112 protein-coding genes, 4 tRNA genes and 1 pseudogene (2 of these 117 running past the window's edge) are annotated in these 111,649 nt (G+C 70.0%); 28 read left to right on the forward strand and 89 right to left on the reverse strand.

Features of this window, described 5'->3' with window-relative positions:
* The 22 genes from rpsJ to ACIA6A_RS26635 all read right to left on the reverse strand — a co-directional run.
* Positions 1–74 carry the 5' end (the start) of a 30S ribosomal protein S10 gene (gene rpsJ, locus ACIA6A_RS26530; protein WP_097322778.1) on the reverse strand. It extends 235 nt beyond the left edge of the window, so 74 of the gene's 309 nt are visible here — the first part of the coding sequence; it begins with the start codon at positions 72–74; the stop codon falls past the left edge of the window.
* 387 nt (positions 75–461) lie between these two features.
* Positions 462–1,655, reverse strand: a complete 1,194-nt coding sequence (gene tuf / locus ACIA6A_RS26535) for an elongation factor Tu (protein ID WP_396100557.1) — start codon at positions 1,653–1,655, stop codon at positions 462–464.
* 119 nt (positions 1,656–1,774) lie between these two features.
* Complete coding sequence (gene fusA, locus ACIA6A_RS26540; protein WP_396100558.1) at positions 1,775–3,871, reverse strand: elongation factor G; 2,097 nt, start codon at positions 3,869–3,871, stop codon at positions 1,775–1,777.
* A gap of 109 nt (positions 3,872–3,980) precedes the next feature.
* Entirely contained in the window at positions 3,981–4,451 is a 471-nt protein-coding gene (rpsG, locus tag ACIA6A_RS26545; RefSeq protein ID WP_203836410.1) for a 30S ribosomal protein S7, read from the reverse strand.
* 1 nt (position 4,452) lies between these two features.
* On the reverse strand, positions 4,453–4,827 hold the full coding sequence (rpsL, locus tag ACIA6A_RS26550; RefSeq protein ID WP_014440718.1) for a 30S ribosomal protein S12: 375 nt from the start codon (positions 4,825–4,827) through the stop codon (positions 4,453–4,455).
* 406 nt (positions 4,828–5,233) lie between these two features.
* Entirely contained in the window at positions 5,234–5,695 is a 462-nt protein-coding gene (locus ACIA6A_RS26555; protein ID WP_396100559.1) for a hypothetical protein, read from the reverse strand.
* A 58-nt stretch (positions 5,696–5,753) separates the two neighbouring features.
* Positions 5,754–6,065, reverse strand: a complete 312-nt coding sequence (locus ACIA6A_RS26560; RefSeq protein ID WP_396100765.1) for a hypothetical protein — start codon at positions 6,063–6,065, stop codon at positions 5,754–5,756.
* A 118-nt stretch (positions 6,066–6,183) separates the two neighbouring features.
* Positions 6,184–10,074: a DNA-directed RNA polymerase subunit beta' gene (locus tag ACIA6A_RS26565; RefSeq protein WP_396100560.1), complete on the reverse strand. Its 3,891-nt coding sequence runs from the start codon at positions 10,072–10,074 to the stop codon at positions 6,184–6,186.
* Positions 10,075–10,177: 103 nt separating this feature from the next.
* The gene (locus tag ACIA6A_RS26570) at positions 10,178–13,618 is read right to left on the reverse strand and encodes a DNA-directed RNA polymerase subunit beta (protein ID WP_396100561.1); all 3,441 of its coding nucleotides are present in this window, start codon (positions 13,616–13,618) and stop codon (positions 10,178–10,180) included.
* A gap of 621 nt (positions 13,619–14,239) precedes the next feature.
* Positions 14,240–14,623 carry a 50S ribosomal protein L7/L12 gene (gene rplL / locus ACIA6A_RS26575; protein ID WP_396100562.1) on the reverse strand — a complete coding sequence of 128 codons (384 nt, stop codon included), beginning with the start codon at positions 14,621–14,623 and terminating at the stop codon, positions 14,240–14,242.
* A 58-nt stretch (positions 14,624–14,681) separates the two neighbouring features.
* Entirely contained in the window at positions 14,682–15,227 is a 546-nt protein-coding gene (gene rplJ, locus ACIA6A_RS26580; RefSeq protein ID WP_396100563.1) for a 50S ribosomal protein L10, read from the reverse strand.
* A gap of 321 nt (positions 15,228–15,548) precedes the next feature.
* Entirely contained in the window at positions 15,549–16,265 is a 717-nt protein-coding gene (gene rplA, locus ACIA6A_RS26585; protein ID WP_396100564.1) for a 50S ribosomal protein L1, read from the reverse strand.
* Positions 16,266–16,342: 77 nt separating this feature from the next.
* Positions 16,343–17,134 (reverse strand): transcription termination/antitermination protein NusG, encoded by a 792-nt coding sequence (gene nusG / locus ACIA6A_RS26590; protein ID WP_396100566.1) that lies wholly within the window; start codon positions 17,132–17,134, stop codon positions 16,343–16,345.
* A gap of 27 nt (positions 17,135–17,161) precedes the next feature.
* A complete protein-coding gene (gene secE / locus ACIA6A_RS26595) occupies positions 17,162–17,545 on the reverse strand; it encodes a preprotein translocase subunit SecE (RefSeq protein WP_396100567.1) in 384 nt (127 codons plus the stop codon).
* A gap of 115 nt (positions 17,546–17,660) precedes the next feature.
* Positions 17,661–17,733, reverse strand: a tRNA-Trp gene (locus ACIA6A_RS26600).
* Positions 17,734–17,856: 123 nt separating this feature from the next.
* A complete protein-coding gene (locus tag ACIA6A_RS26605) occupies positions 17,857–18,252 on the reverse strand; it encodes a MaoC/PaaZ C-terminal domain-containing protein (RefSeq protein ID WP_396100568.1) in 396 nt (131 codons plus the stop codon).
* 2 nt (positions 18,253–18,254) lie between these two features.
* A complete protein-coding gene (locus tag ACIA6A_RS26610) occupies positions 18,255–18,701 on the reverse strand; it encodes a MaoC family dehydratase N-terminal domain-containing protein (protein ID WP_396100569.1) in 447 nt (148 codons plus the stop codon).
* Positions 18,702–18,817: 116 nt separating this feature from the next.
* Positions 18,818–18,985, reverse strand: a complete 168-nt coding sequence (gene rpmG / locus ACIA6A_RS26615; RefSeq protein WP_396100570.1) for a 50S ribosomal protein L33 — start codon at positions 18,983–18,985, stop codon at positions 18,818–18,820.
* A gap of 131 nt (positions 18,986–19,116) precedes the next feature.
* Positions 19,117–19,189: transfer RNA gene (locus ACIA6A_RS26620), tRNA-Met, on the reverse strand.
* A gap of 46 nt (positions 19,190–19,235) precedes the next feature.
* Positions 19,236–19,311: transfer RNA gene (locus tag ACIA6A_RS26625), tRNA-Thr, on the reverse strand.
* A 103-nt stretch (positions 19,312–19,414) separates the two neighbouring features.
* The gene (locus ACIA6A_RS26630) at positions 19,415–21,943 is read right to left on the reverse strand and encodes a putative bifunctional diguanylate cyclase/phosphodiesterase (RefSeq protein ID WP_396100571.1); all 2,529 of its coding nucleotides are present in this window, start codon (positions 21,941–21,943) and stop codon (positions 19,415–19,417) included.
* Between the two features lie 50 nt (positions 21,944–21,993).
* On the reverse strand, positions 21,994–22,155 hold the full coding sequence (locus ACIA6A_RS26635; RefSeq protein ID WP_396100572.1) for a hypothetical protein: 162 nt from the start codon (positions 22,153–22,155) through the stop codon (positions 21,994–21,996).
* Between the two features lie 255 nt (positions 22,156–22,410).
* Between ACIA6A_RS26635 and ACIA6A_RS26640 the strand changes: the two genes are divergently transcribed.
* Positions 22,411–22,743, forward strand: a complete 333-nt coding sequence (locus tag ACIA6A_RS26640; RefSeq protein WP_396100573.1) for a hypothetical protein — start codon at positions 22,411–22,413, stop codon at positions 22,741–22,743.
* Between the two features lie 4 nt (positions 22,744–22,747).
* On the opposite strand, the gene ACIA6A_RS26645 is transcribed toward ACIA6A_RS26640, so the two are convergent.
* From ACIA6A_RS26645 to ACIA6A_RS26655, 3 genes are read right to left on the reverse strand one after another with little or no spacing between them, the layout of a single operon-like run.
* Entirely contained in the window at positions 22,748–23,557 is an 810-nt protein-coding gene (locus ACIA6A_RS26645; RefSeq protein WP_396100574.1) for a sulfurtransferase, read from the reverse strand.
* A gap of 10 nt (positions 23,558–23,567) precedes the next feature.
* The gene (locus ACIA6A_RS26650) at positions 23,568–23,852 is read right to left on the reverse strand and encodes a hypothetical protein (protein WP_396100575.1); all 285 of its coding nucleotides are present in this window, start codon (positions 23,850–23,852) and stop codon (positions 23,568–23,570) included.
* Between the two features lie 30 nt (positions 23,853–23,882).
* Positions 23,883–24,377, reverse strand: a complete 495-nt coding sequence (locus tag ACIA6A_RS26655) for a YajQ family cyclic di-GMP-binding protein (RefSeq protein WP_396100576.1) — start codon at positions 24,375–24,377, stop codon at positions 23,883–23,885.
* Between the two features lie 150 nt (positions 24,378–24,527).
* Here ACIA6A_RS26655 and ACIA6A_RS26660 point away from each other — a divergent pair.
* A tRNA-Tyr gene (locus tag ACIA6A_RS26660) sits at positions 24,528–24,608 on the forward strand.
* Positions 24,609–24,742: 134 nt separating this feature from the next.
* Here the strand turns inward: ACIA6A_RS26660 and ACIA6A_RS26665 are convergent.
* The 16 genes from ACIA6A_RS26665 to ACIA6A_RS26740 form a co-directional block, all read right to left on the reverse strand.
* Positions 24,743–26,176 carry a tyrosine-type recombinase/integrase gene (locus ACIA6A_RS26665; RefSeq protein WP_396100577.1) on the reverse strand — a complete coding sequence of 478 codons (1,434 nt, stop codon included), beginning with the start codon at positions 26,174–26,176 and terminating at the stop codon, positions 24,743–24,745.
* Entirely contained in the window at positions 26,173–26,361 is a 189-nt protein-coding gene (locus tag ACIA6A_RS26670) for a helix-turn-helix transcriptional regulator (protein WP_396100578.1), read from the reverse strand. Before ACIA6A_RS26670 ends, ACIA6A_RS26665 begins: the two co-directional genes overlap by 4 nt.
* Positions 26,362–26,590: 229 nt before the next feature.
* Complete coding sequence (locus tag ACIA6A_RS26675; protein WP_396100579.1) at positions 26,591–27,691, reverse strand: AAA family ATPase; 1,101 nt, start codon at positions 27,689–27,691, stop codon at positions 26,591–26,593.
* Positions 27,688–28,872 (reverse strand): bifunctional DNA primase/polymerase, encoded by a 1,185-nt coding sequence (locus ACIA6A_RS26680; RefSeq protein ID WP_396100580.1) that lies wholly within the window; start codon positions 28,870–28,872, stop codon positions 27,688–27,690. The genes ACIA6A_RS26675 and ACIA6A_RS26680 overlap by 4 nt, the downstream gene beginning before the upstream one ends.
* Positions 28,869–29,240 (reverse strand): RRQRL motif-containing zinc-binding protein, encoded by a 372-nt coding sequence (locus ACIA6A_RS26685; protein WP_396100581.1) that lies wholly within the window; start codon positions 29,238–29,240, stop codon positions 28,869–28,871. The genes ACIA6A_RS26680 and ACIA6A_RS26685 overlap by 4 nt, the downstream gene beginning before the upstream one ends.
* The gene (locus ACIA6A_RS26690; protein ID WP_396100582.1) at positions 29,240–29,515 is read right to left on the reverse strand and encodes a hypothetical protein; all 276 of its coding nucleotides are present in this window, start codon (positions 29,513–29,515) and stop codon (positions 29,240–29,242) included. Before ACIA6A_RS26690 ends, ACIA6A_RS26685 begins: the two co-directional genes overlap by 1 nt.
* 24 nt (positions 29,516–29,539) lie before the next feature.
* Positions 29,540–29,788, reverse strand: coding sequence for a hypothetical protein (locus ACIA6A_RS26695; RefSeq protein WP_396100583.1), 249 nt, complete (start codon positions 29,786–29,788; stop codon positions 29,540–29,542).
* 140 nt (positions 29,789–29,928) lie between these two features.
* Positions 29,929–32,106 (reverse strand): cell division protein FtsK, encoded by a 2,178-nt coding sequence (locus ACIA6A_RS26700; RefSeq protein WP_396100584.1) that lies wholly within the window; start codon positions 32,104–32,106, stop codon positions 29,929–29,931.
* A 19-nt stretch (positions 32,107–32,125) separates the two neighbouring features.
* Positions 32,126–32,590, reverse strand: a complete 465-nt coding sequence (locus tag ACIA6A_RS26705; protein ID WP_396100585.1) for a DUF3307 domain-containing protein — start codon at positions 32,588–32,590, stop codon at positions 32,126–32,128.
* Positions 32,591–32,688: 98 nt separating this feature from the next.
* A complete protein-coding gene (locus ACIA6A_RS26710; protein ID WP_396100586.1) occupies positions 32,689–32,871 on the reverse strand; it encodes a hypothetical protein in 183 nt (60 codons plus the stop codon).
* A complete protein-coding gene (locus ACIA6A_RS26715) occupies positions 32,871–33,029 on the reverse strand; it encodes a hypothetical protein (RefSeq protein WP_396100587.1) in 159 nt (52 codons plus the stop codon). The genes ACIA6A_RS26710 and ACIA6A_RS26715 overlap by 1 nt, the downstream gene beginning before the upstream one ends.
* A gap of 128 nt (positions 33,030–33,157) precedes the next feature.
* A complete protein-coding gene (locus tag ACIA6A_RS26720; RefSeq protein WP_396100588.1) occupies positions 33,158–33,325 on the reverse strand; it encodes a hypothetical protein in 168 nt (55 codons plus the stop codon).
* 86 nt (positions 33,326–33,411) lie between these two features.
* Entirely contained in the window at positions 33,412–33,549 is a 138-nt protein-coding gene (locus tag ACIA6A_RS26725; RefSeq protein WP_396100589.1) for a hypothetical protein, read from the reverse strand.
* Positions 33,550–33,783: 234 nt separating this feature from the next.
* Positions 33,784–34,434, reverse strand: a complete 651-nt coding sequence (locus ACIA6A_RS26730; protein WP_396100590.1) for an NUDIX domain-containing protein — start codon at positions 34,432–34,434, stop codon at positions 33,784–33,786.
* A gap of 19 nt (positions 34,435–34,453) precedes the next feature.
* Positions 34,454–35,314 (reverse strand): ABC transporter permease, encoded by an 861-nt coding sequence (locus ACIA6A_RS26735; RefSeq protein ID WP_396100591.1) that lies wholly within the window; start codon positions 35,312–35,314, stop codon positions 34,454–34,456.
* Positions 35,314–35,586: a DUF6284 family protein gene (locus ACIA6A_RS26740; protein WP_396100592.1), complete on the reverse strand. Its 273-nt coding sequence runs from the start codon at positions 35,584–35,586 to the stop codon at positions 35,314–35,316. Before ACIA6A_RS26740 ends, ACIA6A_RS26735 begins: the two co-directional genes overlap by 1 nt.
* 180 nt (positions 35,587–35,766) lie before the next feature.
* Here ACIA6A_RS26740 and ACIA6A_RS26745 point away from each other — a divergent pair, with 180 nt between their 5' ends.
* Both ACIA6A_RS26745 and ACIA6A_RS26750 read left to right on the forward strand, forming a co-directional pair.
* Positions 35,767–36,102: a hypothetical protein gene (locus ACIA6A_RS26745; RefSeq protein WP_396100593.1), complete on the forward strand. Its 336-nt coding sequence runs from the start codon at positions 35,767–35,769 to the stop codon at positions 36,100–36,102.
* Complete coding sequence (locus ACIA6A_RS26750; RefSeq protein WP_396100594.1) at positions 36,095–36,640, forward strand: hypothetical protein; 546 nt, start codon at positions 36,095–36,097, stop codon at positions 36,638–36,640. Before ACIA6A_RS26745 ends, ACIA6A_RS26750 begins: the two co-directional genes overlap by 8 nt.
* A 286-nt stretch (positions 36,641–36,926) precedes the next feature.
* Here ACIA6A_RS26750 and ACIA6A_RS26755 read toward each other — a convergent pair whose 3' ends face one another.
* The 4 genes from ACIA6A_RS26755 to ACIA6A_RS26770 all read right to left on the reverse strand — a co-directional run bounded on the left by ACIA6A_RS26755 (position 36,927) and on the right by ACIA6A_RS26770 (position 40,574).
* Complete coding sequence (locus tag ACIA6A_RS26755; RefSeq protein ID WP_396100595.1) at positions 36,927–38,381, reverse strand: hypothetical protein; 1,455 nt, start codon at positions 38,379–38,381, stop codon at positions 36,927–36,929.
* An 858-nt stretch (positions 38,382–39,239) separates the two neighbouring features.
* A complete protein-coding gene (locus ACIA6A_RS26760) occupies positions 39,240–39,554 on the reverse strand; it encodes a DUF4180 domain-containing protein (RefSeq protein WP_396100596.1) in 315 nt (104 codons plus the stop codon).
* Positions 39,551–39,964, reverse strand: coding sequence for a helix-turn-helix domain-containing protein (locus ACIA6A_RS26765; protein WP_396100598.1), 414 nt, complete (start codon positions 39,962–39,964; stop codon positions 39,551–39,553). The genes ACIA6A_RS26760 and ACIA6A_RS26765 overlap by 4 nt, the downstream gene beginning before the upstream one ends.
* 16 nt (positions 39,965–39,980) lie before the next feature.
* Positions 39,981–40,574 carry a TetR/AcrR family transcriptional regulator gene (locus tag ACIA6A_RS26770; protein WP_396100600.1) on the reverse strand — a complete coding sequence of 198 codons (594 nt, stop codon included), beginning with the start codon at positions 40,572–40,574 and terminating at the stop codon, positions 39,981–39,983.
* A gap of 77 nt (positions 40,575–40,651) precedes the next feature.
* On the opposite strand from ACIA6A_RS26770, the gene ACIA6A_RS26775 reads away from it, so the two are divergent.
* A complete protein-coding gene (locus ACIA6A_RS26775; protein WP_396100601.1) occupies positions 40,652–41,383 on the forward strand; it encodes an SDR family NAD(P)-dependent oxidoreductase in 732 nt (243 codons plus the stop codon).
* A gap of 18 nt (positions 41,384–41,401) precedes the next feature.
* On the forward strand, positions 41,402–41,863 hold the full coding sequence (locus ACIA6A_RS26780) for a DUF1707 domain-containing protein (protein WP_396100602.1): 462 nt from the start codon (positions 41,402–41,404) through the stop codon (positions 41,861–41,863).
* On the opposite strand, the gene ACIA6A_RS26785 is transcribed toward ACIA6A_RS26780, so the two are convergent.
* Positions 41,841–44,003, reverse strand: a complete 2,163-nt coding sequence (locus ACIA6A_RS26785; RefSeq protein ID WP_396100603.1) for an acyltransferase family protein — start codon at positions 44,001–44,003, stop codon at positions 41,841–41,843. The two genes, ACIA6A_RS26780 and ACIA6A_RS26785, sit on opposite strands and share 23 nt — an antisense overlap.
* A 71-nt stretch (positions 44,004–44,074) precedes the next feature.
* On the opposite strand from ACIA6A_RS26785, the gene ACIA6A_RS26790 reads away from it, so the two are divergent.
* Genes ACIA6A_RS26790 through ACIA6A_RS26805 form a run of 4 tightly spaced genes read left to right on the forward strand, consistent with a single transcriptional unit; the run spans position 44,075 to position 47,123 of the window.
* A complete protein-coding gene (locus ACIA6A_RS26790; protein WP_396100604.1) occupies positions 44,075–44,638 on the forward strand; it encodes a TetR family transcriptional regulator in 564 nt (187 codons plus the stop codon).
* Positions 44,635–45,639, forward strand: coding sequence for an LLM class flavin-dependent oxidoreductase (locus tag ACIA6A_RS26795; protein WP_396100605.1), 1,005 nt, complete (start codon positions 44,635–44,637; stop codon positions 45,637–45,639). The genes ACIA6A_RS26790 and ACIA6A_RS26795 overlap by 4 nt, the downstream gene beginning before the upstream one ends.
* Before the next feature lie 9 nt (positions 45,640–45,648).
* Positions 45,649–46,461: a GNAT family N-acetyltransferase gene (locus ACIA6A_RS26800; protein WP_396100607.1), complete on the forward strand. Its 813-nt coding sequence runs from the start codon at positions 45,649–45,651 to the stop codon at positions 46,459–46,461.
* Positions 46,458–47,123 (forward strand): MOSC domain-containing protein, encoded by a 666-nt coding sequence (locus ACIA6A_RS26805; RefSeq protein WP_396100608.1) that lies wholly within the window; start codon positions 46,458–46,460, stop codon positions 47,121–47,123. The genes ACIA6A_RS26800 and ACIA6A_RS26805 overlap by 4 nt, the downstream gene beginning before the upstream one ends.
* A gap of 301 nt (positions 47,124–47,424) precedes the next feature.
* Here the strand turns inward: ACIA6A_RS26805 and ACIA6A_RS26810 are convergent, their stop codons facing one another.
* Positions 47,425–47,691: a hypothetical protein gene (locus ACIA6A_RS26810; RefSeq protein WP_396100609.1), complete on the reverse strand. Its 267-nt coding sequence runs from the start codon at positions 47,689–47,691 to the stop codon at positions 47,425–47,427.
* 204 nt (positions 47,692–47,895) lie between these two features.
* Here ACIA6A_RS26810 and ACIA6A_RS26815 point away from each other — a divergent pair, with 204 nt between their 5' ends.
* Positions 47,896–48,612, forward strand: coding sequence for a GntR family transcriptional regulator (locus ACIA6A_RS26815; protein ID WP_396100610.1), 717 nt, complete (start codon positions 47,896–47,898; stop codon positions 48,610–48,612).
* Here the strand turns inward: ACIA6A_RS26815 and ACIA6A_RS26820 are convergent.
* The 9 genes from ACIA6A_RS26820 to ACIA6A_RS26860 form a co-directional block, all read right to left on the reverse strand.
* Positions 48,609–49,871 (reverse strand): MFS transporter, encoded by a 1,263-nt coding sequence (locus ACIA6A_RS26820; protein ID WP_396100611.1) that lies wholly within the window; start codon positions 49,869–49,871, stop codon positions 48,609–48,611. The two genes, ACIA6A_RS26815 and ACIA6A_RS26820, sit on opposite strands and share 4 nt — an antisense overlap.
* Positions 49,872–49,927: 56 nt before the next feature.
* Positions 49,928–50,800: a zinc metalloprotease HtpX gene (gene htpX / locus ACIA6A_RS26825; RefSeq protein ID WP_396100612.1), complete on the reverse strand. Its 873-nt coding sequence runs from the start codon at positions 50,798–50,800 to the stop codon at positions 49,928–49,930.
* Between the two features lie 107 nt (positions 50,801–50,907).
* Positions 50,908–52,518 (reverse strand): methyl-accepting chemotaxis protein, encoded by a 1,611-nt coding sequence (locus ACIA6A_RS26830; protein ID WP_396100613.1) that lies wholly within the window; start codon positions 52,516–52,518, stop codon positions 50,908–50,910.
* A gap of 84 nt (positions 52,519–52,602) precedes the next feature.
* Complete coding sequence (locus ACIA6A_RS26835; protein WP_396100614.1) at positions 52,603–53,997, reverse strand: NADH-quinone oxidoreductase subunit N; 1,395 nt, start codon at positions 53,995–53,997, stop codon at positions 52,603–52,605.
* Complete coding sequence (locus tag ACIA6A_RS26840; RefSeq protein WP_396100615.1) at positions 53,994–55,520, reverse strand: NuoM family protein; 1,527 nt, start codon at positions 55,518–55,520, stop codon at positions 53,994–53,996. The genes ACIA6A_RS26835 and ACIA6A_RS26840 overlap by 4 nt, the downstream gene beginning before the upstream one ends.
* Positions 55,517–57,403, reverse strand: a complete 1,887-nt coding sequence (locus tag ACIA6A_RS26845) for an NADH-quinone oxidoreductase subunit L (protein ID WP_396100616.1) — start codon at positions 57,401–57,403, stop codon at positions 55,517–55,519. The genes ACIA6A_RS26840 and ACIA6A_RS26845 overlap by 4 nt, the downstream gene beginning before the upstream one ends.
* Complete coding sequence (gene nuoK, locus ACIA6A_RS26850) at positions 57,400–57,714, reverse strand: NADH-quinone oxidoreductase subunit NuoK (protein ID WP_396100617.1); 315 nt, start codon at positions 57,712–57,714, stop codon at positions 57,400–57,402. Before nuoK ends, ACIA6A_RS26845 begins: the two co-directional genes overlap by 4 nt.
* Positions 57,714–58,235: an NADH-quinone oxidoreductase subunit J gene (locus ACIA6A_RS26855; RefSeq protein WP_396100618.1), complete on the reverse strand. Its 522-nt coding sequence runs from the start codon at positions 58,233–58,235 to the stop codon at positions 57,714–57,716. The genes nuoK and ACIA6A_RS26855 overlap by 1 nt, the downstream gene beginning before the upstream one ends.
* Positions 58,232–58,891: a NuoI/complex I 23 kDa subunit family protein gene (locus ACIA6A_RS26860; protein WP_396100619.1), complete on the reverse strand. Its 660-nt coding sequence runs from the start codon at positions 58,889–58,891 to the stop codon at positions 58,232–58,234. The genes ACIA6A_RS26855 and ACIA6A_RS26860 overlap by 4 nt, the downstream gene beginning before the upstream one ends.
* Positions 58,892–59,094: 203 nt before the next feature.
* Between ACIA6A_RS26860 and ACIA6A_RS26865 the strand changes: the two genes are divergently transcribed.
* From ACIA6A_RS26865 to ACIA6A_RS26875, 3 genes are all read left to right on the forward strand, one after another.
* On the forward strand, positions 59,095–59,517 hold the full coding sequence (locus tag ACIA6A_RS26865) for a type II toxin-antitoxin system Phd/YefM family antitoxin (RefSeq protein WP_396100620.1): 423 nt from the start codon (positions 59,095–59,097) through the stop codon (positions 59,515–59,517).
* Positions 59,514–59,909, forward strand: a complete 396-nt coding sequence (locus ACIA6A_RS26870; protein ID WP_396100621.1) for a type II toxin-antitoxin system RelE/ParE family toxin — start codon at positions 59,514–59,516, stop codon at positions 59,907–59,909. Before ACIA6A_RS26865 ends, ACIA6A_RS26870 begins: the two co-directional genes overlap by 4 nt.
* Positions 59,910–60,098: 189 nt before the next feature.
* Complete coding sequence (locus ACIA6A_RS26875) at positions 60,099–60,524, forward strand: hypothetical protein (RefSeq protein ID WP_396100622.1); 426 nt, start codon at positions 60,099–60,101, stop codon at positions 60,522–60,524.
* A gap of 77 nt (positions 60,525–60,601) precedes the next feature.
* Here the strand turns inward: ACIA6A_RS26875 and ACIA6A_RS26880 are convergent, their stop codons facing one another.
* The 3 genes from ACIA6A_RS26880 to ACIA6A_RS26890 all read right to left on the reverse strand — a co-directional run bounded on the left by ACIA6A_RS26880 (position 60,602) and on the right by ACIA6A_RS26890 (position 63,400).
* Positions 60,602–61,708: a serine hydrolase domain-containing protein gene (locus ACIA6A_RS26880; protein ID WP_396100623.1), complete on the reverse strand. Its 1,107-nt coding sequence runs from the start codon at positions 61,706–61,708 to the stop codon at positions 60,602–60,604.
* A 106-nt stretch (positions 61,709–61,814) separates the two neighbouring features.
* Entirely contained in the window at positions 61,815–62,774 is a 960-nt protein-coding gene (locus ACIA6A_RS26885) for an NADH-quinone oxidoreductase subunit H (protein WP_396100624.1), read from the reverse strand.
* Positions 62,774–63,400, reverse strand: coding sequence for an NADH-quinone oxidoreductase subunit C (locus ACIA6A_RS26890; RefSeq protein ID WP_396100625.1), 627 nt, complete (start codon positions 63,398–63,400; stop codon positions 62,774–62,776). Before ACIA6A_RS26890 ends, ACIA6A_RS26885 begins: the two co-directional genes overlap by 1 nt.
* Before the next feature lie 123 nt (positions 63,401–63,523).
* On the opposite strand from ACIA6A_RS26890, the gene ACIA6A_RS26895 reads away from it, so the two are divergent.
* Positions 63,524–64,039: an RNA polymerase sigma factor gene (locus ACIA6A_RS26895; RefSeq protein WP_396100626.1), complete on the forward strand. Its 516-nt coding sequence runs from the start codon at positions 63,524–63,526 to the stop codon at positions 64,037–64,039.
* Complete coding sequence (locus tag ACIA6A_RS26900; RefSeq protein WP_396100627.1) at positions 64,032–65,018, forward strand: hypothetical protein; 987 nt, start codon at positions 64,032–64,034, stop codon at positions 65,016–65,018. Before ACIA6A_RS26895 ends, ACIA6A_RS26900 begins: the two co-directional genes overlap by 8 nt.
* Positions 65,019–65,025: 7 nt before the next feature.
* Here ACIA6A_RS26900 and ACIA6A_RS26905 read toward each other — a convergent pair whose 3' ends face one another.
* The 4 genes from ACIA6A_RS26905 to ACIA6A_RS26920 are packed head-to-tail and all read right to left on the reverse strand — an operon-like array spanning position 65,026 to position 69,739.
* Complete coding sequence (locus ACIA6A_RS26905; RefSeq protein ID WP_396100628.1) at positions 65,026–66,330, reverse strand: DUF2252 domain-containing protein; 1,305 nt, start codon at positions 66,328–66,330, stop codon at positions 65,026–65,028.
* Between the two features lie 28 nt (positions 66,331–66,358).
* On the reverse strand, positions 66,359–66,928 hold the full coding sequence (locus tag ACIA6A_RS26910) for an NADH-quinone oxidoreductase subunit B (protein ID WP_396100629.1): 570 nt from the start codon (positions 66,926–66,928) through the stop codon (positions 66,359–66,361).
* Between the two features lie 16 nt (positions 66,929–66,944).
* Positions 66,945–68,372 carry a pyridoxal phosphate-dependent decarboxylase family protein gene (locus tag ACIA6A_RS26915; protein ID WP_396100630.1) on the reverse strand — a complete coding sequence of 476 codons (1,428 nt, stop codon included), beginning with the start codon at positions 68,370–68,372 and terminating at the stop codon, positions 66,945–66,947.
* Positions 68,369–69,739: an MFS transporter gene (locus ACIA6A_RS26920; protein WP_396100632.1), complete on the reverse strand. Its 1,371-nt coding sequence runs from the start codon at positions 69,737–69,739 to the stop codon at positions 68,369–68,371. The genes ACIA6A_RS26915 and ACIA6A_RS26920 overlap by 4 nt, the downstream gene beginning before the upstream one ends.
* Here ACIA6A_RS26920 and ACIA6A_RS26925 point away from each other — a divergent pair.
* Positions 69,739–71,157: a gamma-glutamyltransferase gene (locus tag ACIA6A_RS26925; protein ID WP_396100633.1), complete on the forward strand. Its 1,419-nt coding sequence runs from the start codon at positions 69,739–69,741 to the stop codon at positions 71,155–71,157. The genes ACIA6A_RS26920 and ACIA6A_RS26925 overlap by 1 nt on opposite strands.
* Here ACIA6A_RS26925 and ACIA6A_RS26930 read toward each other — a convergent pair.
* Positions 71,076–72,047: an NAD-dependent epimerase gene (locus ACIA6A_RS26930; RefSeq protein WP_396100634.1), complete on the reverse strand. Its 972-nt coding sequence runs from the start codon at positions 72,045–72,047 to the stop codon at positions 71,076–71,078. The genes ACIA6A_RS26925 and ACIA6A_RS26930 overlap by 82 nt on opposite strands.
* 89 nt (positions 72,048–72,136) lie before the next feature.
* Here ACIA6A_RS26930 and ACIA6A_RS26935 point away from each other — a divergent pair, with 89 nt between their 5' ends.
* Entirely contained in the window at positions 72,137–72,811 is a 675-nt protein-coding gene (locus ACIA6A_RS26935) for a TetR/AcrR family transcriptional regulator (protein WP_396100635.1), read from the forward strand.
* Here ACIA6A_RS26935 and ACIA6A_RS26940 read toward each other — a convergent pair.
* Complete coding sequence (locus ACIA6A_RS26940; RefSeq protein ID WP_396100637.1) at positions 72,808–73,110, reverse strand: MGMT family protein; 303 nt, start codon at positions 73,108–73,110, stop codon at positions 72,808–72,810. The genes ACIA6A_RS26935 and ACIA6A_RS26940 overlap by 4 nt on opposite strands.
* Positions 73,111–73,171: 61 nt before the next feature.
* On the opposite strand from ACIA6A_RS26940, the gene proB reads away from it, so the two are divergent.
* Complete coding sequence (gene proB / locus ACIA6A_RS26945; RefSeq protein ID WP_396100638.1) at positions 73,172–74,284, forward strand: glutamate 5-kinase; 1,113 nt, start codon at positions 73,172–73,174, stop codon at positions 74,282–74,284.
* A gap of 10 nt (positions 74,285–74,294) precedes the next feature.
* Positions 74,295–75,533 (forward strand): glutamate-5-semialdehyde dehydrogenase, encoded by a 1,239-nt coding sequence (locus ACIA6A_RS26950; RefSeq protein WP_396100639.1) that lies wholly within the window; start codon positions 74,295–74,297, stop codon positions 75,531–75,533.
* Between the two features lie 164 nt (positions 75,534–75,697).
* On the opposite strand, the gene ACIA6A_RS26955 is transcribed toward ACIA6A_RS26950, so the two are convergent.
* The 7 genes from ACIA6A_RS26955 to ACIA6A_RS26985 all read right to left on the reverse strand — a co-directional run bounded on the left by ACIA6A_RS26955 (position 75,698) and on the right by ACIA6A_RS26985 (position 86,612).
* Positions 75,698–76,534, reverse strand: coding sequence for an alpha/beta fold hydrolase (locus tag ACIA6A_RS26955; protein WP_396100640.1), 837 nt, complete (start codon positions 76,532–76,534; stop codon positions 75,698–75,700).
* A 20-nt stretch (positions 76,535–76,554) separates the two neighbouring features.
* The gene (locus tag ACIA6A_RS26960) at positions 76,555–77,457 is read right to left on the reverse strand and encodes a squalene--hopene cyclase (RefSeq protein ID WP_396100641.1); all 903 of its coding nucleotides are present in this window, start codon (positions 77,455–77,457) and stop codon (positions 76,555–76,557) included.
* A gap of 66 nt (positions 77,458–77,523) precedes the next feature.
* The gene (gene moeZ, locus ACIA6A_RS26965; protein WP_396100642.1) at positions 77,524–78,705 is read right to left on the reverse strand and encodes an adenylyltransferase/sulfurtransferase MoeZ; all 1,182 of its coding nucleotides are present in this window, start codon (positions 78,703–78,705) and stop codon (positions 77,524–77,526) included.
* Between the two features lie 112 nt (positions 78,706–78,817).
* Positions 78,818–81,799, reverse strand: a complete 2,982-nt coding sequence (locus ACIA6A_RS26970) for a DUF3152 domain-containing protein (protein WP_396100643.1) — start codon at positions 81,797–81,799, stop codon at positions 78,818–78,820.
* Between the two features lie 437 nt (positions 81,800–82,236).
* Complete coding sequence (locus tag ACIA6A_RS26975; RefSeq protein WP_396100644.1) at positions 82,237–83,139, reverse strand: DUF3152 domain-containing protein; 903 nt, start codon at positions 83,137–83,139, stop codon at positions 82,237–82,239.
* Between the two features lie 102 nt (positions 83,140–83,241).
* On the reverse strand, positions 83,242–84,201 hold the full coding sequence (locus tag ACIA6A_RS26980; protein ID WP_396100645.1) for an alpha/beta fold hydrolase: 960 nt from the start codon (positions 84,199–84,201) through the stop codon (positions 83,242–83,244).
* Complete coding sequence (locus ACIA6A_RS26985) at positions 84,201–86,612, reverse strand: hypothetical protein (protein ID WP_396100646.1); 2,412 nt, start codon at positions 86,610–86,612, stop codon at positions 84,201–84,203. The genes ACIA6A_RS26980 and ACIA6A_RS26985 overlap by 1 nt, the downstream gene beginning before the upstream one ends.
* A gap of 162 nt (positions 86,613–86,774) precedes the next feature.
* Between ACIA6A_RS26985 and ACIA6A_RS26990 the strand changes: the two genes are divergently transcribed.
* From ACIA6A_RS26990 to ACIA6A_RS27000, 3 genes are all read left to right on the forward strand, one after another.
* A complete protein-coding gene (locus ACIA6A_RS26990) occupies positions 86,775–87,416 on the forward strand; it encodes a TetR/AcrR family transcriptional regulator (protein ID WP_396100647.1) in 642 nt (213 codons plus the stop codon).
* 59 nt (positions 87,417–87,475) lie between these two features.
* Complete coding sequence (locus ACIA6A_RS26995) at positions 87,476–87,700, forward strand: DUF3107 domain-containing protein (RefSeq protein ID WP_396100648.1); 225 nt, start codon at positions 87,476–87,478, stop codon at positions 87,698–87,700.
* Between the two features lie 352 nt (positions 87,701–88,052).
* Entirely contained in the window at positions 88,053–89,843 is a 1,791-nt protein-coding gene (locus tag ACIA6A_RS27000) for a DEAD/DEAH box helicase (RefSeq protein ID WP_396100649.1), read from the forward strand.
* Between the two features lie 395 nt (positions 89,844–90,238).
* On the opposite strand, the gene ACIA6A_RS27005 is transcribed toward ACIA6A_RS27000, so the two are convergent.
* The 5 genes from ACIA6A_RS27005 to ACIA6A_RS27025 form a co-directional block, all read right to left on the reverse strand.
* The gene (locus ACIA6A_RS27005; RefSeq protein ID WP_396100651.1) at positions 90,239–90,532 is read right to left on the reverse strand and encodes a DUF2470 domain-containing protein; all 294 of its coding nucleotides are present in this window, start codon (positions 90,530–90,532) and stop codon (positions 90,239–90,241) included.
* Positions 90,529–91,167 carry a heme oxygenase (biliverdin-producing) gene (locus ACIA6A_RS27010; protein WP_396100652.1) on the reverse strand — a complete coding sequence of 213 codons (639 nt, stop codon included), beginning with the start codon at positions 91,165–91,167 and terminating at the stop codon, positions 90,529–90,531. The genes ACIA6A_RS27005 and ACIA6A_RS27010 overlap by 4 nt, the downstream gene beginning before the upstream one ends.
* A 93-nt stretch (positions 91,168–91,260) precedes the next feature.
* Positions 91,261–92,286, reverse strand: a complete 1,026-nt coding sequence (locus ACIA6A_RS27015) for a hypothetical protein (RefSeq protein ID WP_396100653.1) — start codon at positions 92,284–92,286, stop codon at positions 91,261–91,263.
* Complete coding sequence (locus ACIA6A_RS27020) at positions 92,279–92,491, reverse strand: heavy-metal-associated domain-containing protein (protein ID WP_396100654.1); 213 nt, start codon at positions 92,489–92,491, stop codon at positions 92,279–92,281. Before ACIA6A_RS27020 ends, ACIA6A_RS27015 begins: the two co-directional genes overlap by 8 nt.
* Before the next feature lie 38 nt (positions 92,492–92,529).
* Positions 92,530–92,850, reverse strand: a complete 321-nt coding sequence (locus ACIA6A_RS27025) for a metal-sensitive transcriptional regulator (protein ID WP_396100655.1) — start codon at positions 92,848–92,850, stop codon at positions 92,530–92,532.
* A gap of 82 nt (positions 92,851–92,932) precedes the next feature.
* Between ACIA6A_RS27025 and ACIA6A_RS27030 the strand changes: the two genes are divergently transcribed.
* Positions 92,933–93,901, forward strand: coding sequence for an NlpC/P60 family protein (locus ACIA6A_RS27030; RefSeq protein WP_396100656.1), 969 nt, complete (start codon positions 92,933–92,935; stop codon positions 93,899–93,901).
* Positions 93,902–93,924: 23 nt separating this feature from the next.
* On the opposite strand, the gene ACIA6A_RS27035 is transcribed toward ACIA6A_RS27030, so the two are convergent.
* Complete coding sequence (locus ACIA6A_RS27035; protein WP_396100657.1) at positions 93,925–96,081, reverse strand: DEAD/DEAH box helicase; 2,157 nt, start codon at positions 96,079–96,081, stop codon at positions 93,925–93,927.
* Positions 96,082–96,222: 141 nt separating this feature from the next.
* Between ACIA6A_RS27035 and ACIA6A_RS27040 the strand changes: the two genes are divergently transcribed.
* Complete coding sequence (locus tag ACIA6A_RS27040; protein WP_396100658.1) at positions 96,223–96,624, forward strand: hypothetical protein; 402 nt, start codon at positions 96,223–96,225, stop codon at positions 96,622–96,624.
* Positions 96,625–96,642: 18 nt separating this feature from the next.
* Here the strand turns inward: ACIA6A_RS27040 and ACIA6A_RS27045 are convergent, their stop codons facing one another.
* Positions 96,643–97,368 carry an SDR family NAD(P)-dependent oxidoreductase gene (locus tag ACIA6A_RS27045; protein ID WP_396100659.1) on the reverse strand — a complete coding sequence of 242 codons (726 nt, stop codon included), beginning with the start codon at positions 97,366–97,368 and terminating at the stop codon, positions 96,643–96,645.
* A 256-nt stretch (positions 97,369–97,624) separates the two neighbouring features.
* Here ACIA6A_RS27045 and ACIA6A_RS27050 point away from each other — a divergent pair, with 256 nt between their 5' ends.
* Both ACIA6A_RS27050 and ACIA6A_RS27055 read left to right on the forward strand, forming a co-directional pair.
* Positions 97,625–98,878 carry a TrkH family potassium uptake protein gene (locus ACIA6A_RS27050; RefSeq protein ID WP_396100766.1) on the forward strand — a complete coding sequence of 418 codons (1,254 nt, stop codon included), beginning with the start codon at positions 97,625–97,627 and terminating at the stop codon, positions 98,876–98,878.
* Positions 98,871–99,539 carry a potassium channel family protein gene (locus tag ACIA6A_RS27055; protein WP_396100660.1) on the forward strand — a complete coding sequence of 223 codons (669 nt, stop codon included), beginning with the start codon at positions 98,871–98,873 and terminating at the stop codon, positions 99,537–99,539. Before ACIA6A_RS27050 ends, ACIA6A_RS27055 begins: the two co-directional genes overlap by 8 nt.
* Before the next feature lie 19 nt (positions 99,540–99,558).
* Here ACIA6A_RS27055 and ACIA6A_RS27060 read toward each other — a convergent pair whose 3' ends face one another.
* The 10 genes and pseudogenes from ACIA6A_RS27060 to ACIA6A_RS27105 all read right to left on the reverse strand — a co-directional run bounded on the left by ACIA6A_RS27060 (position 99,559) and on the right by ACIA6A_RS27105 (position 109,777).
* Entirely contained in the window at positions 99,559–100,674 is a 1,116-nt protein-coding gene (locus ACIA6A_RS27060) for a cellulose binding domain-containing protein (protein ID WP_396100767.1), read from the reverse strand.
* A 435-nt stretch (positions 100,675–101,109) separates the two neighbouring features.
* Positions 101,110–101,895, reverse strand: a pseudogene (locus tag ACIA6A_RS27065) (serine/threonine-protein kinase); the annotation flags it as partial.
* 178 nt (positions 101,896–102,073) lie between these two features.
* Positions 102,074–103,576 carry a fused MFS/spermidine synthase gene (locus ACIA6A_RS27070; protein WP_396100661.1) on the reverse strand — a complete coding sequence of 501 codons (1,503 nt, stop codon included), beginning with the start codon at positions 103,574–103,576 and terminating at the stop codon, positions 102,074–102,076.
* A 39-nt stretch (positions 103,577–103,615) separates the two neighbouring features.
* Entirely contained in the window at positions 103,616–104,614 is a 999-nt protein-coding gene (locus tag ACIA6A_RS27075; RefSeq protein WP_396100662.1) for a coiled-coil domain-containing protein, read from the reverse strand.
* 63 nt (positions 104,615–104,677) lie between these two features.
* A complete protein-coding gene (locus tag ACIA6A_RS27080) occupies positions 104,678–105,421 on the reverse strand; it encodes an SDR family NAD(P)-dependent oxidoreductase (RefSeq protein ID WP_396100663.1) in 744 nt (247 codons plus the stop codon).
* Positions 105,402–106,181, reverse strand: coding sequence for an inositol monophosphatase family protein (locus ACIA6A_RS27085; RefSeq protein ID WP_396100664.1), 780 nt, complete (start codon positions 106,179–106,181; stop codon positions 105,402–105,404). Before ACIA6A_RS27085 ends, ACIA6A_RS27080 begins: the two co-directional genes overlap by 20 nt.
* Positions 106,174–106,629 (reverse strand): response regulator, encoded by a 456-nt coding sequence (locus ACIA6A_RS27090; protein WP_396100665.1) that lies wholly within the window; start codon positions 106,627–106,629, stop codon positions 106,174–106,176. Before ACIA6A_RS27090 ends, ACIA6A_RS27085 begins: the two co-directional genes overlap by 8 nt.
* The gene (locus ACIA6A_RS27095; protein WP_396100666.1) at positions 106,626–108,218 is read right to left on the reverse strand and encodes an ATP-binding protein; all 1,593 of its coding nucleotides are present in this window, start codon (positions 108,216–108,218) and stop codon (positions 106,626–106,628) included. The genes ACIA6A_RS27090 and ACIA6A_RS27095 overlap by 4 nt, the downstream gene beginning before the upstream one ends.
* The gene (locus tag ACIA6A_RS27100; RefSeq protein WP_396100768.1) at positions 108,215–109,405 is read right to left on the reverse strand and encodes a PP2C family protein-serine/threonine phosphatase; all 1,191 of its coding nucleotides are present in this window, start codon (positions 109,403–109,405) and stop codon (positions 108,215–108,217) included. The genes ACIA6A_RS27095 and ACIA6A_RS27100 overlap by 4 nt, the downstream gene beginning before the upstream one ends.
* A gap of 45 nt (positions 109,406–109,450) precedes the next feature.
* Complete coding sequence (locus ACIA6A_RS27105; protein ID WP_396100667.1) at positions 109,451–109,777, reverse strand: hypothetical protein; 327 nt, start codon at positions 109,775–109,777, stop codon at positions 109,451–109,453.
* A gap of 77 nt (positions 109,778–109,854) precedes the next feature.
* Between ACIA6A_RS27105 and ACIA6A_RS27110 the strand changes: the two genes are divergently transcribed.
* On the forward strand, positions 109,855–111,649 hold the 5' portion of the coding sequence (locus ACIA6A_RS27110) for a M28 family peptidase (RefSeq protein WP_396100668.1). It continues 566 nt past the right edge of the window; 1,795 of the gene's 2,361 nt are visible here — the first part of the coding sequence; it begins with the start codon at positions 109,855–109,857; its stop codon lies off the right edge, out of view.

Raw genomic sequence — 111,649 nt, forward strand, 5'->3', positions numbered from 1 at the left:
ATCTTCCGTGCCGAGGAGTCAACGACCTCGTGGTCATAGGCCTTGAGCCGGATGCGGATCTTCTGTCCCGCCATGGTGGCTTCTGTTTCCTTTTCTCGATGCCGCTACGTGCGAAAGCGGTGGCCCTCGCATGCCCGCAGGACCGTTGATCCTGCGTTGTCCGACCCCCGCGGTCGGGCGTGTCGCGCCTAGTGGCAGATTGCTCTGCGAACAGGCTTCCGCCCCAGTCACCTGGAGCGATCATGCCCGCGAGGATTCCTCCGAGGAGGGGTCCTCGATCCGTCGGGATCGGGGTGGCCGGCGGCTAATACAAACACACCGGACACCGGGCGAGGGTGGTTGACTGCCAACAGCGAACTGTTCAGCGGCTGTCAACCACCCTGCGCGGACGCAACCTGACTAGTATGCCGCATCCCTCGCGGCATTGCTAATCGGGGTCACCATTGAGGCGTGGGCCTCAATCAGACGTTGATCTTCGTGACCGTTCCGGCGCCGACGGTGCGGCCACCCTCACGGATCGCGAACTTCAGGCCCTGCTCCATGGCGATCGGCTGGATCAGCTTGACCGACATGGAGGTGGAGTCGCCCGGCATGACCATCTCGGTGCCCTCGGGCAGCGTGACGACGCCGGTGACGTCCGTGGTGCGGAAGTAGAACTGCGGGCGGTAGTTCTGGAAGAACGGGGTGTGCCGGCCGCCCTCCTCCTTGGAGAGGATGTAGACCTGGCCCTCGAACTCCGTGTGCGGGGTGCTGGACCCCGGCTTCACGACGACCATGCCGCGCTCGACGTCCTCGCGCTTGATACCACGCAGGAGGAGGCCGACGTTCTCGCCCGCGCGGGCCTCGTCGAGCAGCTTGCGGAACATCTCGATGCCGGTGCAAACGGTCTTGGTCGACTTCTCGCGGATACCCACGATCTCGACCTCCTCGTTCGGCTTGAGGATGCCACGCTCGGCCCGGCCGGTGACGACCGTTCCACGACCGGTGATCGTGAAGACGTCCTCGATCGGCATGAGGAACGGCTTCTCGATGTCGCGCTCGGGCTGCGGGATCGCGGTGTCGACCGCGTTCATCAGCTCGAGCAGCTTGGCGGTCCACTCAGCGTCGCCCTCGAGCGCCTTGAGCGCCGAGACACGCACGACCGGAAGGTCGTCGCCCGGGAACTCGTAGGTGCTGAGCAGCTCGCGGACCTCGAGCTCGACGAGCTCGAGGAGCTCCTCGTCGTCCACCATGTCGCTCTTGTTCAGGGCGACGACGATGTACGGAACGCCGACCTGGCGGGCCAGGAGCACGTGCTCCTTGGTCTGCGGCATCGGGCCGTCGGTCGCGGCAACCACCAGGATCGCGCCGTCCATCTGCGCGGCACCGGTGATCATGTTCTTGATGTAGTCAGCGTGGCCGGGGCAGTCCACGTGCGCGTAGTGACGCGTCGCGGTCTGGTACTCGACGTGCGCGATCGAGATCGTGATACCGCGGGCCTTCTCCTCCGGCGCCTTGTCGATCTCGTCGAACGGCGTGTAGGGGTTCAGGTCCGGGTATTCGTCGTGCAGAACCTTGGTGATGGCCGCAGTCAGCGTCGTCTTACCGTGGTCGATGTGACCAATGGTGCCGATGTTGACGTGCGGCTTAGTCCGCTCGAACTTCGCCTTCGCCACTGGTGTCCTCCTAAGGACTGTGGTTTTCTTCTCGCCCGGCACGCCCGATAAGGCGATGGGGACTCTGTCGACTGCTAGTGCGCGTGCGGCCCTCGACGGACCGCACGCGCCTCACCGCGTCAGGCGCCAGTGGCCTTAGCGATGATCTCCTTCGCGACGCTCTGCGGAACCTCGGCGTAGGAGTCGAACTGCATGCTGTAACTCGCCCGGCCCTGCGTCTTCGACCGGAGGTCGCCGACGTAGCCGAACATCTCCGACAGCGGCACCAGAGCCTTGACGACGCGGGCGCCGGAACGCTCCTCCATCGACTGGATGATGCCACGGCGGGAGTTGACGTCGCCGATCACGTCGCCCATGTTGTCCTCGGGCGTGGTGACCTCAACGGCCATCATCGGCTCGAGCAGCACGGGGTCCGCCTTGCGGGCCGCTTCCTTCATGACGATCGAGCCGGCGATCTTGAACGCCATCTCGGAGGAGTCGACCTCGTGGAACTGACCGTCGACCAGCGTCAGCTTGACACCGACCAGCGGGTAGCCCGCGAGCACGCCGTACTGCAGGGAGTCCTGCGCACCGGCGTCCACCGAAGGGATGTACTCCTTCGGGATGCGACCACCGGAGACGGCGTTGACGAACTCGTAGGTCGGGCCGTCGGCGACGAGCTCAAGCGGCTCGACCGTGACGACGACCTTCGCGTACTGGCCGGAGCCACCGGTCTGCTTCTTGTGGACGTACGTGAGCTTCTCCACCTTGCCGCGGATCGTCTCACGGTAGGCCACCTGCGGCTTACCGATGTTCGCCTCGACGTTGAACTCGCGGCGCATACGGTCAACCAGGATGTCCAGGTGGAGCTCGCCCATGCCGGCGATGACCGTCTGACCGGTCTCCTCGTCGTTGAAGACCCGGAAAGTCGGGTCCTCCTCGGCGAGGCGCTGGATGGCGGTGCCCAGCTTCTCCTGGTCGGACTTGGTCTTCGGCTCGATGGCGACCTGGATGACCGGCTCCGGGAACGTCATCGATTCCAGGATGACCGGGTTGGCCGGGTCGCTCAGCGTGTCGCCGGTGGTGGTCTGCTTGAGACCCTGCACGGCGATGATGTCGCCGGCCTGCGCCGACGGACGCTCTTCACGCTTGTTGGCGTGCATCTGGTAGATCTTGCCGATCCGCTCCTTGCGGTCCTTGGTGGAGTTGACCACCTGGGAACCGGAATCGAGCGTGCCGGAGTAGACCCGGACGTACGTCAGCTTGCCGAGGTGCTTGTCCGTCTGGATCTTGAAGGCCAGACCGGAGAAGGGCTCGCTGTTGGACGGCTTGCGCAGCATCGGCGTCTCGCCGTCCGTCGCGGTGCCCTCGATGGCCGGGACGTCCAGCGGCGACGGCAGGAAGTCGACCACGGCGTCGAGCATGGGCTGAACGCCCTTGTTCTTGAACGCCGAGCCGCACAGCACCGGGTTGGCCTTGCTGGCGATCGTGGCCCGCCGGATGGCGTCCTTGATCTCGACCTCGGTCAGCGACTCGCCCTCGAGGTACTTCTCCATGACGAAGTCGTCCACGTCGGCGAGCGTCTCGATGAGCTTGTCGCGCCACTCGGTGGCGGAGTCGACAAGGTCGGCCGGGATCTCCTCGACCGCGTAGTCGTCACCCTTGGCGGTCTCGCCGCGCCAGGTGAGAGCGCGCATGCCGATCAGGTCGACGACGCCGATGTGGTCACCCTCGAGCCCGATCGGGATCTGGAGCACCAGCGGCGTGGCGTTGAGCCGGTCGATCATCATCTGCACGCAGCGGAAGAAGTCGGCGCCGGTCCGGTCGAGCTTGTTGACGAAGCACATCCGGGGGACGTTGTACTTGTCCGCCTGCCGCCAGACGTTCTCCGTCTGCGGCTCCACGCCGGCCACACCGTCGTACACCGCGACAGCGCCGTCGAGCACACGCAGCGACCGCTCGACCTCGACCGTGAAGTCGACGTGGCCGGGCGTGTCGATGATCTGAATCGTGTAGCCCTTCCACTCGCACTTCGTGGCGGCGGAGGTGATGGTGATACCGCGTTCTTGTTCCTGTTCCATCCAGTCCATGACGGCCGCGCCCTCGTGGACTTCACCGATCTTGTACGTGATGCCGGTGTAGAACAGGATGCGCTCGGTCGTCGTGGTCTTACCAGCGTCGATGTGCGCCATGATGCCGATGTTGCGTACCTTGGCGAGCGCGTCTGCGGCAGCCACTGCAATCCCTACTCTTCGTCGTCGTGTCGACTGTGCTCCCGCGGGATCCCGCGGGGAGCCGGTGCGACCGGGGCCCCGGCCCGGCTGTTGCCGGGCCGGTGACGGGGTCTTACCAGCGGTAGTGCGCGAAGGCCTTGTTGGACTCCGCCATCTTGTGGGTGTCCTCGCGACGCTTGACAGCGGCACCGAGACCGTTGCTCGCGTCGAGCAGCTCGTTCTGCAGCCGCTCGATCATGGTCTTCTCGCGACGGGCCTTGGAGTACTGCACGAGCCAGCGCAGGCCCAGGGTGGTCTGGCGCGGGGTGCGCACCTCGACCGGAACCTGGTAGGTCGCGCCACCGACGCGGCGGCTGCGGACCTCGAGGGTCGGCTTGACGTTGTCCATGGCGCGCTTGAGCGTCACCACGGGGTCGGTGCCGCTCTTCTCACGGGCACCCTCGAGGGCGCCGTAGACGATGCGCTCGGCGAGCTGACGCTTGCCACCCACGAGGATCTTGTTCACCAGCTGGGTGACAAGCGGGGAGTTGTAAACAGGGTCCGCTACCAGTGGGTGGCGCGGAGCGGGGCCTTTACGAGGCATGTCAGCTCTTCTCCTTCTTCGCGCCGTAACGGCTGCGGGCCTGCTTGCGGTTGCGGACACCCTGGGTGTCCAGCGAACCACGGACGATCTTGTAGCGGACGCCCGGGAGGTCCTTTACACGACCGCCACGCACGAGCACGATCGAGTGCTCCTGCAGGTTGTGGCCGACGCCCGGGATGTACGCAGTCACCTCGATCTGGCTGCTGAGCTTCACACGAGCGACCTTGCGCAGCGCAGAGTTCGGCTTCTTGGGGGTGGTGGTGTACACGCGCGTGCACACGCCGCGCCGCTGAGGACTTCCCTTCAGCGCCGGCGTCTTGGTCTTGCTCGTCTTCGCCTGTCGGCCCTTTCGGACCAGCTGCTGGATCGTGGGCACCGGGTTTCTCCGCTCCCTTCGGCCGCCCTTCAGCGGCCGCAACGTCTTCGTTTTGCCTGGTGTACGCCCCGACCCAGGGGGTCGGCCCGCACCCGCGGTCGGGCGTGTCGCCCGGCTCACGGTGCCGCAACGCGCGGTTGCGCGTTACGAGTTCTGTCATTGTCGGGCTCAGCCCGTCGTGCTCATCGCCCCGTCGTTCTACAGACTCGGGCGCACGCACGAGTTGCCCAGGCGAGCCCGGGCACGATGGGAAAGAGTACCCACCATTAGCACGCAGGTCAAAACGAGGCGCTCGAATATGAGCGACTCCAACCAGCCAACTTGATGATGGACATCTCCGCATACCAAGTGTACCGGGTGTTCCGGCGCGGCAACGCCGCGGTGCCTGTTTCCCACACACCCGCCGTTATGAGGTCTGTAACACCACTACCAACAGCAGGGTCAACAGGGCGATTCCCGCTCCGGCCGACCCGGTCCAGATCCCGGCGAGAGCGACTCCCCCACCGACGAAACGGACCCTGCCACCCTGGCCCGAGCGCCGGATCTGCCGGCGCGCGGCCGACGCCAGCGCGACGGCTCCCCCACCCGCGATGATGCTGAGCAGAGCGAACGCCCCGCTCACCGGGACACCCCAGTCCGCGTCCGAGCCGGCGATCCCGAAGCAGAGCACCAGCGTGGCGACCAGCACCGCGGCGATGCCGGCGCCGAGCGAGCCGACCGCCAGCCCCGACGTGATGGGTGCCACCCGGAGCTGGACCAGCCCGAACTCGGTGCCGGGCACCGGCTCCACCCGCTCCGGCGTCCATGTCTCGGAGGTGGCCGGGGGTGCCCCCATCGGAGGCGGCCACGAACCTGGCTGCTGTGTCACCGTCCGAGCATGTCACCCGGAGGGGACCGGGCGCAGCCCGAGGTCCACCGGACGGCGGTCAGTCGGTGCCCGGGTCGAAGTCCTGCCCGGGGGTGGCGGCCAGATGCAGCAGCCCGGCGATGCCGGCGATCGTCAGAGTGGTCAGGGCGAGCACGATGCCGGTCCAGGCCAGGACCCGGCCACGGCGGACCCACTTGGCGCCGATCAGATAGCCGCCCGCCGCGTAGTGCTCACGGGACACCTGGCGGGCAAGAACCAAGGCGATAGTGGCGGGTATCACTCCCCCGACGAACGCGCCGGTGAGCAACGACACCAGTCCGAGCGCGAAAACAGCCCGGGCCTTCGTGGCCGGAGCAGGCTCCGGGTCCATCGGGTGGCGGGTCGGTGCGGTGGAGACAGGCAACGTCACCGTTCCATCCTAGGCCGACCCTGGGAACGCCGAAGGGCGCCCGCGCGATGCACGGACGCCCTTCGGTGACTACCTCAGATCAGCGGTACGACCCGAAGTCGAAGTCGTCCAGCGGAACAGCCTGACCACTGGCCGGCCCGAATCCGTAGTCGGTCTCGGGGTACCCGGTCATCGAGTACACCTTGGCCTTCGCCTCCTCGGTCGGCTCGACCCGGATGTTGCGGTACTTGCTGATGCCCGTACCGGCCGGGATGAGCTTGCCGATGATGACGTTCTCCTTGAGGCCCACCAGCGAGTCGCTGCGCGAGTTGATCGCAGCGTCGGTGAGCACCCGGGTGGTCTCCTGGAAGGAGGCCGCCGAGAGCCAGGAGTCGGTCGCCAGCGAGGCCTTGGTGATACCCATGAGCACCGGACGACCGGCGGCGGGCTCGCCACCCTCGCCGACGATCCGGCGGTTCTCCGACTCGAACAGCGCCCGGTCGACCAGGATGCCCGGAAGGAACTCCGCGGCACCCGAGTCAATGACCGTCACCCGCTTGAGCATCTGGCGGATGATGATCTCGATGTGCTTGTCGTGGATGAGCACACCCTGCGAGCGGTAGACCGCCTGGACCTCACTGGTCAGGTGGACCTGGACCGCACGCGGGCCCATGATGCGCAGTAGCTCGTGCGGGTCGATCGTGCCCTCGGTGAGCTTCTCACCGACGGCCACGTGCTCGCCGTCCTGCTTGCGCAGCTTGACGCGCTTGGAGATCTTGTCGTACACGATCTCCTCGCTGCCGTCGTCCGGCACCACGATGATCTTGCGCGAGCGCTCGCCGTCCTCGATGCGGACGCGACCGGGGGTGTCGGCGATGGGCGCCTTGCCCTTCGGGACGCGGGCCTCGAAGATCTCCTGCACACGCGGCAGACCCTGGGTGATGTCCTCACCCGCGACACCACCGGTGTGGAAGGTACGCATCGTCAGCTGCGTGCCGGGCTCACCGATCGACTGGGCCGCGATGATGCCGACCGCCTCGCCGATGTCGACCGCCTTGCCCGTCGGCAGCGAACGGCCGTAGCAGGCCGCGCAGACGCCGAGCTTCGACTCACAGGTCAGGACGCTGCGCACCCGGACCGTCTCGACGCCGGCCTGGACCAGCGCGTCGACCATGATCGAGTTGAGGTCGTCGCCACGCGACACCACCCGGTTGCCCTGGGCGTCGTCGATGTCGTCGGCCAGCGTACGGGCGTGCACCCCGGTCTCGGCGTGCACGTGCACCACCAGCGTGCCGTCCGCCTCGCGGTCGCCGACCTGCATCGGGATCGCGCGGTCGGTGCCGCAGTCCTCCTCGCGGATGATCACGTCCTGCGAGACGTCCACCAGACGACGGGTCAGGTAACCCGAGTCGGCGGTACGCAGCGCGGTGTCGGCCAGACCCTTACGGGCACCGTGCGTGGAGATGAAGTACTCCAGCACGGTCAGGCCCTCGCGGTAGGACGAGGTGATCGGGCGGGGGATGATCTCGCCCTTGGGGTTGGCCACCAGACCACGGATCGCGGCGATCTGCCGGAGCTGGAGGAGGTTACCGCGGGCGCCGGAGTTGATCATGACCCAGAGCGGGTTCTCCTGCGGCAGCGCCACCTCCATCTCCTTGGAGATTTCCTTGGTCGCGTTGGTCCAGATGTCGATGAGCTCGCCGCGACGTTCCTCGGCGGTCATCAGGCCACGCTGGTACTGCTTGTCGATGTTGTCGGCCTCGCCCTGGTAACGGGCGATGATCTCCGGCTTGCGCGGGGGGCCGATGACGTCGCCCATACCGATCGTCACACCGGACCAGGTGGCCCAGTGGAAGCCGGCCTCCTTGAGCGCGTCCAGGGTCGCGGCCAGCGCGACCTTGGGGAAGCGCTCTGCGAGGTCGTTGACGATCGCGGAGAGCTGACCCTTGCGGATCTCGTAGTTGACGTAGCGGTACCCCGGCGGGAGGGTCTCGTTGAAGATGACCCGGCCCAGGGTGGTCTCGACGAGCAGCTTGTCGCCCGTCTCCCAGCCCTCCGGCCGCTCCCACTTCGCCGAACCCGCGCCGTTGTCGACCTCGAGCACCTCGGGCAGGCGGATCTTCACCAGCGACTGCAGGTGCAGCTCGCCGTTGTCGAACGCCATCCGAGCCTCGGCGTCCGAGCTGAAGACCCGGCCCTCACCCTTGCCACCCTTGGTGAGGTGGGTCAGGTAGTAGAGGCCGATGACCATGTCCTGGGTCGGCATGGTGACCGGCTTGCCGTCGGCCGGCTTGAGGATGTTGTTCGACGAGAGCATCAGGATCCGCGCCTCGGCCTGGGCCTCGGCGGACAGCGGCACGTGGACCGCCATCTGGTCACCGTCGAAGTCGGCGTTGAACGCCGTACACACGAGCGGGTGGATCTGGATCGCCTTGCCCTCGACCAGCTGCGGTTCGAAGGCCTGGATGCCGAGGCGGTGCAGGGTCGGCGCGCGGTTCAGCAGCACCGGGTGCTCGCTGATGACCTCTTCGAGGACGTCCCACACGACCGGGCGCTGACGCTCGACCATCCGCTTGGCCGACTTGATGTTCTGCGCGTGGTTGAGGTCCACCAGGCGCTTCATCACGAACGGCTTGAACAGCTCCAGCGCCATCTGCTTGGGCAGACCGCACTGGTGCAGCTTGAGCCGCGGGCCGACGACGATGACCGAACGGCCGGAGTAGTCGACGCGCTTGCCGAGCAGGTTCTGACGGAACCGGCCCTGCTTGCCCTTGAGCATGTCGGACAGCGACTTCAGCGGGCGGTTACCCGGGCCGGTGACCGGCCGGCCGCGGCGGCCGTTGTCGAACAGTGCGTCGACGGCCTCCTGCAGCATCCGCTTCTCGTTGTTCACGATGATCTCGGGCGCGCCCAGGTCGATCAGGCGCTTGAGCCGGTTGTTCCGGTTGATGACCCGGCGGTACAGGTCGTTGAGGTCCGAGGTCGCGAAGCGGCCACCGTCGAGCTGCACCATCGGGCGCAGGTCCGGCGGGATGACCGGGACGCAGTCCAGGACCATGCCGAGCGGGCTGTTCCGGGTGTTCAGGAACGCGGCGACGACCTTGAGCCGCTTGAGCGCACGGATCTTGCGCTGGCCCTTGCCGGTGCGGATGGTCTCCCGCAGCGACTCGGCCTCGGCGTCGAGGTCCATGTTCTCGAGCAGCGCCTTGATTGCCTCGGCACCCATGCCACCGGTGAAGTACTCACCGAAGCGGTCCCGCAGCTCGCGGTAGAGCAGCTCGTCCGTGACCAGCTGCTTGCTGTCGAGCTTGCGGAAGGTGTCGAGCACCTCGTCGAGACGGTCGATCTCGCGCTGCGCCTTGTCCCGGATCTGGCGCATCTCGCGCTCGCCGGCTTCCTTGACCTTGCGGCGCACGTCGGCCTTGGCACCCTCGGCCTCGAGCTCGGCGAGGTCCTGCTCCAGCTTCCCGGCGCGCTTCTCGATCTCCGAGTCGCGGCTGTTCTCGGACTGGCGCTTCTCGGCGAAGATCTCGTTCTCGATGGTGGACATGTCGCGGTGACGCGACTCGGCGTCCACGCTCGTGACCACGTACGAGGCGAAGTAGATGATCTTCTCAAGGTCCTTGGGCGCAAGGTCCAGGAGGTAGCCCAGCCGGCTCGGCACACCCTTGAAGTACCAGATGTGCGTGACCGACGCGGCCAGCTCGATGTGACCCATGCGCTCACGACGGACCTTGGACCGGGTCACCTCGACGCCGCAGCGCTCACAGATGATGCCCTTGAACCGGACCCGCTTGTACTTGCCGCAGTAGCACTCCCAGTCCCGCTGAGGGCCGAAGATCTTCTCGCAGAAGAGTCCGTCCTTCTCGGGCTTGAGCGTGCGGTAGTTGATCGTCTCGGGCTTCTTGACCTCGCCGTGAGACCACTGCCGGATGTCGTCAGCGGTGGCCAGGCCGATGCGCAACTCGTCGAAGAAGTTGACGTCGAGCACTTGGACTATCCCTCGTGTTTCGTTGCTCGGATAAATTCCAGGCCGGCGGGGGCGTCCCCGGTTGGCCGATTCAGGTGAACCTGCTCACCGGGGACGCTCTCCGTCAGATCTCTTCGACGCTGCTGACGCCCTCATTCGGGCGCCGGGACAGGTCGATGCCGAGTTCCTCCGCGGCCCGGAAGACCTCGTCGTCCGTCTCGCGCATCTCCAGGGCCACACCGTCGCTGGAAAGCACCTCGACGTTCAGGCACAGCGACTGGAGCTCCTTGAGAAGCACCTTGAAGGACTCCGGGATACCCGGCTCCGGGATGTTCTCGCCCTTGACGATGGCCTCGTAGACCTTCACGCGGCCGAGAACGTCATCGGACTTGATGGTGAGCAGCTCCTGCAGTGCGTAAGCCGCACCGTAGGCCTGCATCGCCCAGCACTCCATCTCACCGAAGCGCTGGCCACCGAACTGCGCCTTACCACCCAGCGGCTGCTGCGTGATCATCGAGTACGGACCGGTGGAGCGAGCGTGGATCTTGTCGTCGACCAGGTGGTTCAGCTTCAGGATGTAGACGTAGCCGACCGAGATCGGGTCCGGCAGCGGCTCTCCCGAGCGGCCGTCGAACAGCTGCGCCTTACCGTCGCCGTTGACCAGCCGCTTACCGTCACGGTTGAGCAGCGTCGACTCGAGGAGACCCTTGATCTCCTCTTCCTGGGCACCGTCGAAGACCGGGGTCGCGACGTTCGAGTCCTTGGGGGACTCGTGCGCCTCGATGGCCCGCAGCTGACGCTTCCACTCGGTGTCCTCGCCGTCGACCTCCCAGCCCGTCTTGGCGATCCACCCGAGGTGGGTCTCCAGGACCTGGCCGATGTTCATACGCGAGGGCACACCCAGCGGGTTCAGCACGATGTCGACCGGGGTGCCGTCCTCAAGGAACGGCATGTCCTCGACCGGCAGGATCTTCGAGATGACACCCTTGTTGCCGTGCCGGCCGGCGAGCTTGTCGCCGTCCTGGATCTTGCGCTTCTGGGCGACGTACACCCGGACGAGCTCGTTCACGCCCGGAGGCAGCTCGTCGCCGTCCTCGCGGGAGAACGTGCGGACGCCGATGACCGTGCCGGTCTCGCCGTGCGGCACCTTCAGCGAGGTGTCCCGGACCTCACGCGCCTTCTCACCGAAGATCGCGCGGAGCAGCCGCTCCTCCGGGGTCAGCTCGGTCTCGCCCTTGGGCGTGACCTTGCCGACCAGGATGTCGCCGGGCACGACCTCGGCACCGATCCGGATGATGCCGCGCTCGTCCAGGTCAGCAAGCATTTCCTCGCTGACGTTGGGGATGTCGCGGGTGATCTCTTCCGGGCCGAGCTTGGTGTCGCGGGCGTCGACCTCGTGCTCCTCGATGTGGATCGAGGTGAGGACGTCCTGCTGCACGAGGCGCTGCGACAGGATGATCGCGTCCTCGTAGTTGTGACCTTCCCAGCACATGAACGCGACGAGCAGGTTCCGGCCGAGGGCCATCTCCCCTTCGTCGGTGCACGGACCGTCGGCGACGACCTGGCCGGCCTCGACCCGGTCGCCCTCGAAGACGACGGGCTTCTGGTTGACGCAGGAGCCGGCGTTGCTGCGGCGGAACTTGTGCAGCAGGTAGGTCCGGCGGTGGCCGTCGTCCTGGTGGACCGTCACGTAGTCGGCACACAGGTCCTCGACCACGCCACCGACCTCGGCCACGACCACGTCACCGGCGTCGACCGCGGCGCGGTACTCCATGCCGGTGCCGACGAGCGGGGCCTCGGCCTTGACCAGCGGCACCGCCTGACGCTGCATGTTGGCGCCCATGAGCGCGCGGTTGGCGTCGTCGTGCTCGAGGAACGGGATCATCGCGGTCGCGACGGACGTCATCTGTCGCGGCGACACGTCCATGTAGTCGACGTCCGTGCCGGGCACGTAGTCGACCTCACCGCCCTTACGGCGGACCAGGACGCGGTCCTGGGCGAACGTGTTGTCCGCGGCGAGCGTGGCGTTCGCCTGCGCCTTGATGTACCGGTCTTCCTCGTCCGCGGTGAGGTAGTCGACCTGGTCGGTGACCACGCCGTTGTCCACCTTGCGGTACGGGGTCTCGACGAAACCGAACGGGTTCACCCGTGCGAACGTCGAGAGAGCACCGATCAGGCCGATGTTCGGGCCTTCCGGCGTCTCGATCGGGCACATCCGGCCATAGTGGGACGGGTGCACGTCACGGACCTCGAAGCCGGCCCGCTCACGCGACAGACCACCAGGGCCGAGCGCGCTCAGCCGGCGCCGGTGGGTCAGACCCGCCAGCGGGTTGGTCTGGTCCATGAACTGCGACAGCTGCGACGTACCGAAGAACTCCTTGATCGCAGCCACCACGGGGCGGATGTTGATCAGGGTCTGCGGCGTGATCGCCTCGACGTCCTGCGTGGTCATGCGCTCACGGACGACCCGCTCCATGCGGGAGAGGCCGACGCGAACCTGGTTCTGGATCAGCTCGCCGACGGTACGCAGGCGCCGGTTACCGAAGTGGTCGATGTCGTCGGCCTCGTAGCCTTCCTCACCGGCGTGCAGCCGGCAGAGGTAGTCCACGGTCTTGACGATGTCTTCCTCGGTGAGCGTGCCGCGGACGATCGGTACGTCGATGTCCAGCTTCTTGTTGAACTTGTAGCGGCCGACCTTGGCGACGTCGTACCTCTTCGGGTTGAAGAAGAGGTTGTCGAGCAGGGTCTGCGCGTTCTCCCGGGTCGGGGGCTCGCCAGGGCGGAGCTTGCGGTAGATGTCGAGCAGAGCCTCGTCCTGCCCGGCGATGTGGTCCTTCTCGAGCGTCGTCATGAGCAGCTCGGACCAGCCGAACCGCTCCCGGATCTGGTCCGCGGACCAGCCGATCGCCTTGAGCAGGACCGTGACGGCCTGCCGGCGCTTACGGTCGATACGGACGCCGACGGTGTCGCGCTTGTCGATGTCGAACTCGAGCCAGGCGCCCCGGCTCGGGATGACCTTGACGCTGGAGAGGTCGCGGTCGGAGGTCTTGTCCGGCTCCTTGGTGAAGTACACGCCCGGCGAACGGACGAGCTGGCTCACCACGACGCGCTCGGTGCCGTTGATGACGAACGTCCCCTTGGGGGTCATCATCGGGAAGTCACCCATGAACACGGTCTGGCTCTTGATCTCGCCAGTGGTGTTGTTGGTGAACTCCGCGGTCACGAACAGCGGTGCGCAGTAAGTCAGGTCCTTCTCCTTGCACTCCTCGATAGAGGCCTTGACCTCGTCGAAGCGCGGAGCGGAGAAGGACAGCGACATGGTGCCGGAGAAGTCCTCAATGGGACTGATCTCTTCGAGGATCTCTGCGAGGCCCGAGTGGGCATGCGGATCGTCCGTCGAACGGGCCTGCCAGGCCTCATTACCCACCAGCCAGTCGAACGAGTTCGTCTGGAGGGCGAGGAGGTTGGGGACCTCGAGCTGCTCTTGGATCCGACCGAAAGAGATACGGCGGGGAGCGTAAGCGCTCGACGTACGGCTGGTCTTCGCAGGGCGGGAAGCTGCCAAGATGCGTCCTTCCGAGGACCGGTGCTGCTAATGCGGCTGAGCTGCTGATGCAACTACTTGCGCTGTCTACTGCCCTGGGCACTCCAATGGACCCCCAGGAAATCACCCGGATGGATGTCCCTGCAGGGCTCAAGGCAGAAGGCAGCGCAAACTAGCAGTGTAGCCGCTCGGCTAACCGCTGTCCAGCCCACACCTGAGGGTGCCTGCGGAACGCATCCCCGCCGCCTCTGACCTGCGCTTCTGTGGACCAGCGCGGTCGATGCTCACTGCGGGGCCGCTCGAACGCGGCTCACAAACCCTCAAGTGCCGAACCACGGAATCCGGCCGAAGCTGGATACCCGCGGAGCGGCTGTCGCAAGCGCGGAAACTTGCTGATGTCAGCGTGCCCGTCAGCGGACACACAGTCAAGGCTTGTGCTGCGGGTGGGTCCTGTGCCGTCGTCCGCGCGACGCGGCACGGTGTCCTTCAAGCAGCATAAGAGATGATAAGTGGCTTTCGTCAGTCGTCCTTCCGACGGCCGGCGAAAGCGGTGCTGAGCTGGCGTAACAAGTCGATATACGAACAGGCGGAGGCCCGGTGAGGGGCCCCCGCCTGTGCGAGGTGGTGCGGTGGAGCTTCAGATCACTTGAGGGTGACCTTGGCGCCTTCGCCCTCGAGCTTGGCCTTGGCGGCCTCAGCCTTCTCCTTGTCGACACCCTCGAGGATCGCCTTGGGGGCGGCCTCGACGGCGTCCTTGGCCTCCTTGAGGCCCAGGCCGGTCAGCTCACGCACGACCTTGATGACCTGGATCTTCTTGCCACCGTCGGCCTCGAGCACGACGTCGAAGGAGTCCTTCTCCGGCTCGGCCTCGGCGGCGGCAGCGCCACCACCGGCAGCGGCGACCGCGACGGGCGCGGCAGCGGTGACCTCGAAGACCTCTTCGAACTGCTTCACGAACTCGGAGAGCTCGATGAGGGTCATTTCCTTGAACGCGTCGAGCAGCTCGTCGGTGCTGAGCTTCGCCATGTCTGGCAACCTTTCGTATTTTTTACGGGTGTTAAGTCAAACTCCACGCGAGGCCGGATCAGGCCTCGGCGGAACCGTCCTGCGCGCGCTTGTCCTGCAGTGCAGCCGCCAGGCGTGCGACCTGGGCGAGCGGGGCCTGGAAGGTCGCCGCTGCCTTGGTCAGGTTGCCCTTCATGGCGCCGGCCAGCTTGGCCAGCAGCACCTCACGGGACTCGAGGTCGGCGATCTTGCCGACCTCGGCCGCCGAGATGGCCTTGCCCTCGAAGACGCCGCCCTTGATGACCAGGGCGGGGTGGGCCTTGGCGAAGGCCCGGAGGCCCTTTGCCGCCTCGACCGGGTCGCCGCCGACGAAGGCCAGCGCGGTAGGACCGGCGAAGAGCGTGTCGAGGCCCTCGATGCCCGCGTCAGAGGCAGCCCGCTTCGCGAGCGTGTTCTTCGACACGGAGTACTTGGTCTGGCCACCGAGCGAGCGTCGCAGCTCGCTGATCTGCGCGACCGTGAGACCGCGGTACTCGGTCAACACGGTGGCCGACGAGGTACGGAAGTGCTCCGTGAGCTCGGCGACGGCAGTGGCCTTATCGGCCCGGACCGGCTTGTCCGCCATGTCCCTCCTTTCTCATTGCTCGAAGACCCACTGGTGGGACGTGGCGGGCCCGAACACAAGAAAGCCCCGGCGCAGGGCGCACGGGGCGGGACATGGGCGCTGGTGGGCGTCGACATGATCACGAACCGTTCTCCCCTGCGCGGGTCTCCCACATGAAGCGGGACCTTCGGCCGCGATCCTCGTCGTGAGACGGGGACTGCGACAACCAGCGGTCTATGGGTGGAACTCTGTGCACGAGAATACGCGTCGCGACCGCATCCACCAAATCGAGGGCACGAAAAAGCCCCCGGGGCGACCCGGGGGCTTTCGCGACGTGGAACGTCAGGCGTCGTTGCTCTCGCGGAGGTTCTTGACGACCTTGGGGTCGATCGGCACGCCGGGACCCATCGTGGTGCTGAGCGTGACCTTCTTGAGGTACGTGCCCTTGGCCGCGGACGGCTTGGCCCGCAGGACCTCGTCGAGGACCGCGCCGTAGTTGTCGACCAGCTGCTCGGCCGAGAACGAGGCCTTGCCGATGATCAGGTGCAGGTTCGAGTGCTTGTCCACCCGGAACGTGATCTTGCCGCCCTTGATGTCGGAGACGGCCTTGGTCACGTCGACGGTGACCGTGCCGGTCTTCGGGTTCGGCATGAGGCCACGCGGGCCGAGGATCCGGGCGATCCGGCCGATCTTGGCCATCTGGTCCGGCGTCGCGATCGCGGCGTCGAAGTCCAGCCAGCCGCCCTGGATGCGGGCGACGAGCTCGTCCGTGCCGACCTCGTCGGCGCCGGCGGCGACGGCCTCTTCAGCCTTCGCACCCTGCGCGAAGACGATGACGCGAGCGGTCTTACCGGTGCCGTGCGGCAGGTTGACCACGCCGCGGACCATCTGGTCCGCCTTGCGGGGGTCGACGCCGAGGCGCATCGCGACCTCGACCGTGGCGTCGAACTTGGCGGGGCTGGCGTCCTTCGCGATCTTCACCGCGGCGGCCGGCTCGTAGAGCTTCGACGGGTCGATCGCCTCGGCGGCCTTGCGGTACGCCTTGCTGCGCTGTGCCATTTCCATTACTCCTGTGGTAGTTGGCGGGACGCCCGGACGGAGCGCCCCTCCCACGACTTCTCGGGGACTGCGGTGAATCAGATCTTGGTGACCTGGTTGAAGTTCAGCTCGACCGGCGTCTCGCGGCCGAAGATGGACACCAGGACCTTCAGCTTCTGCTGGTCGGCGTTGATCTCCGAGATGGACGCCGGCAGCGAGGCGAAGGCGCCGTCGGTCACCGTGACCGAGTCACCGACCTCGAAGTCGAGCACCTTGATCTCGGGCTTCGCCTTCTTCTCCTCCGCCGTGACGGCCGGTGCCAGCCACTTCAGCACCTCGTCGAGCGAGAGCGGAGCGGGGCGGTCGACCCGGTCGGTGGCACCGACGAAGCCGGTGACGCCGGGCGTGTTCCGCACACAGGAGTAGGACTCGGGTGAGAGATCCATCCGGACCAGGATGTAACCGGGGAAGACCTTCGCCTGCACCTGGTTACGCTTGCCGTTCTTGACCTCGACCTCTTCGCGGGTCGGTACCTCGACCTGGAAGATGAAATCCTCCATGTCGAGGCTCGTGATCCGGGTCTCGAGGTTGGTCTTGACCTTGTTCTCGTAACCGGCGTACGAGTGCACCACGTACCAGTCACCGGGGGCGTACCGCAGCTTCTGGCGAAGCTCGGCGACCGGGTCGTAGTCCTCGTCGACGTCCGGGGCGACCGCGTCGGCGGTCTCCTCGTCGGTCTCGACGGGTGCGGTCTCGGCGGCCTCAGCGGCCTCGACCGGCTCAGCGGCGGCCTCGACCGACTCGGCGTCGCCCGCCGTGGCCACCGACGACTGCTCGTCGGTAGCGGTGCCCGCTTGAAGGGCGGCGGTCTCGTCGTCGTACTCAGGCACGCTTGCTCACTTCCGTAACTATCAGCTTCAGTTGCCGAACGACGCCAGGACGGCCTTGCCGAACCCGTAGTCCAGGAGGGCCACGATCGTGGTCATCACGGTGACAAAGGCGATCACGACACCGGTGTAGGTCAGCAGTTCCTTGCGCGTCGGCCAGATGACCTTACGCAGCTCGCCGACCACCTCGCGGAAGAAACCGCCGATGCGGCCACCGCGCCGGCCTTCCTTCTTCTTCGGCTTGTCGTCGTTCTCGGTGCGTTCACGAACGGCTGTCCCGCCGCCACTGCTCACCGGCTCGTCGGACTCGACGTCGTCGGTACGGGCGTCGTCCTCGGCAGCGACTGCGTCGTCGAACGCTTCGTCGTCCCCGGGGCGGTCAGCGTCGTCACCGGGTCGCTTGCTCTCGGCCACTTCGCCCTCTTCCGATCGTCGGTCGGTGCATGTCGGTAAGCGCCGTGCGCGGCGCTCGGTACTACCGGCGGCCCGCGCCGGGCGGTCCGCCGCCGGGCCGATACGGGTCGGTGCGCAGGGGTGACAGGACTTGAACCTGCAGCCTGCGGTTTTGGAGACCGCTGCTCTGCCAATTGAGCTACACCCCTAAGTGCGGCAGGTCACCCCACCCCTCACACGCTCTCGCACGCGAAAGGCAGGAGCGATTAGCCCCACGGCGGACCAGTGTACGGGTTACCACGCATGTTGCCCAACCCGGCCCACCCCTGACGTCATCGCTTGCGGATGACGGCCTTCCCGAGCGACAGAACCTTCTCGCCGTTACACGTCGCCACCAGGTCGATCCGGGTCAGTCCGTCGTCCGTGACCTCCTTGACGACACCGGTCACCACGACCTCGGTCCCCTCGTCGGTGTCGGGCACCGGGACCGGCCGGGAGAAGCGGACGCCGTACTCGACGACGGCATCGGGAGCCCCGGCCCAGACGGCCAGCGCGCGGCCGCCCAGAGCCATCGTGAACATCCCGTGGGCGATCACCCCGGGCAGACCCACACTCTGGGCGATCCGCTCGCTCCAGTGGATCGTGTTGAAGTCACCGGACGCGCCCGCGTACCGCACGAGGTCGGCCCGGGTGATCCGGAAGGTCTGGGGAGGCAGCTGCTCGGCCATGGTCATCCCTCTCCACGCTGGACGAGCTTGGACCACACGGTGACGACCGGCTCGCCGAGCTCGGTCGTGACCTCGGTGCGGGTGGTGATGAAGTCGTGCCCGCCTCGGGAGGTGATCTCGTCGACGCTGTTGACGCAGACCAGCGAGTCACCGGCGACCACCGGCCGGGCGTAGGCGAACCGCTGGTCGCCGTGCACGACCCGGCTGTAGTCCATGCCGAGCTCGGGATCCGCGATGATCTGCCGGCTGGCCGCCATCGTCAGCACCACCGGGAACGTGGGCGGGGCGACGACGTCCGGATAGCCGGCCGCGCGGGCCGCCTCGGGGTCGTGGTGCTCGGCGTCGGTCGCGCCGATCGCGATGGCGAACTCGCGGATCTTCTCGCGGCCCACCTGGTAGGGGGCGGTGGCCGGCCAGCTGCGGCCGACGAAGGACTGATCCAGGGGCATGAGCCGAAACTACCCTGTAACTTCCGGCCGGGGCAGACCCCGGGTCGGCGTATCTGCACGGTAAATGCAAAAACGGCGGCCGCCCGAAATCGGGGGCCGCCGTCCTTGACGAAGACTTAGCGGGTCTCGCGGTGCAGAGTGTGCTTTCCGTCCCGGGCGCAGAACTTCTTCAGCTCGATGCGGTCCGGGTCGTTACGGCGGTTCTTGCGCGTGATGTAGTTGCGCTCCTTGCACTCCGTACACGCCAAGGTGATCTTGGGACGGACGTCGGTCGCCTTGGCCACGGCGGGGTGCCTTCCTGCTCACGGAACTTTACTACTGACGAGCCAGCGTAGACGATTTCCACGCGGACATGCAAAACGCCGGACAAGAGCCCGGGTTAGCACGGCAGCCCGGGACGAATCCCGGACCACAGTAGCGGTGGCCGGACTTGAACCGGCGACACAGCGATTATGAGCCGCTTGCTCTGCCATCTGAGCTACACCGCCGAGCCAGGCTGAAATACCGCGCCTGAGGGCGGATCACGAACCCGGTTGGAGCCCCCTTACGGAATCGAACCGTAGACCTTCTCCTTACCATGGAGACGCTCTGCCGACTGAGCTAAGGGGGCGCGCACATCGCTTGCGTTGTTGCGCAGACAGAAGCTTACACGGCTCGGGTGCGCAGGTGAAATCGGTATCCCGGCGCGGCGAAATCCCTGGTCAGAGCGGTGCTCAGCCAACGGCGCGAAGCCGGCGGACTTCTCCGGTGGGAGTTTCCTCGGGCTCGGTCTGCGCGCTCAACCACATGTTCAGCCGCTCCACCGGGAGCGGCCGGCTGAAGAAATAGCCCTGCCCGATCTCGCAGCCGAGCTCGGCGAGCAGGTCCAGGGTCAACTCGCTCTCGACCCCCTCGGCCACCACGGTCAGGCCGAACTCCCGGGAGAGCCCGATCACGGCCCGCACGATGGCCAGATCACCCGAGTCGGTCGCCATGCCCTGCACGAAGCTGTCATCGATCTTGACCTCGTGCACGGGCAGCCGCCGGAGGTAGGACAGTGACGAGGCGCCCGTACCGAAATCGTCGACCGAGAGCCGGACGCCCAGGTCCCGCAGGCGGTAGAGGGTCGGCAGCGCGCGGTCGATCTCACCGAGCATGCCCGGCTCGGAAACCTCGAACGTCACCTGACCGGCCGGCACCTGATAGCTCTTGAGCAGTCCCTCGACCAGATCCGGGAACCGCGGGTCGAGCAGCGTGCGCACCGACAGGTTGACCGAGATGGAGAGCGGCCGGCCGGCGTCCGCCCACTCCCGGCAGTGCCGCAGGCCCTCGCTCAGTACGACCTCGGTGAGCCGGTGCAGCTGACCGGTGTGCTCGGCCACCGCGACGAAGTCCTCCGGCGACACCTCGCCGTGGGCCGGGTGCTGCCAGCGGGCGAGACATTCGACACCGATCAGATGCCGGTCCCGGATGGACACCTTGGGCTGGAAATGGACCTCGAGCTCCCCCGCGTCCAGCGCGCGGCGCAGATCGGCCGCCAGACCGAGCCTGCGGATCGCCCGGGACTCCAGGGCGGGATGGAACAGCTGGACGCCGTACGGGAGCGCCTTGGCCGCGTTGGCAGCCAGCTCGGCGCGGCGCAGCAGAGCGTCGGGGTCGTCGCCGTGGTCCGGGTGGACGACCACCCCGGAGGCGGTGTCCACATCGAGGGTGAGCGAACCCACGACCATCGGGCCGCGGAGCTGCTCACGGATCTCCGTGGCTAGCCGGACCGCTTCCTCGGTGCTCTCGGCCCGCAGCGTGACCACGAACTCGTCGCCGCCGATCCGGCCGACCAGCGCCCCCGGTCCGGCGATCCCCCGCAGCCGCTCGGCGACCTCGGCCAGCAGCTTGTCGCCGTTGGCGTGCCCCATCGACTCGTTGACGTCGCGCAGGCCGTCCACGTCGAAGAGCATGACGGCGACGATCTCCCCCGGCGCGCGCACCTTGACGGACTCGGCGAGCGCGTCGGTGACCCGCCGCCGGTTGGGCAGCGAGGTCAGCCGATCGTGATAGGCGTCATATCGGAGCCGTTCGACCAGCCGGGCATTCTCCACCGCGACCGCCGCGTGGGCGGCGACCGTCTCGAGCACCTGCACGTCGGCGTCGCGGAACGTCCTGGTGTCCCCGAGCCGGTTGACGACCTCCAGGCTGCCCACTGTGGCCTGCCCGGAGCGCAGCGGCACCACGATGACGTCCTTGATCTTGCCGGCCCGGAGGTACGGCCGCAGTTCGGCGTTCTCCACGAACCGGCTGCCGACGGCCAGCGTGCGCCCGGCGGTGGCGCCCTTGTCCCGGACCGCGATCGGGGTCGGTGAGATGTCGAGCAGCCCCTTGCCGTCCACCCTGGAGGTCAGCAGCACCTCCGGGTGCCGCCCCTGCGCGGGCAGCCAGAGCGTCGCGTACTCGGCCCGCATCAGGGCCCGGACCCGCTCGAGGAGGACGTCGGGGAGGTTGCCGTCGGTGCCCTGCTCGCGCAGCGCCCGGGTCAGTTCGTACACCTCGCTGAGGGTCTGGTGCTGACGGAAGAACTCGGCGAACGACCGGAGCACCAGGGCCAGGGCGACGACCAGGACGCCGAGCAGGGCCGCGCCCCACCAGGTGGCGGCGAGCACCACGAGGAAGACCAGACCGATGACGATGTTGATGGCCGCGGTCACGAGGATCCGGGTGCTGGCGCGCAGCGCCTCCTGGCCGGCTCTGCGGCCCTGGACCGCGGTGATGACACCGGCGTACGCGGCGTAGTTGACGACCGCGGACGTGCCGACGGCGGTGAGGAGGATCGCCCAGGAGCCCGGCCCGGCGTCGGTGATCCGGGGCAGCGCGGACAGGACCACCAGGGCCGCGGCGGCGCTGGCGGCCGACTTCGCGACGTTGAAGGACATCTTCGTCGCGTCCATCCGGGCCCGCACCTGGGTGACGAGGGTGGCGAGCGTGAACGCGATGATCACCGTCACCGGCGGGAGGAAGAAGACGCCCAGGGTCAGCGGTATCTCGGTCAGCGAGACGAAGAACGCCTGCCGCCGGATGACGACGTTGAGCACGGTGACGTGTGCGAGGACGAACCCCGCTAAAACCAGCAGGCCGCCGACCCAGTCGGAATACCAACCGGGATCAGCGGCCCAATAAAGTGCCAGACAGACCGCCGCGAACAGCGCGAGCGGGCTGGTGATAAGCCACGCATAGTCCCCCGAGCGGCGTGGTGCAGACGGTCGCCCGGACATTGTGCTCCCTGGTCAGTCAGCATTCCACGCGATCGGAGAACGGCCGGGGATCACTCCCAGATGACGTCGATCAGCCGGATGTTCTTGGTCGCCTCGGTGCTGGTTGCAGAACTGTCAGCCCCGGACTGAACGGAAGTCGTGACCACGCCGCCGACGAACGCGGCAAGCACGAAAACCAAGCCTGCGAGGCGGCCCAGCTTCCTTGCAGACATGTTGGCTCCTAGTACGAAAGCGTGCTTCGGGTGGGGTTTCATGATGGTGCCACACCGAATGTGCGTCAGACAGCGTCGATCGGCGGGTCGGGACCGCATCTCCGGAAATCTTGGCTGAACGGCTGAGGTACAGACCGTCTCTCATCCCGGAAAATTGGCGGCTTTGAGTCCGATTTAGCAGGAGATGTGAGGCCAATTCGATCCCCATCGTCAGGCTGTGTTGACGTCAGGAATTCTTGACGCAACAGTGAAGACATGACTACTCCTGACGAACTGGAGCAACAGCACACGCTCTCCACCGCCACAACGCGTTACGACGAGTTGAGGATGCGGGACGCTCTCGCGTCGGTGGCCGGCGACGACCACGCCGCGCCGCTCTCCCGGGACGAGACGCTGGAACTCCTCGCCCTCAGCGAGGTGGTGAGCCGCAAGGCCGGATACGGGCGCCAGCCCATGGTCCGCTCGGCCCGCGGCGCCGGAGCGTCCTGGACCCAGATCGGCGCGGCGCTGGGCACCAGCAAGCAGGCGGCGTGGGAATCCCACCACCGCTGGGCCGAGGACGAGGCCGGCAAGACCGGCGGCGCCTGACCCCTCACGCCCCGGTCGCGGCCGCCCGGTCCGTGGCGCTGTACTGCGACCAGGAACCGGGGTACAGCCGCCCGGTGCCGAGACCCGCGTACTCCAGCGCGAGCAGGTTGTGACAAGCCGTCACACCCGAGCCGCAGTAAGAGATGACATCGGCGTCCTCGGTGACGCCCACCGCGGCGAACCGCTCCCGCAGCTGCGCCACCGGCAGAAAACGGCCGCTCTCGTCGAGGTTCTCCCGGCACGGCAGACTGTGCGCGCCCGGGATGTGCCCCGGCCGCGGATCGACCGGCTCGACCTCGCCACGGAACCGCGCGCCGTCCCGGGCGTCCAGCACGACGGCCTTACCCCCGGCCGCCTCGTCCAGGCTCGCCAGCCGCGACTCCGGCCAGGGCCGGGCCGCGAACTCCGCCGGGCTCCTGGTGGGCGGTCCGCTCACCAGACCTCCCGGGTACGCGGCCAGGCCGCCGTCGAGCAGGGCCGCCTCGTGCCCCGTCGCCCGCAACATCCAGACGAGACGGGCGGCCGTGGTGCCGCCCGCGTCGTCGTACGCGATGACCATGTCCTGATCGCCGATGCCGGCGGCGGCCATCCCCTCGGCGAACACCGCGGGATCCGGGAGCGGATGCCGGCCCTCGTCCGGCGAGGCCGGGCCGGCCAGCCACCGGTCCAGGTCGATGAAGACGGCGCCGGGCAGGTGACCTTCCACGTACGCGTCCCGCCCCGACCGCCCGTCCAGATACCACCGCACGTCGGCGAGGACGACCCGGTCCCCACGCTCCCGCACCCACTGAAGGTCGACGACCGGATCGATCACGAAGGCACCCCTACCTCTGGTTCTCCCGCCGCTCGATGCGCCGGGGGCGGTATCTGATCAAGGCAAAAACAACGAGGACGAGGCCCCCCGCACTGCACACCACGCGCGCCGCCCCGGAGAGCATGCCCTGCCCCAGCACCATCATCAGCACTGCCACCCCGAACAACAGGTGGTAGAGGCCGGCGTCACGGACCCGGGGAAAATTGCGCAGGATCACCGCCGGACCGCGACCGGTGACCAGGAGTGTCACCCCGAAGAGCGCCAGCACCAGGCCGATCACCGCACCTAGTTCCATGCCCCTCAGTCTGCGCCGCCGGCGCCGGGGTTACCGGTAGTTCGTGAACTGCAGGGCGACGCCGAAGTCCTCCGCCTTGAGCAGGGCGATCACGGCCTGTAGGTCGTCGCGCTTCTTGCCGGTGACCCGCAGCTGGTCGCCCTGGATCTGCGCCTGCACACCCTTGGGGCCCTCGTCGCGGATCTTCTTGCTGATCGCCTTCGCCTTGTCGGTCTCGATCCCCTCGATCACCTTGCAGTCGATCTTGTAGGTCTTGCCGGACTGCCGGGGCTCGCCGGCGTCCAGCGACTTCAGCGAGATGTTCCGCTTGACCAGCTTCTCCTTGTAGACGTCGAGCGCGGCGACGACCCGCTCCTCGGTCTCGGAGGTGATGGTGACGCCGTTCTCCCCCGACTTCTCGACGGAGGTCGCGGTCCCCCGGAAGTCGAACCGGGTGCCGAGCTCCTTCTCCGTCTGGTGGAAGGCGTTGTCCACCTCCTGGCCGTCAACCTTGCTCACGATGTCGAACGACGGGCTGGCTGCCATGATCAGACTCCAACTACTGGGCCACGTATCGATGTCCGCGAGGGCCCCAACAGGACCCCCGACATGCCGACCGTACCCGGTTGCGGAACCGGTCGGCGCTAAGGCTATTCTGTTGTCCGCTGTTGAGGGAGACCGAGACGGCGACGCCCAGGCGGGTTGCCCGAGCGGCCAATGGGAGCGGACTGTAAATCCGTCGCGAAAGCTACAGAGGTTCGAATCCTCTACCCGCCACAGGCAGTAAGTTAAGGCCCCTCACCAGCTGAAACAGCGGTGAGGGGCCTTCTTCGTTTGTCCCACTGAGTCTCACTCGGGACAGGTCGATCTCACTCGTCACGGCAAATGCGCGGCAAAGTTTCCCGGCCGGGTCACGCGGCTCGGAGTGTCGCTGCCTGCCCAGCCCGGAAGGCGTCCATGCGGCGGAAGGCTTCCTTTTCCTCCCCATAGAGGCACTTGGCGTAGATCTTGAAGAGAACCGCGATGCTGTGGCCCGCCCACTCGGCGACCAGAGTCGGCGAAACCCCCGCGTTGAGCTGGGTCGACACACACGCGTGCCGGAGGCTGTACGGGTCGGGCGCGATCCCGGCGGCCAGTTCATCGGGGGTGAGAGCTGCCTCGCGTGCAGCGCGCCAGGCGTTCGAGCGAGCGTTTGCCGTGACCGGCTGTCCCCTGGTCGGTTTGTACTTCCCGCCGGGACCGCGTCGGGTGACGAACAGGCGGCCGTCCAGCCCCGGCGGGAAGTTCTCGATGTGCCAGTCGAGCGCCCGGCAGAGAGCCGGTTCGGCCGGCACGGGACGGACGGTGTCCTTCGACCGGTGCTTGAGCGGTCGGTGTTCGTGAACCTTGCCATCGTCGGTCCAGGCTGTGCCTACCTCGGTCGTGGCTCCGCCGAGGTGGAGCCACCCCCACTCGCCTTCCACTTTCGGACGCTCGTACTGGTGCTTGAGCAGGCCGAGCGCCTCCTCCGGCCGGAGTCCAGCTCGATACATCGACTCGTACATCGCCGCCAGCTCGGGCCACTTGGTCCGGACCGCAGCGAGCACTCTGTCCGCCTGGTCGGGGTTGGCGACCTGGCGCCGGTCGATTGCGTCGTCTTTCTTGGGGGCGATCCACTTCACCCGCTTCATCGGGTGTGAGTTGAGGTGGCCCTCTTCGAGAGCGTGCCTCAGCGTGCCGCTGAATACCGCCCGCTTCCGGGCGACCGTGCTGGCCCCCGCAGCCGTACCGTCGAGCTTCAGGGCCAGGGCGTCAAGCACCTTACGGACTAGCGCGGCCTCTTCCAACGCGGCGATCTTGACCGTGTTCTTGTGCAACCACGCGACCGCCGTTGCCAGACCGTCCGGTGGCGGCCCAGCGTCCCGGCGCGGCTTGACGAACAGGTAAGTCCCGAGCGCCCGGCGGAGCGTGGCGTCCGGAACCGGCGAGCGCCCCGTGCTCGACAGCAGAGCCATCGTGGCCCCGGTCAGCGTCTCGGCGATGCCCTTGCGGTGATGGGCGGAGGAACCCGGCCACTTCATGTCGACGTAAGCGATCGCGTGTTCGAGCCACGACCGGCTATTCAGCTCACGAGCCATCGGTTCGGGCAGGCCGCTCGCCACATCGAAGGCCACGCCTTCGCGTTGCGCGGTGATCAGCTTTGCCCGGAAGCTCTCGGCGAGCGCCCGCGTCTGGAAGGTCTCGCCGAACTCCTCCCCCGCGACCAACCAACGCACGCGGTACGTGCTCCGCGCCTTGCCCGTTGTACGGTCCTTGCCTTTGTGCTCACGGATAGCCCAGAGGCGCACGTCATAGGTGGTGTTCATGCGGCTTGCGGCTCCTCTCGGGTAGACAGCCATGCGTCGAAGTCGGTGCGGCGGATGCGCAGCTGCCCGTTGGGCAGCTTGTAGGTGCGGGGTGCTTGGCCGAGGGCCTTCCAGCGGAAGAAGGTCGACTTAGGGACGTCCAGCTCGGCGAGGAAGTCAGTCAGGGTGAGGAAGTTGCGTGCCATCGGGTCCGGCCTCCCTTGGCGGGGTGTTGCAGGGCTGCGAGCATCGTGGTGACGGACCTTTAAGACCTCGGGCCTGTCCAGTGGTGGGTGCGGGTAGGCGCTCGAATGAGAGCCGTACGGCGGGCCGTTGAGAGCCCCGCTGAGCCAAGATCTCGCCCTACTGAGGGGTTCTGTAGGCAAGTGAGCTGAAACAGCAGAGATCGTGCCTGTTTCAGCTGTTCTGTCAGCCTCACGTCCACGGACCGGCTGTCCCCGGGGTGTCCCCGTCGTTTTCCCTGCTCACGGACGGTTCGGGGACACCGGGGACAGCAGGGACACCGGGGACTCGGTACCGGCCGCCGGTGTCGGCGGCGAGCTGGCCGTCGGCGAGCATCCGCTGACAGGTCCGCTTCACGTTGTCGTAGCTCAGCCCGACCCCGGCGGCGATGGCGGTGGGGGCACTGCCGGGTGTGGTACGAAGCCACCGCAGGATCTTCGCCCGGGTCTCGCCGAGCTGGTGGTCCCCGGCCGGGCCGTCGAGCATCTGCCACGCGCCCGCGTCAGCGTCGAAGCTCAGCGCGTACTCGGCCTCGTCGACGTCGCGGCCGGTTACGTGCAGCACGCCGTCGCCCTGGTTGCGTGCCCGCTTGAGCACGAGCGTGGCGTCGGCGGCCCCGGCGAGGCCGTTGGTGCCGCTCACTTCGGTGAGGAAGTCGTCGGATCCGGCCTTGCGCACGTGATGGACCAGCACGAACGCGACGCCGTAGTCATCGGCGACCTGCTTTGCCCGGCCCACGGCCTTGTAGTCCGCGTCGTACGCCGAGTCGCCGGGGGCGGAGTTGCCGCGCAGTTTGGCGAACACGTCGATGATGACCATTCGGGCGTCGCGGTGCCGGTCGAGCCATGCGGCGATGGCTTGAGCCCCGCCCTGCGGCAGCGGCGGGCACTCGGTAGCGAGGGTCAGCGCGGCCGGGGCGGGCCGTCCGGCGAGCACCTTGCCGAGCCGGTTCTGCAAGCGGCGGGCGGTGTCCTCCAGGGCGAGGTAGAGCACCGGCCCCGGGTCGACGTCGATGGCACCGAACGCTTTCCCGCCCATGGCCACGTCCAGGCCGAGGCCGAGCGACATCCAGGACTTGCCGACCTTGGGCGGCCCGCACAGCAGGTTGACGCCTTCGGACAGCACCCCGGGCACGGCCCATTTCGGCGGGGCGAACTCCATGGCCATGATGTCGGCAGCGGTCCACGAGGTGCGGATCCGTCCGGGCTGCTTCGGCGCGGGTGAGAGGACCTCGGCGGCGTCGTCGGGTCCGGCCACGTGAAGGTGGGGCCGTTCGGCCGGCACGGCGCTCACGCGGCGACCGTCCGGGGGCGCTTCGCGCCAGCGGCCAGGCCGGAGCGGATCGTGCGCCGGGTCTCGAACTCGCTCAGCCCGATCGACAACGCGGCCTGTTCGAGTAGGTGGGCGGCTTGGTCGACGGGTAGCGCTCCCCCGGCGGCGAGCTGGCCGAGCGCGATCGCCGAGCGGTAGAGCGTGTGGTTGCGCTCGCCCTCGGCGGCCCGTCGCAGGTGGTCGAGCTGGCTGTTGATCGCGGCGTCCAGGTAAGCCCCGGCCCGGCCGGTCGGCAAGTCCACCACGACGGGCCGTTGGGCGGGCAGCGGGGCGGGGGCGAGCCGGTCGGCGAGCCATCCGGGCAGCGCGGCGACCTCGGCGCCTCGGGCGATCGTGTACGGGCGTCCCGCGACGGTCGAGCCTGCGGCCACGACGTACCCGCCGTGGGCGCGGGTGTCGATCAGCCACCCGAGGCCGTTCCCGCGCTCCCCCGCCGTGTTCCGCAGTGCCGGGCCGCTGGTCGGGTGCCGGTAGTAGAGGTGGGTGCCGCCCCGCCCAGTCGTGACGGTGTAGGTGTTCCACGCCTGCGGCGCCCCGTCGTCATCATGTTGGGCGCAGAGCAGGCCGAACACGTCAGAACCGTTGCGGCACAACGGATCCGACCATTCCGCGGGCGGGGTCTGCCCATCTTTCGGCGTGTCCAGGTCGATCACGACCAGCCCGGACGGGCCGCAGGCGATACCGACGCCGTACGCGGTGGTGGCCCAGCCACGCCGGATCCGGTCGGGGTCGGTGGTGGCACGGGTCTCCCAGCCGGTGTGCCCGGTCCGGCAGCGCGGGTCACGGCCGGGGCACGCGTCGGCCGGGTGATCAGGGAACGCGGGCCGCTTGTCGTCGGGCCGCAGCGGGAAGACGTACCAGCCGCGCGCGGCGGCGGCGAGGGCGACATCGCGGAATTTTTCGTTGCTGTGCATAGGATCCGGCCTCCTGATCTCGGGTGTGGCGGGGTGCTCGCGCAGGTACGTGTCGTGGGCGCAGGCCGCGCAGTAGCGGGCTCTCTCCCACCGGGCGACTCGCAACGGCTGGCCGGAGACGGTGTCCTCGGCAGCGACTGTCCGGTCGCAGAGGTGCGGGTACGGCTCGCTGGTCGAGACCAGGCGGCCGCGGGCCTTACTCGCGGCGATCCAGTGCCCGCCGCTCACTGGCCCGGCCGTTCGTCGTGGCAGGTCAGGCACTCGCCGAGCGAGCGCGGGATGTAGTAGGGCCGCAGCTCACCGCAGACCCGGCAGGTCCGCCGAGCGCGAAGCGCGGCCCGGACCGCGCGGAGCTGGCCCGGGGTTGCCGGCCGTTTCGGGCGGGCCAGGTCGAGGCGGTAGAGGTAGGCCGCCCGGGTGCCGCCGATACCGCGCCAGAGGATCTGTGCGGCGATCGGCTGCCCACCGGGGCGTAGGCCGCGCGCCCGGAGCTGTCTACGGGTGGCGTAGTCGGCCGGGGCACCTCCCCACCAGAAAGTCGGCAGGCCGTACCGGGTGCCCTCGGGATCGAAGTAGGCGGCCCGGACGCGCGACATCAGGCGGCCCGCTCGGCGTGCTGCCGCTCGGCGGCCATCCGGGCGGCGGTGGCGTCGAGCGCGGCGAGGGTGCCCGCGTCGAGGCTCAGCCGGTCAGCGATGTCCAGGCCGTTAGCGATGGCGCGGCGGCGGCGGGCCTCTAACATGGCGGGCAGGTCGGGGTGGCCGATCTGGCGGCGCCCGCCGGGCAGGCGGGTGACGGTGAGTCCCTGGGCGCGGGCGTCGTCGTCGTGGCGGGCGTGGATGCGATCGGCGATACGGTCGAGCAGGCTCACGGCGGTTCCCTTTCGACAGGCGGGTTAGCGGGAGGCCCGGCGGATGCTGGACAGGTGGTTGTAGATCCAGCGCCCGGCCCGCATCCGGCGCCCGGTGCCCGAGCAGCGGCGGCAGAGCCGGAACGCGCGACCGGACGGGGAGCGCTTCTTGCCGAGGCCGTCGCACTTGCGGCAGTTCTTGAACGGCCAGATCCAACACGCGACGGCGTAACCGAGGGTGAGCGCGAGTAGGGCGAGGATGAGGGCACTAGCAGTGATGACGTGGGGGTCCACAACAGCCTCCGGGCCGATTTTTGGGTGTGCGGGGCCGTGAGCTGCTATCTACTAGCGGGCAGCTCAGGATCTTGATCAGGTGCTAGCGGGTCTGCTAGCGCTAGCAGCTCGGGGTGCTAGCGCTAGCAGCCCTGGTGACCTCAGTCGTTGGAGCGCTTGCGGTCACGCTCCGCAATGGCGGCGAGGAGATCGGTATGCCGGATGCCGCGCCGGGTGACCGGCTTGCCGTCGATGCGCTTGCCGACGTCGGCGACCTTGATCGCGGTATACGGCTTCAGCGCGGTGGTGAGCTGAGCGGCTTCCCACCCGCCGTAGACGTCCGGGCGCAGCTCGGCCAGCGACGCGCACAGCGTCTCGTTCCACGCCGACTTCTCATCCCCGGACCAGACCCGGGCCAGGTCGTCCAGCACGCTGTGCTGCGGGCCGGTTTCGCGTTCGGCGGGGAAGGTGGGGATGTTGCCGACCGAAGTGCGCAGGGCGACGGCACGGGCCACGATGCGGGCGGCGGCGTTGGTGTCGACGTAGTACGACCGCACGGCTTGGACCTGGTCGAAGCCCTTGAGGATGCCCCACCCGGCTTCTTCCTTGGGCTGGAAGACGGTGGCCCGGTAGCCCTGCTTGTAGGCCGAGGTGCCCAGGATCATGTCGTTCGCGGTCTGGTCAGCTACCGACAGGCAGAACCGGGAGTTGACGTTCCGGGTGATCCCGGTCGGCAGGCTGTCCTTGTCCGGGATCTGGGTCCCGATCAGGATGATGATGCCGAGGGCCCGGCCGAGCTTGATGACCTTCTCCAGGATTTCCCCGGCTTCCTTGCCGTACTTGCTGGTCATCAGCTCTTGCAGCTCATCGAACCAGGCAACCAGGGGGTGCAGCCCGGAGCCCTTGAGCGACGCGAGCTCGGGCGTGACCTTGTTCTCCGGGGCCTTGCCAAGCCGGGCGTAGTGCTCGATGCGCTTCGACCGGCGGCGGGCCTCCTCGTACAGCCACTCGATGAACCCGAACGCCTTGGCCAGGGTGTCGTCATCGAAGCCGTTGCCGTACTCAGCCATCACGGACTCCAGGACGGCGAAGTCACCGACACCCTTGAGTTCGTAGCCCCGGATCTCCGTACGCGGGTCCAGCGCGGCGGCGAGCACCAGGTCGCGCAGGGCGAACGTCTTACCGGAGCCGGGCTGACCACCGAACAGGAAGTTGCGGTACATCAGATCCACGCTCACCGTGTCGAGCCGAGGTGTGGTGGCAAACGCGAACGGCTTGAACACGTCGACCTTGGCGCTCTCGGACAGCAGCGGCCATGCCGGGGCCTTCATCTGCGACGCGGGCTCGTAGCCCACCCACAGCGCCAGGCGGCCAGTGTGACCGGGCGCCGGTTCGGGCCACACCTGATCCAGCGGCAGACGCATCGCGGAAGCGAGCTTGCCGCGCCGGGCGATCACCTCGGAGGCTTCCACGCCATACGGCAGATCCACGATGGCGAGGTGTCCGGGGCCGTCACGGTGGATGTCCATGGGGAAGCTGATCGCCTTGGCGTCCTTGGCCACCGCCGAGTTGATGGCGGCCATCTGGAGCGAGGTCAGCGCCCGGCGGACGAGGTCGGCGGTGAGCTTGCGGTAGCGGGTGCCCTCGGACACCCGGTCGGTGAGCGGCTTGTCCGCCGGGCGGCCCCGGGTGGCCAGGAACGGGATTACGGCGGCGAGGGCGACCCACCGCCACCACACCGGGCCGAACGCGAGCACGATTCCCCCGGTGACGATCAGGGCCGTGAAGAACGCCAGGACCCACCACCGCCAGGTGCTCTGCCGCTGGCGGCGGGCGTCGAGCTTGAGCCACTGGTCGATATCCGTCGACGATGACCGGGACGCGGCAGCCTGCCGCAAGTGCCAGTTGCCCTCCTCCGCGCGAGCCCAGTGCAGGGCCTGACCGAGGCCACGGAACAGCCCGACCGGCGCCCACAGGGCCGTCTTGGCGGCGTACTTGGGCAGGCGCACCCCGTGGTAAGCGGCGACGTACCCGGCGTCCTTGCTCTGGTGCTTGGCAGCGGCCTTGAGCGCGCGACCGGAGCGTGCCCAGTCGGCCAGGATCGGCCGGCGCTCACGCTGGCGAAGCTGGATCTCGTGCGGGATGTCCTCGACCGTGTCGACCGGGCCGCCATCGACGTCCGGGGTCTCGTCCACGGTCTCGGCGTCCGTGTCGTCGGTGTCGGCCGGGGCCGGGGCGGGCGTCGCGCCAGTGCGGCGGGTACGGGCGGCTTCCAGGTCGACCACCTCGGCCTCGATGGCGTCGAAGTCGTCGGGGTCGTGGTGGGGGTGGGTGCTCATGGTGTCCATACCTCCGGTCTCAGGCGGCGATCACGAGGGCGGCGACGAACAGGAACAGGTAGTGAAAGGACTGGTCCAGGGCGTACGAGCCGGTGCCGAGCGAGGGGTTGTCATCGCGGCCCTCACGAGGGACGCCGAGGGCGTGCAGCGGACCGGAGCCGATCGCTTCCGCGAGGCGCTTGAGCGGGGTGCGCCGGTCGGCGATGTAGTGCGTGACCGCTGAGATCAGCAGTCCGGCAGCGACCCGGCCGGGGCTCAGCGCCAGGCCGAGGAACAGCGGCAAGGCAAGCAGGGCCAGCAGCGAGGTCACCGTGTAGGAGGCGACGTGGGCGGCACAGGCGAGGCGTCCGACCCACCCCCGGTCGCCTTTGTGGTCTGCCTGGTGCTGCGTTTGGATCCAGTGGTCGGCGAGCTGGTGAGCGACGAACAGGGCGACGAACACAGCAGTGAATGTGGCGACGTGGGCGGTGGTGTCTGGCAGCATCAGTGGTCTCTCCTGAGGTCTGGAAAATGGGGCTGAGGGGTGAGGCCGGAGCACGGCCGTGGGGCCTGCGAAACCGTGAGGCCGTGCTCCGGGCGGGGTCAGCCCCTTCGACCTCCGCACGTGGGGCAGGGCCTGAACGTCATGCACTGCGTATCGGCGACCTGACGGCCGTTGCGGTCGAGCACGGGGTTGTTGCCCTGCAGGTAGAACGGGATCTGGCCGGTGCCCTTGCACGGGGCACAGCGGGTGAGCAGGTTCTTGGCTTTAGCGATGGCACCCATCAGCGTTTCCTTCCGAACAGGCGGGCGATCGGGCCCTCGGTGAAGGTCACGACGTCGTACTCGGGGTCGTAGCCGCGCCGGTGCCGAGGCTGAGTCGTCTCGACCACCTTCGGGCGGCCCTTGCTGGTGGTGCCGTGGCTGTACTCGCGTTTCGGCATCAGCGACCGGTCTCCTTCTTCTGCTGTTCGCGTTCTGCGGCCCGGCGTTCGGCGTCTCGGGTTTGCTGGCCTTTACGCCGCCAGTGCTCGGCGTTCGCGGCCTGGTGCTCCCTGCGGTTCACCGGGGCTCAGCTCTTCTTGCGCACGGTGTAGGAGGTCGACGAACCGGTCACCCGCCGGGAACGCAGGTCGCGTTCCTGGTCGCGCAGCTTGCCGGCGTCGTGGGACTCGGCGACCTTGCGGCTCTTACCATCGGCGTACGTGACGCGCAGTTCGTGCTTCTTGTCGCTGCTCATGGGAGGTGATCTCCTGTCCAGGCTCGCCGATCTGGCGGCCACCGCACGGAACCCGTTACAGGGCAACGGATTCCGCACCGTGGCGGTCAGCGGTGGCGGTTCTTGAGTCGTTCGTCGGACTCGCGGTGCAACTCGACGCGGGCGGCCTCCCGGTCGGCGAGGCGCCGGGCGAGGCGTTCGGGCGGCGGGGTCTTCCCGGCCCGGCAACCCTCCAGGTCAGCCACGGCCCTTACCCCAGCCCTTACGGTGCTGCGGACGCAGCGCGTCACACCCACGCGAGCAACGCGGCGGGCAACTGCTCTGGGCCACCATGTCGGTGTGCCCACACTGGGAGTAGGTGACGGGGACCAGCTTGCGAGCGGTCATACTGGGTGCCTCTCCTGAGGTCTTCACGGATGCAGGGGGAGACCGGTGACGCGGCGCTTGCTTGGCGGTAGGGGCCGCGTCACCGGGCGGAGCTACTGGCCGAGAGCGTCGGCGAGCATCCGGCGGTGTGCGGGAAACACCACGCCGCCGAGGTAGCCGAGAAAGACGTCGAGGGTGCGGTAGTCATCGACCGGCAGCCATGCCGCGCAGGCCGCGTCGTCGCTGCCGATGACCTCCGGCAACTCGTTCGGGATGCCGAGGTCGACGTGGGCCAGGACGGTGACCATCCATGCCTCATCGCTGGCACGCGGGTCCGGGACGTACCGTGCGCGCGCCGACTGCCAGAACGAACCAGGGATGTGGAGTCCGGTTTCCTCGGCCAGCTCCCGGATCGCGGCGGCGCCCGGGGTCTCACCGGGGTCGACGAACCCGCCGGGCAATGCCCAGCCGTGCCCGTCGCTGCGGCAGATCATCACGACCCACCGGTGCCCGTCGCGGTCGGTAGCCGTCACGAGTGCATCGGCGGCCAGGGCCTCACCCCAGTGACCCAGCTCGTTGCGGCCGTACCGGATACCGGTGCTCTCACACGGGTTGACTGGGCGCCCGTCGACCACCTCGAACGGGATCGCAGCCGCTTCCTGCCGGCCGATCCAGTCGATGCGAGTCGGGTCGGTCTCGGGGTCGGCCCAGCCGTCGCGGATGCCGATGGTGAACACGTCAGGGTGGGTGAAAGTGCGGTTCATCGTGGGTTCTCCGTCCGGCTCAGGCTGCGTGATCGGAGTGCATGAGGTGGGCCAGCGCGGCACCCATACCGAGGACGGCGACCGGGATGCACGCGACGATGGCGGTGATCAGCCACGGGGCGGTGGCCCACCCGGCGGCGGCCATCAGGTGATAAGCGATCTGGCCCAACGCCCCGACCGCGAGAGACGCGATCGCGGACCACTTAGCGAACTGCCGTGCCTGGCCACGGAGTCGACCGGACAGCCACGCCCACAACGCGTACGCGGCGTAGGTCTCGACACCGATCGGCAGCGTGATCGCCGTGTCGATCTGGAAGTCCGAGATACCCGGCAGCAGAGTGACTTTGCCGAACCCGGTCAGGCGGCCCATCTCGACCCACCCGGCCCAGATCGCCACGAACGCGGGCAGGCACAGGATCAGTACCGGCCACACCACCGGGCGCCGTTCCTCCACGTCCTCCGTAACCACCTCGGCCTCGGCGGGCTCGGCGGCGGGTACGGCGTCGATGTCCGGGTGTCCGACGGGTTTGAGCTGCGACGCGGCGTCCGGGATGGTGATCTCCGGATAGACCACCGTGACGGCCTCGGACTCGGATACCAGCTCGGGGACGCTCTTGCTCAGCTTCAGTTCCGGGGCGGGCACGTTGCGTCCGCGCTGGAGCTGGTACCGGAACCGCTCCATCCGCTCTTCGTCCTGCTTGGCAAGCTCGTCCAGGGCCTCGCGCAGCGCGGTGGCCTTAGGAACACCGATGTGGAACTCCTTCATCAGCGCGTTCCGCGACGGCACCTTGCCCGTGTCCTTGGCAAGCTCGATCGCGTCCGGGATGAGGTCTTCGACCTTGGAGGGGTACGCGCTCGGGGCCAGCGTCGGCGCCGTCATCACGCCACCGCCTTGAGAGCGGTCGAACGCGGCGCGGCCAGCTCAACAGCGACGGCAAGCGCACGGGCCTCGGCCCGGCGCAGACGCCGCCAGTCAATCTCCGTCGGGCCGCCGTTGTCGGCGGCGTTGATCAGGGCGATCTCGGCGTCCAACACGTCCATGTCGGCCTCGATCAGCGGCCACACGGCCTCGATCGTGACGAGGCCCTCGGGTGTCGGTTCGCGGTCAGTGCGGCCGTTTCCGGGCACGCAAAAGCTAGCCTTCTCCTGCACCTTGTTGCTCCTTCGCGGGACTGACGTCGGGTGCACAGGCCACGGCGAGGTTGCACCCTCGTCGTGGCCGTCTACTGCAAGCACTTGATGGCGTTTAGCCATCTCTGTACGCCCTGAACCGTACAGGCATGGGTGCACGATGTCTAGTGATGACTAGACGATTCCCGTACTCTTGAGGGCGTGAGCCAAGGAGACGATGGAGAACCACCAGGTAGCGCCCTGGACGACGCCCTCAACAGACTTCGAGAGTCCGCAGCGGTTGCGATGGCGGCCGTCGAGGAGATCCCGGAACCGAACCGCGCGTTTGAGCAGGCGACCGCGCTACGAGAGGCGATTGACGGCCTGGTCGGCGAGGCTGCGGCGCTCCGCGCACGCATGGCAGCACGGATCTACGAGTCCGAGAAGCTGTCCCTCGCCGCGCTTGCCAACCGGATCGGCGTCTCCAAAGCGCGCGCCGATCAACTGATCCGTTCCACCAAGTCGAGCCAGCAAGGAAAGGCTGATCAAGATGGCTGAGAACATGGCGGTCTGGGTAGAGGTCTGGCCCGTTGCCGCAGACCAGATCGGTATCTGGCTGCTCAGCGGCCAGGACGCATGGCGCCCCGCCCTCGCGGTGCCCGCAGACAGCGAGCCTCACGCCGAGGTAGAGCTAGAAATTGCCGGCCACGATGCCAGCTCGGGAGCGAATCTTCTGCACTCGACGTCATGGCGGGTCGACGGACCGCGCGTCATCCTGACCTACATCGCGGTGGTCGAGGTCTCCGGTTTCGTCCGTGACGAGTGGCCGGATGCCCTCCCCATCGATTTCGACCTGGCCAAGGCGGTGGGGCGGCCACCGACGAACGCCGCCAACGAGGCGCCCGCACCGCGCTACATCGACGTCCTGCTCCACGCGCTCAGGCACCTACGGTTCCTCATCGATCACGACGCGACCGCCGCCGCTGCCCTGACCGGTCACATCCGGGAGCACCTGCTCCCCCTGGCACCCGCGCTCGCTGGCATGTACGGCGAGCGGCACCTCTCGCCGATTCAGGCGACTACGCAAGAGAACTGAGTCCCTGCTGTCCCCCGTGTCCCCGCTGTCCCCCGACGAGCGCTTAGCTGCGAAAACCAGGGGGACAGCGCCGGGACAGGTGTCCCCCGATGTGCCCGACATCGGTCGACCGACTCGGCGCAAGATCCGAGCCATCGGCTCCCGCGCACGAGCCGTACGGGGGGGGGGTCGCACCCGCCTTGCCGCTCTGCTCCCGGCGCGCGACGACGTAGGACAGCTTGCCGAACGCCGGATACGACGCAGCCCCGATTCCTCAAATCAGGGGAATCGGGGCTGCGGGAACCTGCTACTCATGTACCCAACCCAGCTCGCGACAGTAGTTCCGCATCTTAGCTAAGCAGTATTGGGCGATAGCGGCACGGTTGGCCGGCCGAAGGAAGTCCCCCGATCGCCAGGTGTACTCGATACAGATCACGTCAGAGCCAGTGTCCACACTATTGTCGGGAATTAGTGGGCAAAAATCCAACTTCTGCTCGGATGCCACTATCCCGGGCAGGGCGTGTAGCGTCAAGAATTTTGTGATCGATTCCCCCATTACCTTGTTAAGTCGCTTGTCAGCGCCAGCGGTGAAACCGGTCTCGGCAAGCAGCTGGAAGGCGGGGATAGAGGTAGTACTCGGGGTCCCTCGCACCTCATAGGTAGCGCGGGACTGCCCCAATAAATATTTACCGAGGTCGGCGCGATCGATCGCCACTTTGAGCCGGGATTCACCCTGGCTTTTGATCCCCAACTCCATTAAAGGCTTGACGATCGATTCGTCGCCGTAACGTCGAAGGATCCCCACCGATGCTGTCGGAGGTAGGCAGAATGCTCGGGCGTCGAGCTGAACGATCGTCTGTGTCAGAAGACCAGGACGAGCGCTCCACCACTTCCCCACTTCACTCGTCTTGGTCGCGTCTAGCAGGGCGTGACCATCAAGCAGACCAAAGCGGGTGCTGCTGGTCAGGTGGACAAGGACCCCTGCGTCACTACTCTCGCTGACGAAGACGACGGCGAGGCGAAGCGGCCTCTGAACCGCGCGGAGAAGGCGGAGCTGGGTCGTGCGAAAGTCGTCCGACAGTTTGCGGAGAAAAGCACCGATCGATTTGAAGGCAGCCGGGTCGTAGTTCCTCGGGTCGACGCCGAGGTCTTCTAGCGAGTCCAAGTCGTTACTCAGCCGCAGAGTATTGGATGCGGTCTCCTGCCAGGATTCCCGAGGAGGCCCCTCTACTGCAACGGGAATTTCTACAGCGGGCGTACCCGCGATCGCCTCATAAGCCCGAGCCATCCCTTGGGCAACCGAGGCGGACGTATCCGGCCACAATACGGCGCAACGCGCCCCAAGCTGAGGGCTCCGGAGAAACCTCTTCAGTTCAGCCATCTCCGACTCGTCAGGAGGACTTCCTTCACGGTGGTCAATGTTGATGGGAATTACCCGGGTGTCGTTGACCGGCAGGTGCTGCGCGAAGTCTGACAGTGCCACCCGGAGTTCATCCGCCACCACGGCACCGTTGTATGGAAGCGTGTCGGTGTAGACCCCAGGAAAGAAAGTCCCGAGATTGTTCGCCAGAGTCGTCTTACCAGTGCCGGACGCCGCGTAAAGGGGGATCAGGGCACCTTCACGACGACCGCGCACGGCGAAGGCCGCGTCTTCTAACAGATGTCGCGTCGCTTCCTGAGGGCTCACTAAGAGCTTCGCTACCTCCGGCCCGAGTCGCTCGACGAGGGACTCGTAACGGTCAGGGAAGACTAGCTGCTTCAAGACGTGCTGATTGGGATCAATCCGAGCCACGGGTAAAGGCCCTCTCCAAATTACTCTGGGGCATGACCGTCAGACCCCCTTGCGAAGATAGGACTTACCACCCAGTTAACGTCGTACAGATTGTGCGACGCCTGCGGCCGACCCGCGCAGCTGGTTGGTGGAGCTGAAGAAAACTGGCCCACGCCTCCGGCGGCCGGGGCTCCGCCCCGGACCCCGTCGCTCTAGGAAACGGCTCTTCGGCTGAAAAATTCGTCTAGCGCAGCCAACGGGCCGAGCGTGGGCCGAAGCGCCTCGCCTCCAACCCCTGCCCGGCCGCTCCGCCGCTGTTCAGAGCCCCGGCCGGGGTATACCCGGCGTCGCCCTCCGAAGGCCACGCTCCATCCCCTCAGTCGGTGGCGCCAGCAAGCCGCGCCGTGCCATGGGCGTGCCATTAGGCATGGCCATCTGAGGCCACTCCAGGCCACTCAAAACCGCCGTGAGTTGCAGTTGACCGTAGAGGACAGGTGTCTCGGTACGTTTCCCAAGCTGACAGCCCCTGTCCCCGCTGTCCCCCGTGTCCCTCAATGGGCTTGAACAGGGGAAACGAGGGGACAGTCCGGGGGACACCCTCTTACGAGGACATAGCTGAGCGCTGGCGCGGATCCGTGTCGGCGAGCTGTACAGCGCCCGCCTGTTTCAGCATGTACGGCGAGGGCACGGCTACGGCAGTGACGGGGATGCTGTTTGCGCTGCTCAGCACGGTCGGATGGAGGGGTCTGTAAATCCGTCGCGAAAGCTACAGAGGTTCGAATCCTCTACCCGCCACAGGCACACAGAACGGCCCCGGAAGCTGCGGAAACGCGCTCCGGGGCCGTTCTGCTATCCGAGCCTGGCGTCGAGGTCGTCGAGGGTGGGCAGGAACCAGGCCTGGGTGCCCCGGTTGGACTCGCGGACCAGGTCGCTGAAGGCGGTGCCGTGGCCGGCCATGTCGCCGATGAGGACCAGGCGGATGTGGTAGTTCACGAACTTCTGGAGGATCTCGCCGGCGACGCCGTTGCTGAGGGTGAAGAAGCCGGGATCGAGGCGCTCCACCGGGACGACCACCGTGTCGGTCTCGGCGCCCCAGGCGTCGCCGATCATGCCGTGGGCGTCGAGGAGTGGGCCTTCGGTGGGGTAGATCAGCGGGGTTGTCACAGGATGCCGCTTTCCGGCCGCAGGACGTCGGCGAGCGTGCCGAGGAGGTCGGCCGTGGCGGCCGGGCTGCCCAGGACGATCACTTTGAGGCGGCTGCGGGCCTCGTCGTGGATGGTCCGGACGCGCAGGTCCGGGATGAGTTGCGCGCCGGCGACCAGCAGGGTGCCGATCCGGTCGGCGGCGGCCGGCGGGACGTCCTCGATCTCGACGACCGCGGAGACCTCGGCGCGGGCCGGGGCCCGCGCCGCTGGACGGCCGGTGAGGGCGTCGAGGTCGGCCTGGGCGATGCGGTACTGCTTGCCGATGCGGACCGCGGCGAGCCGGCCCTCGCGGATGTAGCCGCGGACGGTGCGGACGTGCAGGCCCAAGCGTTCGGCGACCTGCTCGACCGAGTACCAACTGTCATCCATAGTTCCCTAAACTACCCTAAGAAGGTAAGGATAGGGAACGAAGCGCGATCTCGGCCGCCTCCAGCAGTGCCTCGCGGGGCACGCCGGCCGTCGCGTGGATCGCCTGACCCTCGGTCACCATCATCAGGAAGCGGGCCAGCGCCGCCGGGTCCGTGCCGGGCGGGAGGTCGTCGGCCCGCCGGAAACGGTCGGCCAGCAGCGCCTCCCCGGCGAGCCGGCTGGTGGCCAGGAATTGCGCCACCTCGGCGTTGGCCGGCCCGGTCGACACCCCGCCCTGGATGGCCAGACAACCCGCCGGGCAGTCCTCCCGGGTCACGGCGATCGCGTTGCCGCGCAGCAGGGCCGCCGCCACGCCGTACGCCGTGGGCTGCTCCAATGCCTCGCGCTCGAAGGCCATGTCCTCCTGCGCGTACGCCTCGATCACCTTCTCGAAGAGTTCGCGCTTGGTCCCGAAGGTCGCGTACATGCTGGGTTTGTTGATCCCCATGGCGGCGGTGAGGTCGGTGAGGGACGCCCCCTCGTAGCCGTGCCGCCAGAAGACCTCCTTGGCCCGAGCGAGCGCGACCGTGGGGTCGAAGCGGCGCCGGGATCCGGGGGATGACTCGCTCATCACACAACTGTACCGAACGGTAAAATTGGGTGTACGTTTCCTCTTGTACCGAGCGGTACAGCTAATGAGGAGGAATCATGGGACAGCTCGACGGCAAGACGGCCCTGGTCACCGGCGGCACCTCGGGCATCGGGCTGGCGGCGGCCAAGCGGTTCGCGGCCGAGGGCGCCACGGTGATCATCACCGGCCGCCGGCAGGAGACGCTGGACGCCGCGGTGGCCGAGATCGGGGCGGGCGCGGTCGGCGTGCAGGGCGATGCGAGCGATCCGGCCGACCTCGACCGGCTGTTCGCGGGGATCACGTCGCTGGACGTGCTGTTCGCGAACGCGGGCGGCGGCGAGTTCGGCACGCTGGCCGACACCACGCCCGAGCACCTGGCCAGTTCGTTCGACCGTAACGTCAAGGGCACCGTGTTCACCGTGCAGAAGGCGCTGCCCAAGCTCGCGGACAACGCCTCGGTCATCGTGACCGGGTCGACCTCGGCGACCGGTGGGTCACCGTCGTTCGGCGCGTACGCCGCGTCGAAGGCCGCGATCCGCTCGTTCGCCTCGACCTGGGCCGGTGAGCTGGCGCCGCGCGGCATCCGGGTCAACACGCTGGTTCCCGGGCCGACCGAGACCCCCGGGCTGGCCGGGCTCGACCCGGAGGACACCGCGAGCCTGTTCAAGCAGCTCACGGTGAACGTGTCGCTGGGCCGTCTGGGCCGGCCGGAGGAGGTCGCCAACGCCGCGCTCTTTCTCGCGTCCGCGCAGAGCAGCTTCATGACCGGCAGCGAGCTCTATGTGGACGGCGGCGAGGTCGGCGTCTGAGCCGCTAGCCTGTCCTGCATGGCGAAGGAAGTCGTGCGTAGGACCGAGACCGACACCATGCGCGCGGCTGATGCCGACCGGCACAAGATCGCCGAGCAGCTGAAGTCCGCTCTGGACGAGGGCCGGCTCTCCCTCGCCGAGTACGACGACCGGGTGCGGGACGCGTATGCCGCCCGCACCTACGGCGACCTGGTGGGCCTCGTCGATGATCTGCCCCGGCCGGGGACCAGTGCCGCCGAGGTCGCCGCCCAGCGGGCCGCCGAGGACCGGCGGCTGGCCCGCAAGCTGCCGATGGCCCTGATGGTGCTCTGGACCGTGTGGGGCTCGCTGGCCGCGGTGAACCTGCTCGCCTGGTTCCTCGTCCTGGTGACCGTGGACAGCGAGATCTACCCCTGGCCGATCTGGCTGCTGGTGCCCGGTGCCGCGCTCGGCGCGACCACGGTCGGGGTGCAGCGGATCAGGAGCCGGCGGCGTCGATGATCTGCCGCCGCACCAGCGGCGCCAGCGCCTTCGAGTACGCCGTGGTCAAGTGGCTGTTGTCCTTGAAGACCAGCAGGTCGCCGATGACCACCGGGCAGATCGTCGTGCAGAACCACGAGACCGGGTTCACCACGCGGATCCCCTGCTTCTTCGCGAGGGCCGCGGTCGCGTTGCGGCGGCCGGGTTCCACGATGGAGCCGCGCCGGGTCCGGTAGCACTCCGTCACGTCCTGCGCGTGGGCCGCGAGACACTCCGGGGCGATGCCCTTCGGCCACGGCGAGTCCTGCAGCAGCACCAGCGCGGTGCCGGGCTGTGCCAGCCGCTCGAACGACGTCTCCCAGCCTCGCAGCCAGAGCTTGTCGTCCGCGGTCCCCGAGGTGGGGATCCGGGCGCCGGCATCGTCGACCAGGCCGCCGTTGTCCAGGTCGTTGGAGGCGAGCACGACGAGGTCCGGCCTGTCCGCGCGGACCCGCTCGAAGACCTGGTCACGCCAGGTGACACATTCGTCGTACGGGCGCTTCAACGTCACCGCCCACACCCGTACCGATGGCACCTGGCAGGCGCCCTTGGTCAGGGTCTTCAGTTTCCAGCCGCTGTCCCGGGCCGCCTGGTCGAACGCTGGGAACCAGTGCGCCGCGTGCGAGTCGCCGATGAGGTAAACGGTCTGCGAACCGGCCGGATCGCCGTAGACGCACGGCTGGTCCCGCAACGACTCCAGCAGATCGAGATGGCACTTGTCGGTATAGGTCCGGGGCGAATCCCCGGCGGCGCTCGTCAGCTCGGGTGTCATGTTCGACGGCATCAGCTTCCGCTTGGCCGAGGCGTTGATCAGCTGGGCCAGGCGGGCCTGCGGGTCGCTCGCCGCAGCCAGCGCCACCGCGGTGCCCGGCGCGTCCGGTCCGGTCGGCAGCGGCGGGGTGAGGTGCGTCGCGACCAGCGCCAGCGCGGCCGCCGAGGCGGACAGGATCAGGCCCACGCCGATACCGCGCCAGGCCCGGATCTTGAGCCACGGCCGGTTCCGGACCGGGTTCTCCACCAGGTGGTAGGAGGCCACGGCGAGCATCAGCGCACCCAGCGCCAGCGCGAGGTTCAGCGTCAGCGACGCCTCGCGGCCCAGTGCGGCCGGGCCGATCATCAACACCGGCCAGTGCCAGAGGTACCACCCGTACGAGAGCTTGCCGATCTGCTGCAACGGCCAGGTCCCGAGCAGAGAGACCGCGCCGCCGCGAGCTCCGGTCGTACCCCCGGCAATGAGCGCGGCCGTGCCGAGCACCGGAAGCAAGGCCGCGAAGCCGGGGAAAGCGGTGGCATCGTCGAAGACGATCGCCGCCGTGCCGATCGCACCCAGACCACCCCAGGTCAAGATCCAGGACCAGATCCGGGGGGTACGGGCGAGAGCGCCACCAGCGACCGCCACCAGCGCGCCGATCGCCAGCTCGAACGCCCGGGTGTGCGCCCCGAAATAGGCCCAGGGCGCGGCGGTGGTCGTCTGGTGGACGCTGACCGCGAGGGAGACGACCACGATCGTGGACAGCGCGACGATCACGGGTACGCGGTGTGCCGTGCCCCGCCGCCATGCCCAGATCGCGAGCAGCAGCAGCGGCCACACCAGGTAGAACTGCTCCTCCACGGCGAGCGACCACAGGTGTTGCAGGGGTGAGGGCGCGGCGGTGGCGTTGAGATAGTCGGTGCCCTCGGCGGCGAGCCGCCAGTTGATCCCGTAGAACGTGCTGACCAGCGCGTCCGTCGCGATCGAGGCGAACCGGGTGGCGGGCAGCCAGAGCCAGCTGCCGATCAGGGTGACGATCACGACCAGGGTCGAGGCGGGCAGCAGCCGGGTGGCGCGCCGCGCGTAGAACGTCGACAGCGAGATCCGGCCGGTGCGGCCGAGCTCCTTCAGCAGCAGTGTGGTGATCAGGAAGCCGGAGATGACGAAGAAGACGTCGACGCCGACGTAGCCACCTTCGAGCCGGCTGAGACCGGCGTGCCCGAGGACGACGAGGGTGACGGCCACCGCGCGCAGGCCCTCGATGTCGGGCCGGAACCCGGTGTGGGTGACGGCTGCCTGTTCGCCCGAACGTTGCTGGGGGATCGCCCTCGACGGGGTGGTGATGGACACGCGGTAGTTGACCAGTCGCATTCGAACGTCAGGTGTACGTGTGGCGAAGTTCATGCACCAGGTGCAAGTTGCACCGAGTGCATAATGGGGTCATGACCGTCCGGGAACTCAAGAAACGCGAGACCTGGCGCCTCGTGCACGGCACAGCGCTGCGCCTGATGACCGAACGGGGCTTCGACGCGGTCTCCGTCGACGACATCGTGACGGCCGCCGGCATCTCCCGGCGCACGTTCTTCAATTACTTCGCCGGCAAGGAGTCGGTCGTCTTCGACCCCGACCCCGACGACCCGGCCCTGTGGGAATCCCTGATGGCCGCCCGCCCGGACGGCGAACCGCTCTGGACCTCCCTGCGGGAACTGCTCCTCGGCTACACGGCCGCGACCGCCGACCGGATGATCCTGCAGCGCCGGGTGCGGCTCGCCTCCCCCGAACTCAGCGGCTGCTCCCGCGAGGTCGCCGACCGCTTCTGGGACGGCCTGCGCGACTGGGCCGCCACCCGCGCCGGCCTGCCCGCCTTCGAACTCGAACTCACCATCAACGCGGCCCGGACCGTGCTCAACACCGCCTGCCCGCACTGGGACGCGGCCACCGGCATCCCCGGCCTGCACCACCTGATCCGGACCGGATTCGACACTCTCGATTGGACCCGACGATGAGTCGTGTACCCCTCTCCGTCCTCGACCTCGCCACCGTGCGCGAGGGTCACGACAGCACCGACGCGCTGCGCGGCACCACCGAGATCGCCCAGGCCGCCGACCAGCTCGGCTACTCCCGCTTCTGGGTCGCCGAGCACCACAACGCCCCGGCCGTCGCGTCCACGTCGCCGCCGGTGCTGATCGCCCACCTCGCGGCGAACACCCCGCGGATCAAGGTCGGCTCCGGCGGCGTGATGCTGCCCAACCACATGCCGTTCGTCGTCGCGGAACAGTTCGCCCTGCTCGAAGCGTTGCACCCGGGCCGCATCGACCTGGGCATCGGCCGGGCCCCGGGCACCGACCAGGCCACCGCCACCGCGCTGCGCGGAGTGTCCCCGCACCTGACCGTCGAGCAGTTCCCCGACCACCTCAAGCTGATGCTCTCGCTGCTCGGCGACGACCGCATCGAATCGAACGGCAAACTGGTCGCCACGCCGTTCCCGTCCAGCTTCCCCGAGGTGTGGATGCTGGGCTCGTCCACGTACGGCGCCCAGGTCGCGGCCGCCCTCGGCCTGCCATTCTGTTACGCATATCACTTCGCGATGAGTTCCGACGTGGACTCGGCCGCCCGGATCTACCTCAACGGGTTCAAGCCCTCGCCGCGCTTCCCCGAACCGCACCTCATGGTCAGCGCCTCGGTGATCGCCGCCGAGACCACCGAGGAGGCCGACTACCTGGCCGGCCCCAGCCGCATCATGGCGCTCAGCCTGCGCACCGGCCGCCTCGCCCCGATCGTCTCCCCCGAGACGGCCGCCGCCGCCGACCTGTCCGACCTGGACCGCGGCCTGCTCGCCCAGCTCCCCGGCACCCAGTACGCCGGCACCGCCGACGAGGTCGTCGCCAGCCTCGACACGCTGGTGGAACGCACCGGCGCCAAGGAATTGATCCTGGCCGGCACGGTCTACGACCCCGAGACCCGCAAGGATTCGTTGGCCCGCATCGCCAAAGCCTGGGGGCTCTAGGCTCTGGGTATGACCTGGAGGATCACGGAAGACGTCGAGGAGTTCCTCGCCGCGGCGGGGAGCTTCCTCAGGGAAAGAGCGGTCGAGAACACGGTGCTGATCACCGTGGCCGAGACCGTGCGCCGGGAAGGACCGGACGCGTACGGCGCCGGGACCCCCGTCTTCGGCTGGGCGCCCGGAGCCGCGTTCGTCCGTACCCCACCGTTCCCGATCATGATGTCCGACATGCCCACGGCGACCGCCGAGGAACTGGCCCGCGCCGTCGAAGGCCCCCTCAGCGGCGCGGGCGGCCCCGACCCGGTCGTCCACGCATTCACCGACGGGTGGATCCGGCGCACCGGCGACACCGCCACGATCTGGGGCCGGCTGCGCCTCTACCGCCTCGGCACGCTGGTGCCCCCGACCTGCGCGGGCACCTCCCGGGTGGCCGGCCCCGACGACCGCGACCTGCTGGTCACCTGGACCACGGAGTTCTTCCACGAGGTCAGCGAAGGCGGCAACCCGGCGGACTTCGTCGACCAGCGGCTCCCGTACGGCGGCATCACGCTCTGGGAAAACGGCGGTGACCCGGTCGCCATGGCCGCCCTCACCCGCCCCGAATCCGGCATGGTCCGCATCCAGTCGGTCTACACCCCGGCCCGGCACCGCCGCCACGGTTACGCCGCCGGCGTGACCGCGGCCGTGAGCCGCTCGGCCCTGACCGCCGGAGCCACCGACGTGGTCCTCTTCGCCGACCACGCCAATCCCACCGCGAATGCCCTCTACCAGCGGCTCGGCTTCGTCGCGCTGCAGGACCGCACCACGATGGAGTTCACGTCATGAGCACAGTGCTGCAGGTCAACATCGCCGTCCGGGAACAGACCGCGGTCAAGGGAGTCGGCACCACCGGCATCAACAAGCAACCGGTCACCCACCCGGTAGCGGTGACCGCACCCGGCCCCAAGGGCAGCCAGCCACCGGAAAAGGCCAGCGGCCTCGCCGGCGACGAGATCTGGGACCTCCGCAATCACGGCGGCGACGAGCAGGCGGTCTACGCGTACGCCCGCGAGGACTACGACTGGTGGGAAAAGGAACTCGGCCGACAGCTCCCGGGCGGCATCTTCGGCGAGAATCTGACCACCGCCGGCATCGACCTCCACGCCGCCGAGATCGGCGAGACCTGGCAGATCGGTGACACCCTCGTGCTGGAGACGACGTTCGGCCGCATCCCGTGCGCCACGTTCCAGTGGAAAATGGGCGAACCCCGCTGGGTCAAACGCTTCGCCGCGGAAACCCGCCCCGGCGTCTACTTCCGCGTGGTGACCCCCGGCAACGTCCAGGCCGGCGACCCCATCCAGGTCCTCGACCGCCCGGGCCACGGCGTGACGATCGGCGAGAGTTTCCACACCTGGATCCACAACCCCGCCGACCTGGCCGGCTACCTCACCATCGAAGGTCTCCCCGACTCCCTGAAAGCCGAGATCCGCCAGCGCCTCCGCCTCTGAACCAGGTCCCGCAGCCCCATCACTGCTACCCGTTACGTCCCTCTGCGCGACCAGCGGCTCAGTCAGCTCCGAGACGTCGGTCCTTGCTGAAGAGCCGCCGGGCGCTCGGCTGGCACATCGAGACCTTCCCGCCAGGGCTGGACGGCCACCTGGACGCCTTCCGGGACGGGCGGGCAGCGACACCCCCAGCTGAGTGACCCGGCCGGGAAACGTTGCCGCGCATTTGCCGTGACGCGTGAGACTCAGAGGGACCGACGAAGAAGGCCCCTCACCGCTGTTTCAGCTGGTGAGCAGCCTTAACTTACTGCCTGTAGCGGGTAGAGGATTCGAACCTTTGTAGCTTTCGCGACGGATTCACCGGCCGCTCCCGCTGGAAGTCCCGGTCCTGGATGCCGGCCGCCCAGATGTCGCGGTCCGTGGGATGGGGCGGTAGGTCCACGCCCAGGGCTTGGAGACGGTCGAAGGCGGGCTTGCGGACCCTGCGGTGATCGTTGGAGACCGCCAGTTCGATCCAGCGGTGTTCCTTCTGGACCAGGTCGGCGAAGGTCGGTCCGGGCTTTCGCGGCATGCGGCCACTGTCACATGAGCGTCCACTGTGGGCAACAACACCTCGGCAGGCCGGAACGCGGGCTTCGTGCCAGGGGTGTCCGGGCGCGTTGGGCGAGCGTGGGGCTGTGGCCGGGGTGGCGAACCGGACCTTCGGTGCTGGAGCGGTGATACCGGCCACGGTGGACTTGGGAGTGGATCACGGGGCACAGTGCAGGTTGGGGGGATGCGAGATGGGGTGGGGATGCGGCGCGGTGAAGTTCGGGAACGGTTGCGGGAGCTGATCGACGCGGTGGCGCCGGGGGACGCGCTTCCGTCGGAGCGTGATCTCAGTGCCGACCTGGGGGCTTCGCGGCCGACGATCCGGGCTGCCATAGAAGAGCTGGCCAGAGAAGGGCTTCTCGTACGCCGGCACGGGCGTGGCACGTTCACCAATCCTCGCAAGATCTCGCAGGAGGTTCCGTCCACCGCCGATCTGCCCCCGGCCGAGGGTGAGTGGGTGAGTGAGCTGCTGGAGTTCGAGGTCGTGCCGGCCGGGTCGCGGCTCGGGCGGCGGCTGGAGGTGCCGGCCGAGGACGGGCTCATCCGGTTTTTGCGCCGGCGGGTCGTGGACGGGCAGCCGATGGCGATCGAGGAGATCCGGTTGCCGCAGACCGTCGTTCCGAACCTGACGCGTGAGGATGTGTCGGCCGGGTCGCTTTATCATCGGCTCCGGGATCGGCACGGGGTGGTTCCGGCCGACGCGCTGCAGACCACCGAGCCGACGGTGACCGATGCGACGGAGTCCCGGCTGCTCGGGGTGCCGCTGTACTCCCCCGCGCTGGTGTTCGAGCGGACGACCAGGGACACCGGGGGCCGTCCGATCGAGTATTCGCGGTCGGTCTACCGCGGTGACCGGTACCGGATCACCCAGCATCTCCGTTTCGGCCCGGAGTCCGGCTAACCGGCTGCCAGGGCCTCGCGTAGCCGCTGGTCGGCCAGGTCGTCGGCGCGGGCCAGCGGGCCGGCTGGGAGCGCCGCCAGCAGGGCCGCCGCGGCCAGGACGACGGCCGGGAAGACGAAGGCCCAGGGCAGGCCGCCGGGGTGGTCGACGATCGTGCCGGCCACCGAGCCGCCGGCCGCGCTGCCGCCCACCGACACCGTGATCATCCAGGTGTAGGTCTCGTTCAGCATCGCGGGTGGCGCGATCCGGCCGACGAGGTTGTTCAGGACCGTCAGGGCCGGGGCGATGGCCGCGCCACCGAGGACCAGGGTCGCGCCGAGCGCCCCGGGGCTAGGCATGATCGACAGTGCCAGGAAGCTGGCCGAGACGCCGGCGAGCAGCCAGGCGAACTGGCGCGGCAGGGGCATCGCCGGGCGGCGGGTGCCGAACCAGATGCCGCCGACCGCGCTGCCCAGGCCCCAGACACCGAGCAGGATGCCGCCGAGGCTGTCGCCGCCGCCGTGATCGGACGCGTAGGCCGGGACGACGACCCCGGCCGCCCCGAACGCGATGCCGAGCCCGCCGGTGCACGCGAGCAGCGCCGGGAAGCCGCTCGCCCGGAGCGGGCCGAGGCCGCGGGCCGTCTCGGCGGACTCGTGCCGGGTCCATCCGCGCATGACGGGCAGCAGGGCGATCCACAGTGTCCCGGCCAGGGTGACGACTGCGGCGAAGAGCACCGCGGCGGCGGGTGTGTGCGCGACCACGACGAACGCCGCGACCAGCATCGGGCCGGCCACGAAGACCAGCTCGAACAGCGAGGTCTCGGCGGCCATCGCGGTGGGGCGCAGCGCGTGCCGGCCGGTGCCGGCCGCGGTCGCGTCCATCCAGGCCCGGCGGATGGCGGCGGTCAGCGGAGGGTACGTGGCGCCGGCCAGCGCCGAGGCCGTGAAGATCCAGGGCAGGGCCGCCGCACCGCCCCGGGCGGCCAGGACGAGGCCGCCGAGCGCGATCGGGTGCAGCACCGCGGTGGTGAGCAGCACCCGGGACGGGCCGACGCGGTCGGCGATCCGGCCGGCGATCGGGCTGACCGCGGCACCGGCCAGGGCATACATGCCACCGGCGAGCCCGGCTGCGGCGTAGCGGCCGGTGCTCTGCTGCACGAGCAGGAGCAGGGAGAGCGGGGTCATGCCGATGCCGAGGCGGGCGAGGATGCCGACGACGAGGAGGGTCTTGCCGCCCGGCAACCGCCACACGCCGAGGTACTGACGGAGAGCGGTCACGCTCCCGACCGTATCGGCCGGGAGCGTCGTAACACACCCGAAATGAGCTAGCTCACTTATCGGCGGGTGCCGGTCACCGCGGCGAGCTGGTGCAGGCGCCGGACGCGCTCCTCCATCGGCGGGTGGGTCGAGAACAGGCCGGCGATGCCCCCGCTGCGCAGCGGGTTGTCGATCATGAGGTGCGCCGAGCTGGCGAGCTGTCCCTCGGCGGGGAGCGGCGTCCGCTGCGCGCCGTAGTGGATCTTCTCCAGCGCGCTCGCCAGCGCCAGCGGGTCGCGGGTCAGCGTCGCCCCGGACGCGTCCGCCTGGAACTCCCTGTTGCGGCTGATCGCCAGCTGGATGACCGACGCGGCCAGCGGGCCGAGGATCAGCATGAGCAGCAGCGACGCCGGGTTCGGGCCGTCGTCGTCGTCCGATCCGCCGAGCGGCAGGAAGATCGCCAGCTGGGCGAACATTGTGATGATGCCGGCCAGCGCTCCCGCCACGCTCGAGATCAGGATGTCCCGGTTGTACACGTGGGAGAGCTCGTGGTTGATGACCCCGCGCAGCTCCCGGCGGTCCAGGATCCGGGTGATCCCGACGGTCACCGCGACCGCGGCATGAGCCGGGTCACGTCCGGTCGCGAACGCGTTGGGCTGCATGGCCGGGCTCACGTACAGCCGCGGCATCGGCTGGCCGGCGTCGGTGGCCAGCTCGCGCACGATCTCGTACAGCGCGGGGAACTCGGCCTCGCTGACCGGCTGCGCGCCCATGGACCGCAGCGCGAGCCGGTCGGAGAAGAAGTAGGTGCCGGCGTTCAACGCCAGCGAGAGAACCACGGCGAACACCAGTCCACCGCTACCGCCGACCCAATACCCGATGGCGAGGATCAGGGCGGTGAGCAGACCCAGCAGAGCGGCCGTCTTGAGGCCGTTGTGATGTCTGTGCACGACGATCACTCCTTCACATGCGGGCCGGTAGGCCCACATCCCAGGGAACGCCGCGAACGTGTGAATTCATCCGTGTGTGACTGTGAGTTCGCTGCGAGCGACCGGTCTCAGACCCGGAATCGAGCGACAGCCTGATTGAGTGACAGGGCGAGCCCGGACAGCTGCTGTGCCGCGTCGGCCGCCTGGCCCGCACCGGTGCGGGAGGTGGCCGCCGTCGCGGAGACCTCGCCCACGCTGTGCGCGATGGCGTCCACCCCACCGGCCGCCTGACTGACGCTGCGCGAGATCTCCTGGGTGGTCGCGGTCTGCTCCTCCACCGCGGAGGCCACCGTGGTCTGGTGTTCGTTGATCCGCTCGACGATGCCGCTGATCTCGGTGAGCGCGGCCGCCGTCTCCCGGCTGCTGGTCTGGATCGCCTGGACCTTGCGGCTGATCTCCTCGGTGGCCTTCGCGGTCTCCTGGGCGAGGTCCTTGACCTCGGTGGCCACCACCGCGAAGCCCTTGCCGGCCTCACCCGCGCGGGCCGCCTCGATGGTGGCGTTGAGCGCCAGCAGGTTGGTCTGCTCGGCGATGCTGTTGATCACCTTGATCACGTCACCGACCTCGACACTGGCCTCGCCGAGCGCCGCCACGGAGATGTTGGTCCGGGTCGCCGTGGCCAGCGCCTCCTGCGCGACCTCGACCGCGCCCGCGGCGCTGCGGGAGATGTCGGCGATCGCCGCGTTCATCTCCTCGCTGGCGGCGGCGACCGTGCTGACACTGGCCGCGACCTCGTTGGCCGCGTCCGCAGCCGTCTGCGACTGCGCCGCGGTGGCACTGGCACCCGTCTCCATGCGCCCGGCAACGTTGCTCAGCTCACCGGAGGCCGACGTGAGCCGGCGGGCCTGGTCGAGCACCTCGCCGACGCTGGCCCGCATGGAGGCCAGGGAGGATCGCAGGCCACGGGCCATCGTGCCGACCTCGTCGCGGGTGCCGGGGTCGGGGACGTCGGCGGTCAGGTCGCCGGTGGCCACCCGGTCGAGCGCGCCGGCGATCGCCCGCAACGGCCGGCTGATGCCGCGGCCCACCCAGGCCGCCAGCAGGAGGCCGGCCAGCAGCGCGACACCGAGAGTGATCAGGGAGACGGTCAGCGCGGTACGGTACCCGGCGTGCAGCTGCTCGGCGCGGGTCGCCGCCTGGGCGTTCTCGGCGTCCAGCATCTGCTTCATCAGCGCCTTGCAGGCCTCGTACGGCGCGTCCGCCTCGCCGTCCTTGACCTCCATGTACCCGGCGACATCGCCCTTGACCGCGGCCGGCAGCATCTTGCTCTCGGCCAGCCCGTTGTACGTGGCCAGCTGGGTGGTGAACTCCGCCACCACGGCCGGGTCGGCGGCCCCCGGGGTGTACTGGGCGAGCAACGCGTCGACCGCGGCGATGTCGTCCTCGATCAGCTTGATCTTCTTGGTCATCTTCTCGGAGCCCGGTTCGAGGGTGACGACCGCGTTCTGGTCGAGCCGCAGCAGCCGGAACATGTCCCGCAGGTCCGAGGCGATTACCATCGACTGCACGTTGTCGGTGTAGATGGTGTCGCCCATGTCCCGGACTTTGCCGGTCTGCACCAGGGTCAGCACGGTCGCCACCGAGGCGATCAGCGTCGCCGCCACCACGGCCACCGTGATCTTGGTGCCGACCCCGCGGTCTCCCCAGGGGCGACGGCGCGGTGAGGTGTCAGTGGTCATCGCGGGCTCGCTCCCAGGTCATCGGTGATCGGTGCCGTCCATCACACTGATCGGCTCACCGGCACGGGAGATGACCGGATCGGCTCAACCGTCGAGAAAAGCGAACACGATCTGGGGTACGAACCCGAGCGCCACCGCCGCGACCGAGGCCACCACGAGCGCCGTGGTCAGGGCGGCCGGGACCGTGACGCGGGGGCGGGGGACGAAGCCGGTGTAGAGCAGGGCCGCCACCCGGACGTAGTAGGCCAGTGCAATCACGGCGTTCAGGGCGACCACGCCCGCGAGCCAGCTCCAGCCGGAGGCGACCAGCGACTCGACGACGGTGACCTTGGCGAACAGGCCGGCGAGGCCCGGGGGGAGGCCGGCGAGGCCCGCGAGCGCCAGGACCAGCGCCGCGCCCAGCCACTTCTCGCGACGTCCGGCGCCCCGGTAGGCCTCGATGCTGCCACCGTCGGCGCCGGGGCCGCGCAGGGCCGCGACGGTGGCGAAGGCGATGAACTCGAGGACGACGAAGAACACCGCGTACGCGTAGGCCGCCTCGACCCCCGCCGCGCCGGCGGCCAGCGGGGCGATGATGTAGCCCGCCTGGGCGACCGACGACCAGGCCAGGACGCGGACCATCCGGGTCTGGCGCAGCGCGACGAGGTTGCCGACCGTCATGGTGAGCACGGCCAGCACCGCCACGAGGACCCCGGTGTCGAGGCGTTGCACGACCGCGGCCAGCGCGATCACGCCGCCGAGCTTGGACGCCGTCGACAGGTACGTGGCCACCGGCACCGGCGCCCCGTCGTAGGTGGCCGGCGCCCAGGCGTGCAGGGGCACCGCCGCGACCTTGAACGCGAAGCCGAGCACCACCAGCGCCGCACCCGTCGAGGCCAGCGGCTTGAACTGGCCCTCGCCCATGGTGAGCGCGGCCAGGTGCACGGCGCCGGTCGCCGCGTACAGCAGTGCCGCGCCGAGCAGGGCCAGGGCCGTCGACACGGCGCTGATCAGGAAGAACGTGACCGCCGCCGAGGCACCCTCGGGGCTCTCCCGGCGCCGGCGGAGGCCGACCAGCACGTACAGCGGAAGGGTGAGGGTTTCCAGGCCGACGACGAGCGTGATGAGGTCGCCCGCGTAGGCCACCACCACGCCACCGGCCATCGAGCAGGTGAGCAGGAAGCAGAACTCCCCCACCGGCGCGTAGCCCTCCCGCAGGGCCGGCACCGACAGGGCGAGCACCCCGGCGGTGAGCGCGGCGAACAGCACCACCATCAGGCCGCCGCGCGGGGTCAGCGTCCACGAGCACAGGTCACCGGAGCAGAACGTGGTCGCGTAGCCGGGGGCGGTGATCGCGCAGGTCATCGTGGCGGCGGCGCCGATCAGGCCGGCGAGCACCTGGAACCGGCCGAACGCCAGCTCGGCGATCAGGACCAGCAGGGCCGTACCCGCCGCGGCGTACAGCGGCAGCAGGGCGAGGTGGTCGACGGCCTGGGTCATGGCAGGGCTCCGGTCAGGGCGGCCACCGGGTCGGCGGTGGCCGCGAGCACGAGCGCCGGGACCAGGCCGACGGCGAGGGTGAGCAGGATGAGCGGGGTCCAGGCGAGCCACTCGGCCCGGGTGATCACCGCGGGGCGGGTCAGGGCGGGAGCGGCCGGGCCGTGGGTGACCCGGCGCAGCAGGCGCAGGAAATACACCGCGGTCAGGGCGCCGCCGATCGCGGCCACGACCGCGAGCGTGCTCCAGAGCGGGCCGCCGCGCTGGACCGCGGCGACGACCGCGAACGCCTCACCCCAGAAGCCGGCGAGGCCGGGCAACCCCAGCGACGCGATGGCCGCGAAGCCGACCAGGCCGGCGAGGCGCGGCGCGGTCTCCCGCAACCCGCCGAGATCGGCCAGGTCACCGGTGTGCGCCCGGTCCTTGATCGCACCGGCCAGGAAGAACAGCAGGCCGGTGATCACGCCGTGGGCCACGTTGCCGATCAGCGCGGCCTGGATGCCGGTGACCGTGCCGGTGGCGATGCCGAGCAGGACGAAGCCCATGTGCCCGACGCTGGAGTACGCGATCAGCCGCTTGAGCTCGGTCTGCCGCAGGCACACCAGCGACCCGGCGATGATCGCGGCGACCGCCAGCACGCCGAGCACCGGCGACGCCCATTCGGCCCCCTGCGGCGCCACCCCGACACCGACCCGGATCAGGCCGTACGTACCCATCTTGAGCAGCACCCCGGCCAGGATCACGCTGCCCACCGTGGGGGCCTCGGTGTGCGCGGCCGGCAGCCAGGTGTGCAGCGGCCAGAGCGGTGCCTTCACCGCGAACGCGACGGCGAACAGGGCGAACGCGAGGCACTGTGTGGTGCGGGACAGCCCGAAACCACCGGCCAGCGCGAGCATGTCGGCGGTGCCCGCGGCGACCACGACGGTGATGACGCCGAGCAGGAGCAAAACCGAGCCGAACAGGGTGTAGAGCACGAACTTGCGCGCGGCCCGGCGCCGGCCGGGGCCGCCCCAGCCCGCGATCACCGCGTACATCGGCAGCAGGACGACCTCGAAGAACACGAAGAACAGGACCAGGTCGAGCGCCAGGAAGGTGCCCAGGATGCCGGCTTCCAGGACCAGGAGCAGACCCGCGAGGGTACGGCCTGAGCCCCCCGCCGGCACCTTCGCCACCGTGTACGCGCAGCAGAGCAGCGTCAGCAGCGCGGTCAGCACCACGAGCGGGTACGAGATCCCGTCCAGCCCGAGGTGGAACTCGACGCCCAGCCGGGGCACCCACGCCAGCCGGGCCTCGGCGAACGGCACCACCGGGGTCATCCCCCACTCGTCGGGGTGCCCGCCGAACCGCAGCGACGGCACGAGGAACCCGAGGCTCACCAGCAGCGTGAGCGCCGCGAACCCGGTCGCCACGAGCCGGGCGCCCCGATCGTGGCGGGCCGGCAGCAGCGCGACCACGAGCACCCCGGCCAGCGGCACCACGAGCAGGCCGAGGAGCAGGGTCTGCGCGGCCGCGTCCACACCGATCATCCGACAGCTCCCAGGATCGCCGCGACGACGCCGAGGACCAGCGCGCCGGTGAAGACCGCGACCGCCGCGCGGGGCAGGGCGGTACGGTGCGCCGTGGCGAGCAGCGTGCCCAGCCGCGTGGTCACCGTGCCGGTGCCCTCCACGGCCGCGTCGACGACCCGCTCGTCGGCGAGCCGGAGGTAACCGGCGAGCGCGCGCACCGGTCGTACCAGCAGCAGGTTTTGCCCTTGATCGAGGTAAAAGCCGGCGGCGAACAACGGCCGGGCCCGGCCGAGGGCCTGCGCCGGGTCCACGCCCGGCGCGGTGTGCCAGAGCCACCAGGCGCTGCCCGCACCCACCGTGAGCAGCAGCAACGGCGCCACGATCGACACGCTGAGGTGCGGCGACTCGAGTTCGAGCGCGGTGCGGAAGCCGGGCAGGAACGCGGCCAGGCCGAGCAGCACGGCCGGCACTCCCAGCGCGATCAACGGCCGGCGCATCACCCGCGGCGGGTCGTGCGCGGCGCCGGGCGGCACCTCGTACCGGGCGTCGTCGAACCCGACGAACCAGGTCTCGGTCCGCGAACGGACGTGCCCGAAGAACGTGCGCAGCAGCAGGCGGGTGGAATACCAGGCGGTGAGCGCGACACCGAGCAGCCCGGCGATCCAGACGACCCAGCCCAGCCACGCCGGCGCCGGACCGCCGCCCTCGGTGGCGTGCGCGGCCGCGACCAGCACGTTCTCCTTGGACCAGAAACCCGCGAGCGGGGGTACGCCGGCCAGCGCGCCCAGCCCCACCACGAACGACCAGAACGTCACCGGCATCTGGGTGCGCAGACCACCCATGCGGGTCATGGAATTGGTGCCGACCGCGTGGATGATCGCCCCGGCGGCCAGGAACAGCAGCGCCTTGAACGCGGCGTGGGTGAGCAGGTGGAACAGCGCGGCGGCGGGTGATCCGACAGCCAGCGCCCCGGTCATGTAGCCCAGCTGCGACACCGTCGACCAGGCCAGCACGCGCTTGAGGTCGTCCTGGGCGGTGGCCGCCAGCGCGCCGAGCAGCAGCGTGATCGCGCCCATCACGCCGAGCACCGCGAGCGCGGCCGGGGACCGCTCGAACAGCGGGAACAGCCGCACGACCACGAACACACCGGCGGCGACCATGGTGGCGGCGTGGATCAGCGCCGAGATCGGCGTCGGGCCGGCCATCGCGTCCGGCAGCCACGTGTGCAGCGGGAACTGCGCGCTCTTGCCCGCGACCCCGGCCAGGATCAGCACCAGCGCGACCGTGGGCGCCCCGGTGTGCTCCAGCAGCTCGTCGATCCGGAACGTGCCCGCGTCGACCGCCAGCCACGCGATGCCCAGCAGGAACCCCACGTCACCGACCCGGGTGACGACGAACGCCTTCACCGCGGCGGCGGGCGCCTCGGGCAGTCGCCGGTCATGACCGATCAGCAGGTACGAACACGCGCCCATGACCTCCCAGCCGACCAGCAGCAGGATCAGGTCGTTCGCGGAGACCACCAGCAGCATCGCGCCGGTGAACAGGCTGATCTGCGCGGCGTACGGCCCGTAGCGGCGATCGTCGTGCAGGTAGCCGACCGAGTAGACCTGTACGCACAGCGCCACGACGCTGACCGCCAGCGCGACATAGAGCGCGGCCGGGCTCAGCTCGAAACCCATCGTGACGTCCAGGTTCCCGAACGCGACCCACGCCCAGCCGGCCCGCACCGGGTCGTCCACCAAGGCCAGCAACACCACGGTGACCAGCACCGCGATCGAGGCGCCGGCGATCCCGAGCAGGGCGGCCGGCTTGCGCTTCATGCCAGGATCCAGGACCAGACCCACCAGACCGAACCCGATGGGTACGCCCGGCAGCAGCGGAATCAGCACGTCGGTGATCATCCGGCGTTCTCCCCGTCCAGCCGCACGTCGTCGAGGTGGACCGCCGCGCGCATCCGGTAGTACTGCAGGACGATCGCCAGCCCCACGCCGACCTCGGCGGCGGCCAGCACGATGACGAACAGCGCGAACGCACCGCCACGGTGGGTGCCGGGCAGCAGCGTCGCGTCGGCGGTGACCAGGATCAGGTTGACCGCGTTCAGCATCAGCTCGACGGCCATCAGCACCAGGATCGCGTTCCGCCGGCGCAGCACGCCGTAGACGCCCAGCCCGAACAGGCAGGCGGCTGTCACGTACGGGATGACCGCGTGCATCAGGCGTCGCCCTCCTGCGCTTCTCGTGCCCCGATGTCGGGTCTCGACAGGATGATCGCGCCGACCAGGGCCGAGAGCAGCAGGATCGACAGCACCTCGAACGGCAGCACCCACGCGCCGAACAGCTCCGCACCCATCCGCTCGGCGTTGCCCGGCACCGGCCCGGCGTAGACGCTCCACCGGAACGCGTCCGCGAACAGGACGGCCAGCCCCAGCCCGATCCCACCGCCGAGGAGCACCGCGGGCCAGGCCGGCCGGTCCAGATCCTGCGACGGGCCGATCGGGGCCCGGGTCAGCATCACGGCGAACAGCAACAGGACGACCACCGCGCCGACGTAGACGAGCACCTGCACCCAGGCCACCATCTCGGCACCGAGGACCAGATAGAGCCCGGCCATCGCCCCGAGGCTGACCACGAGATAGAGCCCGGCCCGCACCAGATGTGAACTGGTGACCACGAGCGCACCGGAGCCCACGGCAATTGCTCCGAGCGCCAGCAAAAGCGCGTCGGCGACCGTCACAGCCCCGAACCCGGCTGCTCTGAGCCCGGCTGCTCTGAGCCCGGCTGCTGTGGCCCCGGCTGCGGTGGCGCGGCGGGCGGCTGCTGCGGGCGTACGGCGGGCCTTGCTGTCCTGGCGGCAGTGGCCGCACCCGGACCGGCCACCTTGCGCGCCGCCGTGGCCTCCTCCTTGGAAGGCTCCCCCAGCACGTCATGGGCGGGAGGCGCGGGCACGGTCGGCATCCACGCGCCGAGCCGGTCCTTGTCGTGCAGCAGATCGAGCACATCGGTCTCCGAATACTCGAACTCGGGCGACCAGTGCAGCGCGTCGAACGGGCACACCTCGATGCAGATCCCGCAGTACATGCAGAGCGAGAAATCGATGTCGAACTTGTCGAGCACATTGCGCTGCCGGGCCCGCGCGGCACCCGGGACGACGACTTCTTCCTTGTGCGAGTCGATGTAGATGCACCAGTCCGGGCACTCCCGGGCACAGAGCATGCAGACCGTGCAGTTCTCCTCCAGGAGCGCGATCACACCCCGCGAACGAGGCGGCAGATCAGGCTCGACATCGGGATACTGCTGGGTCGTGGACCGCTGGGTCATCGTCTTCAGCGTGACGGCAAGCCCGTTGACCAGACCCTTACCAGGTGTGGACCGTTCCGCCCGCTCACTCATAAGCGCATATCCTGCCCGGTCCACCCCCCGGAGGCGAGCACACCCCCGCCGGTTCTTCCGGCACAGCTCTCTGCACCGGTCCCCGCACCGAGGCCACCCACCCGCGCCAGCTCCTCTGACTCAAGATCGTCACCGTCGACGTGATGGTATGGGGCGATAAGGAGTGGATTGCAGTTGGTCGTAAGTCTGGTCATAATCGAGCCATGCCGACCATCATCCCCCTGAACGAGGTCAAGACCCGCCTGTCGGAGATGGTGGGCAGAGTCGCCGATCACCATGAAGAGATCGTCGTGACCGTGCACGGAAGGCCCGTGGCAGTACTCATGGGCCTGTACGAATACGAGTCGATGAAAGAGACGCTCGACGTCCTCGGTGATCACGAACTCATGCGACAACTCGATGACTACGACGCCGATCCCGCCACGGTCAGCGCCGACGAGGTCCGCGCGATGCTCGAGGCACGCCCCCAGGAGCACGGACGAGCCGTCGACCGAGCCGCTTTCGCCGCCCACTTCCGGAAGACCCGCTCCAGAAACGGCTGGGCGGCGAGCAGGAGAACCGGCCTCAAGGGACGCGTCGGCGTACGTAAGACCGCGAAGAAGACCAGGAACGATCCAGCCGCATGAGCCTCTACGCGGTCCGGTTCGGCCGCGGCGCGGCCAGAGCGCTGGCCGAAGTCCTCCCAGCAGCGGTCGCGTTCGCGGTGCAGGAATTCGCCGCCGGACCTCTTGCCGAGAACCCTCACCGGGTCGGCAAGCGACTACGAGAGCCGAAGGCGCACCTACACTCCGCACGCCGTGGGACCTTTCGAATTCTCTACGAGATCAACGACGAATCCCGAACGGTCATCGTCGAGGCCGTTGCACACCGCTCGGACGTATATCGGGCCCGACGGCCGGACCACGGAGGGGGATGCGCTGTTCCGGGCCGTCCTCGGCGGGGAGGGTTCGGCGGTGGCGCGGTTATGGAAAGCCGTGGCGCCGGGCGGTCGGGCGGGAGAGCCAGCCTGCGCCGCTGAGGGTCGAGCGCGTCCACTTCGCACTGTTGGTCAGATGATTACGGGATAGATCATGTGCTGTGGCGGCGAAGATCATTGTTCGGGTGTTTCATAGTTTTCTTTGTGAATAACGATGATCGTCAGTTTGATGGGTCTGTGTCCGGTTAAGAACCTCTGCGACAGAGCGCTACGTCCACAGTGGAGGAACTTATGACAGTCACCAACAGCCGCACACGCACCGTGATGACCGCCTCGTTCGTCGCCGCCGGGATCGCCGGGCTGCTCGGCACCGCGGCCCAGCCGGCCGCTGCCGCCGCGCCCGCGCCGCTGGCCGTGCCCTGCGTGCAGAAGGTCGCCGTCGTCAACAACGGCGGGTTCGTGATCAACTTCCAGATCACCACGCGGGACGGGGCCCTGTCGGCGCCGACCGACGACTACCCGATCAACCAGTGGCGCCTGGTCGACCTGACCTCGACCCCGCTCGCCGAGGGCGCCGACGTGCGGCCCCTGGTGCACGCCACCGCCGGTGACGACGTCCTGGGCAACGTCTTCGTGTCCTACTGCGCGAACGGCCAGACCGCGACCTACACCGCCAGCGGCACCACGCTGGACTACTCGGTCACGCTGCTGACCTGATCCACCCCGAGATGACCGACCGTGGCCGGGCGCACCGCAACTGCGCCCGGCTACCGGTCTCTCATCCGGTGGTCTCCTCAGGAACAGAGAGCCGTGTCCACCAGGTGCAGGACACCGTCGGCCTGGGCCTCGGTGGTGGGCAGCGAGGTCACCGCGACCGTCGCCGCGCGGCCGTCCTCGGTGACGCCGCCCCGGGTCTCGTACCCGGGGATGTCGCCGCCGTGGCCCCACGCGAGGCCCCCGCAGGTCAGCGGGAAGCTGATCAGGCCGAGGCCGTACCGGGCACCGGGGAACAGCTCCGCCGGGACGGTCTTGCGCATCTCGGCGAGCTGGGCCGCCGGGAGGAGTTCGCCGGCGAGGAGGGCCGTGAAGAACGAGTTCAGGTCCGAGGGGGTGGCGACCATCTGGCCCGCCGTCCAGCCCCACGAGGGGTCCATGTCGGTGAAGTCGACCAGGTCGCCCTGCTCGTCGGGGGCGTAACCGTTCGGGTGACGTTCCCGGATGACCTGTTCACCGACCGGCGGGAAGTATGTGTGGCGCAGGTTCGCCCGGCGGATCACCCGGTTGGTGATCTCCTCCGCGGCGGGGCGGCCGGTGACCTTCTGGATCAGCAGGCCGGCCACGACGTAGTTGGTGTTGCTGTACTCCCACTTCGTCCCCGGTGCGAAGACCGCCGGGTGGACGAGGGCGCGGTCGAGGAGTTCGCGGGGCTCGAAGTAGCGGTGCTGCAGCTCCGGGTCGTCACCGAAATCGTCGGTGTAGTTGGGTAGGCCGCTGGTGTGCTGCAGCAACTGGCGAATCGTGATGTGGCGGCCGTCGATGCCCTCGCCACGCACCAGGCCCGGCAGGTATGTCTCGACCGGAGCGTCCAGGGCGATCTTCTTCTCGCCGACCAGCTGGAGGACCACCACCGCGGTGAAGGTCTTGGTGTTGCTGCCGATCCGGACCTGGCCGTCGACCGGCACCGGGCGGTTCGTGCCGATCGTCGCGACACCGGCGGTGAGGTCGCGGCTGCGGCCGTCCCGGGTGTCGACCGCGAGCAGGGCACCGGGCCAGCCGTCCGCGGCGACGATGTGGCGCAGCCCGGTCTGGATCGGGTCGCGGGTGGCGGCGCTGACGGGCTGGGCCGCAAGCAGCACGGCCAGGGCGGCGACGGTGGCTGTCGCGGCGTGTCGGACTGACATCGGAGGGCTCCTCGGCTCGGCTGATCTGACACCGGTAAGCCTGTCCGGGAGCGCCCCACATATCGATGACGGCAGTAGGCGTAAGTGAGGTATGGCCAGCCCTACCTCAGAGCGCCGCTCTCACCGCCACCGTGAGCACGAGCTGGGCCAGCGCGACCGGCACCAGGATCAGCCAGCAGAGGCGCTGGAGCTGGTCCTCGCGCATCCGGGGGAACGTGACCCGGAACCAGATGATCACGAAGGACACCGCGAAGATCTTGGCGAGCGTCCAGAGCCAGCCGAGATGGTCGGCGGCCGGGCCGTGCCAGCCGCCGAGGAACAGGACCGTGGTCAGGCCCGCGATCACCACGATGCCGACGTACTCGGCGAGCAGGAAGAACGCGAACCGCAGGCCGGTGTACTCGGTCATGTAGCCGAACACCAGCTCCGAGTCGGCGATCGGCATGTCGAACGGGGGCCGGCGGATCTCGGCCAGCCCGGAGACGAAGAAGACCACCGCCGCCGGGGCCTGCCAGAGCAGCCACCAGGGACGCCAGGCCTCGACGATGCCGGGCAGGCTGAGCGTGCCGGCCGCCATCGCGACGCTGGCCGCCGAGAGCACCAGCGGGAGTTCGTAACCGAGCAGTTGGGCGGCGCCGCGCAGGCCACCGAGCAGGCTGTACTTGTTGGCCGAGGCCCAGGCCGACATGAGCACGGCCACCACGCCCACGCCGAGGACGGCGAGGACGAAGAGCAGACCCACATCCAGCGACTGCGCGACCAGGCCGTTCGGCCCGAGCGGAATAACCAGGATCACGATGAGGTACGGGAAGAGTGCCACCATCGGGGCCAGCCGGAACACCGTGCGGTCGGCCTCGCGCGGAGTGATGTCCTCCTTCTGCACGAACTTGACCCCGTCGGCGATGAGCTGGGCCCAGCCATGGAAAGCGCCCGCGTACATGGGGCCGAGCCGGCCCTGCATGTGCGCCATGACCTTGTGCTCGGCCTGACCGATGACCAGCGGCAGGACGAGGAACCCGACGAGGACCGCCGCGACCCGGACGAGCAGATCGAGCCAGAGCGGCATCAGCTCGGCCCGCCGGTGGACGCGGTCGGACCCCAGTCCTTCGGGTCGGGGACCCCCGGCGGGCGGATCGGGGCCCGTTTGGGCGTACCCGCGTCGGATTCTCCTGGTTCTTTTGCCCCTGGCCAGGCCTTCGCGACGCGGGAGGCGAGGATGAAGTCCTTGCGCAGCGGATGGCCCTCGAAACCGGGCGGCAGCAGCAGCGGGCGCAGGTCCGGGTGGCGTTCGAAGCCGATGCCGAACATCTCGTAGGTCTCGCGCTCGTGCCAGGCCGCGCCCGGGAACAGGTCGACCACCGATTCGACCGTGGGGTTGTCGCGCGGCACCCGGGCCCGGATGAGCAGGCCGTGCTTGCGGCGGGTGGACCAGAGGTGGGCCACCACGGTGTAGCCGTCGGTCTCGTCGATCGCGGAGAGCCAGTCGAAGTAGTCGCAGCCGAGGCCGCCGGGGTCGCGGACCGCGTCGATCGCCGCCCACCAGAGGGCCGCCGGGACGTCCAGCACCGCGCGTTCGTGGCCGGGGCCACCGCCGGAGACACTCGCCGTGATCGACGACGGGTCCACGGCCGCCTCGGTATCGTCTGCTGTCAGCAGCGCGACCATCCGCTCGCCGACCTCTTCGGGCGTCATGGCGCTCATCCTATGGTCACCCCGGATTCTTCTCCGGACACGGCGCAACCCGGTGGCCGAGCCGCGCGTGTAGTGGCCGTGACATCGGAGGCGATCGCCATAAGACCGGAGCCGCTGACTGCCGTGCCAGCACACCCCGTTTCGTTCGACGAGCTGTACGCCGCTCACTACGCCGACCTGACGGTCCAGCTGTACGCGTACTTCGGTGACCGGCAGGAGGCCCAGGACGTGGTCCAGGAGGCTTTCTGCCGCGCTCTGACGCGGTGGCGCGCCGTTTCCGCGTACGAGGATCCGGTCGCCTGGATCCGCCGGGTGGCCTGGAACCTGGCCGTCAGCAAGTGGCGGCGCAGCCGCACCGCGCTGTCCTTCCTGCGCAAGCAACGGCCCTCCGACGAGCACGTGGACGGACCGAACCCGGAGCGGGTGGCGCTGGTCGCCGCGCTGGCGACCCTGCCCCCGGCGCACCGGCGGGCCATGGTGCTCCGGTATCTCGCGGACATGCCGGTCGCCGAGATCGCCGAGCGGGAAAGCGTGCCGGAAGGCACCGTGAAGTCCTGGCTGCACCGGGCCCGGACGGCCCTGGCCGCACAGCTGTCCGCCGAACCGACCGAGACCACCGAGGGGGTGCGCAATGCCTGACCAGTTCGAGGCACTCTTCGCCGAGCTGCGCGCCGAGACCATGCCGCGGATCCTCCCGCCCGGCGTCGACGCCACGCACCGGACCGTCCGACGCCGGCGCCGGACCCGGCGGGTCGCCGTCGCCGCCGCGGTGCTGGCCGTGGCCGGCGGGTTCGCCGCGGTCAACCTGCCCCGGGGCGCCGGGCCGGCGCCGCAGGAGGCCGCGGCCGCGCGGATCAACCGGCTGGTCGCCCCGGCGGACGCGGCGGTCGATCTGCCCGACGGGTTGTTCGCACACGGCCTGATGACCGCCGACGGGACGGCCGAGTTCCCGAACGTGGTCGCCGGCAACTACACGCTCTACATGGCGTGCAGCGGGGCCGGGCAGGCGAGCCTGGCGGCGACGCTGACCGGCACCAGGCCCGCCGAGCTCGTCGGTTCCGTGCTGACCTGCGACGAGACGCCGCAGCGGGCCGAACTGGAGATCGCGGTCCCGGCCGACGGGACGGTGGTGGTCACCCTGAAGGGCGATGACCGGGCCGCCGGGAACGCCGGATACGCGCTGAACCTGCGCGGCGCCACCGACGCCGAGAGCAACGTCACGCCGAGCCCGCAGACCGTCTGGAACGCCGACCGGGCCCTCGGCGTGCTGAAGAACCTTCAGCCGCAGGACGGTGCCGCCCCGGTCTCGATGACGACCGAACGCCAGGTCCAGAGCAGCGACTGGGAGAGCACGACCGGTGGCGGCGGATACCAGATCCGGGTGGCCTGTGCCGGGCCGGGCGGCGTCGGGCTGACGGTCACCCAACGACTGAAGGACGGCAGCACGGACCGGGTGACCAACGAACGGATCGCCTGCACCGACGTGGACCCCACCGTCTACCCGTCGTGGATCGGGTTCGACCTGGCCGCCGGCGCCGACCTCGAGGTGCTGATCGCTCCCGACGAGCTCGCCCGGGACCAGGCCGGGTTCGCGTACATCGTCACCGGGACGGCCTGAACCGGGCTCACTGCAGGCCGGGCAGCCGGCCGTTACGGAACACGTCCACGAAGTCCTGGTGGTCCTCGCGCGCCTGGTCGCCGTACTTGTGCGCGAAGTCCACCAGGACCTCGACAAAACCGGCCTCGTCCTTGTCGACCTCGGCCACGATGGCCTCCTCGGTCGAGAAGTCGACCAGGTCGTGGCTGGACTCGTCGTCGGCGACCGAGTGCATGCGGGCCACCGCGCGGCCCAGGTCGGCGACCACCCCGGCGAGTTCCTCGGCCTCGTTGACGTCGGCCCAGTCCAGGTCGCTCGCGTACGGCGACACCTCGGCGACCAGCTGACCGACGCCGTTGAGCACCGTGTAGCCGACCCACGGGTCGGCGTGGGCCTGCAGGGCGCGCTGCGACTCGGCGGTGCGGTGGCCCTGGTGCTGGAAGTACGCCCGGACCCGCTCGTCGTCGATCCACCGGGCGACGGCCGGCACCTGGGCCTGCTTCATGTAGATGATCACGTCGTTCTCGAGCGCCTGGGTGTGCCCCTCGAGCAGCAGGTTGTACGACGGCAGCCCGGCCGACCCGATGCCGACGCCCTTGCGCAGCTTGATGTCCTTGATCGTGGTGTGCACCCCCTCGCCGTGCGACGGCACCGTCTTCAGATACTCCTGGAACGCGGCGGTGACCACGGCGGACGTCTCGCCGTCGACGTCATAGACGCCATCGCCGAGCGAGAACCGGCGCTCGTAGTCGTCGATCGTGGTCTGCCCGTCCAGCAATTCGACCCGGGTGTTGAGCCGCGCCTGCTGCAACACCCGGCGCAGCACTCCGTCGGCGTTGTCCAGGGTGATCGAGCCGATCGCGTCGTCACCGCCGTGCGCGATCGCCCGCAGCTCGGTGAGGTACGCGTCGGCGAACGTCCGGACCAGCGCGGTGATCACGTCGTCGGAGAGAGCCTTGCTGTATCCGATGAGCGCGAGGCTGGCACTGAACCGTTTGAGGTCCCAGATGAACGGCCCCACGTACGCCTCGTCGAAATCGTTGACGTTGAAGACCAGCTGGCCCGAGGAGTTCATGTAGGTGCCGAAGTTCTCGGCGTGCAGGTCGCCGTGGATCCATACCCGGCTGGTCTGCTCGGTGAGGAACCGGTCGTCGCGGTACGTCCCGGTCAGGTCGGCGTAGAACAGCGAGGCGCTGCCCCGGTAGAACGCGAACGGGGACGCCGCCATCTTGCGGAACTTGCGCCGGAAAGCGGCCGGATCGACCGTTATAAGATCACCGAATTCCCTGCTCAGCACCTCGATGATGAAGTCCGCCCGCGACTGCTCACTCATGATTCGCAGCGTAGCTCCGCCGCGCGACTCAGGTGGGCGGGCGCACCATGGGGGCGGTGAGGGAGAGGGCGTCGCGGCGGGGTTTGGCCGCGTCGGGCGGGCCGGGGACGAGCTGGTCGCGGCCGGGGACGCCGCCCGGGCCGGACTGTTCGCGGGCGATCTGCGCCTGGAGCTGCAGGATGCCGTGCAGCAGGGCCTCGGGGCGGGGCGGGCAGCCCGGGACGTAGACGTCGACCGGGATGAGCTGGTCGACGCCCTTGGTCACCGAGTAGGAGTCCCAGTAGGGGCCGCCGCTGTTGGAGCAGGAACCGAACGAGATGACGTACTTGGGCTCGGGCATCTGGTCGTAGAGCCGTTTGATCGCCGGGGCCATCTTGTCGGTGACCGTGCCCGACACCACCATGAGGTCGGCCTGGCGGGGGCCGTGCGCGAACGGGATCACGCCCATCCGCATGAAGTCGTGCCGGCTCATGCTGGTCGCGATGAATTCGATCGCGCAGCAGGCCAGGCCGAAGTTGAAGACCCACAGCGAGTAGCGGCGTCCCCAGTTCAGCACGAACTTGATGGGATCACCGAGGACTCCAGGCAGAGCGGCCACGCGGCAAACCTACCCTTCACCAGGACGGGCGCTGGAGCAGGCTCAGGAACCCGGCGAGCAGCGCCTCGCGCAGGGCCGGCGGTGCGACGTTGAGCACCGCGTTGACCGCGGCCATCCCCTTGTCCATCTCGAGGCCGCCGGCCAGGCCCTGGATCAGCTCCGGCGTGATCATCGCGGGGGTCAGTGACGCCAGCATCTCGGTCGGCAGGCTGATCGGTTCGCGCGCGCGGGTCGCCGCCACGGCCGCGGCCAGGTCGGCCGCGAAGTCCGCCGCGGTTTCGCTCACCGCGGCGGTCACGGTCAGGTGGATGGTCGGGGGCAGGTTCGCGTACGCCATCTGGGGCTGGGTGTGCCAGCCCCGCCCGGCCAGCTCGTCGGCCAGCACGAACGGGTCGACGCCGGGTTCGGTGGTGAGGCAGACGACGGTGGTCGCGGGCGGTGCGAACAGGCGCACACCCTCGACGGCGGTCACGGCACCGGCCAGGATCGCGACCGCGTCCCGGGTCCGTTCCGCGAGCGCCAGGTAACCGTCGTCGCCGAGGTGCCGCAGGGTGGCGAGAGCCGCGGCGATCGGGCCGCCGGACCGCGTCGACGACACCACCGGGTTGATCATCGTGTAGCCGGGCCAGTCCGCGTACGCGAAGTACTGCGGCAGCCGCAACCGTTCGTCGCGGTGCAGCAGGACCGAGACGCCCTTCGGCGCGTACGCGTATTTGTGCAGGTCGACCGAAATGCTGGTGACGCCGGGCAGCTCGAAGCCGAACGCCGGCAGGTCCGCGCCGAGTCGTCGCAGGTAGGGCAGCACCCATCCGCCGAAGCAGGCGTCCACGTGGAACCGCACCCCGCGGTCGAGGGCCAGGGCGGCCAGCTCCGGGACCGGATCGACGACACCGTGCGCGTACGAGGGTGCCGAGCCCACGACCAGCACCGTGTCCGGGCCGATCGCCTCGGCGGTGGCCGCGACGTCCGCGCGCAGGTCGGCGCCGACCGGGACGACGTCGAGCGCCACCCGCAGATAGTGCGCGGCCTTGGCGAACGCGGCGTGCGCGGTGGACGGCACCACGATGCGGGGGTGATCGGTGGTGGCGGCGTCGCGGGCGGCCTTGACCGCGAGCAGCAGGGACTCGGTGCCGCCGCCGGTCACGCTGCCCACGACGCCCGGCGCGTCCGTGCCCGGTCCGCCCCCGAGCAACCGTCCGGCGGCCGCCACCAGGGCGTTCTCCATCGCGAGCAGGGACGGGAACGCGGTCGGGTCCAGGCCGTTGACATGGGCACTGATCGCGTACGCGGCGTGCGCCAGCTCGTCGAGACCGGTCACCGCCGGGTCGTAGACGTACGCGAAGAGCCGACCACCGTGGGTCGGCAGGTCAGCCTCGCGGAGCGTGCGCAGCTCGGCGAGGACCTGCTCGGCGGGGACACCGGTGCGGGGCAGCGCGTCGATCATGAGCGGACCCTGTCGTCGTAGGTGCGGAGCAGGACCACCGCCGAGCCTACGAGAAGTCCCGGCACGATGGTGAAACCGAGCAGGACGCCGAGCCGGGCGGTCGGATCCTGGACCGCGGCTTCCCCGGTCGCGGACGACGCGTAGCCGAAGATCTGCAGCACGAGGGCGTAGATACCGGGCCCGAGCGCCAGCCCGAGGGTCTCCCCGGCGGTCCACAGGCCGGTGTAGACGCCCGCCTGACCGCGGCCGGTCCGGGCGGTGTCGGCGGCGATCCGGTCGGGCAGCATCGCCATCGCGAACACCTGCTGACCGGCGTAACCGCAGCCGATGACGGCGACGACCGCGTAGACGACCGGGGCGGGCAGGACGTTCGAGGCGAGCAGCGTCAGCGCGCCGGCGGCGAAGATCAGGGAGGCGAGGATCAGCGAGCGCAGCTTCCCGGCACGGGCGCCGACGCGGCTCCACACCGGCATCACGAGCAGAGCGGGTCCGACGAAAGCCGCGAACAGGAACGTCGAGCCGGAGTCCTGGACGAGGACGTGGTCGGCGAAGTACTGCACGCCCGCGAGCATGGTGCCGATCCCGGCGGCCTGCACCACCCAGCAGAGCAGGAGACCACGGAACGGCACGTCGGATGCCACCGTGGCGAGCTGGACGCGAAACGTGTGGTCGGAACTCGTGGGGATACGGGAGTCTGCTTTGCGCGTACCGAAAAAAACGCCCAGCGCGCCCACGACGATGAGGGCGCCGACGCACGCGCCCGCCCAGCGATGTCCGGTCAGGCCGCCGCCGGCGGCATCGACGATCAGCGGGGCCAGCGCGCCGCTGACCAGGATCGTCAGCGCGAGCACCGCGACCCGCCAGGTCAGCAGCCGGGTCCGTTCGGCGTAACCGTCGGTGAGCTCGGCGGGCATCGCGACGTAGGGCACCTGGAAGAACGCGTACGCGGTGGCCGCGGCGAGGAACGCGACCGCGACGTAGGCACCGGCCGCGCCGCCGTGACCGAACGGGCCCGCGAAGATCGCCGCGAACAGCACACCGAGCAGCAGACCGGCACCGATCAGGTACGGCGTCCGCGACCCGCTGCGGTCCGAGACGCGCCCGGCGATCGGGTTGATCAGCACGTCCCAGGCCTTCGGGAGCAGCACGAGCAGTCCCGCGAGGCCGGCGGCGACCCCGAGGGTGTCGGTGAGATAGGGCAGCAGGAGCAGACCGGGCACCGTCCCGAACGAGCCCGTCACGAGCGAACCCAGGGCGTACCCGGCGAGGGTGCGGCGCGGCAGTCGTACGCCGGATGGGGGATCGGCGGGCGTCATGGGTGCGGATGGTAACGATCTCGGCCCGGTGGCCTCTACGCTTGGCGCCAATGGAAATCTCCCAGCGTTCCCGGCCCGTCGCGGCCGGGGTCGCCGCCAGCCATCCCGACACCGCCGCGGCCGGTCTGCGCGTCCTGCGGGCCGGTGGAAGCGCGGCGGACGCCGCGGTCGCCGCGGTGCTCGCCACCTGCGTGGCCGAGACGGTGTACACCGGACTGGGCGGCGGCGGGTTCGCCACCTACTTCGACGCGGCGTCCGGCGAGGTCACCTGCCTCGACTTCTTCGTCGCGGTGCCCGGCACCGACGGCGACCGGATGCCCGGCCCGATGGTCTCGGTCGACGTCTTCTTCGGCGGCATGCCCCAGGAGTACGAGATCGGCGGCGCCAGCGTGGCCGTCCCCGGCGTCCCGGCCGGCTGCGGCGAGGTGCACCGCCGATGGGGCCGGCTGCCCTGGGAATCCCTGGTGGCGCCCGCGTACGAGCTGGCCACGACCGGTGCGCGGTTACCGGCGGCGCACGCCGTCACCCTCAAGGCCTGCGCACCCGCGCTGGTGTACGGCGACGGGGCGGCCATCTACCAGCCGAACGGCCGGCTGCTGACCGGCGGGGACACGCTCTTCCACCCCGGCCTGGCCGCCGCGCTCGAGGCACTGGCGGCACAGGGCCCCGAGCTGTTCTACACGGGCGCGTACGCGGCACTGATGGTCGACACGGTGCGCGCGGCCGGGGGTGCGCTCGGCCCGCACGACCTGGCTTCCTACCGGGTGCTGGAGACACCGGTCGACCACGCGACGCTGGGCGCGTACAAGATCCGGGCCCGGCACGACCTGAACCGCACGGTCGACACCATCGCCGCGCTGCCCTCCGGCGTCGCGTCCCTGCCCCGGCCCGAGCGGGCGGTGGCGCTGGCCGCCGCCCTGCGCGACCGCGGCCGCCAGAAGATCGGCGACACCACCAACGTCTCCGTGGTCGACACCGACGGCAACGCCTGCGTCATCACCACCACGATGGGCCTCGGCGCCGGGGTCTGGCTCCCCGGCCTCGGCATCAACCTCAACTCCATGCTCGGCGAGGGCGAACTGATCACCACCGACCTCGCCCCCGGCCGCCGCATGTCCTCCAACATGTGCCCCCTCGTCGTGATCGACGCCGAGGGCGACCTGGCCGTGGCCGCGGGCTCGGCCGGAGCCTCCCGCATCCGGACCGCCCTGGTCGACACGCTGCTCGGCGTCCTGATCGACGGCCTGGACACCACGACGGCGCTGGCCCGCCCCCGCTTCCACGTGGTCGACGACACCATCCACGCGGAACCGGGATACCCCACCGGCGAGCTCGAAGCCCTCGCCGAGGCCGGCTGGCGCATCCAGAACTGGCCCACCCTCGACCACTACTTCGGCGGCGTCACCGCGGTAGCCACCGGAGGCCCGGCCGGCGACCCCCGCCGAGGCGGCGTCGGCCTCTCCCTGTAGTCCGCTTCCTCGCGGAGGGCGATGTCGAGGTCGGTGGGGGTGAGGGCGAAGGTGCGGGCCGTCTCGGTGGTGTCGAGGTGGAACGGGGCGTAGAACTGGTAGTCCATCTCGGCGAGTTCGCGGGCCATGGGGACGGTGAGGCCCGCGGTTCGCATGATCCAGCGGGGCAGGCGGCGGATCCGGGGGGCCTGGGCGCCGGTCAGCTCGGCGTAACGGGTGGCCAGCGCCCGGATGCTGATCGCCGGCTGGGACGGGACGTGCCAGGCCCGGCCCCAGGCTTTCTCGTCCCGGGCCAGGCGGATCAGGGTGTGGGCCATGTCGCCGATGTAGGTCCAGGTGTGCGGGGCGTCGGGGTCGGCGGGGACCCAGGCGGTGCGGCCCTTGGCGATCGCGGGGCCGAGCACGGCTGAGAAGACGCCGGAAGCGCCCGCTCCGACGTAGTCCGCGCCACGGACCTCGATCGTGCGGATGCCGCTCGCCAGGGCGTCGTGCCACATCTGATTGCGGACGCGGCCCTTGCGGCCGGTGGCGCCCAGTGGGGTGTGTTCAGCCATCCGGCCGCCGGGCTGTGGTCCGTACCCGTAGAGGTTGCCGGTGATGGCCAGGACCGCGTTGTTGTCGCGGGCCGCGGTGATCATGGCCCGGGAGATCGGCGGCCAGAGTTCGGCCCAGCGGGTGTACGGCGGGTTCACGCAGTTGTACAGCACGCTCGCGCCTTCGGTCAGGTCGCTGAGCCGGGCGGCGTCCGCGGCGTCGGCAGCCACCCGTTCGATCAGCGGGTGCTCGGGCCCGGAGCCGCTGCGGGTGATGATCCGGACATTTTCTCCCGTGGCGGCCAGTTCGAGGGCGACTGCGGTACCGACCGGTCCCGCTCCTACCACAACCTGCATGACGTTCTCCTTTGTGAGCACTGCTCTCAGTTAAGAGCGATGCACCAAGCATTTCAAGAGCAGTGCTCTCGATGTGGCACACTGTTTCCATGAGTGCTGCTTCGCTGCGCGCCCGGATCCGCGCCGAGATGTCCGACGAGATCAAGGCGGCTGCCCGGCGGCACCTGGCCACCGACGGGGCGAACCTCTCGCTGCGCGCGGTCGCCCGCGACCTCGGCATGGCCTCGTCCGCGGTCTACCGCTACTTCGCGAGCCGGGACGAGCTGCTCACGGCACTGATCATCGACGCGTACGACGACCTGGGCGCCGCCGCGGAAGCCGTCCCGCTACCCGATTCCTTCCCGGAGCAGTGGCTGGCGGTCGCGCACGGCGTACGCGAATGGGCGCTGGCGAATCCACATGAGTGGGCCCTCGTCTATGGCAGCCCGGTCCCCGGCTATCAGGCGCCGGCCGACACCATCGGCTCGGCGATCCGGGTGATCCTGGCGCTCGCCAAGGTCGTCCAGAACGCCTCCCTGGTCGGCCGGGTGGACGACGGCGAGCCGGTCGGCGGCCGGCTCGGGGCGGAGTTGCAGGCCATGGCGGACACCGCGGTGCCGGGCATCGCCCCGCAGCTGGCCGGCCGGACGATGGCCGGCTGGATCCAGCTCATCGGCGCGATCAGCGCCGAGCTGTTCGGCCAGCTCCAGAACACGATCGACGCGCGCCGGGATTTCTTCGAGTTCCAGATGCGCGGCACCGCCGCCTGGATCGGGCTGCGCTAGGGGGTCCAGTTAGCGCGGGGCATGTCGACCCGTTCACCCTTGAGGGGGACGCCTTCGCTCAGCAGCCGCTGACGGGCCTCCTGCTCGTGCCCGGGCGGCATGCGGCCGGCGCTGTTCACCACCCGGTGCCACGGGACGCCTCCGCCGTGCCGGGCCATGATCGTGCCGACCTGGCGGGCGGAGTTGCGGCCCGAGCGGTCGGCGAGCGCGTCGGCGACCGCGCCGTACGACATGACGTGGCCCTCCGGGATGCTCTCCACGAGCTGGAGAACCAGTTCGGTGTACTCCTGCGGTGTCACCGTTGCCACGATATGGGAAGCGACGCGGGTCTTGAAGGCCACGGCGAGCACAATGGGCCAGGTGCGTGAACAGGTGACCGGAGCCCGTCGGATCGTCGTCAAAGTGGGGTCGTCCTCGCTGACCACGGCCGCGGGCGGGATCGACGACCTGCGCGTCGACGCCCTGGTCGACGTGCTCGGCGGGCTGGCCGCCCAGGGGCGCGAGGTCGTGCTGGTCTCCAGCGGGGCGATCGCCGCCGGGCTGGCCCCGCTCAAGCTGCGCCGGCGCCCGCGTGACCTGGCCACCCAGCAGGCGGCCGCCTCGGTGGGCCAGGGCCTGCTGATCGCCCGTTACTCGGCCGGCCTCGCCCGGCACGGGCTGACCGTGGGCCAGGTGCTGCTCACCGTCGACGACGTCACCCGGCGCAAGAACTACCGCAACGCGTACCGGACCCTGCGCAAGCTGCTCGACCTCGGTGCCCTGCCGATCGTCAACGAGAACGACACGGTCGCCACCGACGAGATCCGCTTCGGCGACAACGACCGGCTGGCCGCCCTGGTCGCCGCCCTGGTCCAGGCCGATCTGCTGGTGCTGCTCTCCGACGTGGACGCGCTCTACACCGGCGACCCCGCGTCCCCCACCTCCAGCCGCGTTCTGGACGTCCGCCCCGATTCCGATCTGTCCGGCATCTCGGTCGGGAGTGCCGGCAAGGCCGGGGTCGGCACCGGCGGCATGGTCACCAAGGTCGAGGCCGCGCGGATCGCCACCGGCTTCGGCATCCCGGTGGTGCTGACCGCCGCGCCGCTGGCCGGGGCCGTGCTGAACGGCGACGACGTCGGCACGCTGTTCCACGCCGCCGAGCACCGCCCCGCGGCCCGGCTGTTCTGGCTCGCCCACGCCACCTCCCCGCGCGGCCGGCTGCATCTCGACCCCGGCGCGGTCACCGCCGTGGTCGCCCGGCGCAAATCGCTGCTGCCCGCCGGGATCACCGCGGTCGACGGCTCCTTCGCGGCCGGCGACGCGGTCGACCTGGTCGACGCCGGCTCCGGCGCACCGGTCGCCCGCGGGCTGGTCAACTACGACGCGGTCGAGCTGCCCGCGCTGCTCGGACGGTCCACGCCCGAGCTCGCCGCGTCCCTCGGCCCCGGATACGAACGCGAGGTCGTCCACCGCGACGACCTGGTCCTTCTCTAGGAGAGATCGCATGAGTGTGCTCCAGCAGGCCGCCGAGGCACGGGTCGCCGCCATCGACCTGGCCGCCGCCACCCGGACCGAGAAGGACGCCGCGCTCGTCCTGATGGCCACCCGGCTGGTCGAACGCGCCGACGAGATCGTCGCCGCGAATGCCACGGACATCGACGATGCCCGTACCAGCGGCCTGTCGGAAGCCATGATCGACCGTCTCACGCTGACCACCGACCGGGTCGCCGCCATGGCCGACGGTCTGCGGCAGCTGGCCGCCCTGCCCGACCCGGTCGGCGACGTCGTACGCGGCTCGACCCTCGCCAACGGCCTGGAGCTGCGGCAGATCCGGGTGCCGTTCGGCGTGGTCGGCATCATCTACGAGGGCCGCCCCAACGTCACCGCCGACGCGGCCGGCATCTGCCTCAAATCCGGCAACGCGGCCCTGCTGCGCGGCTCCGGCTCGGCGATGAGCTCCAACACGGCGATCGTCGCGGTGCTGCGCGAAGCGGTCGCCGACGCCGGGCTGCCCGCGGACGCCATCCAGCTGCTCGACGCGACCAGCCGCGACTCGGTCAAGGAACTCATGCGCGCCCGCGGCCTGGTCGACGTGCTGATCCCGCGCGGCGGCGCCTCGCTGATCAAGACCGTGGTCGAGGAATCCACGGTGCCGGTGATCGAGACCGGCGTCGGCAACTGCCATGTGTACGTGGACGAGGCCGCCGACCTCGAGAAGGCCCTCGCCGTGGTGCTCAACTCCAAGACCCAGCGCCTCTCGACCTGCAATACCGCCGAATCCCTGCTGGTCCACGCCGCCCTCGCCGAAACGTTCCTGCCGCTCGTGGTCGAGGAGCTGATCAACGCGGGCGTGACCGTGCACGGCGACCCCCGGGTGACCGGCCTCGACGGCGTGGTCCCGGCCACCGACGAGGACTGGGACACGGAATACCTCTCGGCCGACATCGCGGTCGCCGTGGTCGACACCCTCGACGACGCCCTCGACCACATCCGCCGCCACGGCACCGGCCACACCGAGGCCATCGTCAGCGAGAACGTGACCGCCACCCGTCGCTTCACCGCCGGCGTCGACGCCGCAGCCGTCATGATCAACGCTTCCACCCGCTTCACCGACGGCGGCGAATTCGGTTTCGGCGCCGAGATCGGCATCAGCACCCAGAAACTCCACGCCCGCGGGCCGATGGGCCTGCCCGAGCTCACGTCCACCAAGTACGTGGTGACGGGTAACGGCCACACCCGCTAGGGCGCATCTGGCGGATCACGGCGAGCCGAGACGTGGTCCAGGTTTCGCGTCGCAAGTGGGCCGGGCACGGAGGTACCGGTGTTGTACCTGCGTGATCGGACCGCGCCGCGAGGCGGAAGCTGGGCCTCGTCGCAGGCCGCAGTGATCCGCCAGATGCGCCCTGGTCAGGCGCGCTCCAGGAATCCGTCCAGCGCCGCACGGAACGCGGCCGGCTGCTCCACCCACGGGTAATGGCCGCAATCCGCGAGCACGGCCAGCGACCCGTGCGGGAAGAGCGCCGGCAGCGCGGCGACCGGGGCGAACCCGGTCAGAAAGTCCTGCGCCCCGGCGATCACCAGGACCGGTGCCGGCACCCCGGCCAGCAGCGCGGCCAGGTCGCCGGGCGGGTCCAGGGTCTGGAACGCCTGGTTCGCGGCCCAGCTCACCGGGCCCACCTCGCCGTGGACCCGCGCGGTCTCGTTCCACGTCGCGAAGCCCCGGGGCATCACCACCTGGAAGAACGCGTTGATCCCGGCGTCGTCGGGCGTCTCCGGCCCGGCCCGGCCGGCCTCGACCACGGAGTCGAACCACGGCTCGCCGGTCTTCGCGGCGAACAGCTCCTCCGCGTCGGACGGCACGTCGACCAGGTGCGCGGCCGGGGGCGTGACCAGCACCAGCGCGGAGAGCCGGTCCGGGAAGCGCACCGCGTAGGCCATCGCGAGCCGGGTCCCGGCCGAATGCCCGAGCAGGTGCACCCGGCCCAGACCCAGGTGGAGCCGGAGCGCCTCGACATCCTCCGCCTGCCGCCAGTACGAAGCGGTCTCGGTGGCGTCCGGCATGGGCGACAACCCGACGCCGCGCAGATGGGGCACGACCAGCCGGTGCCGGGAATCGAGGCCGGCCAGGTCACCCAGGTAACTCGGATGCCGCCCCGCGCCACCGGCCAGCGCGATCAGCACCGGCCCGTCCCCCAGCTCGTCGTAGTGCAGCTGCGTCCCGTCGGCCCCCGCGTAACTCGGCATACGACCAGATTAAGGGCTGCTCAGCGGCAGGCACGGATCACGGTGAGGGTGGTGTTCACGTCGAAGACCGGGCCTTCGTCGCTGTCCCAGCCCCCGTCCGTACGCTGCGTCCCGGTCAGCCTCTTGTGGGCACCGGCCAGCAGTTCGTCATCGCCGAGTCCGGCCCGGCGCAGCACCGCGGCCATGGTCGCCACGTCGGCCGGGGACATGCCGTCGAGACGGTCGCCGAGCACGAGCTGTACCCGGGCCGACTCGTAGAAGAGCTGCGCCCCGTGCAGCAGCCCCGCCGCATACCAGCCGGCCGCCAGGAACGACGGCCACGTGCCGTCCGGCCGCAGCCGCGCGGCGACAAACCGGGCCGCCCGCTCCGAAGCGGAATGCCGCCCACCGGCGGTCGCGGCAGCATGCTGGCCGGCTGCGGTCGCAACGGCATGCTGGCCGGCTGCGGTCGCGGCGGCGTGCTGGCCGGCTGCGGTCGCGGCGGCGTGCTGGCCGGCTGCGGTCGCGGCGTGCCGGCCGGCTGCGGTTGTCCAGAAGCCGGCCACCGCGGTCAGGTACAGCGTGGCCTCCGGGTCGCCGGGCTTTGCCCAGGGCGGGGCCTCGGGGGCGAGCACGTCGTCCTCCTGCCAGCTCCCGTCGGACCGCTGCACGCCGGCCAGCCACGTCACCGCCCGGTCAGCCTGCGGACCGTGGAGACAACCGAGGTCGTCGAGCTCGGCGAGGCGGATGCAGGTGGCGTCGACCGACGGCACCGACGTATCGCCGCCGGCCGGCCACCCGCCCGCCCCGGTCTGCTCGCGGCCGATGGTGTCGAGGACGCTCGGCGGCGGCGGGGTGCCGGCTCGCAGGAAGGACAGACGAGCACGTTCGATGGGGTCGCCGTGGGCCACCACGTACCCGATCGCGGCATCTATATCGACCACGATCGTGACGGTACTCCGGAAAAGCACCGGCCACCCGCCCCGTTCGAGGGGCGGGTGGCCGGGACGTCAGTAGGACGGCAGGGACGGGTCCACGGTGTTGACCCAGGACACGATGCCACCCTGGACGTGCACGGCGTCCTTGAAGCCGGCGGCCTTGAGGGCGGCCAGGGCCTCCGCCGAGCGCACACCGGACTTGCAGTGCAGCACGATCTGCCGGTCCTGCGGAAACTGGGCCAGCGCCTCGCCCGACAGGATCTCGCCCTTGGGGATCAGCGTCGCGCCGGGGATCGAGACGATCTCGTACTCGGCCGGCTCACGGACGTCGACGATGAATACGTCCTTGCCCGCGTCCTGCCAGTCCTTGAGCTCCTTCGCCGTGATCGTGGCGTTGAGCGTGGCCTCCTGGGCCTCCGTGGAGACGGCGCCGCAGAAGTCCTCGTAGTCCTCGAGCAGCTCGGTGACCGTGGGGTTCTCGCCGCAGAGCGCGCAAGCCGGGTCCTTACGGACCTTGATCTTGCGGTATTCCATCTCGAGGGCGTCGTAGACCATCAGCTTGCCGACCAGCGGCTCACCGATGCCGGTGATCAGCTTGATCGCCTCGTTGACCTGGATCGAGCCGATCGACGCGCACAGCACGCCGAGCACGCCACCCTCGGCGCAGCTCGGGACCATGCCGGGCGGCGGGGGCTCCGGGTACAGGCAGCGGTAGCAGGGACCGTGCTCCTCCCAGAAGACCGAGGCCTGCCCGTCGAAGCGGTAGATCGAACCCCAGACGTACGGCTTGCCGAGCAGCACCGCGGCGTCGTTGACCATGTAACGGGTCGCGAAGTTGTCGGTGCCGTCGACGATGAGGTCGTACCCGCTGAAGATCTCTTTGACGTTGTCAACGTCGAGCGCGGTGTTGTGGATCTCCACGTTCACCAGCGGGTTGATCTCGCGGATGCTCGCCGCGGCGGACTCGGCCTTGGGCCGGCCGACGTCGGAGACGCCGTGGATGACCTGACGCTGCAGGTTGGACTCGTCGACGGTGTCGAAGTCGACGATGCCGAGCGTGCCCACCCCGGCCGCGGCCAGGTAGAGCAGCGCCGGGGAGCCGAGACCACCCGCGCCGACGACGAGCACCTTGGCGTTCTTGAGCCGCTTCTGCCCGGCCATACCGACGTCAGGGATGATCAGGTGACGGGAGTAACGCTGGATCTCCTCGATCGACAGCGAGGCCGCCGGCTCGACGAGCGGGGGCAGTGACACGGTGAACTCCCCGGGTAGACGGTAAGGTGCGCCCACCATTGTTGCTCGTTCCCCGCCGGAATGCCCATGACGAGGAACACCGGCCCGACATGCGGGACGCGGGAATCAACCGTCACCCGATCGGGTTGCCCGCGTACCGCCGCCCGGACAGGTACGGCCAGGCATTCGGCTCGCACCCCTTGAGACCGTACGTCTGCTGCATCATCACCGGGGCGGCCTCACCCTTGGCCGGGCAGTCCTCGTGACCATGACCGAGCTGGTGCCCGACCTCATGGTTGATCGCGTAAGCCCGGTACACCTCGAGCGGCGCACCATAATCGGGCACGGCCTTCTGCCACCGGTCCAGATTCATCACCACCTGACCGGGCATCCGGCACGAACTGAACGCACCGGTCTTCAGCCCCGCGGCCGCGCACATCTTCTCAGCGGTCTTCGCCGAGGTCAGATAGATCGTGAACTCGGACCCGGCCGCCTGCGGAACCCGCTGCAACCGGAACTGCCGCCCGGCGATCCAGCTCCGCGGGTCACCCAGAATCCGATCGACCTCGTCCGCGAAATCGCCCCCGCTGCCCTGCCCGATCCGCTTCTCCACGGCAACCTTGAAGCGCCGCAGCGTGCCGGTCGTGCCGAGCACCGGCCCGTACCCTTCGACGAAGGTGAGGCCGGCCACGCTCAGATCCGCCGGTGCCTTGGCCGGCGGCTGATCGACGGCATCAGCCGGGATACCCCCCGCGGTGGTCCGGGTGGGTGCGGCAGGCTCGATCGGATCCTTCGGTACGGGCAGAGCGCCCGGTTCCGCCGCCCCCACCCCGACCGTGTCCTGTGTCGGGGCCGCCGATTCACGATTGTCCCGGATGACCTGGCCGATCACGAGCACCACGACGGCCAGCAACAGGAAGATCAGCACCGCGGCCTGCCGCCGTCTGCGCAGCATCCGCCGTCCCCCACCCGAGGCGGCATCCCCGTCCCCGACCGGCCCAGCCGGCGGCGGCGGAACGTTCATCGGCGGCGCGGTCATGTCCGGCCCCACCAGCACGGGCCCCATCATTCCCGGCCCCATCATTCCCGGCCCCGCCGTTCCGGGCCCAGCGGTCGGAACCGCGGGAATCTGCTCGGTGGTCGCACTCCCCGGCCACGCTCCTGCGGGCATCCCGAACGGAGCACCGGCGGGCGGCAACGGATGTTCCCCCGGCGGCATGAAAGCGACGGTCTCAGCCCCAGCTCCGCCGCCCGAGATGGTCCCGCCGGCCACAATGGTCCCGCCCGCAACGGTTCTCACGCCCGCCGAGGTGGTCTCACCAGCGATAACGGTCCCATCCGCGGCAATGATCAAGCCTGCGCTGTCAGCCCCGGCCCCCGCGCCACCAGCCTTCGCGCCTCCAGCCTCCGCGCCACCAGCCTTCGCGCCACCAGCCTTCGCGCCACCAGCCTCCGCGTCCCCGTCCCCGGCCGCTGTCTCCCCGGCAACCTTGCCACCGGCCGCCTTCTGGGCAACCACCGCGCTGCCGTCCGCCACCCCGCCACCGGTCGCTGTCGCACCGCCGGTCGCTGTCGCGCTGCCGGCCGCTGTCGCGCTCTCGGCTGCGGTCTTGCTCTTCGCGCCGGCCGCCCGTCCCGGTGGCGCGGCGATCGGGACGGCGATGTCCGTGAACGCCGCCGACTCCGTACCGGCACCATCCGTCTCGGCGGGCTTGGCCGGAACCATCGGCTTCGTCGCAGGCTCGGCCGCGATCCCACCAGCCGGATCGTCCCCCGAGGGCCGTCCCGGAGAGGCCGGCCGCGTCCGCACCCCCGAACGATTCGCCGGCCCGGTCGACCTGGAAGCACCCCGCCGTGCGGTGCGTTCCACGGTCCCGGCCCCGGACATCACAGCCGCAAGATCCTCGGTGTCCGTGCGTCCTTTGGTCTCGGCCGAGGCATCGGCCTTCCCCGCGGCGTACGCCTCGGCGACAGCCTCCGCGCTCACCGCGGTGTCAGCAAGCTCTTCCGCCACGGCACCCTTGGCCGCACGGCTACGGGAACGACTCTTCGAAGCCGTAGCCTTGACCGGCCCGGCATCGGCGACGCCGGCCTCAGCCCCACCGGCGTCAGCCCTGGCAGAACCCTTGGCCGCCGCCTTGCCCGATGTCGCCCGGCCGGATACCGCCTTGGCCGCGTCGCCGGGTGCCGCCCCGGCCGCGGTCGCCGCCTTGGCCGACCCCGTCCTGCCACCTGCCGTCCTGGTAGTGGACGTCCCGCCGGACCCGTCCCCCTTACCCGGCGCCGACCCAGCAACGGCCGACTTGCCCGGTGCCGCCTTGGTCCCCGCAGCTCTACTCGGCGCAACCTTGCCTGGCGCAACCTTGCTCGGCGCAACCACCGCCCCCGTGGCGTTGCCCGCCGCGGCCTGGTCAGCTCCAGACTTGTCCACTCCAGCCTTGCCCGTCGCGGCCCTGCCAGGTGTAGCTCGGGTAGATGCGACGCCAGCCGATGCGGCCTTCCCAGGCGTAGCTTTGGACGACGCGCCGCCAGCCGACACCGCCTTGACCGGCCCGGCTTTGACCGGCGCCGCTTTGACCGGCGCCGCTTTGACCGGCGCCGCTTTGACCGACGCGGCCTCGACCGGCGCCGCTTTGACCGACGCGGCCTTGACCGGCACGGCTTTGACCGGCGTGGCCTTGGTCGACACGGCACCACCCGGCGTGGCTTTTGTCGGTGTGGTCTCGGCCGACGCTGCTTTGGCCGGTGTGGTCTTGGTCGACACGGCACCACCCGGCGTGGCTTCTGTCGGTGTGGTCTTGGCCGACGCTGCTTTGGCCGGTGTCGTCTTGGCCGCGGCCGTCCCGGAGGCGGCCGTCCCGGAGGCGGCCGTCCCGGAGGCGGCCGTCCCGGAGGCGGCCGTCCTCGCGGGGGTTGTCTTCGTGGCGGCTGTCCTGGCTGGACCGGCCTTCACCGCCGATGCCTCGCCCGATGCCTTCGCCGCGGTGCTCTTGGCGGGGGTGGCTTTCGCCGCTCGGGCCGGTGTGGCCCTGGTCGATGTCGTTTTGGTCGCACCGGCCGCAGTCGTTCCGGCCTTGCCCGGCATTGAATCCGCGGCGTCGTTGGTGGTGGGCACAGGCGCCGCCTTGGTAACCGTGGTCTTGGCCGGTGTGGACTTAGCTGCTACGGCTCGAGCGGGTGTGGCCCGGCCCTCGGCCGATCTCCGCCGGCTGCTTCGGCCACCCGCGGCGGCGGTCGTCAGCGGGGCGGCGGAGGGCGCAGGCACGGTGGACTCCGGAGCAGCCCCGGAAGGGGACGGTCGGCGCGCGGCTCGGGTTGTCGTACCCGCCGGATCTAGGGGTTGGGTCGATGTTGGCCGGCGCGTGCTCGACCGGGCCGGTGCCTTCGCCGTCGTCGGGTTCCGCTCGGGCAGCTCCTCAGCGGCGGTCCGGGGAGCTGCGGAACCTTTTGTCGCCTTTGCCATAACATAGGCCAGAGTGCCAGAGGCGGAGGCTTGTCACAGGCGTTTCGCGAGACACCCTCAGAACCATCCGATCAGAGGGCTCGGGGCCGTCAGACAGGTGGTCCTTGCAGGAGCTTTCCGTCAAGACGCGCCCATGGGTACGGCACACAGCCGCGCAAGGTCAGCGTCTGCTGGACCATCACGGGGGCCGGGCCTCCCCGCTTCGGGCAGCCTTCGTGGTGCCGGCCGAAATCGTGCCCCACCTCGTGGTTGATCACGTATTGGCGGTAGGTGGCGAGCGGGACCCGGGCGCTCACGAACGGCCGGGACGACAGCCGCCAGCGGTCCAGGTTGATGATCGCCCGGCCGGTGGTGCGGCACGACGTGTACGGGCGGCCGCCCACCGTGACGTTCACCCCACCGTTGCGGCACATCCGGCCGGCCGTGTCGCGTGTCGCCAGGTACACCGTGAAGCTGGCGGTCGCGTTGCCCGGCACCCGTTGCAACCGGACCTGGCCCTGGCCGACCCAGCTGCGGGAGTCACCGAGGGTCGCCTCGACCTGGGCGGCGAACGCGGCCACGTCCTCGTTGCTGCCCTTCTCGACCGCGACGTGGTATCGGCGCAGCGTCCCCGACCGGCCGAAGACTTTGCTCCAGCCCGACGCATAGTCGAATGTGCCGGAGCCGTGCGTCGGCACACCGCCGGGCAGCACGAGCGCGTCGGCCGGCGTGACCGGGGCGGGCGGGGCGACCGAGGCGGGCGGGGCGACCGACGGCGCGGCGGACGCGGTGCCGGCCGGCTGCGACGCGGCGACCGAGGCGGCGGCGGACGCGGACGGTACGACCGCGGGCTGGGACGTGGTCGACGTCCACACCGTCGGCAGCAGCGTGCCGGCGGCCAGCAGCAGCACGACGGCGAGCATGGCGGCGATCCACCAGCGGCGGCGCCGGTCGGGTTCGGTCCCGGGCCCGGTCGCAGCGGTCACGGCCTCGGGCGCGGAGATGTTGATCATCGGCCGCCAGCGTGCCACACGGACCAGAAAACGTTTCGCGCGAGTGGGGGCATCGCGGAGCCATACCCCGGTGCGCTCGGGACTATCCACCGGCATCGGAGATCACCCCACGGGAGAGTGGACGTCCCGTAGCAACCCGACGATGCCGCGGGCCACCAGACGGGGCACTTCCATCTGCGCGACGTGACCGACCCCGGGCAGCACCAGCAGGCGGCTGTCCGGGATGCTCCGGGCCACCTGCGCCGGGACACGCGGGTCGACCAGGTCGTCACGCAGGCCGCCGATCACCAGGGTGGGCGCGCTCACCCGGGCGGCCAGACGCCACTGCGAATTGACCCCGGGGAGGTACGCGCGGAGGAAGCTCGACACCAGTCCACGCAACGTCCCCATGTACGCCCGGGGGTAGTGCTCGACGGTGTACCGCAGGCGGATCTCCTCGATCGCCTCGGCCCGGCGCTGCTCGCTGACCTTCGCGGTGTCCCCGAAGCAGGCCAGGAGCACCTGTTCGGCCTGCTGCTCGGCGGTCATCCGGGCGATGCCCCAGGCGAATAACCGGTCGGCCCGGGGCAGGGCGAGCAACGGCAGGATCCGGCCCTGAGCGGTACGCCGCGGGTCGAGGAACGGCATGGCCGGACTGATCAACGTGAGCGTGCGCACGAGGTCGGGGCGCAACGCGGCCACCCGTACCGAAATGGAACCGCCGAGTGAGTTGCCGATCAGATGGACCGGGCCACGGCCGGCGTACTCGAGGTAACCGATGAGCCGGTCGGCGAACGCCGTGATGGAGTATCGCCGGCTGGGGTCGCTGTAGCCGAAACCCGGCAGGTCGACGGCCTGGCCGTCGAGCCGGTCGGCGAGCAGCCCGGCGACGTCGGTGAAATTCTGCGAGGACCCACCGAGCCCGTGCACATAGACGGCCGGCTCGGCATCCGGCGAAGTCGCCGGGGTGTCCCGGACGTGCAGCATCGCGCCGTCGATCACGACCCGGCGAGCGGGCCACGGCGGCGGCACGTCACCATCCGGCGGCAGGAGATCGTCCGCCGCGAGTTGTGCACCCTTCATCAGGACAAGAGTGCCTCAAGGCGGCGATTGACGGCGGCGAGTGTGGCGCGGACCATCGCATGCCGATCGTCACCGGCGACGATCGCGGAGCCGGCCAGCTGCTCGACCCACCCGTCGGTGGCGAGAAGGACCACGACAACGGCAACCTGACTCGACCCGAACGGTACGGCGGCAGCATGCTCGACGAAGCACTTGGCCGGCCCGTCCACGTGCTCGGAGCGGGTGAGCAGCTGGTCGACGGCGTTCGCGGTGGCCGTGGCACAGAGCCGCAGCAGGTAGGCGTCGACCGCCGGCCCGGTGGCCTCACCGGCGGCGATCTGACCGTCGACCACGAGCCGGACCTTGACCGTGGCCTCGGTGCCGAACGTGTTGACCTGCACGTTCTCGATCATCACCCGCGGGCCGGGGCGCGAACCGGGCCCGAGCAGCGGACGCGGAGCCCGGCCGTCCTGACCGGGCGCGGTGTTCTCGCTGCCGCTGGTCGGAGAACGTTTCGGCAGCGCCCGGCCGGCCGGTTCGGGCGTGAACGGCTCCGGCGTAGCGGCCGGACGAGCCGGCGCCGAGGCCTGCCGGGCGGGCGCCTGCAGCGCGGACGCCTGCCGCGCGGACGTGGCCACCTGCCGCGCGGTCGCGGGGTCATCGCGATCGGGGCCCACGTCCAGCCCTTGCCCCCCGCCGTCCGCACCCTGCCTGCCGAGGCCCGAGCCGTTGTCCGAGCGTCCCAGGCCCGAGCCGTTGTCCGAGCGTCCCAGGCCGGCGCCGGCGTCCTGCCGGCCGAGGCCGGAACCTGTCTCAGGACGACCGAAGCCGGCGGCCGGGTCTTGTCGACCAAGGCCCGCGCCTGCCTCTGAGCGCCCGAGGCCTGAGCCACTGTCCGGGCGCCCCAGGCCCGCGGCTGAGTCTTGCCGACCAAGGCCCGATCCCGTCTCCGGGCGACCGAGGCCGGGGGCCTGGCGGGTGGGTGCGGTGTCTGGTCGCATCACCGACGGCGCGGCGGGCGGTGCCGAGGCCTGGGCCGCGGGCGAGGAGACCGACGGGGACACCGGGCGCACGGGCGAGGACACCGGCCGGGCCGGTGGCGCGGACCGGGGCGCGATGATCGGCTGGCCGGACGCCGGTGGCGCCGATCGGGGCGCGGAAGCCGGCCCACCCGGCATCGGCGGTCCACCCAACGGCGGTCCACCCAACGGCGGTCCACCCAGCGGGGGCCCGCCCAGCGGAGGTCCGGACAAGGGGGATCCGGACAAGGGGGATCCGGTCAGGGGCGAGCCGGTCAGCGGGGAGTTGGCCGGGGGCGGGCCGCCCATCGGCATGCCGCCCATCGGGAGGGCGCCCTGCATGGCGGCGTCCAGGCCCATCCGGTCCTGCAGCAGGCGGGCGACCTGGCGGCTCACCTCGGCCGGGTCGGCACCCTCGGCGAGGTCCAGCCGCAGGCTGTGTGCCCCGGCGGGGGTGGTGCGCAGCGCGGCGTCACGGACGCCGTCCACCTCGCGTACCGCCTCGAGGATCGCGTTGACGTCGAAACCCTCGTGCCGCTCCTGTGACGGGGACAGCACGTCATCGCGACGCAGGTGCGTCGCGATCCGCGCGAGCGCGGGGGTCTCGGCCGAGGGCTCCACGGACGGCGGCTCCGGGACGGTGGGCACGTCCGGTTGGGCCGGGACGCGCTGGGGCAACGCGGGAAAGGTGGGCTCCACCGGGTTGTCGGCTACGGGGTCGCCGGGCCGGGGATAGACCGGCAGTGGCGACTCGTAGGGCAGTCGACGCGGAAAGCTGGAGGGATCGTACGACGGACGATTCAACCTTTGATCACCGGAACGCGACTCGTCGGTAACCACCGGGACCCGGGGTAGGCCCGCGGCGGGGGTGGGCTCCAGCGCGTGCCGCGCTGACTCGTGCGGAGCCCATTCGAGGTCTCCCTCGTACGGGTAGGGCGGGGCGCTCGCCGGCGGCGTCGCGTCGTACGTGGTCTCGTCGCCGCGCAGCAGTTCGGGGGCGAACGGATCGGGCCTGGCCCGGCCGTTGGAGCCGTTGCTGCTCTTGTTCTCGCCGTGCGGCGAGAGGTGGTTGAGCAGGTCGGAGTAGCGCGCGCTGCGGTCGGACCACCGCGGCGCCGGGCCGGTGCCCGGCGGGAGGTCGACCGGGAAGGATCCGGCGAGCGGGGTGTCGGCGTCCGGCGCGGGCTGGAACCCGGGCGGGGGCGGTGTGCGGGGCTCGCGGGCGTAGGGGCGGACCTCGGTGGCCGGTCGGCGCCAGGCCGGAATGTCCGTCTCCGCATCGAGTGCGGTTCCGGCGTTGGACCATGAGTTCTCACGCGCGGCCCAGCCGTTCAACAGGGAGCGGTCACGCGAATCAGCACCGGTACCGCCTTCCGCGGTACCCGCGTCACCGTTTTGCCCTGTTTCGTCCACCGCGCACTCCTCGCTTTCCCCGTGCTGAGGCTACCGTGTGGTTGCTGTGGCGATAAGTTGCAGCGTCGCGACAATTGCCCGCCCGGGACGCCGACGATCGACGAACCGGGCAATCCACGTCGTCTGCGTGCGGCGGGGATCGAGCACCGGAGGTTGGAAGACATGACCGCTGCGTCCGGCGGGGCACAGACGGCAGGGCGCCCGACGCGCCTGCCGCGCTCCGCGCGCCGTAAGCAACTGCTTGCCGCCGCGCAGCAGATCTTCGTGGCCCAGGGCTATCACGCGGCCGCGATGGACGAGATCGCCGAGCGGGCCGGGGTGTCCAAGCCGGTCCTGTACCAACACTTCCCCGGCAAGCTCGAGCTGTATCTCGCCCTGCTGGACACGCACTGCGACGCGATAATCGCCAAGGTGCGTGAGGCGATGCTGGCCACTCCCGACAACAAGGAGCGGGTCAAGGGCGCGGTCCGGGCCTACTTCGACTTCGTCGACCACGAGAGCGAGGCGTTCCGGCTCGTCTTCGAGTCCGACCTGCGCAACGACCCTCAGGTCCGCGAACGCGTCGAACGCGTCGAGCAGGGCTGCATCGCGGCGGTCACCGACACTGTGGTGTCCGACACCGGCCTGAGCCAGGCGAACGCCGAACTGATCGCGTCCGGCCTGGTAGGGGCCGCGGGCCAGGCCGCGCAGTATTGGCTCGCGACCGGCCGTCAGACCGCCAAGCCCGAGGCGGAAGCCCTGGTCGCGGCGCTGATCTGGCGAGGCATCGCCAGCTTCCCGCTGCAGGGTGAGTCATCTCCGTGAACGCGCGCGGAAATCGGCTAGCCTTCATATCGGAAGACTGCTGAGAGGGAGGGACCCCCGTGGAGGTCAAGATCGGCGTGCAGTACGCCCCGCGCGAGCTGTCGCTGGAGAGCGCGCAGACGCCGGCTGAGGTCGAGCAGGCTGTGACCGAGGCGATGGCCAAGGACAGCGTCCTGACCCTTACTGACGAGAAGGGCCGCAAGGTGATCATCCCGATCGCCAAGGTGGCATACGTGGAGATCGCCGAGAGCAGCAACCGTCCGTTCGGCTTCACCACGCGCTGACCGTCTGGTTTCACTGCTTGACGTCACCAGGGGGCCACCGCGCCCCCTGGTGACGTATACAGCCTTGTCACCATCGCCTTGAGGTGCGCAATCTCTCGGTCGGGTAGACTTGCGTCGTCGCCGCAGACGTCGATCCATTCAGTCGGTCTTCATCAGCTGGCCCAGGTAGCCCTAGCAGGCGGCCTTAGCCGACCTGCCGGACCTCCGGCCGGGCCGCTGATTCCCTCGACTGACATCGCCGCGGCGACGCGCGTGCGGCCCGCGAGCTTCTTTCTCGCGTGTGGCCCGCGCCCTATCCAGACCGCGCCCAGGAATTCGACGGGCGCACCACGAGAGGCACCCGTAGAACTTCATGACCGACATCGAAACGAATGAGACAGAACCGGCACTGGTACCGGTCCTGACCCGCGCTCCCGTTCGCGAGGACAGCCCCACCTTCGCGGAGCTCGGCGTGCGCGCCGAGACTGTCGAGGCGCTCGCCGCCGCCGGCATCACCAGGGCATTCGCGATCCAGGAGTACGCGCTCCCGATCGCCCTGCGCGGCACCGACCTCATCGGCCAGGCGCCCACCGGAACCGGCAAGACCCTCGGCTTCGGCCTGCCCATCCTGGAGCGCGTCACCGCCCCCAGCGAGGGCGCCGACGGCAAGCCCCAGGCCCTCATCGTCGTACCGACCCGCGAGCTCGGCATCCAGGTCGCCCGCGACCTCGCCGCCGCGGGCGCCACCCGCGGCGTGCGGGTCCTGCCGATCTACGGCGGCGTCGCGTACGAACCCCAGGTCGAGACGCTCAAGAAGGGTGTCGAGATCCTGGTCGGCACGCCCGGCCGGCTGCTCGACCTCGCGAAGCAGAAGCAGCTCAACCTGAAGTCCATCAAGGCGCTCGTGCTCGACGAGGCCGACCGAATGCTCGACCTGGGCTTCCTGGAGGACGTCGAGAAGATCCTGGCCATGCTCCCCGAGCAGCGCCAGACGATGCTCTTCTCGGCGACCATGCCGGACCCGATCGTGGCGCTGTCCCGCCGCTTCCTGAACCACCCGGTGACGATCCACGCCGGCCACACCGCCGACAGCGGCCCCTCGCCGCTGACCAAGCAGGTCGTCTACCGCACCCACCCGATGAACAAGCTGGAGATGGTGGCCCGCATCCTGCAGGCCAACGGTCGCGGCCTCACGATGATCTTCACCCGCACCAAGCGCGCCGCCGACCGGGTCGCCGAGGACCTCGACTTCCGTGGCTTCGCGGTCGCGGCGGTCCACGGTGACCTGGGCCAGGGCGCCCGCGAACGCGCCCTCCGCGCGTTCCGCACCGGCAAGATCGACGTCCTGGTCGCCACCGACGTCGCGGCCCGCGGCCTCGACGTCTCCGGTGTGACGCACGTCATCAACTACGACTGCCCCGAGGACCCGGACACCTACACGCACCGCATCGGCCGCACCGGCCGCGCGGGCGCGACCGGCGTCGCGGTCACGTTCGTGGACTGGGAGGACATGCCCCGCTGGGTCCTCATCGACAAGTCGATGGGCCTCAACATGCCCCAGCCCCCGGAGACCTACCACACGTCGCCGGCCCTCTACGCCGACCTGGACATCCCCACGGACATCTCGGGCACCCTCCCGACCGCCGAGCGCAGCCGCGTCGGCCTGTCCGCCGAGATCGAGGAAGACCTGGGCGGCACCCGCCGCCGGGGTCGCAACGACCGCGACGGAGGACGCGACGCCGGCCGCTCATCGGCCCGCCCGCCCCGGACCCGCTCCCGTCGCGGCGGTGACGACAGCACCACCCCGTCGTCCGCCCCCTCGTCATCCGCGCCGTTGTCATCCGCGCCGTCGTCGGCCCCGGAATTCTCGGACGCCGGAGCCACCACGACCGACGAGGTCTCGGACCGCCCCCGCCGCCAGCGCCGCCGCCGCCGTGCCGGCGAGGCCCTCTCGGACACCCCGGGCACCGAAGCGGCCACGCCGGCCGAGTCGGACCAGGCACCCCCCGCAGAGTCGGCCCCCGACGCCACCGCGGACTCCCCCGAGGGCACCCGCCCCCGTCGCCGCCGCCGCCGAGGCAGCCGCACCGAGTCCGCGACCGACGCGGCCGCCGAAATGACCGGCGGCTCCGAAGCCGGCGCCGGCACCGGATCCGACGACTGAGCAAGACCTAGAACGACAAGGGCGCCCCACCGACCGGTGGGGCGCCCTTTCGCTGACCTCCAGGCCGCACTCCCCCGCCAGACCGCACTAAACCCGCCCGGGCTGCATTCACTCCCGGGCTGCACTCCCCCGCCAGACCGCACTAAACCCGCCCGGGCCGCATTCCCTCCCGGGCTGCACTCCCCCGCCAGACCGCACTCACCCCGCCCGGGCCGCATTCCCTCCCGGGCTGCACTCACCCACTGGCCCGCGCTTCCGGCCAGGCCACACTCACCCGCTGGCCGCACTCCCGCCAGGCGGCACTCCCGCCCGACCCGCCAGTAACCCGCCAGGCCGCGCTCACCCGCCGGGCTGCACTTCCGGCCAGGCTGCACACACCCGCCGGGGCCGTGCTGTCAGTGCTGGGGTTCGATGCCGAGCGCGGCGCAGGCCTGCTGATACATACGCACAGCCTCGCCACGCACCTGCCGTCGCTCGGTGAGCCGCTCCGCGAACGGGATCCGCACCGGCACCGCGATCCCGTCCACTGTGGCCTCGAAGTCCATACCGTCAGCGTCCATACCCGACATCCTCGCGGCGGTGGCGGCGTCGACGCCGCCCAGGCCTCGGACGATGAGAACGTTGTCCGCGGCGTGGTCGCCGTTCATGTGCTGGGCGATCTGCTCGACGACCTCCGGCGGGAACGTCACGACCAGCGCTCCTTCAGCTCGGCGAGCACCGCGATGTTCAGCCGGTAGGCCTCGGTGACCTCGGCCAGGAAGAGCGTCTCGTCCTCGGGCGAGAAGGACGCCTCGTCGAGCAGTTCCCGGTATCGGGTCCGGAACGCGGGCGGCTTGACCCCGTCGAACACGAAGAACTGATGCCCGGCCCCGTCGAGCCCGTACGCCTTGGCGATCGCCGGACCGAGATACTGCCCGCCGGAGAGGTCGCCCAGGTATCGGGTGTAGTGGTGCGCGACGAAGCCCCACGGCTGGGTGAACGCAACCTCTCGCAGCCGCCGCCGGTATTCCTCGGTGGCGGGCAGGGGCTCCGTCGTGCCCGCGTTCAGGTAGTCCAGGTCGGCGGCGAGGGCGGGCAACCGGGTCAGCTCCGGGAAGACGAATCGTCCCGCGACCGGGTCGCCGGCCATCGCCCCGGCGGCCTGTTCCAGCGTCTCGTAGATGGCGAAGTGCTGGGTGGCCAGGTCCGCGTAGGCGGCACGCGGCAAACTGCCGGCGGCGAGCCGGTCGAGGAACCCGCTGCCCTGGGCCGCGTCGTGATCGGGGCGGGTGCCCGTCCGCAGCCGGACGGACAGTCGTTCCGTCGGAGGGTCGGCCAACGTCATCGCAGCACCTCCATGTTTGGTTAGGGGAGCCTAACAAAACATGGCGGTTTTGGAGATCCACAATTTCGGCATAGAACCGCACCCGCCCGTCGGCTACTTCACCTCCACCGTGAACGCCGCAGTATGCACCGTGCCGGCCACCTGGAAATCGAAGAACATCCGGTAGCTGCCCGGCCCCGGTGCCGCGAGCCAGAACTTCACCGCGCCGTCCACGAGCTGCGGTTCCGGGTGGACATGGACGTAGCCGACGTCACCGTCACGGAGCACGACCAGGTGCCCGAAGGCCCCCAGGTACGGCTCCAGTGCCGCAGGCCGGCCGTCCTTGCCACGTACCGTCATGAGCAGGGGCTGAGTCGAACCGGTTTGCGGCGCACCCGCGTACGTGACGGTGTAGTCGTCCGCCGCCGCCTGAGTGGCCGGCGCAGGGAGCGGGACCGGCGCGTAGTTGCCGGCGATAGTCAGATCGACACCCAGCGTGACCGGCGTCTGCTGCCCGCGCACCACCGCGGTGAAGTCGGCGATGGCCCGGTAACTGCCGGGCTGCGCCGCCGGCAGATCGATCGACCAGGTGCCGTTCGGGGCCATGACGGGGTGCAGGTGCTGGAAGCCGGAGAGATCCCGCCGGATGACCACGAAGTGCAACGGCTTGTCGTGTACGACCGCATACGTGGTGACGGGCGCACCGCCGGCCGCGGCGATCCGGAACCGGTAGGGCTGCGCCTGTCCCGCCTTGAGCACGGCGACCTCAGGCTCCAGCGTGAGCCCACTCGCCGTGACAGCGAGGCCACCGACGGACTGCGCCGACGTCGCCCCGGAACCCGCCACCTGCGTCACCGTGCCGTCAGCGTTGTGCAGGTGGGGAGCGGAACCGGTGTCGTCGTGCGCGGCGGCCGCCCCCGCGTCATGGCCACCCTGATGACTGTCCGTGGCGGCGGCGCTGTCCTGCTGGGCGGTGCTGACCGAGTTGTTGAGGCGACCGATGCCGTACCCCGCGAAGAGAACCAGGACGAGGACCGCACCGAACGTGGCCAGCCGGAAACCGGTGCCCCGCTCGTCCGGCCCGGTCACGGCCTCGCCGGTCGCCTTCTCGGGCGCCGCCGCGGGAGGCGCGTCAGGCATGGGCGAGCTCATAGCCGGCCTCGTCGACGGCGGCCCGGACCGCGTCCTCGGCGAGCGGCTCGGCACTGGTCACGGTGACCGCACCGCTGCCGAGATCGATCTGGACGGCGTCGACACCGGGAAGTTCGGTGAGCTCGCTGGTGACGGCCTGGACACAGTGGCCACAGGTCATGCCGGAAACGGTGTATGTGCTGGTGACGGCCATGAGTGACACTCCCTCTCTATCGCGTTCGCGCTGCCGGATCAGGAACGGACCAAGCGGGCGATCGCGTCGGATGCTTCCTTGACCTTGGCGGTGGGATCTCCGGCGCGGGCCGCGTCCACCACGCAATGCGCGAGGTGGTCCTCCAGCAACCCGACCGCAACGGCGTGCAGCGCACTCTTGGCGGCGGAGATCTGAGTGAGGACATCGATGCAGTACGTGTCCTCGTCCACCATGCGCTGCAGCCCCCGGATCTGCCCCTCGATCCGCCGCAACCGGCCGAGCAGGGCGGCCTTGTCCCCGGAGTAACCGTGCGGCCCGGAGTGGTCGTGCGACCCGTCGTGCTCGTGGTCCGTGGTCATGCCGCCAAGCATACCCCCCACCCGTATCCACGCGAACCCGCCCGGGGCGTGGCTTTTGGTCGTTTTGTGTCGTTATCAAGCCGTGCCAACTCTCGCCCGAGTCATCGCCGTGGCGGTGCTGTCGGCTCTCACCCTCGCCGGGCTCGCCACGCCCGCCCACGCACGCGACCAACCCACCCCTGCCGAGCTGGACAAACGCATCGCCACCGGGGCCCGCCAGCTCGAAGTACTCATCGAGCAGTACAACGGGGCCCGCGAAGAGCTCAAGGACACCCGGCGCCGCACAAGAGCGCTGGGCACCCGCCTCAGCCCGCTGACCCGGGAACTCCGCCGCCGCCAGGTCCTGATGGACGGCCTGATGTCGCAGACATACCGGCGCACCCGCACCGGCCCGGCGGTCGCCCTTTTCGCCTCCGACCGACCCCACGACTTCATCGACAAGCTCCTCGTCCTGCATCAGCTCGCCGCCGAGAAGCAACGCGCGGCCGACGACCTGCGAGCCGCCCGCACCAAGGTCGCCGGCACCCGCACCCTGCTCCACGCGCTCGCCGCCCAGCAGAGCCGCCTCCAACTGCAGCTCAGGACCCGGCAGGCCACGGTCAAGAGCGAGATCAACACCCTCAAGAGCATGCGAACGATCGCGTACGACGGCGGCACCCGATTCTCGCCCACCAGCAACACACCGGCCCCGCCCTATGTCCCGGGCCCGGCCGGCCGGGTCGTGGACTTCGCCTACGCCCAGCTGGGCAAGCCGTACCGCTGGGGAGCGGAAGGCCCCCGCGCCTACGACTGTTCCGGCCTCACCCTGGCAGCCTGGCGAACAGCCGGCGCTCAGCTCCCCCACAACGCCGCCCGCCAGTACGAGTCGCTGCCCCACATCGACCGCGACCAGCTGAAACCGGGCGACCTGGTCTTCTTCTACGCCCCGATCAGCCATGTCGGCGTCTACATCGGAGACGGCCGGATGATCCACGCCCCGGAATACGGCGAGAACGTACGCGTGGCGACCATCGCCTCTCAACCGATCCATGGTTTCGCCCGCCCTTCCTGATCGACCTGTGGGAGCCGGCCCGGTCAGCCGGCCACGGCCAGCGCGAGGGGCAGGATCCCCTGCGCCCCGGCTCTGCGCAGCGCGCGTCCGGCCAGTGCCATGGTCCAGCCCGAATCCGCGAGGTCGTCGACGAGCAGCACCGGGCCGTCCAGCCCGGCCAGCGCGTCGGCAACCTCGGGCGGCACCGTGAAGGCGTCGTGGAGTGCCAGGACGCGCTGCGCACTGTTGCCCCGGGGCCCGGTGTCGCCCACATGGGTCGACGTCAGGGTGCCCAACATCGGCAGGCGGCCCACCGTCGCGATCCGGTCCGCGATGCTCTGCACCAGCTCGGGACGCCGGCGTGAGCCGACCGCGACGACCCCGGCGGGGCGCTGCTCCCAGGCGTTGTCGCCACGGGCCCAAGCCTTGAGAACCTCGACCACGGCTCCGGCCAACTCGTCGGAGAGCGGACCGTCCGGGGACTCCGGCGCCACCAGGGGCCGCAGCCGGGATCCCCAGCCCTGGTCGGAGAGCCGGCCGACGGCCCGGCCCGCCAGGATCTGCTCGGCCGGGGAGATCTTGCCCTTGAGCGTGACCCCGACGGCGGGCAGACCGCTCGGCCAGAGCTTCTTCGGGGCGATGTCGATGCCCGGCCGGCCGAGGAACGCGTTGGCCGCCGCGAGGGACTCCGCGGACACCTCGTCGTCGAACAGCGGCTCGGTGCAGGTGTCGCACCGGCCGCACGGCTGCGCCTCCGGGTCGTCCAGACACCGGCGGAGGAACTCCATGCGGCACGTCGTCGTCCGCGCATACTCGATCATGGTCTGCTGCTCGGCACTGCGGGCCTCGGCGACGCGGCGCAGCCGGGCGGTGTCGTAGGTCCAGGGCTCGCCGGTCGAGAGCCAGCCGCCCCGGGTCCGGCGAACCGCACCGTCGACGTCCAGCACCTTGAGCATCAGCTCGAGGCGGGCCCGGCGCAGGTCGACGATGGGCTCGAGCGCCTGCGTGGAGATCGGGCGGTCGGGCGAGAGCGCGTTCAGCACCGCGCGCACCTGATCCTCGGGCGGGAACGCGAGCGACGCGAAGTAGCGCCAGATCGCCGCGTCCTCGACCCCCGGCAGCAACATCACCTCGGCGTGCTCGACCGCGCGGCCGGCGCGACCCACCTGCTGGTAATAGGCGATGGGTGAGGACGGCGCGCCGAGGTGCACGACGAACCCCAGGTCAGGCTTGTCGAATCCCATGCCCAGCGCCGACGTCGCGACGAGCGCCTTGATCTTGTTGTCCATCAGGTCCTGCTCGGCGGCCCTGCGGTCGGCGTCCTCGACCTGCCCGGTGTAGGAAGCGACCGGGAAACCCCGTGACCGCAGGAAGTCCGCCGTCTCGGTCGCCGCGGCCACCGTCAGCGTGTAGACGATGCCGGAGCCGGGAAGCCGCTCCATGTGGTCGGCCAGCCAGGCCAGCCGGTGCCCGGGGTCGGGCAGGTCGAGCACCGCGAGCCGCAGCGAATCGCGATCGAGCGTCCCCCGCAGCACCAGAGCGTCACCCAGCTGGTCAGCCACGTCGGCGGTGACCCGGGCGTTGGCGGTCGCGGTCGTCGCGAGCACCGGCGTCCGGCCCGGCAGCCCCGCGAGGAAAGTCCGCAGCCGCCGGTAGTCGGGGCGGAAGTCGTGGCCCCAGTCGGAGACACAGTGCGCCTCGTCGACCACGAGCAGACCCGTGCTCGCAGCGAGACCGGGCAGAACGTTGTCGCGGAAGTCCGGATTGTTGAGCCGCTCGGGGCTGATCAACAGCACGTCGACCTCGCCGTTGCGCACCTCAGCGGTGATCTCGCCCCACTCGTCGAGGTTGGCCGAGTTGATGGTGCGCGCCCGGATGCCGGCCCGGGCTGCGGCCTCCACCTGGTTTCGCATGAGGGCCAGCAGCGGTGACACGATGACGGTCGGGCCGGCCGGTGGATCCCCCGGCTCGGCGGTGATGCCGTCACGCAGGAGCGCGGTCGCGACGAAATAGACGGCCGACTTGCCCCACCCCGTGCGCTGCACACACAGCACCCGCCGCCGATCGATGACGAGCGCCTCGATCGCCCGCCACTGGTCCTCACGCAGCACCGCGTGCTCGCCGGCCAGCCGCCGGAGCACCTCCTCGGCGCATTCCCGGACGGCGGCCCGCTCGGCCCCGCTCACTGCCTCTTGCGTCATGTCCACCACGACCGCATGTCTACCAGCCCGGTCTGACAGGAAGCGGGCTATCCACAGGCGAACATTTCCGGCCGGGCCAGGTTATCCACAGGTCCACCCGATCTGTTTGACAATATTTTTTGTCGGTGGCAGCGTGGAGCCATGACCAAAACGATCGCCGAGAAGCTCCTGATCAAGCCGCACTCAACGGTCTGGCTCTCCCACCCGGCCAACCTCGCGCTGCTCACGCCGATGCCTGACGGGGTGCGCGAGACCGGCGCCCTGGCCACCGCCGGCACGGCCGTGGTGTTCGCCGAGGACGCGGCCGGTGCTCGCACGCTGCTGGAGGAGCACGCCGACGACCTGAAGACGCCGGGCGTCGTGTGGATCGCCTACCCGAAGGGCAACAAGGCGGACATCAACCGCGACACCCTGTGGCCGATCGTGGCCGATTTCGACATGCGCCCGTGCGGCCAGGTGGCGATCGACGACCGGTGGTCCGCCATGCGTTTCCGGGCCAACCGCCCCGGCGAAGGCCGTTTCACCGGGGGCAGCAGCGCCTGAGGCCGGCGCCGACGGGGATCAGCGGCCGAGAACGGTGCCGCCGTTGACGTTGATGATCTGGCCGGTGACGAAGGCCCCACCCGGGCCGGCCAGCCAGCGGACCGCTTCCGCGATGTCGGAGGGTTCGCCGGCACGGTTCAGCAGGCTGGCGTTCACGCGGGAGCGGAATCCCTCCTCGGTCATCCTGCCGTCGAAGAATTCACTGTCCGTCACGAAGCCCGGGGCGATGACATTGGCCGTGATGCCGTCCGGGCCGAACTGGGTGGCCAGGTCGAAGACCCAGCCGTGCAGGGCCGCCTTGGCCGCGGAGTACGGGCCACCGCCGCCACGCTGGGCGGCGATCGAGCTGACGAGGATCACCCGGGCACCCGGGCGACGAAGTCTGGGGCGCAGCGCCTCGGTGAGGAGAACGGCAGTGGTGACATTGGAGTCGAACACGGCCCGCCAGCGGGCCGCGAGGTCGGCCAGCGTGGCGTCGTCGCCCCCGATGAAGGCGCCGGCGTTGTTGAAAAGGACGTCGACCTCGCGGTCTCCGACCGCCGCGACGACCGCGGGGACCTGCTCGGGGTCGGCACAGTCGGCCGTGACCGCGCTGGCCTGCGGGCCGATCCACTTGACCGCGTCCGCCAGCACGTCGGGACGACGACCCACGATGATGACGTCGTATCCCTCCCCCGCCAGCATCCCGGCCGTAGCCCGGCCGATCCCCGTTCCGCCTCCACTGACCACCGCGAGCCTCGCCATGTGGCCGACTCTAGAGCAGCTCTCGATCATCTCGCGACCGGACGGCCGGCGGCGGGCAGCGGCGGGAACGATCTCGGGACAAGCCGGCAAGGCTCACCGAGGGCTAAGCGCATGAATTCCGTGGCGATAGGGCACGCTGGCCGGGGACATCGGTCGAGGTGGAGGTTGTCGGGTGCGGAGTCGGTCGCCGTGGCGGTATCCGGCGCGGGTGGTTCCGCTTGCCTTCCTGGGGGCCATCGGGATCGGGACCGCGCTCATGATGCTGCCCGCAGCACGGGCCGAGCCCGGTCACGCCCCTTTCGTCACCGCTCTCTTCACGGCCACCAGCGCGGTCTGTGTGACCGGGTTGTCCGTGGTCGACACTCCTACGTACTGGTCCGGGTTCGGATTGGTGCTGCTCACCGTGCTCTCCCAGGTGGGTGGGTTCGGGATCGTGACGCTGGCGACCCTGCTCAGCCTCATCGTGTCCCGGCGGCTCGGGTTGCAGAGCCGCCTGCTGGCCCAGGCCGAGAGCTCCGGGCTCGGGGGCAACGTGGGGCGGGTGCTGATCCGGGTCGCGCTGGTGATGTTCGTGTCCGAGGCCGCGATCAGTGTCGTGCTCACGCTGCGGTTCTGGCTCGGCTACGACTATCCGTTCGGGCGTGCTGTCTGGGAAGCCGTCTTCCACGCCGTCCAGGCCTTCAACAATGCCGGATTCGCGTTGTACCCGGACAGCCTCGTGCGGTTCGTCGGCGACTGGTGGATCTGCGTACCCCTGGCCCTCGGGGTGCTCGGGGGCTCGATCGGTTTCCCGGTGCTGTTCGAGCTCGCGCGCGAATGGCGTACCCCGGGGAAATGGTCCACCCACACCCTGCTGACGGTGTGGGGGACGCTGCTGTTCAGCGTCTCCGGCTTTCTCGTCTTCCTGACGTTCGAGTGGAGCAACCCGGACACGCTCGGTCCGCTCAGTACGCCGACGAAGATGCTGGCCGCGTTCACCCAGGACGTCATGACCCGGTCCGGGGGCTTCAACAGCATCAACCTCGGCGACATGAACACCGAGACGATCGCCGTCACGAATGGGCTGATGTTCATCGGCGGCGGCAGCGCGAGCACGGCCGGCGGGATCAAGCTGACCACGTTTCTGCTGCTCGCGTTCGTGATCTGGGCGGAGATCCGGGGGGAGCCGGACGTGGTCATCCGCAAACGGCGCATCGCCGAATCGACGCAGCGGCAGGCGATCACGGTGGCGTTGATCGGGGTGGCCCTGGTCGCCGCCGGCACCCTGGCGCTGATCACGCTGACCGACCGGGTCCCGTTCGACCGGGCGCTGTTCGAGGTGACGTCCGCGTTCGCCACCGTCGGGCTCAGCACCGGGATCACCCCGACCCTGCCACCCTCGGCACAGTTCGTGCTCGTCATCCTGATGTACGTCGGCCGGGTCGGGACGATCGCGGTCGGCACCGCCATCGCGCTCAACACCCGTCGCCGGCTCTACCGCTATCCGGAAGAGAGGCCCCTCGTTGGCTGAGGATCAGAAAGCAGACAGCGTTGTGGTGGTCGGCCTGGGCCGGTTCGGCGGCTCGGTCGCCGAGTCACTGGTGAACCTCGGCCACGAGGTGCTCGGCATCGACTCGGATCCCCGCATCGTCCAGGACTGGTCGGACCGGCTCACCCACGTCGTCGAGGCCGACGCCACCGACACCGACGCGGTCCGTCAACTGGGGGTACAGGATTTCTCCCGGGCCGTGGTCGGCATCGGCACCAACCTGGAGACCAGCGTCCTCACCGTGCTGACCCTGGCGGAGATCGGGGTGGAGGAGATCTGGGCCAAAGCGACCAGCGTCAAACACGGTCAGATCCTGTCCCGGGTCGGGGCCCGGCACGTCGTCTTCCCCGAGTCGGAGATGGGTGAGCGGGTCGCGCACCTGATCACCGGGCGGATGCTGGACTACATCGAGTTCGACGACGGCTTCGCCATCGCGAAGGTCCGGGCGCCGCAGGAGGCCGTCGGTCAGTCGCTGGCCGAGATCGGGCTGCGCAGCCGGTGGGGAGTCACGGTCGTGGGCATCAAACAGCCCGGCGAGGATTTCACGTACGCGCGACCCGAGACCGTGATCCCGGACGGTTGCCTGCTGATCGTGGCCGGTGACACCGCCAAGGTGGAACGGTTCGCCGGAGTGACTGCCTGACACGTGCACCCCGGCCGAATCAGATGGCGACGGAGAAGCCGCCCTTGGTTCCCCGCGCGGCCGGGGGCGGGGACGGCGACGGCGAGGGGCTCTTCCTGGGTTTCTTGGGCTTCTTCGCGGGGACTGCCGTCTGCGAGGACGAAGGTGAGGGCGAGCCGGCCGGCGATGCCGGAGTGGGTACGGGTGGCACGACCACCGCACCGAGGACCTCGGCCTGGCAGGCGTGACCGTTGAGGGCGAAGGTCAGCGGCAGCGGGTTGGTCGCGCGGTAGCTGCCCGCCAGGGTCACTGTCGCGGAGCGGCCGGGGCGGAGTTCCCTGCCCTGTTTCGGGCGTAGCACCACCTTGCGGCCCCGCTGGGAGAGACGTTTGGGCGCCTCGGTCAGGCGCTGGCCGCCGGCGAACGCGAACTCCAGGCGCCATTCGGTCAGCGCGTGCTCACCGGTGTTGATCACGGTGAGCTGGGCGCCGAAGTCCGTACCGGTGTCCTTCTGCACCTGGTAGCGGACCTTGCAGCCGGTGCCGTGCGGCACCACCGGGCCCGGGCCGGCGCCGGCCGCCGCGGCCTGGGCCGTTCCGGCGTCCTCGGGTTCGCGGGCCGAGGACCAGGCCAGACCGATCGTCGCGACCAGCACGACGGTGGCGGCGGCCGCGTGCACGCGGTGCCGGCCGGCCAGGATCGCACCGCTCAGCCTCGGCCCGAGATCGCCCGGGCCGGCCAGAGCACCCCGGACCAGGCCGCCCCGGAACAGGCCACCTAGGAGCGAGCCGCCCCGAACCAAGCCACCCCGAACCAAGCCACCCCGAACCAAGCCACCCCGAACCAAGCCACCCCGAACCAAGCCACCCCGAACCGAGCCGCCCCGAACCGAGCCGCTCTGGACCGAGCCGCCCCGAACCGAGCCGCTCTGGACCGAGCCGCCCCGAACCAAGCCGCTCTGGACCGAGCCACCCCGAACCAAGCCGCTCTGGACCGAGCCACCCCGAACCGAGCCGCCCCGAACCAGGCCGCTCTGGACCGAGCCGCCCCGGAACAGGCCGCCCTGGACCGAGCCGCCCCGGAACAGGCCACCCCGGAACAGGCCACCGCCTAGCGGCTGCGGTGCGCCGACCCGGAGTAGCCGGGCGATCCTCATTCCGGCCCGGACCAGGACCACCGCGCCCCGCGCCGGTTCCGGCCCGGCGTCGGGCGCATCCGGCTTGTCATGAGCCTCAAAACGGCGAAACAGCGAGAAATGGCGCGCGGGGCGCGACAGCGCGGCGATGAGCCCGGAAGGCACCGCGAAGGCCGGAGCAACGGAAGAACGAAGCACCGATGAGGGAGCCGCCGGCGACGCGGGGGAAAGGCCTGGTGAAGCCGCGGGGGACGGAGCTGGCAAGGCCGCGGAAGACGGGGCTGGCAAGGCCGCGGAAGACGGAGCTGGCAAGGCCGCGGAAGACGGGGCTGGCAAGACCGCGGGGGACGGGGCTGGTGAGGGCGCGGCCAGGAGGTCGGGGGCGGTGTCGGGGAGGGTGGGGCGGGGGCCGACCGGGATCGTGGGGTGGTTGAGGGACGGCCTCGCTGGGGTGGGGCCGGGCACCGGGACCGCGGGGATCACCGGTTGCAGGCCCACCAGAGCCGCCAGGGTGGTCGCTACGTCGGCGGCGGTGGGGCGGTCCTCCGGCTGCTTGGCCAAGCATGCCAGGCAGAGGTCGGCCACCGCGGGCGGCATTCCCGGCAGCGCGGGTACGGGCTCCGGGTCCGCGTACAGGTGCGCCCGCAACGCCTCCGTGGTGCTGTCCGCCGGCCAGGGGAAACGACCGGTCAGGCAGCGGTAGAGGAGCAGGCCCAGCGCGTACACGTCGGCTGGTGGGGCGACCGGGCCGCCGCCGAGGCGTTCCGGGGCCAGGTAGGCCGGGGTGCCCAGGAGGCTGCCGTCGGGGGCCGAGTCACGCTGGCCGGTGAGGGCGGAGATGCCGAAGTCGACGACCTTGGCCCCGGTATCCGTGAGCATGATGTTGGCCGGGGTCACGTCGCGGTGCACGATGCCGCGGCTGTGGGCGGTGGCCAGCGCCGACGCCACCTCGGTGACGAGGGTGACCGCGGTGCGCCAGGGGAAGGGGCCCTCGCGGCGCAGGCGGGCGGAGACCGGTTCTCCTTCGTTCAGCTCCATCACCACGTACGGCGCGGTCGGGTCGCCGTCGAGGCCCATGTCGAAGACGTTAGTGATGTGGGGGTGGCAGAGGCGGGCCGCCGCCATGGCTTCCTGGCGCAGGCGGGCACGGAAGCGGGCGTCGCCGGCGAGCTGGGACGAGAGCACCTTGACGGCTACCGGCCGGCCGAGGACCTCGTCGTGGCCGCGCCAGACCACGGACATGCCGCCGGTGCCGAGTCGCTCGATCAAACGGTACCGGCCGCCGAGCCGCCGGTCCGACGTCAGCCACCTCATGTGCCGATTGTTGCCCGCGGGACGGCCCGGTCAGGTGACGTCTCAGAAATACGTCAGAGGTCTGACCGGCGCCGCGAGATTTATCCGTTTTGAGCGGGGGAAACGGTCAGGACAGGAGCTGGTCGACCGGGGCGTAGTCGTCGGTGAGGATGCGGGCGTCGTTGATGAAGGCGGCCAGTTCCGGGCCGGACAGGAGTTCGACCGGTTCGTCGACCAGGTCGAGGTGGTTGCGGATGTCGGGCAGTGGGAGGGGCTGCTTGGCCGCCACGATGACGAAGTTGGCGCCGGTCGTGCCCTCGATGGCCGCCTTGGGGGCGATCAGGGCGACGTGCGGGAAGACGCTCGCGACGGTGGCCAGTTCGGCTCGGATGAAGCGGTTCGGGGGGTAGTCGATGACGTTCTGGGCGTAGAGGCCGCCGGGGCGCACCACCCGGGCGATGTCCGCAGCCATCTCGCGGGTGGCCAGGTGCCAGGGGACCACGAGGTGGCCGAACGCGTCGCCGACCACGACGTCGTACGCCTGGTCGGGCTGGTCGGCGAGGCCGATGCGGGCGTCGCCGACGCGTACCCGCAGGTTGGGTCCGGTCTTGAGGCCCAGTTCCTGTTTGTCGAGGTCGACCAGGCCGCCGTCGAGTTCGAGGACGAGCTGCTTGCTGCCGGGGCGGGTCGCCTCGACGTAGGCGGGCACCGTGAAACCGCCGCCGCCGAGGTGCAGGGCGTCGAGGGGTGCGGCGCCGGTCGACTGGACGTCGATGAGGGCGCCGAGCCATTGGACGTACGCGAATTCGAGGTGGGTCGGGTCGTTGAGGTCGACGTACGAGTGGCGGGCCGAGTTGAGCAGCAGCGTCCGCCCGCCGGCGACGTTCTTGTCGTGGTCGACCCGAGCGCAGTGGTAGGCGGTCTCGACGTCGCACGGGTTGGGCGCCGAGGCGCCGAGGCCCGCTCCGACCAGCCCGATGGTCAGCACGACGGCCCGGGTGCGCGGCTTGCCCGGCAGTGTCAGCGAGGGGTTGCGCCGGCGCAGCCACCAGCCGAGCGTGAAACCGCCGAGCGCGAGCAGGCCGGCGAGGGTGAGCACGATCCAGCTGCTCGGCATGGCGGCGACGAAGATGAACCCGGTGCCGAGCGTGGCGGTGATCCCGCCGAGGGTGCCGATGCTGGACAGCCGCCCGACCACGGAACCGGTCCGGCTGAGGTCGCTCAGCTGCAGCTTGACGACCATCGGGCTGATGGTCGAGAGCAGCAGCATGGGTACGAACGTGGCGCACGCCGCCAGCAGCAGCACCGCCGGGGCCGCGCCGCCGCGCAGGATCTCGCCGCCCCAGCGGACCAGGGGCAGGGTGAGCCCGGTGGCGATCGCCGCGAGCAGCAGCGCCGGTGCGAGCAGCACGCGGGGGTCGAGTTTGTCGGCGAGCCGGCCGCCGAGCCAGGTGCCGTAGGCGATGGCTCCGAGCGAGACGCCGATGACCGAGCTGCTGACCTGGAGGGTGACGCCGACATACGGGCCGACCAGGCGCAACGCGACGATCTCGAGGACCAGGCCGGCGCCGCTGGCGAAGAAGACGAGGGCGGTGGCCAAACCGGACGGGAGCGCCCGCGGGGATTCCATCGGCGGAATGCTACCGGCGGAACCTGGAAACACCGGAACCTAGAGGATGGACAGGTGCACGTGGTTCGTGTGCACCGCGGCCGGGCCGCCGGAGGCGCTGTAGCTGCGCCAGCCGGTGCTGGGCATCCAGATCTGGCGGTACCAGATCACGTACATGACGCCGAGCTCGTCGGCGTTCTTGACGAAGTAGGCCGCGAGGCTGTCACCGTACGATTTGTCGCCGCCGGTGGCCGCCTTGTTCTCGAAGCCGCCGGCCGCCGCGGAGTGGTCGCAGGCGCGGCCCTTGGGGTGTTCGCCGGAGGCCCGTTCGCTGAAGCAGGACGTGTACCGCTTGAAGCCGGCCGACTGCGCCTGCTGGTAGGCGTTCAGCAGGCGCGGCGTGATGCACCCGGACGTGGTCGGGTCGTTGACCGTGCAGCCTTCTTTGGGCCAGGAGCCGTCGGAGTTGCGGGGTGCCGGTTTGGCCGCCGGGGAGTTCACGTTGACGAAGCCGCCGGAGACCGCGCCGCCGCCGACCGCGGCCAGGGCGGCCTCGGCCTGCTGCTTCTTCTTGGCCATCACGGTGACCTGTTTCTTCTGCTCCTTGACCTCGAGGTCGATCGCCGTGGTGGCCTTCTCGGCGGTGGTGACCGCGTCGTGGTATTCGTCCAGCGCGCTGGCGTCGACCTGGGCCATCTGGTCGAGGCGGACGACGCGTTCCATGAACGAGCCGGGGGAAGCGCTGTTGAGCAGCAGTGTCATGGTGCTGAGCCGGCCCTGCCGGTAGGACCGGTTGGCGATCTCCCCGACCCGGCCCTTCAACAGGGCTTCCTTGGCGACGGAGCGTTTGAGCACGTCTTTGAGCTGGGTCTGGCGCTTCTTGCTGGACGCCAGTTTCTGCTTGGCCTCGACGTGCCCCTTGGCGGCCGACTCCAGCGCGGCGCGCAGGGTCTTGGTGCCACCCTCGGGGTCCGCCGGCGCCGCGTGCACGGCCGGTGGCGCCACGAGCAGAACGAGAGCAGCCACAACGAGGGCCAGCACCAGCCGCGCCTGACGCATGAGAGCCTCCAAGGTCTTCAGCGGCGTGACTTTACCCCGCCGAAGGGCCCCAGGTCAGGTCGCTCACGTGGCTGAATATCCACCATCGACGAAGAGTGTCTGGCCGGTCACGGCAGCGGCGGCGGCACTCGCCAGATACACCGCACAACCGGCGAAATCCTCCGGTACGCCGTTGCGCCCGATCATCGTCCGGCTCGCGTGGGCGGCCACCTTCGCGGGGTCGGCGAAGACCGGTTCGGTGAGCGGGGTGTGCACCACGCCGGGGGCAATCGCGTTGCAGGTCACGCCGCGTGCGGACCACGCCTCGGCCTGCGAGCGGGTGAGGCCGACGAGACCCGCTTTCGCCGCGCCGTAGGCGCCACTGTTCCCGTACGCGCGAAAGGCCTGTTGGGAGACGACGTTGATGATGCGTCCCCAGCCCCGGGCCGCCATCGCCGGGCCTATTTTCTGGCCCAGCAGGAACGGGGCGGTCAGGTTCGCGGCAAGGGTGGTGTCCCAGTCGCTCTCGGTGAGGTCGTCGAGGTGCGGGCGCAGGTTGACCGCGGCGGCGTTGACCAGGATGTCGACATCCGTCCGGGCGGCGACACCGGCGACCGCGGCCCGGTCGGTGAGGTCCGCGACCATGATGGTGGCGCCCACCGCGGCGGCGGCGCGTTCCAGCACGTCGCGGCGGCGGGCCACGAGGACCACCCGCGCACCCGCTCCGGCCAGGGCGTGGGCCATCACGAGGCCGATGCCGGAGCTGCCGCCGGTCACCAGCGCGGTCCGGCCGTCGAGACCGAAGAGCCTATCGAGGTACGAGGCCATCGCGCACCGTGCGCCAGATGTCGTCGTTGGCGGCGACGAGCAGACCGCCCTCGGAGTCGGTGGGCCGGTAGCGGGAACCGTCCAGGTGCAGGGCGGTACCGCCGGCCTCGCGGATGATCAGCGAGCCGGGCACGTGGTCCCAGGGCAGGACCCGCCAGAAGAACGCGAACTGCTGCTCGTCGCTCGCCACCGCGGGGTATTCGTAGCCCGCGCAGTGGTGGCCGGCGGTCACCGAGGCGAACGCCGAGGTGTCCAGCGACGCGTGGGAGACCATGCCGGTCAGGGCGGAGGCGGGCGGCGAATCGGTACGGGTCTTGAGCCGCAACCCGTCCCGGAAAGCCCCGGCCCCGGCCTCGGCGACGGTCATCCGGTCGCTGGGCACGTCGAGGATCCACGACGCGGCGGTGTCGCCGTCCCGCAGCAGCGCCACCATCACGGCGAACGGGGCTTTGCCGGCCGCGAAGTTGTTCGTGCCGTCGACCGGGTCGACGATCCAGACCGCCCCGGACGAGCCGACCCGCTCCAGCACGGCGGGGTCGGCGGCGACCGCTTCCTCGCCGACCACGACCGAGCCGGGCAGCAGTGCGGTCAGCCCGGCGGTCAGCGCCCGTTCCGACTCCTGGTCGGCGACGGTGACCAGGTCGCCGGGGGCCTTCTGGTGGATCTCCCCCGCGTCCAGGTGCCGCCAGCGGGGCAGCACGATCGTCGCGGCCACCTCGCGGACCAGCTCGGTCACCCGGTCGAGGACATCGTCACGCACGCGGCGGCAGCTTCACGACACTGACGAAGAACTCGTCGATCTGGCGGATCACCGAGATGAAGCGCTCGAAGTCCACCGGCTTGGTCACGTACGCGTTCGCGTGCAGCTGGTAGCTGCGCAGGATGTCCTCGTCCGCGGCGGAGGTGGTGAGCACCACGACCGGGATGCGGCACAGATCGTCGTCCTTCTTGACCTCCTCGAGCACCTCCCGGCCGTCCCGGCGGGGCAGGTTGAGATCGAGCAGGATCAGGTCGGGGCGCACCGCGTCGGCGTACTGACCCTCGCGGCGCAGATAGGCCAGCGCCTCGGCGCCGTCCGAGACGACGGTGAGGCGGTTGCGGACCTTGTGCTCCTCGAACGCCTCCTGCGTCATGAGGACGTCGCCCGGGTCGTCCTCGACCAGCAGCACTTCGATCGGCGTGCCGTCCTGCCGGTTCATTCCGGTCATAGTGCGTCCTCTTTCACCTTCTCGTGGACGGGTACGCCGGCCAGCACGGGCAGCGTGAACCAGATCGAGGTGCCCTCGGTGACCTCGAGGTCGAGCCAGATCCGCCCGCCATGGTATTCGACGATCTTCTTGACGATCGCAAGACCGATCCCGGTGCCTTCGTACGCATCCCGCGCGTGCAGCCGCTGGAAGATCACGAAGACCTTGTCGGCGAACTCGGCCTCGATCCCGATGCCGTTGTCCCGCACGTTGATCTTCCACTCGTCGTCGTTCGACGCCGCCGTCACCGTGATCTTGGACGGCACGTCCGGCCGGGCGAACTTCAGCGAGTTGCCGATCAGGTTGACGAACAGCGTGGTGAGCAGCGGCTCCTCGCCCTCGACCGTGGGCAGGTCGTGCCACGTGATCTCGGCGTCGTCGCCGGCCCGCGTCTCCAGCTGCGATCTCACCTCGGTGAGCACCCGGTCGAGGTCGACCTCGGTGAAGCCCGAGGTGAGCCGGCCGATCCGGGAGAACGCCAGCAGGTCGTTGATCAGACGCTGCATGCGCTGCGCGCCGTCGACCGCGAACGCGATGTACTGGTCGGCCCGCTCGTCGAGCTGCCCCGAGTAGCGGCGCTGCAACAGCTGGGTGAAGCTCGCCACCTTGCGCAGCGGCTCCTGCAGGTCGTGCGACGCGACGTAGGCGAACTGCTCCAGGTCCCGGTTGGACCGGGTCAGCTCGTCGGCCTGCTGCTTGAGCTGCTCGTTGACCCACTCGACCTGCTGCCGCGCCTCGCGCACCTCGGTGAGCTCGGCGGCGATCTGCCGGCGCATCCCGTCGACGTCCTCGGCGAGACTGCGCAATTCGGGCGAGCCCTGGGCGTCGATGTGCTTCTCGTAGTCGCCCTTCGCCACGTCGCGCACCTGCGTCGCGAGCTCGGTGACGGGCCGGCTGACCAGCCGGTCGAGCACCAGCATCAGCACGATGCCGGCGAAGATGATGATCCCGGCGGCGGCGATCTGCAGCGCCACCATCTGCTGACTGGCTTCCTTGGCCTCGTCCGCCGACTGCTTGCGCAGCACGCCGATGTTCTCCTGCATGGCGTTGATCGACGCCCGGAGCTGATCGAACGCCGTGGTGGTGCCCGCGTCGACCAGAGCCCGCCCGGCCTCCGGACCCTGTGTGCGGACCGCGTCGAGGATGGGGTCCGCGACCTCGGCGTGCCAGGTGCGGGCCCGCTGCTCGACCACGGCCAGGTCGGCCCGGATCTTGGCGTCCAGCGAACCCGGACCGAGCAGATTCTCGATCTGGTCGATCTGCTCGCGCTCCGAGATCAACCCTTGTTCGTACGGCTTGAGGTTGTCGGTCCGGCCACTGATCGCATAGCCCCGGATGCCGGTCTCCTGGTCGACCAGCGCGGTGTTGAGCCGTTCCCCGGCGGCCCGCATCGGGCTGGCCCGGTTGACCACGTCGTCGAGCCGGCGGTTGCTGTCCGCGGCGGTGAGCGCGGCGACGACGCCGAGGCCGGTGAGCACGAACGCGACCGCGACGCAGAGCGCGAGGATCCGCCGGCGCAGCGTCCAGGTGCTCAGTTTCAGCGCGTTCACCGGCCGCTTCCGCTCGAGATCAGGAGCATCGCCACGTCGTCGGCGAGCGGGCCGCCGTTGCCCTGCTCGGCGCGGCCGACCAGCCAGGCCGGCAGCGCGGCGAGCGGCACGTCCTTGGCGGCCGGCTCGGCGAGCAGGCCGCACAGGCCCTCGACGTCGAGGCGTTCGTTGCCGACGCCGGTGTGCCCTTCGATCAGGCCGTCGGTGTACATCAGCAGGGACCAGTCATCGCCGGAGAACTCCACGTCGGTCGCGGGGGTGGGGGTCGGCCGCACGCCGAGCACGATGCCGGTCCGGGCGGTCACCGGGACGGCTTTGCCGCCCGACAGCAGCACCGGTGGCGGATGCCCGGCCAGGCGTACGGTCGCCCGGTTGCCGTGCAGGTCGATCGAGACCATGGCAACCGTGGCGAAGACTTCCCTTGCCCGCCGTTCGGTCATCAACACCTGTTCGAGATACCCCAGTAGCCGGTCTTCCGGAACGTCGGCGAGCACGAGGGCCCGCCACGCGACCCGGAGCTCGACACCGAGGGCCGCCTCGTCCACGCTGTGCCCGCAGACATCCCCGACGATCACGTGCAGTTTGTCGTCGCCGACCTGGACCACGTCGAAGAAGTCACCGCCGAGCAGGCCCATGGCCCGGCCGGAGCGATAGAACGTGTGCACCGCGACCGCGTCGGTGCGCATGAGCGGCTGGGGCAGCAGACCGCGTTCCAGGCGGGCGGACTCGGCCTGGCGCAGCTCCGCCTCCCGCAGCCGCTGGGTGTTCTCGTCGGCCCGCTTGCGCTCGACCGAGTACCGCAGTGCCCGGGCCAGCAGCACGCCGTCGACCTGGCCCTTGACCAGGTAGTCCTGGGCACCCTCGGCGACCGAGGCGACGCCCAGGTGCTCGTCGGAGCGGCCGGTGAGCACGACCACCGCGGCGCCCTCGGCGATGGCGAGCAGCTTGCGCAGCCCGTCGAGGCCCTCGGCGTCGGGCAGGCCCAGGTCGAGCAGGACGCACTGCACCCCGCGCAGCATGGGGCGGGCCTCGCGCAGGCTGGTGGCCACCGCGAGGTCGAACGACGCGCCGGCCTCGGCGAGCAGCTCGCGGACCAGGAACGCATCACCCTCGTCGTCCTCGACGAGCAGGATGCGCAGGCGTTCGGGCGTCTTGATGGGGGGCTCCTTCTGGCGGGACCCGCTGATCGTCCACCACCCGCCCGGGCTGCACAACACCGGGCGTGGCGCACGTCACGCGGGCGAGCCATGAGCGGCATGGCGCGCGATGACCTCACCAAGGATGCCATGCACGCGTCCGCACTCGGCACAGCGCAGATTGTCGTCAAGCCGACGGCCGCCGCACCCGGCGCAGGTGCCCCGGTCCAACGGGTCCCGGTAACCCTCGAGGGCCTCGCACATCGCCCGGAGCACATAGTCGCTGAGCGGGAAGACCGCCTCGTCACCCGCGGTGCGGACGCCGACCAGTGCGACGGGTGGGACCCCTGGGGCGGGGTCGTAGGGCGCCACCCGCTCGACGAACGCGGCGACGACGGCGGCGGGATCTGACGAGGCTGTCACAGCGACAAAGTTAGGCCACCGGGCCGTAAGATCGCCCGACCACCCGGGTCCGGAGGTTCACAGTGGGCGTGGCACCGATGCAAGCAGCGGACCGGGCGTTCGCCCGGCCGGCACACCGAGGCTGGGCGGCGCTCATCGCGGTCGTGATCCTCGCGGTCCTGGGCACGTTCGCCGTGCTAGGGGTACGCCCACCCGCGGCGCGCCCGGCCACGGCACCGGCCGGCGAGTTCAGCTCGGCCCGGGCGTTCACGCACGTCGAAGCGCTCGCCGCGAACGGGCCGCACGTGGCGGGCAGTGCGGCGAACGACACGGCCCGGGAGCACATCGTGTCCACATTGCGCGGCCTCGGGCTCGACGCGCAGGTGCAGGACACGGTTTCCGTCCAGGGCCATCAGCTGTCGGCCAGCGCCGGCGGGATCGGGCTGGCTCGCGTACGCAATGTGGTCGCGGTGCTGCCCGGCACCGCGTCCACCGGCCGGATCTTCCTGGTCGCGCACTACGACTCGGCGCAGACGGGGCCGGGCGGCAACGACGACGCGGCCGGCACGTCAGCGATCCTGGAGACGGTCCGGGCCCTGACCAGCGGCCCACGCCCGCGCAACGACGTGGTCCTCGTGCTGACCGACGCCGAGGAGGCCTGCTTGTGCGGGGCCAAGGCGTTCGTCGACCAGCATCCGCTCGCCAGGGACGGCGGTGTGGTGCTCAACCTGGAGGCGCGGGGCAGCAGCGGCCCGGCGATCATGTTCGAGACCGCGGCGGACAACGCCGGGCTGGTCGGCGTGTACGCGGGCGTACCGCACCCGGTAGGCACGTCGTTCGCGGTCGAGATCTACCGGCTGCTGCCGAACAACACCGACTTCACGGCGTTCCGCGAGGTGGGCTTCACCGGCCTCAACAGCGCCTACATCGACGGCGCGGCGGTCTATCACACGCCGCTGGACACACCGTCCGCAATGGATCAGCGCAGTCTGCAGCACCACGGCGAGAGCCTGCTGGCGCTGACCCGCGAGCTCGGCGGCCGGGACCTGCCCGCGCTGCGATCCGACGGGGACGCGACGTACTTCCCGCTGCTCGGCACGCTCGTGCGCTATCCCGGCGCGCTGAACTGGCCGCTCGCCGCCCTGGCGCTGGCCGTGGTGCTCGCCCTGGCCTGGCTCGCCCGGCGCCGCGGCCTGATCACCGCACCCCGTCAGGCGGTCGCGTTCGGGCTCGCCCTGGTGCCGCTGCTGGCGGCCCCGGTGCTGGCCCAGCTGTTCTGGGCCCTGATCAAGACCATCCGACCGGGGTACGCCGAACTGCCGATCGACCCGTACCGTCCGTGGTGGTACCGGATGGCCGCGCTCGCGGTCGTGGCCCTCGTGACGTTCACCTGGTACGCACTGCTGCGCCGCCGGCTCGGCCCGGCCGCCCTGGCCATCGCCGGCCTCGCCTGGCTGGCGGTGCTCGGCCTGGTCCTCGCCGCGCTGGCCCCCGGCGGGTCCTACCTGACCGCGCTTCCCGCGCTGGCCGGCGCCGCCACCGCGCTCGCCGCGCTGCTGACCCCGCGGCGGTTCGCGGTGGGCTGGGTGACGCTCGGGGCCGCCGTCGCGGTGCTCGTGCTGGCGCCGACCGTGGTGCTGTTCTTCCCCGCGATGGGGATGAACCTGGCCGCCGCCGCCACGTTCCTCGCCGTGCTGCTGGCACTGGCGATCCTGCCGGTCGTCGATCTGCTGCACCCCGAGGCCGATGGGCAGCGGGGTCTCGACACGCTGCGGGCCCGCCGCCGGGGAGCACTGCCGGCGCTGGCCGCCGGCGTGGCCGTGCTCGCGTTCACCGCGACCGGGCTGGCGGTGGACCGCTTCGACCGGGAACACCCCGAGCCGACCCACCTCA

It is taken from the genome of Actinoplanes sp. NPDC051494, from assembly GCF_044454705.1.
In the GTDB taxonomy this organism is placed as follows: Bacteria; Actinomycetota; Actinomycetes; order Mycobacteriales; family Micromonosporaceae; genus Actinoplanes.

Bases quoted from the DNA above. Each gene is read 5' to 3' on its own strand.
- ACIA6A_RS26890 (WP_396100625.1), bottom strand. From the start codon at position 63,400: ATGACGCCCGAAGAGGTCGGCGAGCGGATGGTCGCGCTGCTGACAGCA.
- rplL (WP_396100562.1), bottom strand. From the start codon at position 14,623: ATGGCGAAGCTCAGCACCGACGAGCTGCTCGACGCGTTCAAGGAAATG.
- ACIA6A_RS26990 (WP_396100647.1), top strand. From the start codon at position 86,775: ATGACCGCTGCGTCCGGCGGGGCACAGACGGCAGGGCGCCCGACGCGC.
- rpsG (WP_203836410.1), bottom strand. From the start codon at position 4,451: ATGCCTCGTAAAGGCCCCGCTCCGCGCCACCCACTGGTAGCGGACCCT.
- ACIA6A_RS26715 (WP_396100587.1), bottom strand. From the start codon at position 33,029: ATGCCGAAACGCGAGTACAGCCACGGCACCACCAGCAAGGGCCGCCCG.
- rplA (WP_396100564.1), bottom strand. From the start codon at position 16,265: ATGGCACAGCGCAGCAAGGCGTACCGCAAGGCCGCCGAGGCGATCGAC.
- rplJ (WP_396100563.1), bottom strand. From the start codon at position 15,227: ATGGCGGACAAGCCGGTCCGGGCCGATAAGGCCACTGCCGTCGCCGAG.
- ACIA6A_RS26665 (WP_396100577.1), bottom strand. From the start codon at position 26,176: ATGAACACCACCTATGACGTGCGCCTCTGGGCTATCCGTGAGCACAAA.
- ACIA6A_RS27075 (WP_396100662.1), bottom strand. From the start codon at position 104,614: ATGCGTCAGGCGCGGCTGGTGCTGGCCCTCGTTGTGGCTGCTCTCGTT.
- ACIA6A_RS27040 (WP_396100658.1), top strand. From the start codon at position 96,223: ATGACCAAAACGATCGCCGAGAAGCTCCTGATCAAGCCGCACTCAACG.
- ACIA6A_RS26770 (WP_396100600.1), bottom strand. From the start codon at position 40,574: ATGAGCGAGTCATCCCCCGGATCCCGGCGCCGCTTCGACCCCACGGTC.
- ACIA6A_RS26795 (WP_396100605.1), top strand. From the start codon at position 44,635: ATGAGTCGTGTACCCCTCTCCGTCCTCGACCTCGCCACCGTGCGCGAG.
- ACIA6A_RS26900 (WP_396100627.1), top strand. From the start codon at position 64,032: ATGCCTGACCAGTTCGAGGCACTCTTCGCCGAGCTGCGCGCCGAGACC.
- ACIA6A_RS26775 (WP_396100601.1), top strand. From the start codon at position 40,652: ATGGGACAGCTCGACGGCAAGACGGCCCTGGTCACCGGCGGCACCTCG.
- ACIA6A_RS26650 (WP_396100575.1), bottom strand. From the start codon at position 23,852: ATGGAACTAGGTGCGGTGATCGGCCTGGTGCTGGCGCTCTTCGGGGTG.
- ACIA6A_RS27050 (WP_396100766.1), top strand. From the start codon at position 97,625: ATGATGCTGCCCGCAGCACGGGCCGAGCCCGGTCACGCCCCTTTCGTC.
- ACIA6A_RS26905 (WP_396100628.1), bottom strand. From the start codon at position 66,330: ATGAGTGAGCAGTCGCGGGCGGACTTCATCATCGAGGTGCTGAGCAGG.
- ACIA6A_RS26560 (WP_396100765.1), bottom strand. From the start codon at position 6,065: ATGGACCCGGAGCCTGCTCCGGCCACGAAGGCCCGGGCTGTTTTCGCG.
- ACIA6A_RS26610 (WP_396100569.1), bottom strand. From the start codon at position 18,701: ATGCCCCTGGATCAGTCCTTCGTCGGCCGCAGCTGGCCGGCCACCGCC.
- ACIA6A_RS26810 (WP_396100609.1), bottom strand. From the start codon at position 47,691: ATGCCGCGAAAGCCCGGACCGACCTTCGCCGACCTGGTCCAGAAGGAA.
- ACIA6A_RS26640 (WP_396100573.1), top strand. From the start codon at position 22,411: ATGACTACTCCTGACGAACTGGAGCAACAGCACACGCTCTCCACCGCC.
- ACIA6A_RS26730 (WP_396100590.1), bottom strand. From the start codon at position 34,434: ATGAACCGCACTTTCACCCACCCTGACGTGTTCACCATCGGCATCCGC.
- ACIA6A_RS26735 (WP_396100591.1), bottom strand. From the start codon at position 35,314: ATGACGGCGCCGACGCTGGCCCCGAGCGCGTACCCCTCCAAGGTCGAA.
- ACIA6A_RS26955 (WP_396100640.1), bottom strand. From the start codon at position 76,534: ATGCCGAGTTACGCGGGGGCCGACGGGACGCAGCTGCACTACGACGAG.
- ACIA6A_RS26635 (WP_396100572.1), bottom strand. From the start codon at position 22,155: ATGTCTGCAAGGAAGCTGGGCCGCCTCGCAGGCTTGGTTTTCGTGCTT.
- ACIA6A_RS26835 (WP_396100614.1), bottom strand. From the start codon at position 53,997: ATGACCCAGGCCGTCGACCACCTCGCCCTGCTGCCGCTGTACGCCGCG.
- ACIA6A_RS26670 (WP_396100578.1), bottom strand. From the start codon at position 26,361: ATGGCACGCAACTTCCTCACCCTGACTGACTTCCTCGCCGAGCTGGAC.
- ACIA6A_RS26865 (WP_396100620.1), top strand. From the start codon at position 59,095: ATGCCGACCATCATCCCCCTGAACGAGGTCAAGACCCGCCTGTCGGAG.
- ACIA6A_RS27020 (WP_396100654.1), bottom strand. From the start codon at position 92,491: ATGGCCGTCACCAGCACATACACCGTTTCCGGCATGACCTGTGGCCAC.
- ACIA6A_RS26935 (WP_396100635.1), top strand. From the start codon at position 72,137: ATGAGTGCTGCTTCGCTGCGCGCCCGGATCCGCGCCGAGATGTCCGAC.
- ACIA6A_RS26655 (WP_396100576.1), bottom strand. From the start codon at position 24,377: ATGGCAGCCAGCCCGTCGTTCGACATCGTGAGCAAGGTTGACGGCCAG.
- ACIA6A_RS27000 (WP_396100649.1), top strand. From the start codon at position 88,053: ATGACCGACATCGAAACGAATGAGACAGAACCGGCACTGGTACCGGTC.
- ACIA6A_RS27015 (WP_396100653.1), bottom strand. From the start codon at position 92,286: ATGCCTGACGCGCCTCCCGCGGCGGCGCCCGAGAAGGCGACCGGCGAG.
- ACIA6A_RS27060 (WP_396100767.1), bottom strand. From the start codon at position 100,674: ATGAGGATCGCCCGGCTACTCCGGGTCGGCGCACCGCAGCCGCTAGGC.
- ACIA6A_RS26870 (WP_396100621.1), top strand. From the start codon at position 59,514: ATGAGCCTCTACGCGGTCCGGTTCGGCCGCGGCGCGGCCAGAGCGCTG.
- ACIA6A_RS26840 (WP_396100615.1), bottom strand. From the start codon at position 55,520: ATGATCGGTGTGGACGCGGCCGCGCAGACCCTGCTCCTCGGCCTGCTC.
- ACIA6A_RS26705 (WP_396100585.1), bottom strand. From the start codon at position 32,590: ATGCTGCCAGACACCACCGCCCACGTCGCCACATTCACTGCTGTGTTC.
- ACIA6A_RS26765 (WP_396100598.1), bottom strand. From the start codon at position 39,964: ATGGATGACAGTTGGTACTCGGTCGAGCAGGTCGCCGAACGCTTGGGC.
- ACIA6A_RS26860 (WP_396100619.1), bottom strand. From the start codon at position 58,891: ATGAGTGAGCGGGCGGAACGGTCCACACCTGGTAAGGGTCTGGTCAAC.
- ACIA6A_RS26800 (WP_396100607.1), top strand. From the start codon at position 45,649: ATGACCTGGAGGATCACGGAAGACGTCGAGGAGTTCCTCGCCGCGGCG.
- ACIA6A_RS26975 (WP_396100644.1), bottom strand. From the start codon at position 83,139: ATGATCAACATCTCCGCGCCCGAGGCCGTGACCGCTGCGACCGGGCCC.
- ACIA6A_RS26710 (WP_396100586.1), bottom strand. From the start codon at position 32,871: ATGGGTGCCATCGCTAAAGCCAAGAACCTGCTCACCCGCTGTGCCCCG.
- ACIA6A_RS26950 (WP_396100639.1), top strand. From the start codon at position 74,295: ATGAGTGTGCTCCAGCAGGCCGCCGAGGCACGGGTCGCCGCCATCGAC.
- ACIA6A_RS26885 (WP_396100624.1), bottom strand. From the start codon at position 62,774: ATGCCGCTCTGGCTCGATCTGCTCGTCCGGGTCGCGGCGGTCCTCGTC.
- nuoK (WP_396100617.1), bottom strand. From the start codon at position 57,714: ATGCACGCGGTCATCCCGTACGTGACAGCCGCCTGCCTGTTCGGGCTG.
- ACIA6A_RS26785 (WP_396100603.1), bottom strand. From the start codon at position 44,003: ATGCGACTGGTCAACTACCGCGTGTCCATCACCACCCCGTCGAGGGCG.
- ACIA6A_RS27025 (WP_396100655.1), bottom strand. From the start codon at position 92,850: ATGACCACGGACCACGAGCACGACGGGTCGCACGACCACTCCGGGCCG.
- ACIA6A_RS26845 (WP_396100616.1), bottom strand. From the start codon at position 57,403: ATGATCACCGACGTGCTGATTCCGCTGCTGCCGGGCGTACCCATCGGG.
- ACIA6A_RS26915 (WP_396100630.1), bottom strand. From the start codon at position 68,372: ATGATCGACGCGCTGCCCCGCACCGGTGTCCCCGCCGAGCAGGTCCTC.
- ACIA6A_RS26980 (WP_396100645.1), bottom strand. From the start codon at position 84,201: ATGAAGGGTGCACAACTCGCGGCGGACGATCTCCTGCCGCCGGATGGT.
- ACIA6A_RS27070 (WP_396100661.1), bottom strand. From the start codon at position 103,576: ATGGAATCCCCGCGGGCGCTCCCGTCCGGTTTGGCCACCGCCCTCGTC.
- ACIA6A_RS26830 (WP_396100613.1), bottom strand. From the start codon at position 52,518: ATGACCACTGACACCTCACCGCGCCGTCGCCCCTGGGGAGACCGCGGG.
- ACIA6A_RS27035 (WP_396100657.1), bottom strand. From the start codon at position 96,081: ATGACGCAAGAGGCAGTGAGCGGGGCCGAGCGGGCCGCCGTCCGGGAA.
- ACIA6A_RS26630 (WP_396100571.1), bottom strand. From the start codon at position 21,943: ATGTCCGGGCGACCGTCTGCACCACGCCGCTCGGGGGACTATGCGTGG.
- ACIA6A_RS27080 (WP_396100663.1), bottom strand. From the start codon at position 105,421: ATGGCCTCGTACCTCGATAGGCTCTTCGGTCTCGACGGCCGGACCGCG.
- ACIA6A_RS26685 (WP_396100581.1), bottom strand. From the start codon at position 29,240: ATGTCGCGCGTCCGGGCCGCCTACTTCGATCCCGAGGGCACCCGGTAC.
- ACIA6A_RS26875 (WP_396100622.1), top strand. From the start codon at position 60,099: ATGACAGTCACCAACAGCCGCACACGCACCGTGATGACCGCCTCGTTC.
- ACIA6A_RS26790 (WP_396100604.1), top strand. From the start codon at position 44,075: ATGACCGTCCGGGAACTCAAGAAACGCGAGACCTGGCGCCTCGTGCAC.
- ACIA6A_RS26750 (WP_396100594.1), top strand. From the start codon at position 36,095: ATGGCTGAGAACATGGCGGTCTGGGTAGAGGTCTGGCCCGTTGCCGCA.
- ACIA6A_RS26805 (WP_396100608.1), top strand. From the start codon at position 46,458: ATGAGCACAGTGCTGCAGGTCAACATCGCCGTCCGGGAACAGACCGCG.
- ACIA6A_RS26605 (WP_396100568.1), bottom strand. From the start codon at position 18,252: ATGGCCGAGCAGCTGCCTCCCCAGACCTTCCGGATCACCCGGGCCGAC.
- ACIA6A_RS26720 (WP_396100588.1), bottom strand. From the start codon at position 33,325: ATGAGCAGCGACAAGAAGCACGAACTGCGCGTCACGTACGCCGATGGT.
- ACIA6A_RS27090 (WP_396100665.1), bottom strand. From the start codon at position 106,629: ATGACCGGAATGAACCGGCAGGACGGCACGCCGATCGAAGTGCTGCTG.
- ACIA6A_RS26925 (WP_396100633.1), top strand. From the start codon at position 69,739: ATGGAAATCTCCCAGCGTTCCCGGCCCGTCGCGGCCGGGGTCGCCGCC.
- ACIA6A_RS26815 (WP_396100610.1), top strand. From the start codon at position 47,896: ATGCGAGATGGGGTGGGGATGCGGCGCGGTGAAGTTCGGGAACGGTTG.
- ACIA6A_RS26780 (WP_396100602.1), top strand. From the start codon at position 41,402: ATGGCGAAGGAAGTCGTGCGTAGGACCGAGACCGACACCATGCGCGCG.
- ACIA6A_RS26930 (WP_396100634.1), bottom strand. From the start codon at position 72,047: ATGCAGGTTGTGGTAGGAGCGGGACCGGTCGGTACCGCAGTCGCCCTC.
- ACIA6A_RS27010 (WP_396100652.1), bottom strand. From the start codon at position 91,167: ATGACGTTGGCCGACCCTCCGACGGAACGACTGTCCGTCCGGCTGCGG.
- ACIA6A_RS26880 (WP_396100623.1), bottom strand. From the start codon at position 61,708: ATGTCAGTCCGACACGCCGCGACAGCCACCGTCGCCGCCCTGGCCGTG.
- ACIA6A_RS26700 (WP_396100584.1), bottom strand. From the start codon at position 32,106: ATGAGCACCCACCCCCACCACGACCCCGACGACTTCGACGCCATCGAG.
- ACIA6A_RS27045 (WP_396100659.1), bottom strand. From the start codon at position 97,368: ATGGCGAGGCTCGCGGTGGTCAGTGGAGGCGGAACGGGGATCGGCCGG.